The sequence below is a fragment of the Cupriavidus sp. FW216-B1 genome (genome assembly GCF_058789195.1).
On the sequence record NZ_JBYTEL010000018.1, the window covers coordinates 1 to 112695 of the forward strand.

Consider the following 112695-nt stretch of genomic DNA (forward strand, 5'->3'; position numbering starts at 1 on the left):
AAAAGAAAGTAGGTCGCTCCGGGGGAGCGAAAGCCTTTGACTTTGACTTTGACTTTGACTTTGACTTTGACTTTGACGTTGACGTTGACGTTGACGTTGACGTTAAGAAGTGGCCTTTTACGTTAAATCCGTTGAATTTAACTTTAAAGCCAAAAACAAAAAAAACCCTATCCCACAAACCTATACCCCACCCCCAACTCCGTCATCAAATGCACCGGCTGCGCCGAATCCCTCTCCAGCTTCTGCCGCAGGTGCCCCATATAGACACGCAGATAGTGACTGCTCTCCGAATGCGCCGGCCCCCACACCTCGCGCAGCAGCTCGCGGTGCGTCATGACCTTGCCGCGGTGCGCGATCAGCACCGCCAGCAGGCGGTATTCGATCGGTGTCAGGTGAACGTCCTCGCCAGCCCGCGTGACCACGCGGTTGGCTAGGTCGATCTGCACGTCGCCGAAGGCGACCAGCGCGCTGCCCTGGGGATTGAGGCGGGCGTGCCGGCGCAGCAGCACGCGCACGCGCGCGATCAGCTCGCCGACGCCGAACGGCTTGGTGAGGTAGTCGTCGGCGCCGGCGTCGAGCGCGGCGATCTTGTCGTCCTCGCCGCTTCGCGCGGACAGCACCAGCACCGGCACTTCGGTCCAGGTGCGCATCTCGCGGATCAGCGTCATGCCGTCGCCGTCGGGCAGGCCGAGGTCGAGGATCACGATGTCGGGCTGGCGCGTGCCGGCGTCGATCAGGCCGCGCTTGAGCGTCTCGGCCTCGTGCACGGCGCAGCCTTCGGCCTGCAGCGCCTCGCGCACGAAGCGGCGGATATGCGGCTCGTCCTCGACCAGCAGTACCGTGGGCGAAAAATCGAATGCCATCTCAGTGAGGTTCCTTGTGTGTTGCGCCCGCCGCCGCGGCTTCGGGCTCGACCGCGGGCGGCGTGCCGCGCGGCAGCGCCACCACGAAGCGCGCGCCGCGGCCTTCGCCATCGTCTCCGCCCGCGCTCTCCACCCAGATGCGCCCGCCGTGCGCCTGCACGATGGCTTCGCACACGGCCAGGCCCAGGCCCACGCCGGCGGTGGCCGACTCGCGCTCGCCGCGCGTGAATTTCTGGAAGATCGACTGTTCCTGCCCGCGCGGCACGCCCGGGCCCTGGTCGGCCACCACCAGCCGCACCTCGATGTCGGCCAGCTCGCCCGAGACGCGGATGGCGGTGCCCGCCGGCGTGTACTTGGCGGCGTTCTCCAGCAGGTTGCACAGCACGCGCTCCATCAGCACGGCGTCGCATTCCACCAGCGGCAGCGCGGCCAGCCCGGACACCGACACGCGGTGGCGCGCGAGCGCGTCGCGCATGGCGGCCAGCGCCGCGCCGACCATTTCCTCGCACGACTGCCACTCCTTGCGCATGTGCACGTCGCGGCTCTGCAGGCGCGCCATGTCGAGCAGGTTGATGACCATCGTGCGCATGCGCAGCGCCTGCTCGCGCATGGCGGCGACGGTCTCGGCCAGCGGCGGCGGCAGCGGCGGCTCGGCGCGCTGCATGGTCTCGGCCATGCCGACCAGGCTGGTCAGCGGCGTGCGCAGGTCGTGCGAGACCGCGGCCAGCAGCGAGCTGCGCAGCCGCTCGGACTCCATCGACACCAGCGCCTGCTGCGCCACCTCCACGTAGTGCAGCCGCTCGATGGCGATGGCGATCAGCGTGGCGAACACGTCGGCCTGGCGGCGCAGCTCGGGCTGCGCCAGCGCGCGCCACGCCTGCGGCTCCACCGCGAGCACGCCGCGCGTGCGCATCGGCGCCTTGAGCGGCAGGTAAAGCACGGTGCTGCCGGGCAGCGTGTGGGTGCCGGTGCCGGCGGGCTGGCCGTGGTCGAACACCCATTGCGCCAGCACCGGGTCGATGGCGCCGCTGGCGCGCTGGTCCGGGTCCACCGCGGGCGCCATCAGGCGGCCCTTGGGCGAGACCAGGAAAAAAGCCGAGCGCGCGCCGAGCGCGGCCTGCAGGAAGCGGCTGCCGATGGCGACGATCTGCTCGGGCACCAGCGCGGCCGACAGCTCGCGCGCCAGCTCGTAGAGCGTGCGCGCCTCGGTCTCGCGCTCGACCGACACGCGCGCCTGCTCGCGCAGCCCGGCGGTCAGCTGGCCGATCACCAGGCCCACGGTGAGCATCACCACGAAGGTCACGAGGTACTGCACGTCGCTGACCGAGAACGACAGCCGCGGCGGCACGAAGAAAAAGTCGAAGGCGGCCACCGACACCACCGAGGCCAGCGCGGCCGGCCCGCGCCCGTGGCGCAGCGCCACCGCCACCACCGCGGCCAGGAACAGCATGGCGATGTTGACCAGCTCGAACCACGGCCGCGCCAGCGCCGACAGCACGCTGGCGCCGGCGCACCACGCCACCGCCCACAGGTAGTCGAGACGGCGCGCCGCCACGCCGCGCTCGCCGTCGGCCACGCCGGCCGCGCCGGCATCGAGGTCGCCGCGCATGTCCGCGCGCGAACCCGGTCCCGCCGCCGGCTGCGCGCGGCCGCGCGCGTCGGCCGCCATCGCGTCGGCGGCCACGCGGATCACGTCGATCTCGGGGCAGCCCAGCGCCAGCGAATCGGCAAAGCTGTGGCGCCCGAACAGCCACGCGCGCGCGCCCAGGAACGGCGCCAGCGCGAGCGCCAGCAGCGCGCGCCCGCGCGCCAGCACGCCGCCGCCGGCGCGGTGCCACGCGCCGGGCGCGCGCCCCACCACCACCTTGGTCAGGTTGTGGCGGCGCACGTAGCCGGTCACGGCCTGCACGATGTCGCTGCCGGCCAGCGTCTCGGTGCGCGCGCCGAGCTCCTCGGCCAGCCGCATCGCCGCTTCCAGGCTGGCGCGCGCCGGCGCGGCCAGCGGCGCCAGGCGCGGCGTGGCCACCGTCACCACGTGCCAGTCACAATCGAGCTGGCCGGCCAGCCGCCGCGCGCTCTTGACCACCTGCGCGGCATCGTCGCCGGTGCCGATGCAGGCCAGCACCGCCTCGCGCGTGCGCCACACCGGGCGGATCGATTCGGCGTGGCGGTAGGCGCGCACGTCGTCGTCCACGCGGTCGGCGGTGCGGCGCAGCGCCAGCTCGCGCAGCGCGATCAGGTTGCCCTTGCGGAAGAAATTGCTGGCCGCGGTGCGCGCCTGCTCCGGCATGTAGACCTTGCCGTCGCGCAGGCGCCGCAGCAGCTCGTCGGCGGGCAGGTCCACCAGGATCACTTCGTCGGCATCGTCGAACACCGTGTCGGGCACGGTCTCCCACACGCGGATGCCGGTGATGCCACCGACCGCCTCGTTGAGGCTGTCGAGATGCTGGACGTTGACGGTGGTCCACACGTCGATGCCGGCCGAGAGCAGTTCCTCGATGTCCTGCCAGCGCTTCGGGTGGCGGCTGCCGGGCGCGTTGGAATGCGCGAGCTCGTCGACCAGGATCAGCGCCGGGTGCCGCGCCAGCGCGCCGTCGAGATCGAACTCGTGCAGCACGCGGCCGTCCAGCTTCTGGTGCGGCATGGCCTTCGGCGGCAGCCGCTCGAGGCCGTCGAGCAGCGCCTCGGTCTCGGCGCGGCCGTGGGTTTCCACCACGCCGACCAGCACGTCGCTGCCCTGCTCGCGCAGCGCGCGCGCCGCGGCCAGCATGGCGAAGGTCTTGCCCACGCCGGCCGAGGCGCCGAAATACACGCGCAGCCTGCCGCGCGCGGCGCGCTCGCCCTCGGCCTGCATGCGTTGCAGCAGGGCGTCGGGATCGGGCCGCGGCGGCGTGTCGCGCGTGGCGGTGTCAGGCATGGGAAGGCGCGCTGCGCGCAAGGCGGGAGGATGCGGACGATTGTGCCACGGCGGCGCGCGGCCGGGCGCGGCGGCGGTTGATGCGCCGGCGCTCTCCCCCGGCCCCTGTCCCGCGCGCGGGACAGGGGAGCAAAGCCCGCGCCGTCACGGCGTTTCCGCATCCAGCGCCAGGTTCAGCTTGAGCACGTTGACCACCGGATCGCCCAGCACCGCCAGCAGCGGCCCTTGCGTATTGGCCGCCACCAGCGCCTGCACCCGCTCGGCCGGCAGGCCGCGCGCGCGCGCCACGCGCGCGGCCTGGTACTGCGCGGCGGCCGGGCTAATGTGCGGGTCCAGGCCGCTGGCCGAGGCGGTGACGAGGTCGACCGGCACCGGCGCCTGGTTGGCCGGGTCGGCCGCGTGCAGCGCGTCGATGCGCGCGCGCGCGGCGTCGGTCAGCGCGGGGTTGCTCGGGCCGTAGTTGGAGCCGACCGAGGCGGCGCCGTTGTAGGGCATCGGCGCGGTGGCCGACAAGCGGCCCCAGAAGTACTTCGGGTCGGAGAAGGGCTGGCCGATCAGCTCGGAGCCGACCGCCTTGCCGTCCTTGACGATCAGCGAGCCGGCCGCCTGGTGCGGGAACACGGCGCGCGCGATGCCGGTGACGACGCCCGGGTAGAGCAGGCCGGTGACGGCGGACAGCGCGACGAACAGCGTCAGCAGCGGGCGCAGCAGGCCGCCCTGCACGGGCGTTTCGGGCTGGCCATTGGCGCCGCGGGGGGCTGTGGCTTGGGTATGCATGATGACTCCGTTCAATGTCTTTGCGGGTGCGGTGCGCGGGCTTGGGTATGGACCTGGACGCGGGCGTGGCTCACGCCCAGCCGAACAGCACCAGGATCATGTCGATGATCTTGATGCCGACGAACGGCACCAGGATGCCGCCCAGGCCGTAGACCAGCAGGTTGCGCCGCAGCAGCACGGCCGCGCCGAGCGGGCGATACACCACGCCGCGCAGCGCCAGCGGGATCAGCACCACGATGATGAGCGCGTTGAAGATCACCGCCGACAGGATGGCCGAGGCCGGCGTGGCCAGGCCCATCACGTTGAGCAGGTTGAGCTGCGGATAGGTGGTGGCGAACGCGGCCGGGATGATGGCGAAGTACTTGGCCACGTCGTTGGCCACGCTGAAGGTGGTCAGCGAGCCGCGCGTCATCAGCATCTGCTTGCCGATCTCCACGATCTCGATCAGCTTGGTCGGGTTGCTGTCGAGGTCGACCATGTTGCCGGCTTCCTTGGCCGCCTGCGTGCCGCTATTCATGGCCACGGCCACGTCGGCCTGCGCCAGCGCGGGCGCGTCGTTGGTGCCGTCGCCGGTCATCGCCACCAGGCGGCCTTCGGCCTGGTAGTCGCGGATCAGCTTGAGCTTGGCTTCGGGCGTGGCCTCGGCGAGGAAGTCGTCGACGCCCGCCTCGGCCGCGATCGAGGCCGCGGTGAGGCGGTTGTCGCCGGTGATCATCACGGTGCGGATGCCCATCTTGCGCAGCTCGCCGAAGCGCTCGCGGATGCCGGACTTGACGATGTCCTTGAGCTCGACCACGCCGAGCACGCGCACGGTCTCGCCGCGGCCGTCGTCGAACGACTCGGCCACCACCAGCGGCGTGCTGCCGGCGCGGGCCACGTCGTCCACGGCCTGCATCACCGCTTCGGGGAACTTGCCGGCGCGCTCGGTCACGTAGCGGCGCACGGCATCGGCGGCGCCCTTGCGCACGCTGCGCCCGCCCGCGTCCACGCCGCTCATGCGGGTCTGCGCGGTGAACGGCACGAAGATCGGGCGCAGCGCGCTGATGTCGGGCGCGGCGGCGCCGGACTGCTGGCGCGCCAGCGTGACGATGCTGCGGCCCTCGGGCGTCTCGTCGGCCAGCGACGACAGCCACGCGGCCTCGGCAAGCTGCTGCGCGCCGACGCCGGGCGCGGCGATGAAGCGCGCGGCCTGGCGGTTGCCGTGGGTGATGGTGCCGGTCTTGTCGAGCAGCAGCACGTCGACGTCGCCGGCGGCTTCCACCGCGCGGCCCGAGGTGGCGATCACGTTGGCTTCCATCATGCGGCTCATGCCCGCCACGCCGATGGCCGACAGCAGCCCGCCGATGGTGGTCGGGATCAGGCACACCAGCAGCGCGATCAGCACGGTGATGGTGACGGGCATGCCGGCCTTCGTCACCAGCACGCTGTACACCGAGAACGGCTGCAGCGTGGCGGTGGCCAGCAGCAGCACGATGGTCAGGCCCACCAGCAGGATGGTCAGCGCCAGCTCGTTGGGGGTCTTCTGGCGCTTGGCGCCCTCGACCATCGTGATCATGCGGTCGATGAAGCTCTCGCCCGGATTGGTGGTGATGCGCACCACGATCCAGTCCGACAGCACGCGCGTGCCGCCCGTCACCGAGGAAAAGTCGCCGCCCGACTCGCGGATCACCGGCGCGGACTCGCCGGTGATGGCGCTTTCGTCGACCGAGGCCACGCCTTCGATCACCTCGCCGTCGCCGGGCACCATGTCGCCGGCCTCGACCAGCACCACGTCGCCGCGGCGCAGCGCGGTGGCCGCGCGCGCCTCGGTGGCGCCGGCGGCGCGCCAGTCGCGCCGGCCTTCCTTGACCAGTTTCGCCGTGACGGTGGTCTTGAGCCCGCGCAGCGCCTCGGCCTGCTGCTTGCTGCGCCCTTCGGCCAGCGCCTCGGCGAAGTTGGCGAACAGCACGGTGAACCACAGCCACACCGACACCGCGAGGATGAAGCCCGCGCTCTCGCCGCCCGCGCTGGCGGGCGCGAACAGCGCGCGGAAGAACAGGATGGTGGTCAGGATGCTGCCCACGTAGACCACGAACATCACCGGGTTGCGCAGCTGGTCGCGCGGCGACAGCTTCTTCACCGCGTCGAGCAGGGCCGGCCTGACCAGCTCGGGCGCGAACATGCCGCCGCGCGGCGGGCGCTGGTGGCCGCCGCCCTGGTGGGCGCCTGCCTTGTGGGTGCCGCCCGGGGCCGGCGCGCCGCCAGTGGCCGCCGGGGTGGTGCTTGCCGGTGCCGCGCCGGCCTGCTTGCCGCGCGTCACCATCGATTCTTGTTGCATGCGTTTCTCCGCAATACGCTGATCTGCCTGGGGATGCCGCCCGCGCGGCGATGCGCGGCGGGCGGGCGGCCCCGGGCTACTTTCCTGCCGCCGTGACCACGGCGCCCTGCAATTGCTCCGCCACCGGCCCCAGCGCCAGCGCCGGGACGTAGGTCAGCGCGCCCACCATCAGCACCGAGCCGACCAGCAGCACCACGAACAGCGGGCCGTGCGTGGGCATGGTGCCGCCCGTCACCGGCACGCGCTTCTTGGCGGCCAGCGAGCCGGCCAGCGCCAGGATCGGCACGATGATCCAGAAGCGGCCGAGCCACATCGCCGCGGCCAGCAGCCCGTTGTAGAACGGCGTGTTGGCCGACAGCCCGGCGAAGGCGCTGCCGTTGTTGTTGGCCGCCGACGAGAGCGCGTAGAGGATCTCCGAGAAGCCGTGCGTGCCGGGGTTGAACACGCCCGCGCGCCCGGCCTCCACCATCACCGCCACGGCGGTGCCGAGCAGCACCAGCAGCGGCGTGACGAGGATCGCCACCGCGGTCATCTTCATCTCGTAGGCCTCGATCTTCTTGCCCAGGTATTCGGGCGTGCGGCCGATCATCAGGCCGGCGATGAAGACCGCCAGCACCGCGTACACCAGCATGCCGTACAGGCCCGAGCCGACCCCGCCGAACACCACCTCGCCGAGCTGCATCAGCAGCATCGGCACCAGCCCGCCGATGGCGGTGAAGGAGTCGTGCATGGCATTGACCGCGCCGCACGAGGCCGCCGTGGTGATGGTGGCGAACAGCGCGCTGGCGGCGATGCCGAAGCGGGTTTCCTTGCCTTCCATGTTGCCGCCGGCCTGCAGCGCGCTGGCCACGTGGTCGACCGGCAAACCCGCCAGCGCGGCATTGGCCTGCTGCTCGGACAGCGCCGCCACGCACGCCATCGCCACGAAGATCACCGTCATCGACGCCAGCACCGCCACGCCCTGGCGGCGGTCCTTGACCATCTCGCCGAAGGTGAAGCACAGCGCCGCCGGGATCAGGAAGATGGCCAGCATCTGCAGCAGGTTGGCCAGTTCGGTCGGATTCTCGAACGGATGAGCCGAGTTGGCGTTGAAGAAGCCGCCGCCGTTGGTGCCGAGCATCTTGATGGCTTCCTGCGAGGCCACCGGGCCCATCGCCAGCGTCTGCGTGCCGGTCTTCATGGCCTCGGTGACGGGCGCGCCCTTGGCGTCGAGCACCGGCTGGCCGGCGGCGTCCACCTTGGGCTGGCTGTACTCGATGGGCGTCACCAGCGCGACTTCCTTGTAGGCGTCGAAGTTCTGGATCACGCCCTGGCCGACCAGCGCCACGGCGAAGGCGACCGACAGCGGCAGCAGCACGTAGAGCGTGCAGCGCGTGACGTCCACCCAGAAGTTGCCGATGGTCGCCGCGCTCTGGCGCGCGAAGCCGCGGATCAGCGCGAACACCACGGCGATGCCGGTGGCCGCCGAGAAGAAGTTCTGCACCGTGAGCGCCAGCATCTGCGTGAGGTAGCTCATGGTGGATTCGCCGGCATAACCCTGCCAGTTCGTGTTGGAGACGAAGCTCACCGCGGTGTTGAAGGCCGAGTCCGGCGACACCGCGCCGAAGCCCTGCGGGTTGAACGGCAGCCACGCCTGCAGCCGCTGCAGCGCGTAGACCGCCACCACGCCCAGCATGTTGAAGGCGACCAGCGCCACCGTGTATTGCTTCCAGCCCATGCCGGCGTCGGCGCGCACGCCGCCCGCGCGGTACAGCAGGCGCTCCAGCGGCCGGCCCCAGGCGGTGGCGCGGTAGCCGCCATCCTCCATCGCGCGGCGGATGTAGCGCCCGAGGAACGGCGCGAGCGCCAGCAGGATGGCGAGGTAGAGGACGAGCAGTCCCAGGAATTCGGTTGACATCAGAATTTCTCCGGCCGGAACAGGGCAATCAGGAGGTAGATGAAGACAGCAGCGGCGAGCACGCCGCCCAGCAGATCGGCCCAGTCCATCACAGCCTCCTGTCCGCGGCGCTGTCCTTGCGGCGCGCGTCGGCGCCGTCCGCTCCCGGGCCGTCGGCCGCGCCCGGCGGCTTGCCACCCAGCGCGGCGCACAGCGCCAGCAGTGCGCCGGTCAGCGCACCGAACAGCAACAAACCAATGAAATAGATCCCGTCCATGACAAACACCGTGAGTGATTCACAGATGGCAGGTTAGGGATGGCGCGGTAAAAACGGGGTAGAGAGGGGGAAGGGGGGTGTAAAGAAAATATAAAGACGGGGGAGTGGTGGTGGCGTGCGGTGGCCGGCAAAGATCAGCCCGCCGCTTGCGGCAATTGAAACGCACCGGCGCAAGCCGCGCCGGGCACCCGTCCGGCTAGATCCAGCCCGACTTGTGCAATTTGCGCCAGAGCCCCGCGCAGGCCAGCGCGGTCACGCCGATCACGGTCGGGTAGGCGTAGTGGAACTTCAGCTCCGGCATGAAGTTGAAGTTCATCCCGTACAGGCTGAACACCACGGTGGGAATCGCCAGGATGGCGCCCCAGCCGGCCAGGCGCTTGACGATCTCGTTCTGGCCGACAGTGACCAGCGCCAGGTTGACCTGCACCGCGGTGGTCAGCATTTCGCGCACCACGTCGAGCGTGCGCACCAGGCGGCTGGCATGGTCCTCGATGTCGCGGAAGTAGGCGCGCAGCTCCTTGGGCACCAGCTCCTCGTGCAGCCGGATCAGTTGCCCGCAGATCTCCTCGATCGGGTAGACCGCGTTGCGCAGGCGCAGGACCTGGCGCTTGATGTGGTACAGGTGCTCGATGGCGGCACGGTCGAACTCGTCGCGGAAGATGCCCTGCTCGAGCTGCTCGAAGGCGTCCTCGAGCCGCGTGACGATGGGCATGTAGTGGTCCACCACGAAATCCATCAGCGCGTAGAGCACGTAGCCCGGCCCGTTGGCGAGCGCGCGCGGGTCGCTCTCGCAGCGCTCGCGCACCGGCGCGTAGCTGCTGCTGGCGCCGTGGCGCACCGACACCACGTAGCGCGGCCCGACGAACAGGTGGGTCTCGCCCACCACCACCTCCTCGTTCACCAGCTGGGCGGTGTTGAGCACGACGAAGATGGAGTCGCCGTAGGTCTCCAGCTTGGGGCGCTGGTGTGCGTCGAGGGCGTCTTCCACGGCGAGGTCGTGCAGGCCGAACTCCTGCTGCACCTTGCGCAGCAGCGGCAGGTCCGGCTCGTGCAGGCCGAGCCAGACGAAGGTGCCGGGCACCGCGATGGCGTCGCTGATCTCGTCCACCGCCACATCCCCGAGCCGCTTGCCGTCGCGGTAAGCCACGCTGTTGACGATCGCACCCATGCCTGCTCCCTTGTCCGAATGGCGCAATCGTAACAAGAGCGCGGCCCGCGCGGGGGCGGCGCGGCGGCGAACCGGCGGCGAACCGGCAGTGGACATGCGGCCGTCCTGCGGCGCAGGGCGACGAAGTGCGACGAAGTGCGGCCGCGTGCGCGGCGGGTGGCCGCGGCGGCCTGGCGCGCGCCCCATCCGGCACTGGAAAGCCCGGCAGGGGTATTTGTTACAGTTCTGCCTCCAGCTGACGTTAGAATGTCCCATTTCCACGGTCACCGACTATGTCCCAGAAGAAATCGCCACGCTTCGAACTGCGCAGTGGCAACGTCGACGCCCTCCTCCTCGCGCTCAAGTCCGCTGACATGGCAGCGCTGCGGGACGACCTCCTGTCCCGCTTCGAATCGACCCCCGATTTCTTCTCCAACGATGTCGTCGCCCTCGACCTGCGCCGCCTGGAAGGCGACGAGCGGATCGCGCTCGACACGGTGATCGAGACCCTGGCCCAGCTCAAGGCCCGCGCCATCGGCGTGGTGGCGCGCGAGGCCCAGCACGGCTGGGCGGCGTCCTTCGGCCTGCCGCTGCTGGACAGCCACAGCCGGCGCGGCGGCCGCGAAGAAGCCGCGCCGGCCACGCAGACTACGCAGGCCGGGCCGGCCGAGGGGCCCGCCGCGGTCCCGGCGGAAGCCCCGCCCGGGCCGGCGCAGGCCGCGGCCGAGGTGGTCGCGGCCACGGTGGCGGACGCCGCCGCGCGCAGCGTGCCGACCATGCTGATCGACAAGCCGCTGCGCTCGGGCCAGCAGGTCTACGCCGCCGGCGACGTGGTGATCCTGGACCTGGTCAGCTACGGCGCCGAGGTCATCGCCGAGGGCAACATCCACGTCTATGCCCCGCTGCGCGGCCGCGCGCTGGCGGGCGTCAAGGGCGACACGCAGGCACGCATCTTCTGCACCTGCCTGGAACCCGAACTGCTTTCCATCGCCGGCATCTACCGCACCGGCGAACTGTCGCTGCCCGCCGACGTGCTGGGCAAGCCCGCCCAGGTACGCCTGGACGGCGAAAAACTGATCCTCGAACCGCTCCGGATGAAGTAACACCGCCGCCGAGCACCAACCACAGCAGCGCAAGCTTCAACCATTACTGGATCCAAGAGCCATGGCAAAAATCATCGTTGTGACCTCCGGCAAGGGAGGCGTAGGCAAGACCACCACCAGCGCCAGCTTCTCCGCCGGGCTGGCCCTGCGTGGCCACAAGACTGCCGTGATCGACTTCGACGTCGGCCTGCGCAACCTCGACCTGATCATGGGCTGCGAGCGCCGCGTGGTGTACGACCTGGTCAACGTGGTGCAGGGCGAGGCCAACCTGAACCAGGCCCTGATCAAGGACAAGAAGTGCGAGAACCTGTTCATCCTGCCGGCCTCGCAGACGCGCGACAAGGACGCGCTGACCAAGGAAGGCGTGGAGAAGGTCATCAACGGCCTGGTCGAGATGGGCTTCGAGTACATCGTGTGCGACTCGCCCGCGGGCATCGAGTCGGGCGCGCTGCTGGCCATGTATTTCGCCGACGAGGCGCTGGTCGTGACCAACCCGGAAGTGTCCTCGGTGCGCGACTCGGACCGCATCCTGGGCATCCTGGCGTCCAAGACCAAGCGCGCCAGCGAAGGCGGCGAGCCGATCAAGGAACACCTGCTGATCACGCGCTACAACCCCAAGCGCGTGCACGGCGGCGAGATGCTGTCGCTGACCGACATCCAGGAAATCCTGCGCATCAAGCTCATCGGCGTGGTGCCGGAGTCGGAGGCGGTGCTGCACGCCTCCAACCAGGGCACGCCGGCCATCCACCTGGAAGGCAGCGACGTGGCCGACGCCTACGGCGACGTGGTCGACCGCTTCCTGGGCAAGGACAAGCCGATGCGCTTCACCGACTACCAGAAGCCGGGGCTGCTCTCCCGCATCTTCGGCAACAAGTAAGGAGGGCCTGCCACCATGTCGATCCTGTCCTTCCTGCTCGGCGAGAAAAAGAAATCCGCCTCCGTTGCCAAGGAGCGGCTCCAGATCATTCTCGCCCACGAACGCACCGGCCATTCGGCGCCGGCCGACTACCTGCCCGCCCTGCAGCGCGAACTGGTCGCGGTCATTTCGAAATACGTGAAAATCAGCGACCAGGACCTGCGCGTGAGCCTCGAGCGCCAGGACAACCTGGAGGTGCTCGAGGTCAAGATCGAGATCCCGCAGGGCTGATGCCCCGCATCCCGGCTTCGTTGAGCGGGTTCGTTGAGCGCGCCTGACTGGGCCTGACCGGGTGCGTTGACTGGGCGCGTGATCGGGCGCGTGTTAGGCGCGTCGACTTGGCGCGTTGGCCGGGTGCGTTGGCCGGGTGCGTTGGCCGGGCGCGCCGGCAAGCCGCCCGATGCGGCGTCACGGCGTCACGGCGGCTCGCCAGGCGCCGGCCTCGCCGCGCTTCGCTGCCGGCCCCGCTCGCCGTCTCGGCCGACCCGGTTCCTCAGCCAACCCTAGCCCCGGAAAACCAGGCTGGAAGCCCTCCCACGGCGGGGTAAGCAAGCTGCACCACTGTCATTTCGCGCTGCACCATTTTGTCGTTTTGTCGCGGCATCACAACGGTTTTTGCACCATTTGCCCGCTTAGAGGCGGCCAACAACGTCCATTAGTGTCCTAATCTTTTCCGTTTTGTTAAATTTTCGCGGCGTTTACACGAAACGTAAACCCGTCCGCCACCGTGATCCGGCAGCGGACACGACAGAACAGAAAAGGAGCACTATGAAGAAATCAGCCCTGACCCTCGCAATTGGCACGCTGCTGGCCGGCAGCGCCTACGCTCAGTCGTCCGTTACCCTGTACGGTATCGTCGACCAGAGCATCCGTTACACCAGCAACTCGAACGGTGCCAACGACAACCAGTTCCAGCTGACCAACGGTGCCATCACCAACAGCCGCTGGGGCATCAAAGGCGCCGAAGCCCTGGGTAACAACCTGAAGGCGATCTTCCAGCTGGAAAACGGCTTCGATCCCGATACCGGCCGCGCCAACCAGAACAACAGCCTGTTCGGTCGCCAGGCCTACGTGGGCCTGTCGGGTGATTTCGGCACCATCAAGCTGGGCCGCCAGTACACCGAAGGCTTCAACTTCTTCGGCGACTACGATCCGCTGACCATCGGCAACTACACCGGCAACGCCTGGCCGTTCTTCCTGACCAACTTCCGCAACAACAACGTGGTCAGCTACGACGGCAAGTTCGGCGGCCTGAACGTCGGCGCCAGCTACGGCTTCGGCGAGAAGGCGGGCAGCTTCACCTCGTCGCAGTACTGGGGTACCCGCGCCGCGTACACGTTCGGTCCGTTCGGCGTCGGCGCCGTGTTCCAGGAAACCCGTGACGCCAACGGCAACAAGCAGCAGATGTGGGGCGCGTCCGGCAAGTACAGCATCGGCCCGGCCAAGGTGTTCCTCGGCTACGTCGGTGGCAAGGACCGCACCGGCTCGGTCGACGCCAGCCTGAACGGCGACGCGCTGGCCGCAGGCAGCGCCAACGCGGTGCCGGCCGGCAACTTCACGGCCAACCCGCGCAAGGACATGATCGGCTACCTGGGTCTGACCTATCAGCTGACCCCGGCCCTGGCGCTGACCGGCGTGTTCTACGGCGACCACGTCAAGGACGCGAACGGCGTGGCGAACAACGCAGGCAACCGCTACACCGGCGTGCTGCTGGCCGAGTACTCGCTGTCCAAGCGCACCCAGGTCTACGGCACCGTGGACTACAACAAGCTGACCGGCGGCACGCAGACCGAACTGCCGGGCAGGAACAACCAGACCGGCGCAGCCCTGGGCATCCGCCACATTTTCTGATCGTTCCTGGCCTGATTGCCTTCACAGGCAAGTCCCCGCCCCGCGCGGGGACGCTTCGGGTTCCAGCCGACAAGAAAGCCCCTTCGGGGGCTTTCTTGCTTTTGGCGGGCATCGGTGGCATCGGCGATGGCCATGACAGTGGCGGCGGCAGCCGGGCAAGCCATGTGCGGGCCAGCTGCACATCCGCATTCGCGCGTACGGGCCGCCGTCCCGGCGTTTCGCTCGCCCTCGCCCTCGCCCTCCTCTCCCTCCCTCACCCGCTATCCCCCGCTCTCGCGCGACCCCACGCCGTGGCCGGCACCAGTTCGAGCCGGTAGCCGTGCGTGTAGACCGGCAGCAGCCGCAGCCCGTGCTCGGGCGCCAGCCCCAGCTTGCTGCGCACGCGCGACATGTGCGTGTCGATAGTGCGCGACAGCGGCGAGATCTCGCGCCCCCACACCGCCGCCACGATATGGTCGCGCGACACGATGCGGCCCTCGTTGCGGAACAGCAGCACGGCGAGGTCGAACTCCTTCGGCGTGAGCCGCAGCGGCGTGGCGCCGCGCACCACCGTGCGCGCGGCGCAATCGAACACGTAGCCGGCCAGCGCCACGCGCGCGCAGCCGCTGCCGGGCTCCGGGTAGGCGCGCCGCAGCAGGGACGCGGTGCGCGCCAGCAGCTCGCCGCGCCGCACCGGCTTGAGCATGTAGTCGTCGGCGCCGGTGGCGAGGCCGTCGACGATGTCTTCCTCGGCGCTGCGGCCGGTCACGAACATCACCGGCACGCGGCGGTCGAGGTTGGCCCGCACCCAGGTCAGCACCTCCTTGCCGGACAGGTCGGGCAGGTGCCAGTCGAGCAGCAGCAGGTCGAAGTTCTCCTCGCGCAGGCGCAGCAGCATCTCGCGGCTGCGCCCGAAGGTCATGCAGTCGTGCCCCGCCTCGCCCAGGATCCGGCGGATCAGGGCCGCCTCGGCGGGATGGTCTTCCAGTGAAGCGATCTTCATTCCCATAGCTGGCCGGTCTCGCGTTGGTTGGTCTCGTGCATCGATCTCGCGCATCGATCTCGCAAACCGGATCTCATGCGCCGGATCTCATGCGCCGGATTTCACGCACCGGATCTCGCGCATCGATCTCGCGGCGGCCGGTGCGCCGGCGCCCCGGCATGCCCGGCGATGCGGGGCTCCATGCCATTACATGCCCGGACGGCGGGCCGGCATATGAGAGTTTTCGCATTCCGCCGCGGCGGCGGCCGCACGATCATTGGCAAAGCGGCACCCCTGCCGCGCCAGGAGACGCCGCATGCGAATCGCGATACTGGAGGACGACCCGGCCCGGGCCTTGCGGCTGGAGCAGATGCTCGCGCTGGGCGGGCACGACACCGCGCGCTTCCGCGAAGGCCGCGCGCTGATGCAGGCGCTGCGCAGCGAGCCCTGCGCGTTGCTGCTGCTGGCGTGGGAGATTCCCGGCATCCCCGCGCGCGACGTGCTGCTGTGGATACGGCGCGCGCTGGGCGGGGCGCTGCCGGTGATGGTACTGGGCGGGCGCGGCGGCGAGGCGCACATCGCCGAATGCATCGCGCTCGGCGCCGATGCCGTGGTGCCCGCGCCGGTGCGCGGCGCCGAGCTGGCGGCGCGCGTGCAGGCGCTGCTGCGGCGCGTGCCGGCGCCGCGGCGCGACCGGCTCGAGCTCGGCCCCTACCGCTTCGCGCTGGACGAGCGGCGCGCCTTCGTCGGCGGCCGGCAGGTCAGGCTGTCGCCCAAGGAATTCGAGCTGGCGGTGCTGCTGTTCCGCCATGCCGGGCAACTGCTGCTGCGCCGGGCCGTCGAGCTGGCGGTGTGGCGGTGCGCGATGCCGCGCGGCTCGCGCACGCTGGACAGCCACCTGTCGCGCCTGCGCGCCAAGCTGGCGCTGCAGCCGCGCAACGGCGTGCGGCTGTCGTCGGTATATGCGACCGGGTGCCGGCTCGACCTCGTTATGCCGGCGGTTGCGCCGGCTGACGCGCTGGCTGCCGCATCGGTCGTTGCGTCGGACGCCGCACCAATCGCCGCGTCCGAACCCGCCGATACACCCGCGGGCGCCGGCCGGCCGGAGCGCGGCAGCCGCAGCCGGGGCGACGCCAGCGGGGCCGCCCGATGACCCGCGATGGCCGCTCAGTCGGCCTTGATGCCGGCTTCCTTGACGATGCGCGCGTTGTCGTCGTACTCGGCGCGGATCGCCGCGGCGAACTGCGCGGCGGTGCCGCCGGTGGGCACTTCGCCGCCCTTGAGCAGGCGCTCGCGCACCTCGGGCTCGGCCAGCGCCTTGTTCAGTTCGGCATTGAGCCGGGCGACGATGGCCGGCGGCGTGCGCGCCGGCGCGAAGATGCCGAAGGTCGAGGTCAGGTTGGCCTTGGGGTAGCCGAGTTCGGCCAGCGTGGGCACGCCCGCCAGCGAGGCGATGCGCCTGGGCGCGCCCACCGCCAGCGCGCGCAGGCGGCCGGCCTCCATGTGCTGGGTCAGCATCGGGCTGGCGTTGGTGCTCATCACCTCGAACTGGCCGCCGAGCGCGTCGTTCATCTGCTGGCCGGCGCCCTTGTAGGGGATCAGTGTCAGGTCGGCATGGGCCTTGGACTTGACCTGCTCCAGCATGACGTGGCCGATCGTGCCGAGGCCCGAGGTGGCCCAGCGCACCGAACCGGGTCGGGTCTTGGCCTGCGCCAGCAGGTCCTGGAACGACTTGCCGGCGAAGCTCGGCGTGGCGACCACCAGCACCGGCGAGTACATCACGCTCATCACCGGCGCGATGTCGCGCTGCGGGTCGTAGTTGACGTGGCCGACGTGCGGGGTGAGCGTGAGCGGGCTGGTCGAGGCGAAGCCCAGCGTGTAGCCGTCCGGCGCGGCCTTGGCCACGGCGTCGATGCCGATGCTGCCGCCGGCGCCGGCCTTGTTCTCCACCACCACCGAGCCGCCCATCTGCGCCGACAGGCGCTCGCCGAGCGCGCGCGCCACGGCGTCGCTGATGCCGCCGGTGGGATAGGCCACGATCAGGCGGATCGGGCGCGAGGGGTAGGCATCGGCGGTGGCGGCGGCGGCGGGACCGGCAGACAGGCTCGCCGCGATGGCGGACGCGGCGGCGGCCAGCAGGGAAATTCGGCGGAAAGCGGGCATGGCAGGCATGGCGGACATGGCAGGCACGGCGGTGGCGGGACCGCGGAAAGGATGGAAAACGAAGGACCGATTCTAGCCGATCGCCGGCGTGCCACCGCGCGGGCCGGAGCCCGGTTCCGCGGGTTCCAGCGCGCACTCGGGCACCCACGACACGAACAGTTCGTTGGCGCGGTCGTACAGCCGCCACGTCGTGCCGCATTCGCGGCAGGTGAAGGTCAGCATGCTGAACGGCACGCCGGCGGCGCTCTGGCTCACCAGCGGCGCGGTGTGCTTGAGCGCCAGGCGCTCGTGCGGCTCGCGCCGGCGCGGATCGGCGGCCAGCGCGAGACAGTGCCCGCAGGCGGCGCGGATGGCGGGCGCGGGCTTGGGATGGGAAGGAGGCGCAACGGACGTCATGCCCGCCATGATGCCGCAAAAACGGGGCGGGTTTCATTTCCGCCGGGTCGACCTGTTGCAGGAGCGCTTCCGTGCGCCGGTTTCGCGTCTGTTCGGGGCTGGTTGGGGGCCTGTTCGGGGCCGGTTGGGAGCAGATTGGGAAGCGATTCCACCCCGGCCCCGCACGCCGGACCGGGTGCCGTGCCGGTGGCATCGGTGTCGGTGTCAGCGGCACGCCGACCGTCGCCGCAACCGGCCCGGGCACGAAGCCTGCAAGCGGCACAGCCGTTCATCCGCGAGTCTGCCCGCACGCCGGCGCGCGCGATGGCGCGCCTGCTGCCCGCCGCCGCGTTCGCTACCCATACGGCGGCCCGCGCTGTTACCCTCTTCGCTTTTCACCCCGCTCATTCCGGAGACCACCCGCATGCCCCTGTCCATCCGCCCGCGCTCCGGCGCGTCCTTGCGCCGCCCGGCGGCCCGTGCTTCGCTGCGCCCCTCGCTGAGGCTCGCCGCCCTGCTCTGCGCCGGCGCCGCGCAAGCCGCCCAGGCCGCGCCGGTCGAGCCGGCCTACCAGTTGTCGCAGCAGGAAAAGCCGGCGCTGATCGCCACCCTCAAGGACCTGGTCTCGATCGAGTCGGGCAGCAAGGACATCGAGGGCCTGGACCGCATCGCCGCGCTGATCCGCGACCGCCTGGCCGCGCTCGGCGGCGAGGCGCAACTGATCGCGCCGGCCGACGTCTACCGCATGGAAGACACGCCCAAGGACGTGGGCAAGATGGTGATGGCCCAGTTCAAGGGCACCGGAAAACGCAACATCATGCTGATCGGCCACATGGACACGGTCTACCTGCGCGGCATGCTGGCGCAGCAGCCGTTCCGCGTCGACGGCGACCGCGCCTACGGCCTGGGCATCGCCGACGACAAGAACGGCGTGGCCGTGATCCTGCACACCGTGGCGATCCTGCAGAAGATGGGCTTCAAGGACTACGGCACGCTCACCGTGCTGATCAACGGCGACGAGGAAATCAGCTCGCCGGGCGCGCGCGCGATGTTGACCAAGATGGGCAGCCAGCAGGACGCGGTGTTCTCGTGCGAGGCCACGCGCGTGACCGGCGACCGGCTGTCGCTGGCCACCAGCGGCATCGGCGCGATCTCGCTGACCGTGCACGGCAAGTCCTCGCACGCGGGCAGCGCGCCCGAGCAGGGCCGCAACGCGCTGTACGAGCTCTCGCACCAGATCCTGCAGATGCGCGACCTGTCCAACCCGGACACCGGCCTCAAGGTCAACTGGACGATCTCGTCGGCCGGCACCAACCGCAACGTGATTCCCGCCATCGCCACCGCGCAGGCCGACGTGCGCGTGCTGCGCACGGCCGACTACGACGGCCTGGAGCACACGCTGCAGGAGCGCGTGAAGAAGCAGCTCATCCCCGATACCCGCGTCGAGGTGAAGTTCGAGCGCCGCCGCCCGCCGCTCGAAGTCACCGACGCGGCGCGCAAGCTGGCCGCGCACGCGCAGGGCGTGTACGGCGAGATCGGCGAGAAGCTGCTGGTCTACGACACCGCCGAAGGCGGCGGCACCGACGCGGCCTTCGCCGCCGCGGCGACCAAGGCGCCGGTGATCGAGCGCTTCGGCCTGCGCGGCTTCGGCGCGCACTCGAACGACGCCGAGTACGTCGACCTGAACTCGGTCACGCCGCGCCTGTACCTGCTCACACGCATGATCATGGACGTGTCGCAGGACAAGACCGGGCGCTGAACCTTTCCGCCGGACCGGCCCGGGCCATGCGTCCGGGCTGGCACGTTTCTCGCCTATGGTGATTCACCAGGCGCGGGACAGGACAACCGGTGCGGCCGGGATACCGCCATCTCCTCACAGCACACGCCTCGCGCCTGGCGGGTCAGTGATCTGAATGGGAGATACCGTATGGCAAGCGCGGAACGCATCGTCGAGCTGTCCCATCACGTGGGCACAATCGCGGACAACAAGATCTCCAGCATTGCCGAGATCAACCGCGAAACCCGGTTCCTGGCGCTGAACGCGCTCATCGAAGCCGCGCGCGCCGGCGAGGCCGGCCGGGGCTTCAGCGTGGTGGCCAACCAGGTCAAGCACGTCTCGGAACGCATCTCCGGCATCACCGGCGAGCTCACCACGGAGCTGGGCGGCTCGATCGCCGAGCTGACGCAACTGGGCGACGCCATGATCCGCCAGATGCGCGGCCACCAGGGCCAGCGCCTGGCGGACCTGGCGCTGAACATGATCGACGTGATCGATCGCAACCTCTACGAGCGCTCCTGCGACGTGCGCTGGTGGGCCACCGACGCGGCCATCGTGGCCGCCGCGAGCCGGCCCGGCGACGGCGCGGCCGCCGCCTTCGCCAGCGAGCGCCTCGGCGTCATCCTCAACAGCTACACGGTATATCTCGATCTCTGGGTGATCGACGCGCAGGGCCGCGTCATCGCCAACGGCCGCCCGCGCAACTACCCGGGCGTGGCCGGGCGCGTCGTGCGCGGCGTGGACTGGTTCCAGCGCGCCATGGCGACCCGCTCCGGCGACGACTACGTCGCGCACGACATCACCGTCTCGCGCTTCCTCGACAACGCCAGCGTGGCCACCTACGCCACCGCGATCCGCGCCGGCGGCCGCGCGGACGGCGCGCCGCAGGGCGTGCTGGCGATCCTCTTCAACTGGGCGCCGCAGGCGCAGGCCGTGGTCGGCGGCGTGCGCCTGTCGGCCGAGGACTGGCAGCGCACCCGCTGCCTGCTGGTGGACGCGCAGCACCGCGTGATCGCCGCCTCCGACGGTGCCGGCGCGCTGGCCGAGACCTTCGCGCTGCAGGACCAGGGCAATCCCGCCGGCTGGTACGAGGCGCCCGACGGCGCGCTGGTGGCGTTCGCGCGCACGCCCGGCTATGAGACCTATGCCGGGCTGGGCTGGTATGGCGTGATCGTCCAGCAGCAGCCCGGCCGCGCCCGCGCGGCGCGGCACGCCTGAAAGCGGCGGGCGCCGGCGCGGCCGGCCGTGCGCACCGCCGTGGTGCGCACGGCATGCGCCGCCGCCATTGCGGTGCGCCTCACGCCACTTGCGAGTGCGCCGCACCCGCGCCGGCGGAAGCTGGCCAGCGGATTTCCGGCGGGCTCCGGCCACCGGATCGGTCCGGTTTCAGGCGGGCTTCGGGCCGCCGCCGGGCCGCGCTTTCGGGCCACCGCCGGGCCGGCTTCAAACCCGTTTCAGGTCAGCTTCAGGCCGCTTTCCTGCGCCCGCCCAGGTCGGGCAGGAACACCGCCAGCAGGCCCAGCAGCGGCAGGAACGCGCACAGCTGGTAGACCATCTCGATGCCGTGCGCGTCGGCCAGCGTGCCCAGCACCGCGGCGCCGATGCCGCCCATGCCGAAGGCGAAGCCGAAGAACAGGCCCGACACCATGCCCACCTTGCCCGGGATCAGCTCCTGCGCGAACACCAGGATGGCCGAGAACGCCGAGGCCAGGATGAAGCCGATGATGAACGACAGCACGCCGGTCCAGAACAGGTTGGCGTGCGGCAGCATCAGCGTGAACGGCGCCACGCCGAGGATCGACGCCCAGATCACGCGCTTGCGGCCGATGCGGTCGCCGATCGGGCCGCCCAGGATGGTGCCGGCCGCCACCGCGAACAGGAACGCGAACAGGTAGATCTGCGAACTCTGGCGGTCCAGGCCGAAGCGCTCCATCAGGTAGAACGTGTAGTAGGTGTTCAGGCTCGCCATGTAGAAATACTTGGAGAACACCAGCAGCATCAGCACGATCATGGCGCGCACCACGGTGCCGCGCGGCAGCGGCGAGACGGCGGCGGCGGCCTTGCGCTTGCGCGCGGTGTGGGCCAGCTCGCGGCCGTACCAGCCGCCGATCTGCCACAGCACGGCGATGGCCAGCAGCGCCGCCACCGAGAACCACGCCAGGCTGCTCTGCCGGTGCACGATCGCCGCGGCCAGCAGCGGGCCCGCCGCGCTGCCGGCGTTGCCGCCGACCTGGAAGATCGACTGCGCCAGCCCGTGCTGGCCGCCCGAGGCCATGCGCGCCACGCGCGACGACTCCGGGTGGAAGATCGAGGAACCCGTGCCCACCAGCGCGGCCGCCACCAGCAGCACGCCGTAGGTCGGCGCCACCGACAGCAGCAGCAGCCCGCACAGCGTGAAGCCCATGCCGATCGGCAGCGACTTCGGCTTGGGATGCTTGTCGGTGTACAGGCCCACCACCGGCTGCAGCAGCGACGCCGTGATCTGGTACGTCAGCGTCAGCAGGCCGATCTGCGTGAAGCTGAGGTTGAAGCCGCCCTTGAGCATCGGATAGATGGCCAGGATCAGCGACTGGATCATGTCGTTGAGGAAATGCGAAAAGCTGATCGCCGACAGCACGCGGAAACCGGTCCGCTCGGCGGACTGCGTACTGTGGGAAGGCTGCGCCTGGCCCTGCGGCGAGGCGGTCGCGCCGCCTGGCGCGGTGTCGATGCGGCTGCTCATGATGGAGTCGGGGGCTGGAGAGACAACAAGATTGGGAATCTGGCAGCCATGCTAATTGGCGCGATGGCGCCTGTCCTGCGAGAATAGGGCCAGAACCTTGGAGAAAAGGACATGCCGCGCCGTCCCGCCACCGCAGCCGCCGTGGCTACCGCAGCCACGACCGCCGCTACTACCGCTACCGCCGCTACCACCATTACCGCCACGACCGGCCAGCGCCGCCGCCCGGCCACCGCCCGCGCGCGCGCGGATGGCGCGGATGGCGCGGATGGCGCGGATGGCGCGGATAGCGCGGATAGCGCGGATAGCGCGGATGATGCGGATGATGCGGATGGCGCGCCGGCCACGCCGTCGTCCGGCATGCCCGGCATGCCGCTCGCGCCGCCCGATCCCCTCGATCCGTCACACCGTCCTCCCCACCTCGCGCCACACCTCCCGGCCCACGCCGAGGACCGCGCCGACACCTACAGCGCCGCGCCAGCCTATCTGCGCTACGACCGCGGCCCCATGCCCGTCACCGCGATGGCGGCCGACTACCTGCCCGGCCACGTCACCAAGCCCCACCAGCATCCGCACGCGCAGCTGGTCCATGCCGTGCACGGCGTGATGGTGGTCGCCACCGCCGAGGGCCAGTGGATCGTGCCGCCCACGCGCGGCATGTGGATGCCGGGCGGCACCGTGCACTGGATCCGCATGGTCGGCCACGTGCGCATGCGCACCGCCTACATCCGCCCCGACGCCGCCGCCGACCTGCCCACGCGCTGCACCGTGCTCGGCATCAGCCCGCTGCTGCGCGAACTGATCCTCGCCGCCATCGACATCCCGATTCCCTACAAGGCCGATTCGCGCGACGGGCGCCTGATGCGACTGCTGCTGGACGAAGTGATGCTGGTGCCCACCCTGCCCCTGCACCTGCCGCGCCCGGCCGACGCCGGCCTGCGCCAGATCTGCGAGGCCATCGTCGGCGCGCCCGACACGGCGTTCACGCTGGCGCAGTGGGGCGAGCGGCTCGGCATGGACCCCAAGACCATCCAGCGCCGCTTCGCGCGCGAGACCGGCATGACGTTCGGGCAGTGGCGCCAGCAGGCCCGGCTGCTGGCCGCGCTGGAGGGGCTGGCCGCGGGGGCCAAGGTGGTGGACGTGGCGCTCGACCTCGGCTACGACAGCCCGAGCGCCTTCTCGACGATGTTCCGCAAGCAGTTCGGCGTGCCGCCGAGCGCTTTCTTCAGGTAGCTCCGGCACCGGCCGGGGATGCCTCGCCGCGTACCCGGGACTGCGTGCCCGAGCCTGCCTGCTTGGCCTGCCGCGTACCTGGCCGGCGCGCACGGCCGGCAAACTCTGGCCGGCGACAGCCGGACCGGCAGCCAAGATCCCGGACCGCAAACCCCGCCGCCAGACATTCCCGGCACGACGCCCGCAGGCCCGGCATGGCTGATGCAGGTACGGCCGTTAATAGCGAAATTCACGAGAACCCGCGCGCCATGCCGGCGCGAAGACATGCGCCGCGGCCGGGCGCGGACCGGCCCCGACGCCGCGCCGCCGCCATGTCATCGTCACTCCATCGCCGCGCCGTCGCCGCACTCCGGCGCGGCACCGCGGGTCACGCCAGATACCGCTCCACCAGCCGCGTCCAGTACGCCGCGCCGATCGTCAGGTTCTCGTCGTTGAAGTCGTAGCCGGCGTTATGCAGCAGCGGCTGGCCGGTGCCGTTGCCCATGCGCACGAAGCAGCCCGGGCGCTGCTGCAGGAAATAGGCGAAGTCCTCGCTGCCGGCGATCAGCGGGAAATGCCCCACCACCTTGTCCGGGCCGACCAGTTCCTCGGCCACCTGCCGGGCGAACTCGGTCTCGCGCTCGCTGTTGACCAGCACCGGGTAGCCGCGGATGTAGTCGATCTCCACGGTGGCGCCATAACCTTCCACGTGCGACGTCACCAGCCGCGTGATGCGCGCTTCCAGCGTGCGGCGCACGTCCGGGTTGAACGAGCGCACGCTCAGTTCGAGCTTGGCGCTTTCCGGGATCACGTTGGGCGCGTGGCCGGCGTGCAGCGTGCCGATGGTGACTACCGCGGTCTCGTTGGGGTCGACGTTGCGCGAGACCACGCTCTGCAGCGCCATCACCAGGCTGCCGGCGACCAGGATCGGGTCGATCGACTGGTGCGGGCGCGCGGCGTGGCCGCCCTTGCCGCGGATGGTGATGGCCACCGTATCGCAGGCGGCCATGAACGGCCCGCTGCGGAACATGAAGGTGCCGGTCTCCACGCCGGGATGATTGTGCAGGCCGAAGATCGCGTCGCACGGGAAACGCTCGAACAGGCCGTCGGCCAGCATGCGCTCGGCGCCGCCGCCCGCGCCGATTTCCTCGGCGGGCTGGAAGATCAGGTGCACGGTGCCGTTGAAGTTGCGCGTGCGCGCAAGCTGGCGCGCGGCGCCCAGCAGCACGGTGGTGTGGCCGTCGTGCCCGCACGCATGCATCTTGCCGGCGTTGAGGCTGGCGTAGGGCAGGCCGGTGCGCTCATGGATCGGCAGCGCGTCCATGTCGGCGCGCACGCCGACGGTGCGCGGGCTGTCGCCCTGGCGCAGGCGGCCGACCACGCCGGTGCCGCCGACGTGGCGCGTCACCTCGTAGCCCCAGCCTTCGAGCTGGCTGGCGACCAGCTCGGCGGTGCGCACTTCGTCGAAGGCGAGTTCCGGATGCTGGTGGATGCTGTGGCGGATGGCTTCGAGCTCGTCGCGGCTGTCGATGGTGTCGGCGAGTTCGCAGAAGCGGGCAACGCGGGCGGAGAAGACGGAAGGGCCGGAAGCGCAGCCGGAGGATGGACCGGTGGGCGGGCTGGAAGACGGGCTGGCAGGCGGGCGGGAAAAAGCGGAATCGGGATCGGAGTCGGCGAGCAGTGACTCCATCAGTTCGGGGGCGTGTTCTGACATGGCGGGCTCGTGTTCGAGGCGTATAGAAAACAGTATTTCACGCTGGCCGGGGAGCGCAAACGGTTTAACCCTTTGTAGCGAAATCGCGCGGGAAGTGTTGCGAACGGGGGACGGTTTGCGCGCGCGGGGATCACAGGGGGAACTCGCGGCGGGGGATGGGATCACAAGCCGCCGTTTCCCGCGGCGGTTTTCCTGGGGATGGCCTGCCGCGTGGCTTGCCGGCATGAGGTGTCGCCGGCGGTACAGCTTCGATGCGGAGGTGCTTTGTTTGCGTTGCGCGCGTGGCGCCATGCGGGTGTGGGGCGATGCGATCGCGATGGCTTCGGCGGGCGCCGGCCCTCTCCCCCGGCCCCTGTCCCGCCGGGCGGGAGAGGGGAGAAAACCATGCGCCAAAGCAAGGCGCGGCAGCAAAGAAAAAGGCGGCCGATTGCTGGCCGCCCTTCCCTTCGCTTTTCCTTCGCTTTCCTTCGCCGCCACTTCGCACTCGCCGGCCGGTGCGTCGCCATCGCGATGACGCACCGGCCGGTGGCGTCACCCCTTGGCGTAGGCCACCACCGTCTGCGCCTGCTCGCCGAGGCCGTCGATGCCCAGGCGCATGCGGTCGCCGGCCTTGAGGTAGCGCGGCGGCTTGAAGCCCATGCCCACGCCCGGCGGCGTGCCGGTGCAGATCAGGTCGCCCGGGTGCAGCGTCATGAAGCGGCTGACGTAGCTCACCAGCGTGGCCACGTCGAACACCATCGTGGCGGTGCTGCCCTTCTGCACGCGCTCGCCGTTCACGTCCAGCCACAGGCCGAGCGCCTGCGGGTCGGCCACTTCGTCGCGCGTGACCAGCCACGGGCCGACCGGGCAGAAGGTGTCGCAGCCCTTGCCCTTGTCCCAGGTGCCGCCGCGCTCGATCTGGAATTCGCGCTCGGAGACGTCGTTGACCACGCAGTAGCCGGCCACGTGCGAGAGCGCTTCCTCGCGCGAGACGTCGCGCGCGAGCTTGCCGATCACCACGCCCAGCTCCACCTCCCAGTCGGTCTTCACCGAGCCGCGCGGCAGCATCACCGCGTCGTCGGGGCCGTTGAGCGAGCTGTTGGCCTTGAGGAAGACGATGGGCTCGGCCGGCAGCGGCATGCCGGCCTCGGCGGCGTGGTCGGCGTAGTTCAGGCCGATCGCCACGATCTTGCCGATGCCGCTCCAGGGCACGCCGAAGCGCTCGCCCTGCACCACCGGCAGCGCGGCCGGGTCGAGCGCGGCCAGCTTCGCCAGCGCCTCGGCCGACAGTTGCTGCGGCCCCAGGCCGTCGATCACGCCGGACAGGTCGCGCACGCGGCCCTCGGCATCGATCAGTCCCGGGCGCTCGGCGCCGGGCTTGCCCACACGTACCAGTTTCATCGTTGTTTCTCCTTGGCTTGGCTTTGGTGACGGAACGGCCGGCGGACTTTCTTTTGGCTGCCCGCTTTCGGCTCACCGGCGCAGCATATCCGCATTGGCGGCGGCACGCTTATCCGTCCTCCTTATCGGTCCGCCTTATCGGTCCACCTCATTCGTCCGCCTGCTCGTCGAGCCGCACGTGCCCGGCGAGATGCGCGACCACGGTGGCGATGCGGCGCAGGTGGCGCGACTCGGGATGGGTCAGCAGCCACAGGTCGGTGTCGCATTCGTCGAGCGCTCCGGTGAGCTGCACCAGCCGGCCGCTGCGGCGCCCGATCATCAGCGAGATGATGCCGATGCCGAGTCCGCCTTCGATGACCTCCACCACGCCGGCGATGCTGTTGACGCGGTACTGCGGCGACACGCGCGGCAGGTGCCTGCGGCGCCAGCGCACCGAAGGATGGTCGGGCATGGCTTCGTCGGGCGCGGTCCAGGGCAGGGCGGCCAATGCCGCCGGCGCCACGCTGCCGCCGTCGCGCGGCGGCGCCACGCCCGCCGCGGCGAGCAGCTCGCGCGAGGCGAACACCGCCACGCGCAGCGGGCCGAGCCGCCGGCCGATCAGGTGGTCGGGCGGCTGCCGCGTGGCGCGCACGGCGATGTCGGCATCGCGCCGGGTCAGGCTGGCGAGTTCGTTGGTGGCGGTCAGCTCGAAGCTCAGGCCGGGATGGGCGCGCCCGAGTGGCGCCAGCGCCGGCAGCACCATGCCGTGCAGCACGGTGTCGGTGGTGGTGATGCGCACCAGCCCCGTGACCGTGCCCGCGCTCACCGACGCCTGCGCGCGCGCCGCTTCCAGCTCGGCCTCGATGCGCTCGGCGTGCTGGGCGAACTGCTGCGCCAGTTCGGTGGCGAGGTAGCCCGCGCGGCTGCGCTCGAACAGGCGCCGGCCCAGGCCTTTCTCGATGCGCTGCAGGGCGCGGAACACGGTGGAGGCGTCGAGCCCGAGCCGCCGCCCGGCCTCGGCCAGGGTCGCGCCGCGCACCAGCGCCAGCACGATGCCGAGATCCGGGGAGGTCAGTTGGTAGGGCATTGCAGATCCGCATTGATTGCTTGCAGCCGCGCGCATTGCGATTGCATATCCGCAATCCTAGACTGCCCGCACGCCCGTCACAAGCCGTGGCGGCAAACCCCGAAGCCACCCAGAGGAATCATCCCGATGAAGCTCTACTACACCCCCGGCGCCTGCTCGCTCGCCGTCCATATCGCGCTGCGCGAAGCGGGCCTGCCGTTCACGCTGGCCAAGGTGGACCTCGCCACGCACACGCTGGCCGAGGCCGAGAACGGCAGCACCGATTTCTACGCGGTCAGCCCGCGCGGCTACGTGCCGATGCTGCAACTCGACGACGGCTCGCGCCACACCGAGGCCGCCTCGCTGCTGCAGTACGTGGCCGACCTCGCGCCCGCCGCCGCGCTGCTGCCGCCGGCCGGCACGGTGGCGCGGCTGGAGGCGGTGGGCTGGCTCACGCTGGTCTCCACCGAGCTGCACAAGGTGTTCAGCCCGTGGCTGTGGCACAAGGAAACCGCCGAGAGCACGCGCGAGGCGTGCAAGGCCAAGGTGACGCTGCGCTTCGCCGAGCTCGACCGCCACCTCGCCACGCGCGACTACCTGGCCGGCGACCGCTTCGGCGTGGCGGATGCGTACGGCTTCGCCATCGTCAACTGGGCCACGATCCTGCGCATGCCGCTGAACCCATATCCGGCGCTGCAGGCCTACCTGTCGCGCGTGGCGGCGCGGCCCCGCGTGCGCGAGGCACTGGTGGCCGAAGGGCTGGCGCGCGATTGAGCGGGACCGGGCGCGGCCGGCGCGGCTGGACACGGTTGAGTGCGACCGAGTGCGATCGAGCGCAATCGATGGCGCGGCCGGGCGCGAGCGGGGCGGACCGGCGCCGGTCCCGCGGACGGACCGGCGTCAGGCGCGCGCCGCGGGCATGGGCGGCAGCCGGTAGTCGTCCTGGCTCAGCAGGTCCAGCCCGCACGCCAGCGTGGCCACCCAGTCGATGAACTGCGTCACCATCGCCTTGCCGCGGAACGACGGGCCGTGCTGCGGCACGATCCACTCGATGTCGAGCCCGCGCGCCATGTTGGCCCACAGCCGGCACGCGCGGTTGCCGCTCATGTAGCGCTGGTGGAAGGGCAGCATGGCGCGCGTGTGGGCATCGAAATCGCGCACCGTTTCGCTGGCCTCGCTCGCGCTGGTCAGGGCCGCGCCGAGGTCGCCCGAGAACAGGATCTTGCTGACCGGGTCGTAGAACTGGAAGTTGCCTTCCGAGTGCAGGAAGTGCGCCGGCACCGCCAGCAGCGTGCTCTGGCCGAGCGCGATCGGCATGCCGGCGTCGGGGATGGAGATGATGCGCCCCTCGGTGCGGCCGGCCTGGCAGAAATGCGGCAGGAAGCGCGCCCACACGCGCGAGATCGCGATGCGGCTGTCGGAGGCGGAAAGCCAGCGCCCGACCGAGGCGACGATGTCCGGGTCGGCGTGCGAGGCGAGCACATAGTCGAGCTGCTTGGGCGGGAAGTAGCGGCCGATGGCGAGGTACAGCTCGCTGTAGGTCATCTGCCCGCCGGGGTCGATCAGCGCGCCGTGGCCGTGGTCCACCACCAGGAACTGGTTGGTCTGCACCACCTCGCCGTGCTCTTCCTCGACCAGGTCGGAAAACATCAGGCAGGTGTGTCCGCCGGCGTCGTACAGCGTGATGGCCATCGCTCTTGTCTCTCCCCAAAGCGGCGAAAGTAGCGACGGCGGCGCGGTGGCGGCTTGACGCGGATCAAGGAACGGTGGAATCGGGTGCCGAATCCGGTGCCGGATCGGGTATGGCGTCCGCCGCCGGCGCGCCGGCGACGGGCGGCCGGCTAGCGCGTGGCGTTCAGCAACTGCTCGATCTTGCCGACGAACTGCTTGTCGTCCGGCTTGGTCGCGCTGTTGAAGCTGCCCGCCACCTCGCCGTTGCGGTCGATCAGGTACTTGTAGAAATTCCACTTCGGCGTGGTGCCGGACGCCTTCGCCAGCAGCGCGTACATCGGATTGGCCTCGCTGCCGCGCACGTGCGACTTGCCCAGCATCGGGAACTTGACGCCGTAGGTGTTGTAGCAGAAGTCCGCGATCTCCTTGGACGAGCCCGGCTCCTGCGAGAAGTCGTTGGACGGGAAGCCCAGCACCACCAGGCCGCGCTCGCGGTACTTGGCGTAGAGCGCCTCCAGCCCTTCGTACTGCGGGGTGAAACCGCAGTAGCTGGCGGTGTTGACCACCAGCACCACCTTGCCGGCGTACTGGCACAGGTTCTGCGGCGCCTCGTCCTGCAGGCGCGGAAACTTGAAATTGAGCGCGGCCGGGCAGGCGCCCGCGGGCTGGGCCGCGGGCGTGGGCGTGGGCGCGTCGGCGGCGCGCGCCGGGCGCGGCGTCACGATGGCGGCGGCCGCGGCGAGCGCCAGCGCGCCGGCCAGCGCGGCGGTCGATACGGTGGTCGAACGCAGCGCGCGCGGGCGCTGGGCGGGAAGACGGCGCATGGAGGGCACTCCGGGATCAGGGTGAGCGTAGTTTACGCCGACCCGCGGGCAACGATGCGCCGGGCCCCTCAATCCATCGCCAGCGCGGCGCCGTGCTCGGTCACGCTGCTGCGCAGCTCCGCGTCCGGCATGCGCCGCACGATCGCCAGCGCCAGCAGCGCGGCCAGCGCGCCGCCGGCGAAGATCAGCCGGAAGCCGGTCTCCACGCCGCCGGTGAGCGTGTCGCGCACCGCCGGCGAGAGCCGCGCCAGCGTCTCGCTGCCGTGGCGCAGCGCGCCCAGGTCCAGCGCCTGCGTCACGCCCGAGGCGTGCAGCGCGTTGTGGAAGGCCAGCGTCAGCAGCGTGCCCGCCAGCGCGCCGCCGAAGGCGCTGCCCAGCGAGCGCAGCACCAGCAGCGCGCCGGTGCCGGCGCCGGTGTCGCGGCGCTCGAGCACGTTCTGCACGCTCATCAGCGTGCCGACCATCGTCATGCCCAGGCCCACGCCGGCCACCGTCATGGCCAGCAGCTCCAGCGCCACCGGCGTGCCGGGCGAGACCGCCACCAGCCCCAGCAGGCCCAGCGCGGCGGCGATGAAGCCGCCGGTCAGGATGCCGCGCATGCGCCCCAGCCGCGGCGCCAGCCCGGCCACCACGAAGTTGCCGGCCACCGTGGACAGCAGGAACGGCACCACCAGCAGGCCCGACTGCGCCGCGCCGGCGCCGCGCACCAGCTGGAAATGCAGCGGCAGCGCGAAGATGCACAGGAAGATGTTGAGCGCCGCCATCGCGGACGCGGCCACGCCCAGCACGTAGGCGCGGTTGCCGAACAGGCGCGGCGGCAGCATCGGGTCCGCCGCGCGGCGCTCCTGCCAGACCAGCCCGGCCAGCGCGGCCACCGCCAGCAGCGCCAGCCCGGCGATCTGCGGCGACACCCAGTCGTAGACGTCGCCGCCCCAGCTCATCGCCAGCAGGAAGGCCACGATCGACACCGTGAGCAGCAGCGCGCCGCCCCAGTCCACGCGCGCCGCGCCGCCGCGCGCCTGCAGCTGGCTCAGGCCGCGGTGGCACATGAACATCGCCAGCACGCCGAGCGGCACGTTGATCCAGAACAGCCAGCGCCACGAGAGGTGGTCCGAGGTCCAGCCGCCCACCAGCGGGCCGGCGATCGACGCCACCGCCCACACCGTGGCGAGGTAGCCCTGGTAGCGCCCGCGCTGGCGCGGCGCCACCACGTCGGCGATGGCCGCCTGCGCGAGCGACATCAAGCCGCCGCCGCCGATGCCCTGCAAGGCGCGGAACAGGATCAACTGCTCCAGCGACGCGGCCAGCGCGCAGGCCACCGAGGCCAGGATGAACAGGGCGATGGCCAGCATCAGCAGGCGCCGCCGGCCGTAGCTGTCGGACAGCTTGCCGTACAGCGGCGTGGATACCGTGGAGGTGATCAGGTAGGCCGTGACGATCCACGACAGGTGCCCGAAGCCGTTCAGGTCGTTGGCGATGGCGGGCACCGCCGGGATGACCACGGTCTGGTCGAGCGAGGCAAGCAGGATGCAGAGGATGATGCCGCCGATCACGCGCATGATGTCCTGGTGGCTCAGGGCGGGCGTGGCGGGGGCGGAAGCGGAGGCTGGCATCGGGGCGGGCGGGAACGCGTAGGCCGGACGGCCGCCCGCGGCGAACCGCCGGCAACGTGTGGCGTTTGCCGGCATACAGCAGCGAACATGGCCGCAACAGGGAATTCAACCGAGCTAGTGCGTACCCGGTGCTGCGCTTGTGCGCGGCGGGCCGGCCTAATTCAGCGAACGCATAATTATATGCGGATACTGAATATCAAGTGCAAGGCTAACTCGGTTTGCGCGCTTGCGCGGAAGGCCGCCGCGGCGCGTTGCCGGACGTTGGCGTGTTTTGGGGGCTTGCTGCGGCACGGTTGCGCATCGTTGCGCACCGTTGCACGCGATTGCGCATGACCGCGGACGGAACGCAGCGTACCGGATTCAGCGGGGAAGTGTCGCGCGCAACCCGCGGCCGCCGTCCGGACGGACGGCGGCCGCGCGGGCCGGACAGGGCGGCGCTACGGGTGCACGCTGCCGGTGATGTAGTGCTCGAGCTGCTCGATGATGAATTTCTGCTCGGAGATGATATCCTTCACGAGATCGCCGATGGACAGCATGCCGATCAGCTTGTCGCCGTCCATCACGGGCAGGTGGCGCAGGCGGTGCTGGGTCATCAGCGCCATGCATTCGTCGGTGCTCTGCTCGGCGCGCACGTAGATGACCGCCGAGGTCATGATGTCGCGCACGAAGGTCTCGCGCGAGGTGCGCTGCATCAGGATCACCTTGCGCGCGTAGTCGCGCTCGCTGAGGATGCCGACGATGTCGCCCTGCGCGATCACCAGCAGCGCGCCGATGCCCTTTTCCGCCATCAGCTGCAGCGCGGCATACACCGTGGCGCCGGGCGTGATGCTGTAGATAGCCTGGGTCGGCTTGGATTCCAGAACCTGCCGTGCGGTTTTCATCACCCACTCCTTGTTCCGTCCGAAGGATTTGCAGCCTCGATTTGCCACCGCCCGCGCGCCGGCGGGTGCGTCGGGCCACGCGCGCAAGTCTTGCGCGGCGCGGCCCGGCGCTTTCAGATTAGCACTCGCGGCGCGCGTCTTACAGGGTGACGCCCACGAATCTTTGTAAAAACGCTTCAGACCAGAATGCAGGGAAATGAACAACGGCGGCGGCCCGCGCCGGCATGGTGCGCGGCGGGTAACGGCAGCAGCAACGCCAGCAGCAATGGCAGCAGCAACGCCGGCGGCTTACTCCGCGCTTTGCAGGTAGCGCAGGCGCGCTTCTTCCTCGAGGCGCACGTCCTCGACTTCCTGCAGCACCGCGTCCACGTCCACGGGCGTGTCGTCGACCGCCACCTGGCCGCTCAGCGCGATGCCGGGATGCAGCAGGCCGGCCTGGTAGAGCGCCCAGATTTCCTTGCCGTAGTGCGTGCCGTTGAGTTGCGGCGCGAACTGGCCGAAGTAGAAGGCGAGGTTGTCCACGTCGCGCTCGAGCATGGCGCTGGCGTCGTTGTTGCCGGCGGCGTCCACCGCCTGCGGCAGGTCGATGATGACCGGGCCTTCGGCATCGACCAGGATGTTGAACTCGGACAGGTCGCCGTGCACCACGCCGGCGCACAGCATGCGCACCACCTGGCCAAGCAGCGCGTCGTGGAAGGCCAGCGCCGTGGCCTCGTCCAGCGCCACGTCGTTCAGGCGCGGCGCGGCGTTGCCGGCGGCGTCCACCACCAGCTCCATCAGCAGCACGCCCTCGAAGCACAGGTAGGGCGTGGGCACGCGCACGCCGGCGGCGGCCAGGCGGTACAGCGCGTCCACCTCGGCGTTGTGCCAGGCTTCCTCGGCCACCTTGCGGCCGTAGCGCGAGCCTTTTTCCATCGCGCGCGCCTGCCGGCTGTTCTTGACCTTGCGCCCTTCCTGGTAGGTCGCGGCCTGGCGGAAGCTGCGCTGCGCCGCGTCCTTGTAGACCTTGGCGCAGCGGATCTCGCCGCCGCAGCGCACCACGTAGACGGTGGCTTCCTTGCCGCTCATGAGCTGGCGCATCACTTCGTCGACCAGGCCTTCCTCGACCAGCGGCTGCAGCCGCTTCGGCGTCTTCATCGGGCGCGGCCCCGCGGCAGCCGGCGCGCCGCCCTCACTCGGTCAGCATGCGCACTTTCACGCGCTTGCCCTTGACCTTGCCATCGTTGAGCTTGCGCACGGCCTCGCGGCCGATGCCGCGCGCCACCGCCACGTAGGTGGACATCTCCATCACGTTGATCTTGCCGATCTGCTCCTTGGCGTAGCCGGCCTCGCCGGTGAGCGCGCCGAGGATGTCGCCGGGGCGCATCTTCTCCTTGCGCCCGCCGAGGATCTGCAGCGTGACCATCGGCGGCAGCAGGCGCTCGCTGCTGGCCGGCGCCAGCGCGGACAGCGGCTGCCATTCCATCTCCACGCCGAGCTGCTGCTCGATGTTGCCCACGCGGCCCATCTCGTTCATGCTGGCCAGGCTCAGCGCCATGCCGTCCTGGTCGGCGCGGCCGGTGCGGCCGATGCGGTGGACGTAGACCTCGGGGTCGGGCGTGACGTCGACGTTGATGACCGCCTCCAGCTGCGCGATGTCGAGGCCGCGCGCGGCCACGTCGGTGGCCACCAGCACCGAGCAGCTGCGGTTGGCGAACTGCACCAGCACCTGGTCGCGCTCGCGCTGCTCCAGCTCGCCGTGCAGCGCCAGCGCCTCGAAACCCTGCGCGCGCAGCAGCTCCACCAGGTCGCGGCAGCGCGCCTTGGTGTTGCAGAACGCCAGCGTGCTGACCGGGCGGTAGTGGTTGAGCAGCAGCGCCACCGCGTTCAGGCGCTGGCCTTCCTCGACCTCGTAGAAGCGCTGGCGGATCTTGCTGTCGTCGTGCTGCTCCTTGAGCTTGATCTCGTGCGGCTTGCGCAGGAACTGCTGGCTCAGCCGCGCGATGCCCTCGGGATAGGTGGCCGAGAACAGCAGCGTCTGGCGTTCCTTCGGGCACTGGCGCGCCACGTGCGCGATGTCGTCGAAGAAGCCCATGTCGAGCATGCGGTCGGCTTCGTCGAGCACCAGCGTGTTGAGCCCGTCGAGCACCAGCGTGCCGCGCTCCAGGTGATCCATGATGCGTCCCGGCGTGCCCACGGCGATATGTGCGCCATGCGCCAGGCTGTCGACCTGCGGGCGCATCGGCGTGCCGCCGCACAGCGTCAGGATCTTGATGTTCTCCTCGGCGCGCGCCAGGCGGCGGATCTCCTGCGTGACCTGGTCGGCCAGCTCGCGCGTGGGGCACAGCACCAGCGCCTGCACGTCGAAGCGGCGCGCGTCGAGCCGGTTGAGCAGCGCCAGCGCGAACGCGGCGGTCTTGCCGCTGCCGGTCTTGGCCTGCGCGATCAGATCCTGGCCGGCCAGCGCCACCGGCAGGCTGGCGGCCTGGATCGGCGTCATGGTCTGGTAGCCGAGCTGCTCGAGCGTCGCCAGCGTGGCGGGCGAAAGGGGCAACCGGGAGAAAGAGGCGCCGGCGGCGGGCGCCGCGGCGGATTCGGGGCTTGAGTTCATGCCGGATTATAGCGGGCTGGCGCCCGCCCTCATTTGGCTGCGCCGCGGGCCTTGGCGGCGGTCCTGGTGGTGGTCCTGGTGGTGGTCTTGATTGCGGTCCCGGTGACGACTTCGGTACCGGTCTTGCCGCCGGCCTTGCCGCCTTCGTCCCACGGCGGCGGCGCCCATCCCAGGCGCGCCAGCAGCGCGCCGGCCGCCGCGGGCGCGCGCTCCTTGGCGCCGTTGATGAAGAAGACGAAGACCTCGCGCCCGCGCGCGGCCGCGGCCTTGCCTTCCACGCGCGGCAGGTCTTCGGGCGCGCCGCCCGCGGCCCAGGCCTGCACGCGGTCGCGCCACGCATCGAGGTCCGCCGGCGCGTAGCCGGTCCCGATCTTCTCGCTGCTGCACATCAGCCGCGCGTAGACGAAGTCGGCGGTGAGGTCGGCGAACGACGGGAACTTCGGCGAATCGGTAAACACCGTGGCGGCCTTGTACTTGCGCGCGAGCCTGAGATAGTCCGGCGTCATGAAGCTGTCGTGCCGCACGTCGAGCACGTGGCGCAGCTTGCGGCCTTCCACCGCATCGGGCAGCAGCGCGAGGAAGGCCTCGAAGTCCTCCGCCTCGAACGGTTTCGTCGGCGCGAACTGCCACACCACGGGGCCGAGCTTGTCGCCCAGCTCGGCGATGCCGCTGTCCAGGAAGCGCTCGACCGACTCGCCCGCCTCGGCCAGCACGCGGCGGTTGGTGGCGAAGCGCGAGGCCTTGAGCGAGAACACGAAATCGTCGGGCGTCTCGTCGCGCCACCTGGCGAACGAGGTGCGCTTCTGCGTGCCGTGATAGGTGCTGTTGATCTCGATGGCGGTGAGGTGGCGGCTGGCGTATTCGAGTTCCCGGCTCTGCACCAGCTTCGCCGGATAGAAGCTGCCGCGCCACGGCGCGAAGTTCCAGCCGCCGATGCCGACGCGGGCGCTCTGGACGCTCTGTGCGGCCGCCGCCGCGTTCTTTTTCCCGGCACTGGTTCCAGCCATGCGCGCGCATCCTTGTCAGAAAGGCAAAGCAAGAAGAAAGAAAAACCGGAAAGCGGATTCAGCAGAAACGCAGGCAATGCACCGGCGGCAGATGCGCCGTCAGCAGCTTCCAGTGCTCGCCGCCATTCTCCGACATCCACAGGCTGCCGGTGGTGGAACCCAGCGCCAAGCATTCGCCGCTATTGTCCACCGCCAGCCCGTGGCGGTCGACCACGTCGTAGGCCGGCGCGGCGGGCAGGCCGTCGTCGCAGGGCTCGAAGCTGCGCCCGCCGTCGCGCGTGCGGCTGACCGCCAGCCGGCCGTCCACGGGCACGCGGCAGTGGTCGGCGGCCAGCGGCACGAACCACGCCGTGTTGGGCCGGTGCGGATGCGCCGCCACCGTCAGGCCGAAGCCCACCGTGCCCAGCATGCCCGCCATGCCCGCCGTGCCCGCGCGCAGGCGCTGCCACGTCATGCCCGCGTCGCCGGAGCGGAACATGCCGCCGCGGTGCTGCACCCACATGGCATGCGCGTGCCCCGCGCACTGCACCAGCCGCAGCGGGTCCTGGTGCTGGCCGTGCTCGTCGCGCGACGGCGCCATGCCGGTGACGGTGCGGACCCAGCTGATGCCGCTGTCCCGCGTCTGCCACACGCCGCCGCACGACACCGCGATGGTGACGTGGCGGCTGTCGTGCGGATCCACGCAGACCGAGTGGATGCCCGGCACCTCGCAGCCGTGGCCGGCCCACGCGCGGCGCTCGGGGCGCTCCCACAGCGGCCGGTTCAGCGCCCAGTTGCCGCCTTCGTCGGCCGAGCGGAACAGGCCGCCCGGCATGGTGCCCGCCCACAGCGCGCCGGGGTCGTCCGGCCCGCCCGCCTCGAGCACCCAGATGCGCTGCAGCGCGAGCCCGCCCGGCCCGGCGCCCGACACCAGCTGCGGCGGGTAGGCCGGCAGGCCGCAGCCGTCCCAGTCCGCGTCGCGCGGCCGGCGCCGCCACAGCCGCACGCCACGCCCGCACCCAAGTGCCGCATAGAGCGTGCCGCTGCGCGGATCGGCCAGCGCCGCGCTCACCGGCGCGCCGAGGAAATGCACGGCCGCCTGCCGCCAGCCGCCCGCGCCGTCGCGCCGCCACATGAACAGGCCCTTGCCGGTGCCAACGAGAAGCTGGTCGCTCATGCCGGACTCCTGTACTAGAGCCGGCACATGGCCGGCGGCGGGGCCGATCCTTAGCAGTCTAGGAAATTCTGCCGGGAATGCGCGCGGGATCGCGCCCTGGCGGTACCCGGGGTGTTGTGGCGGATGCGCGGCAAGGCAGGGGGTGGTTTGCGCGCCGCGCTGATGAACGGGGGCTCGCGCGTCGGGCGGGTGGTGACTTCGTGGGGGCGCCGGCCCTCTCCCGCAGGCGGGAGAGGGGAGCAGACCGTTCGGCATTTGCCGTGCGTCGCCGGCATTGTCGGAAATGCCGGCAATGCCGGCGATCGCGCTACGGATTCAGCGTCGACAGCGACTTGCCCGCGGCGTACAGCGCCTTCACTTCGGTGGCATCGAGCACGCGCGACCAGAAGGCGAGGTCGTTGTACTCGGGCGCGACCGCCGTCGGCGCGGTGTAGCCGGGATAGGCGGTGCCGGTGGTGTCCTCGTTGAGCACCAGGCGCGTGTCGCGCAGGTTGGCCATCGTCAGCGTGCCGAGGTTCATGGCGGTGCTGCGCACGCCCAGCACCGGGTCGGCGATATAGGCGGTGGCGGTCTTGGCCACGGTGTCGACGGTCAGCGCGACATACACCCACTGGTTGGCGGTGAAGCCCATGAACGCATCGGCGCGGCGCGAGCCGTCGCCGAAGTTGAAGGTCATGGTGCCGGCCGAGGACTGTCCGATGATGAAGCCGCGGTTGGCGCCCGAATTCCAGTCCTTGTTGGTCAGCACCGGCAGCCACGCCTGCTGCGCGTCCGACTTGTACCAGAAGCCGACCGAGAACTGCGGCTGCAGCGGCACGTCGCTCGGCAGGTCGTAGCTGGTCCTGTCCGGGTCGATCGCCAGCGACCTGCCGCCGAAGCCGTCGTCGCCGGACAGCGGCGCCGGCGCCGGGGTCTCCAGCGCGCGCAGCGCGTCGGCGCTGCGGGTGTCGGTCAGGCCGGTGTCGAACGAGAAGAAATGCATCAGGCGGTCGAGCAGCGTGGCCGGCAGCACGATCGGCGGTACGTAGGCGATGGCCGCGCGGTAGGCGAGCGGCACCGCGCCGGCCATCACCACGTAGTCGAAGCGGTAGGTGCCTTCGGGCTTGCCAGCCAGGCCGACGTCGGCATCGACATAACCGGTGGCGTCGCCGGCGAGCGTAGCCACCTTGACGCCGTCGCGGTAGATCTCGATCCGCGCGGGCGGCGCGGCGTCCGGCGCCAGCTTCCAGCTCAGGCTGACGCTGCCGGCGTCGCGCCCGGCGCTGGCGCGCAACTGCTGCACGCCGGGCGTGCCGAGCAGCGACTGGCCCTCGATCACGTACTGCGCGGCGACCGGCGCCACGCCGAGAAAGTCCAGCACCGTGGGCGTCACGTCGGCGATGCCCGGGCGCGTGTAGAGGTCGGCCCTGGAGGCCGGCATCGCGTCCCTGGCCGAGGCGGCGAAGACGGCGTTGCCGGCGCGGTTCAGGCCGATGAAGCTGGTGTCGTCGATGGCCGCGGCATCCGGCGCGTAGTCCTTCGCGCGCATCGGGCGGCTGGTGGTGGCAACCACCAGCCAGTCCTCGCCGGGATGGGCGGTGCTGCTGGCCTGCAGCGCCGCCATCAGCCGGCCCACTTGCTGGTCCAGCGTGGCGAGGGCGCGGCGGTAGTCGCTGTCCAGGCCGCCGGCGGCCTGCGCCGGCGCGTGGAAGTTGGCCACCACCACGCCATAGTCGCGGTCGGCCACGGCGCGCAGCGCGGCGTCGGTCACGCAGGCGTCCACGCCGGCGCAGTCCACCAGGCTGTCGATGCGGCTGGCCCAGGCGTCGGCGCCCAGCTGCTGCGCGAGCGTGCTCCAGCCCGCGGCCACGGCGATCTTGCCGCCCGCGCGCGCCTGCCGCAGCCGCGCGAACAGCGTGTCGGCACGCAGCAGCTGCCCGCCCTGGTCGGTGGTGATGCCGTGCCGGTTGGCCCAGGTGCCGGTGAGCAGGGTGGCCCAGCCTGGGCCGGCCAGCGCTTCCTGCTGCGTGACGGTGCCGCTGACGCCGCCGGTGTAGGCCGGCCCCAGCGTCAGTTGCGCCAGCGCCGGCGCCTGCTGCTGCGCCAGCGCGGCGCGCAGCTCGGGATAGTTCACGCCGTCCATGCCGATCAGCAGCACGCGGCGCGTGCCGGCGGCGGGCGGCGCGTCCGCCGGCGGCAGCGCGCCGGCGGACGGGGCCGTGCCGTCGCCGCCGCAGGCGGCCAGCAGCGTGGCCAGCGCCAGCGCGCCGGCCGCGAGAGTGCGCATGGCGCGCGTTCCGATTTTGCTCATGACGGTTCCTGTGCGGGCGCGGTTCACAGCATGTCCACCGCGGCGCCGCCGATGCGCGGATCGGTCAGGCTGTGGCGGCCGGTTTCGATATGGCCCGCGAAGCGGCGCAGGAAGCCGTCGCCGGCGTCCGTGGTGAGGCGCACGTCGAACCACTGGCTGGTCGCGCTCAGGTCCCAGCTGTCCTGCTGCGAGGCGCCGGGCGCGAGATGGTAGGTGCGCGCGTCGGCGCTGTCGTAGCCGTTGGCGGCGTACATCACGCACGCCTGCTTGCCCTGGTTGACCAGCGTCAGCAGCAGCTTGCCGTTGGTGATGTCGTAGCAGGCCGCCACCTCGGGCCCGGCCTGCCCGAGCTTGCCGCGGAACTGGTTGAGGAAGCCGTTGGGGCCGTAGACGGAGAGATCGTAGCGGCCGTCCTGCGCGCCGGCCGGCTGCGGCATCCAGTTGTCGGACAGGCTCTTGCCCGCCTCGACGGTGTACTGCCACACGCCGCCGCCGTTGTTGAGCGCGTCGAAGGTGGCGGGCGGGAACACCGTGTCGTCCTGGTCGTGCGGCTTGTCCGGCTCGGCGTAACTGGTGCCGCCGTTGGCATAGACGATGAAGCCCGCGCCGGCCGCGCCGGTGTTGGCGAAATCGATCCAGAAGCGCTTGCCGTCGGCATCCGCGCGGCCATGCGCGAACAGCTCGTAGGGCAGGGCGCGCGCGCGGCGCTGGCCGACCTCCTGCACCGGGCGCGTGGGCGCGGACGGCACCGCCGGGCTCGGACGGGTGCGGGCCGCGTCGGCGTCCGCCTTGTAGTACGTGGTGTTGGGCAGGTCGGTGGGCAGGTCGCCGTTGGGCTTGGTGAAATCGAAGGCCGAGGTCAGGTCGCCGCAGACCGCGCGGCGCCACGGCGAGATGTACTCGCACGGCACGCCGAAGCGCGCCTCGATGAAGCGCAGCACCGAGGTGTGGTCGAACACCTGCGAGCACACCCAGCCGCCCTTGCTCCACGGCGACACCACCATCATCGGCACGCGCGGCCCCAGGCCGATCGGCACGCCGTTGTAGTTTTCCTCGTCCACCGACACCGTGCTCTGGCCCTGGTAGCCGTACATGGCGGTGTTGACCGGCGGCACGTAGGCCGGCATGTGGTCGAAGAAACCGTCGTTCTCGTCGTAGTTGATGATGAACACGGTCTTGGCCCACACCTCGGGATTCGAGGTCAGCGCCTTGAGCAGCTTGTCCACCAGCGCCTGGCCGGCCGCCGGCGAGGCGTCCGGATGCTCGCAGTAGGCATCCGGGCAGATGATCCACGACACCTGCGGCAGCGTGCCGTTCTGCACGTCCTGGGCGATGGCGTTGGCCAGCTCCTCGTCGTAGGCGGCCTCGTTCGAGGCCAGCTTGTTGCCCACGTAGGCGCGCCCGCGGCGGTACTCGTCGGACTGCTTGTCGAGCTTGCGGAAGGTCTTGTGGAAGGCGACGGAGTTGCAGCCGTAGTTGGAATACGCCTGGTACACGCGCCAGTCGATCTTCTTTTCCTGCAGCCGCTCGGCGTAGCACTTCCAGGTCAGCCCTTCCCAGGCCTCGTCGAGGTCCATGTTGGCGGTCCAGTTGTTGTCCAGCTCCTGGCCCTTGAGGCGCTTCCGGGTGCCGGCCTGGTAGCCGCTCATGGTGTAGACGCTGGCGCCGCTGGTGTAGTACTGGCGGTTGGGCTCGGTGTTGGCGAAGATCGAGCAATGGTTGGCGTCGCAGATGGTGAAGGCGCTGGCCAGCTGGTAGTAGAACGGCAGGTCCTTGCGCGCATCGTAGTAGCCCATCGACATGCGGCTCTTCAGCGGCACCCAGGCGTCCCAGTGCTTCCAGATGCCTTGCTCGAGCTTCCAGTTGTGGTCCGTGCCGCCGAGATGCTGCGCGTTGGTCGTGGTGGTGTCCAGGCGGAACGGCAGCACGTACTTCTGCTGCGCCTGCAGCACCGGATCGCTCTCGTACCACTGGCTCGTCTTCGGCCAGTTCGCGTAACCCACGTTGGCATAGCCGGTGCGCGCATCCGCGTTGCGCCCGGCCGGCTGATACCACACCGGCCTGCCGCTGCGCAGCGGCACCGGCTTCGGATCACCGAAGCCGCGCACGCCGTTCATGGTGCCGAAGTAATGGTCGAACGAGCGGTTCTCCTGCATCAGCACCACGATGTGCTCCACATCCTGGAGCGTGCCGGTGCGGCGGTTGGCGGAAATGGCCAGCGCGTCGCGGATGCTTTGCGGCAGCACCATCGAAGCGGCGGCGGCACCCGCCGAAGCGGCTCCGAACTTCAGAAACTGGCGACGACTCTTCAGGGACTTCGAGGACATGTGACGGCGATCCGGTGAGCTGGCTTATTTCGGGCTGACGGCAGGCGCGCAGCGGATGACCGCATCGGCCGCGGGCGCCTGCGGCGCGGGGGCCGCGGGCGTGGCAACAGTGTTCGCGCCGTCGTCGCCGCCGCCGCAAGCGGACAGGCACGACAACGTCATCAGCAACGCAAGCAGGGTCTTGGACATGGAATGGAAAGCGCGGCCCGCGCGGGCATGGGCGAACGGAAGCCGGCACGCCGACGGCCAGGAGGAAGCGCTAGGGATGGGACGGGAGCGGATTGTGGCGGGTACGTATTACGGGGGCGTGAATGAACGTATCAATACATTTTGGATTGGGGGTGGGGATTTTCTTGTTCGGGCTTTTGTGGGCCTGGCGGCTCGGGCTTGATTGGTGGTTTGGGCTTTGGGTCCTTGTTCGGACTTTCGTGGGCCTTGAGGCTCGAACTTGATTGGTGGCTTGAGCTTTGGGTCCTTGTTCGGGCTTTCGTGGGCCTTGAGGCTCGAACTTGATTGGTGGCTTGAGCTTAGGGTCCTTGTTCGGACTTTCGTGGGCCTTGAGGCTCGAGCGGTTTTGGTGGTTCGGGCTTGGTGAAGATCGTTACTTTTCTTTGTCTCGACAAAGAAAAGTAACCAAAAGAAAACGACCCCTTGCAGGGGGGCTGGGCGCTCAGACTTTATTTCTGGTGCTGGTTTCGTGGTGCGGGCGCTGGCTTCGATGAGACTGCTGACGCTACCGGTTTGCTTGCCTGCGGCATCGCGAATGGCGTTCGATTCGTGGTGGCGCTGCATGATGGCGTTGGCCCAGGCCCTTCGGGCTGCTGCCGCGACCGAGGTAGATGGGCACGTCATGGGAGCGACACTGGTTTCGTGGTGGGCGCGGTGGCCCCGGCTTGAAATGCGTCCGGCACGAGAACGCTCAACGCGAGCCGAAACCCGACACACCCGCGCCGGGTCCACCATGCCCACCACGAAACCATGAGGGTGCTATGTCGTGGTGGCTCGCGCCGGTAACGGCAGATGGCCGAACCAGCAGTACGCTCGCCATCATAGGTCTGACCACGAAACCAACACCACCAGCAGAATCGTGGCCGCCCGCACCGGTGCCGGCAGGATGCCAGCAGAACCACAAACCCCACGACGAAACCAGAAACACTAGAAACCCCAACGTTTCTGCCCCTGCCGGCCAGGCAGTCCGCTTTCTTGGCCTACTTTCTTTTCGGACAAAAGAAAGTAGGTCGCTCCGGAGGAGCGAAAGCCTTTGACTTTGACTTTGACTTTGACCTTAACGTTAAGCAGCCGACTTCGAAGCCAAATCCCTTGAAGCCGAAGTCAAAGCCGACTCTAAAGAAATCAAATACCCCCCCAATCCTATTCCCCTCCCGGCACAGGATACTTCCCCGCATTCACCACCATCTTCGCCTTCACCGCCGCATCCAGATCCACCCCCAACACATTCAGCAACTGCGACAGATAAATCGCAATATCCGCCAGCTCCTGCTCCACATGCTCCCGCTCGTCGGTCGCCATGATCCCGCGCGATTCCTCCTCGGTCTTCCACTGGAAAATCTCCACCAGCTCGGCCGCTTCCACGCTCAGCGCCATCGCCAGATTCTTGGGGCTGTGGTATTTCCCCCAGCCGCGGGCTTCGCCGAATTCGTGCGCGGCGCGCTGGAGGTTCTTGGTGTCGATCAGGGTCATGATGGTCTGCGATGCAATGGAACGAACGCTATTGAACCACGGTGCCGCGCCGCGGGCCGCGCTTAGCATGGCTTCTGCGCAAGCCGTGCGCAGATCCGCTACGATAGCGCCTCCCGAAAAAATAAAACAGGCGACAAGTTCAGATGGCGACCTCGGCAAACTGGCCACGGCTCGAAAGCGATATCCTGTCCTGCATGCCTCCCCAGGCGGAGGCGCGCATCTTCTCCGGGGAGCTGCTGTCCCGCGTGCAGGCGAAGTATGGCGAGCAGGCGCCGGGGCGCGACACCGTGATCCGCGCGCTGGACCGCCTGTGCGAGGAAGGCCTGGTCGGCAAGGAAGGACGCTCGCGCGACAAGAAATGGTGGCGCACCGGCAAGAAGGCGGTCTCGGGCATGGCGCGCCGGCCGCCGCTGGAGCTGGCCATCGCGCTGCTCACGCTGCAACGGCATGCGCCCAATCATCTCCCGAGCCACGTCATCAGCCAGCTCGAGGATTATTTCGTCGGCGCCGCCAGGGTGCTGCAGGAAAGCCCGGTGGACCCGGCGCTGGCCACCGCGCGCGCGTGGGCGGCCAAGACGGTGCGCATCGACGCCGGTTATCCGCTGCGCTCGCCGCCGATCCGCGAGGACATCCTCAACGCCGTGCGGCGCGCGCTCTATGCCACCCAGGTCCTGTCGGTCTGCTACCGCAATTCCCGGCTCGACAGCGAGGAGCCCGCCGCGTTCAACGTGGTGCCGCTGGCGCTGGTCGAGCGCGGGCCGGTGCTTTACCTAGTGGCGAGCCGCGAGCGCAGCGACGGCAGCTTCAAGCGCTACCAGCTGCGGCTGGACCGCTTCGTCCAGGCCACCTGCACCGAGGTGGCCGGCAGGGCCGACCCGGACTTCGACCTAGACGCCTACGTCCTGCACAACCAGTTCTTCTCGTTCTTCCCCGAGGCGCCGGTGCGCGTGGAACTGCGCGTCAGGGAAGACGGCGAGATCAAGAACCTGTTCCGCGAGCAGAAGCTGGCCGACGACCAGGAGATCGTCGAGGAGGAGGGCGGCTTCCGCCTCACCGCCACGGTCATTCCCTCGGTGGAGTTCCGCAACCTGCTGATGGAGCGCTCGGCCCGCGTCGAGATCCTGTCGCCGGCGCACCTGCGCAGGGAGATCGCCGGGAACCTGTCGCAGGCGTGCCGCGCCTACGCGGACGCGCTCGCATCGGCGGCGCCGGAGGCGTCAGGGACATAGGGCGTCATAGCGCCGGCACGCACGGCGCCGGCCACGGATAGGCGATGGTGATGTCGGCCGCGAGGTCGAGCGAGCCGGTGTCGCGCCGGTGCGCGCGGATGCGCTGCAGCAGGTTCGGGTTGAACGAGTCCACGTGGTCCATCACGTGCGTCTGCGCGGCCACCAGCAGGCGCGCGGGCATCGAGTACGAGCGTTCGACCGCCGTCCACAGGACCGAGACGATGCGCCGGGACAGGGCCTCGCGGTCCTGCTCCTGCTCGCGCGCCAGCACGCACAGCGCGTTCATCGACGCCAGCTCGTGAAACCCCGTGCGCCGGCCCGCGCCGGGCGCCAGCAGCGGCTCGATGGCGGTGCGCGCGAGGATGTCCAGCGCCGCGGCCAGGCTGCGCTCGCCGGCCAGCACCCAGCAGCCGTCGCGCTCGGGCGGCAGGTGCTGGGCCGAGCCCAGCACCAGGGCGATCTCGCTGGTGCCGCGCCGGCGCGCGCGGCGCATGGCGTCGACCGGGCCCATCGCGTTCCAGCGCGCGCCGCCGAACACGCCGCTCAGGCGCGTGGCATCCACGAGGTGGATGACCAGGTCGGGCCGCGGCCGGGCCTGCTCGTCCAGCGTCCACGCCAGCCGGCCCTCCAGCGACGGCAGGTCGAGCAGCAGGCCCGCGGCCTCCTGCTCGGAGAAGCCCCAGCGGCGCAGCAGCACGCGCTGCGGCCGGACCTGCGAGGTGGCGATGGCGGTGCCGGAAACGGTTCCGGGAATCGTGACGAATTGCATGGCTTGCCCTCCTGTTCTGCCGAGGAGTGCAGTGTCGCCACGCATCTGCGCATCCGGTGCGCAGATGCGGCACCGGCATGCAATCCGTCGCGGGAGGCGGGCAACGGGATGCCGTGCCCGCTCTCCCGCGCCGCCCCGGAGAACCTACAGCCGGTCGTACAGCAAACCCGCCGCGCGCTCGGACAGCACCAGCACCAGCTTCATCGTCGCCCGCGTCGCGCCGACGAACAGCCGGCGGATCTCCTTCTCGCCGAGCGTCTCGAAATCGATCTCGGCGAACACGATGGCGGGCGCGGACTGTCCCTTGAAGCGGAACACCGATTCCGCCAGCACGTCGCCCTGCGAGTAGACCGGCTGGCCCTGCGCGTCGTAGGCGCCGGTAAACGAGCGCAGCCGGTTCGGGCCGAGCTGGTCGTAGCCGAGCAGGCGGGAATTGTCGCGCCCGCGGTAGCTCAGCAGCACCACGTCCTCCTGCCGGAAGCCGTCGGAGTAGCACAGGCGCAGGCCGTCCTTGACGCGGTCGAGCAGCTCATGGTCCTGGTACACCAGGAATTCCACCTCCGCCGTGGCGATGGGCGCGGTGGCCTCGATCTCCACCTCGGGCGGCAGCAGCGGCTGCAGCAGCTTCACCACCGGGCGCGGGCTGCGGAAGTTGCTGCGCGCGCGCAGGCGCACCCAGCCCGGCAGCTCGGCCGGCGGGTGGCCGTACAGGTTCTGCATCGGGTCTTCCAGCCACAGCGCGCGCGCCGCCGGGCCCGCGTGCCGCAGCACCAGGTCGCGCCAGTGCGGCGCGAAGTCCTGGCCTTCGTCCACGATCAGCGTGTCGAAGACGAATTCGCCGGGCACCGCGAGCCGCGCCACGTCGTCCACCAGCTTCGTGAACGCATCGGGCTGCGTGAAGTCCGGCACGCCGCCGTGATGGCGCAGCAGCGCTTCGCACAGCATGTGGAACGTGCAGGCCAGCCCGCCCGGCGGCACGATGCGCGCGAAGTGGTCGGCCAGCGGGCGGTTGAAGCAGACGTAGAGCGGGCGCCGCCCGCGCGCGATCGCGTCGCGGTACTCGGCCAGCGCGAGCTGGGTCTTGCCCGAGCCCGCGGTACCGGTCACGCGCAGGCGGAACGGCTCGATGTCGAGCTGCCGCGCCCAGTGCGACAGGCCGCCGGACACGCGCGTCACCAGCGTGCGCGCCTGGCCGATCAGCGCGCTGACGTCGGTGTCGAGCTCGATGGTGTCGCACAGGAAGCGATGGATCCGCTCGGCCACCGGCGCGTCCTCGCCCGGCGGCAGGATCGCCCGGATGATGGCGCACAGCTGCGCGCGCCGGCCCGCGTCGACGATGCGCTGCGGCGACAGCCCCGCCGTGACCGGATTGCGCACCGTGTAGTCCGGGCAGTACAGCAGGTGCTCGATGAACACCGGCTGGCCGCCCAGGCTGCGCATCAGCTTGCCGCGCAGGCCGTCCGCGGTGCGGCCCATCTGCACCGAGACCACGCGCGAGCGCGTGCCGTAGTGCTTGACCAGCCCCTCGGGCGTCTCGTCGAGGAAGCCGCTCTTCTGCTCGATGATGAGCAGCTGCCCCGCGCGGTTCACCACCACGAAATCGATCTCGCCGTAGATGGCGTGCACGTGCGCCACGTTGGTCCAGTGCACCGAGTGGTAGACCGTATAGCCGTCCGGCAGCCCGGCCGCCAGCACCGCGAGCGTCTCCAGCTCGCGCTGGGCGGGGCCGCTGGCCTCCAGGGTTTCCCAGCCGTCGGGAATGATGCGCGCCACGGGAATGCTCCGTCGTCTCTTGGAAAGAGCACGAGAATACCCGAGCGGCCGCCACGCAGCCATCGCGGCGTGCGGCACAATGGCGGCACGATGGCAGCACAAAGGCGGCGTCCCCTGCCGGCACGACAGGACAGAAAGACCATGCGCTTATTATCGAAATCCAAACTGATGGCCTTCCGGCAATGCCCGAAGCGGCTCTGGCTGGAAATCCACCGCCCGGCGCTGCGCAGCGATTCGGCCGCGACCGAGGCGAGCTTCGCGATCGGGCACCAGGTCGGCGAGATCGCGCGCCGGCTCTATGACCCGCGCGGCACCGGCGCGCTGGTGGATGCGCAGGCGGAAGGCTTCGAGGCCGCCTTCGCGCGCAGCCAGGACCTGCTCGGCAGCGCGGCGCCGGTGTTCGAGGCGGGCTTTCGCGCCGAGGGCGCGCTGGCGTTCGCCGACGTCATGCTGCCGGACGGCGCCGGCGCGGCGCGCACCTGGCGCATGGTCGAGGTCAAGTCATCCACCAGCGTGAAGGACTACCACCTCGACGACACCGCCGTGCAGGCCTTCGTGGCGACGCGCGCGGGCGTGCCGCTCAGCGGCATCGCGCTGGCGCACATCGACAGCCAGTGGGTCTATCCGGGCGGCGGCGACTACCGCGGCCTGCTGGCCGAGGCCGACGTCTCCGAACAGGCCTTCGCGCGCGCCGGCGAGGTCCAGGACTGGATCGCGCAGGCGCAGGCCGTCGCCGCGCGGGCCGGCGAGCCGGAGCAGGCCACCGGCCGGCACTGCGGCACGCCCTACGAATGCGGCTTCCTCGACCATTGCCGCGGCCAGGAGCCGGCGGCGCAGTATCCGGTGCGGTGGCTGCCCCGCATTCAGGCCAGGGCGCTCAAGGCGCTGATCGAAGAGGACGGCGTGGCCGACATGCGCGACGTGCCGGACCGCCTGCTCAACGACCGGCAGCGCCGCGTGAAGGCGCACACGCTGTCCGGCGAGGTCTTCTTCGACGCCGCCGGCGCCGCGGCCGAGCTCGCCGCGCACAAGCTGCCGGCCTTTTTCCTGGACTTCGAGACGATCCAGTTCGCGGTGCCGGTCTGGCCCGGCACGCGGCCGTACCAGCAACTGCCGTTCCAGTTCAGCCTGCACCGGCTGTCGCGCACGGGCAAGCTGGAGCACCGGTCGTTCCTCGACCTGTCCGGCGACGATCCCTCGCTCGCGTTCGCGCGGGCGCTGGTGGCCGGCTGCGGGCAGGCCGGCCCGGTCTTCGTCTACAACGCCGCCTTCGAGACCGCGCGCATGCGCGAGCTCGCCGCGCGCTTCGCGGCGCTGGAAGCGCCGCTGCTGGCCATCTGCGCGCGCGTGGTGGACCTGCTCCCGGTTGCCCAGCAGTACTACTACCACCCGGACCAGCAGGGCAGCTGGAGCATCAAGAAGGTGCTGCCGGCCATCGCGCCCGACCTGCGCTACGACGCGCTGGACGGCGTGCAGGACGGCGGCATGGCCATGAGCGCCTACCAGGAAGCCATCGCGCCCGGCACCGCGCCCGCGCGCAAGGCGCAGATCGGGCGGCAGCTCACGGACTACTGCGGCCTCGACACGCTGGCCATGATCCGGCTCTGGCAGTTCTTCACGGGCCGCGGCGACACGGCGGGCTAGGGCGCGCCGGCCACGCTCATCGCGCTCATCGCACTCACCGCGCCCACCGCATTCACAGGCGGCCGAGCAGCGCCGGCATCTGCGCGACCAGGTACAGCACCGCGCCGATCAGCCCGCCCACCAGCGTGCCGTTCATGCGGATGTACTGCAGGTCGCGCCCCACGCTGAGCTCGATCTGGCGCGCCATCTCGCGCGCGTCCCAGCCGCGCACGGTGCTACTGATATGGCGCGTGACGAATTCCGCGAAGTCCGGCGCCATGCCGCGCGCGGCTTCGCGCAGATGGTCGTTGAGCGAGGCGCGCAGCGACGGGCTGCGCGCCAGCTCGGCGCCGATCCAGTGGCCGGCTTCCATGACCTTGCGGTGGACCACGGAATCCGCGCGCGCGAGGTCCTGCTTGAGCCAGCCGCGCCAGTCCGCCCACAGGCTGCCGAGGTAGGCGTTGAGCGCGCTGTCGCCCTGGAGCTGCTGCCGGATCCGGTCGGCCCGGGCGTGAAAGGCCGGGTCGTCCTTGAGGCGCGCGATCAGCGTGGCCACGGCGTCGTCGAACGCGCGGCGCAACTGGTGCGTGGTGTCCGCCTCCACCTGCCCCAGCACGCGGCCCAGCGCCGCGGCGACGAGATCGGCGCCGTTGCTGCCGATCCACTCCGTGGGCAGGATCCGCTCCTTCTTCGGATGCTCGCTCTTGAGCCATTCCACGATGCGCTCGGCGATGAACGCGCGCGTGCCGGGCTCGTTGAGCAGCCGGATCAGCTGCGCCAGCGAGGCGTCGAGCAGCGCCTGGTGGCGACCGTTCTCGGTCAGGCTCTCGAGGATGGTGGCGGCCGAGCGCGACAGGTCCACCTTGCCGATCATGGCGTGCGCCGCGTGGCGGATCGCGGCCTGGATGTCCCGCTCGTCCATCAGGTCCAGCGCGGTGCCGGCCACCTTCGCCACCACGTCGCCGATCTCGCGCGTGTTGCCGGGCGCGGCCAGCCATTGCGCCACCGCCTGCGCGGGATTGTGCCGGTCGATCAGCGCGACCACCGACGGCACGTCGAGGAACTTGTCGCGCACGAAGGCGGCGAGGCCGTCGGCGATGTCGTCCTTCTTGCGCGCGACGATGTTGGTGTGCCCGGCCAGCCCCGGCAGCGGAATGCGGCGGAACAGCGCCGCCACCGCGAACCAGTCGGCCAGCCCGCCGACCATCGCGGCCTCCGACGCGGCGCGCACCCAGCCGGCGGCGAAGCCGTGCGGCACGAACAGGGTGGCGATGAAGACCGCGAAGGCGAACAGCAGGAATGCCAGCGCCTTGCGCTTGGCGATGCGGAGTTCAGTGTCTTGCTGCATGCGTGGCGAGGTAGTCGAGGCGTGGATGGAGGATAACTTGCCCGGAACGGGCCGGCACAGTCTGTCCGCGTATCTGCGCACGCGATGCGCAGATACGCGGACAGACTTCCGCGAAGCCGGCGCGATCCCCCCCGAAAGCAGGACTCCATTTTTGCGGGCCGCTGCCGATAGTAGGTCACTTGACGTTCGCATCGCGCCCCGGCGGCAGAACCGGGGCCGGCACGGGCGGCGCGGGCGGGCTACGCCCGGATGCCGCGCAATACATGGGGAACACGCTTTGAACGAGAACACCACCGGGGGCGGGCGGCTGGCGGCGCCCGAACGCGGCCCCCGCCCGGGCGCGCCGGACGACGGCGCGCGCTTCGCCGCGCGCGCGCCGCGCTTCCGGCTCGGCGCCGACGTCATCCTGTCCGACGCCACGGCGCTGCGCCTTGCCGAATGCCTGACCAAGCTGCGCCACCGCAAGACCATCTACGTCGACTGGGACTTCGGCGCCGTGGACCCGCTCGGCCTGAGCACCATCCTCAACTTCTACGGCCCGCCCGGCACCGGCAAGACGCTCGCGGCCGAGGCGCTGGCGGGCACGCTGGACCTGCCGTTCATGTCGCTGGGCATCGCCGAGCTGGAAAGCAAGTTCATGGGCGAGACCGCGAAGAACATCCAGGCCGCGTTCGACGCCGCGCGCGCGGCCGGCGCGCTGCTGTTCTTCGACGAGGCCGACACCCTGCTCGGCAAGCGCCTGTCCTCGGTGACGCAGGGCGTGGACAACGAAGTCAACGCCATGCGCTCCACGCTGCTGATCGAACTGGAGCGCTTCGACGGCGTGGCGGTCTTCGCCACCAACTTCGCCAAGAACTACGACGAGGCGTTCCGCAGCCGCATCGGCTATCACGTGCACTTCGACCTGCCCGACCTCGACGCGCGCCAGCGCCTGTGGTCGCGCATGCTGGTCGCGGGCATCCCGCTGCGGGACCCGCGCGAGCCCCTGCTGGCGCGCTGCGCCGCGCTCAGCGACGGCTTCTCCGGCCGCGAGATCCGCACCTGCATGCGGCTGGCGCTGCCCAAGGCGCTGCACGAGGCCGAGCGGCACGGCCAGCCGCCCGGCCTGGCGCTGGCGCACCTCGAAGCCGCCATCGGCGAGGTGCGCAAGGCCGGCGACGAGGTAGCCGGTTCACCGGAACACCGCCGCGGGCCCGCGGCCGACTCCGCAACGACCCGGCGGCTGCTGGGCGTCGACTAACAGGAAAAGAGGGAATCATGGGGCTGTTTTCATTTGCAAGATCGGTCGGGAACGCCTTCGTCTCGGCCGCCAGGAGCGTCTACGACACGGCGCGGAACATCGCCGTGAAGGCCATCGACTGGCTGGCCGACGAAGCCGAGACCTTCGTGGGCACGGTCAAGGAAACCTGGCGCAAGGTGCGCCCGGTGCTGCAGCGGATCAAGCCGTACTTCGCGGTGGCGGCGACCGCGGCGAAGAATGCGGGCTTCCCCTGGCTCAGCGCCGCCATCGTGGCGGTCGACACCGCGCTGACCGCGCTGATGAAGCTCGAGAACAGCCCGGTCCTGCAAAAGCTGGAGAAAGCCATCAACTGGGCAATCCAGCGCGCGCGCGAGCTGCGCAAGAAGATGAACGCCGAGGAAGAGGCGCAGGCCCGCCGGCACAAGAAGACCTTCGAGGAAGCGCGCTCGCGCCTGCCCGAGGCGGCGCAGCACGGGCTCGACCTCGCCGCGCTGGTCAACGACTACGTGCTGGCCACCGCCGGCGTCGACAACCTGCTCGAAGCGGGCGAGCTGCAGAGCTTCGACCACTACCTGCGCCTGCGCGCCACGCAGAAGCTGCTCAGGTCCGCCGAGCACAAGCTGGAGAAAGCGCGCGACATCGCCGACATCTCGGCCGACGACGTCTTCCTCGTCAAGGTCGCGTCGGACCTGATCGCGCCCGAGCCGACGCTGTCGGCGGCCGACACCGACAGGCTCGACGCCATCATCGCCGCACGCCACGGCAAGAAGCTGCTGCCCTTCGTGTTCGAGGAACTGACCAAGGCCTGGGACGTCGCCCTGCAGGCCGACGAGAAGCAGTGGCAGGCGGACAACCAGCGCCTGGCCAGGGAGCAGGTGCTGCTGCGCCGCCTGGAGACCGCCCGGAAGCTCGGCGATCTCGCGCCCGACGAGGCCGCCATGCTGGCCGAGCTCCAGTCCACCGTGCCCGCGCTCAAGGCGCAGGCCGACAGCCTGGCCAAGCGCAACCGCGAGCGGCGCAACTACGTCTACGCCAGCGAAGGCTTCATGCAGATGCTGGAGAAGAGCGAGGAGCAACTCGCCAGCGAGGACCGCGCCTATCTGCTGCGCCAGGGCAGCGAGGTCGGGACGATCCTGATCGACTGCGCGCAGAACGGCAAGGCCTGGGAGGCACTGAGCGAAGACCAGCAGATGCTGATCATCGACTTCGCCAACATCTTCGAGGAAGAATGCCGCGCGCGCAGCGGCGAACTGGAGGTCGAGAGCCGTGCTTGAACAGATCCTGCACTTCATCCTGCCGCAGGTCCTCCCGCCGGAGTGGCTGCAGATCGGCTTTTTCACCGTCATCTTCGTGGCGGTGATCCATGCATGGCGCGGCGTGCGCCGGCATGCGACGCCCGACAACTGGGCGAGGAACTGGCACCGCGAGGTCGACGGCAAGGCGGGAAATGAAACGGGCAGCGACGCCGGCCAGCTGGACGTCGAGCACGGCTCCGTCAACGACCTCAGCGCCGCCGTGGCGACGCCGCAGGAAAAGCTCGCCGACATCCTGCCCGGCATGCTGCTGATCGTGGGCCTGCTCGGGACGTTCGTCGGCCTGGGCCTGGCGCTCGACAAGGCGTCCGTGATCCTGTCGCAGGCCACCGGCAGCGGCGGCATGGACAGCATGATGGACAACCTGATGTCGATGATGCACGGCCTCGGTTCCAAGTTCAAGACGTCGACCTGGGGCATCCTGGCGTTCCTGACGCTGAAGATCTACTGCAGCCGCAACGGCTTCGAGGAGCGCCGCCTGAACTGGTGCATCGGCAAGATGAAGACCGAGGTGGACCGCCGGCGCAAGGAGGCCCGCGAGCTGCAGGTCGCGGACAACCGGCAGCTGGTCGACGCCATCGGCGCGCTGGGCGCCGTGCTGCGTGACAACGCCGCGCAGCAGGCGCAGGACGGCGCGCAGCGCCACGCGCAGCAGCTAGAAGCGCTGGCGGCGCTGCGCGCGGGCCTGAAGGCGCAGACCGCGCAGGGCACGCAGCAACTGGCGAAGATGGACGAGCTGGTGGTCCACAACGAATCCACGCGCCACGCCATCGAGACGTTCGTCGACGGCGTGTCCGCCAACATCACGGCGATGGCGGAGGCCTCGGCGAACATGGCCAGCGCCGCCGTCATGGCCGGGCGCTCGACCGCCGAGCTGCAGGCCGCGATCTCCGAGTTCCGCGTCAGCGTGGCGGAAGTCCTGGACGACATGAAGTCCGACCTCGGCCAGACCATCGCCGACATGTCCGGCCGCTTCGCCGAGAACATGGCGGTCATCTCGGAGAAGATGTCCGACGCCACCGGCGACATCTCGCGCTCCATCACGACGCTGTCGACGAGCGTCGACACCACCCTGAAGTCCGTCGAGGCGGCCGTCGGCCAGTCGCTGTCGACGCAGCAGAAGGCGCACGGCATCTTCGTCGAGTCCAGCGACACGCTCAACGTCAACGTGCAGGCCATGACCAATCTCGTGGAGGACCTGCGCGAGAAGATCGTCTCCGGGCTCAAGTCCGTGTCCGAGAGCGTGCGCCGCACCGCCGAGCTTGGCGGGCACTACGAACGGATCGCCGACGTCAGCAAGAACGTCACCGGCACGCTCGAAGCCGCCGCCGCGACGATCAGGCAGGCCGCCACGGCGAACAAGGAAGACCGTACCCGCCGCGACATGCTGGCGGCGCTGCACAGCATCGACAACCGGCTCGACACCGCCGTGATCCAGATGACGAAACCGCCCGCGAGCGAGCGCCGCGCGCGCGGCGGCCGCGCCGACGCCTGAAGCCGCACGCCATGAAAGAGAAGCCGAATGAATGGGTGGCCATCGCCGACCTGATGGCCGGCGTGATGGCGGTGGTGATGCTGCTGCTGGTGCTGTCGGTGGTGCAGAAGCAATATGCCGACGTGCGCCACAAGGCCGAGATGGAGCAGGGCTCGGCGGCGCAGCGCAAGCATATCGCGCAGATGCTGCAGGACATGAAGGCCGCGTTCGCGCAGCAGGGCGCCGAAGGGCTGGTGTCGATCGACGCGCAGGCCGGCAAGGTGGTCCTGCGCGACAACGTGTTCGCGCGCGGCAGCGCCTGCATCACGCCGGAAGCCAGGGCGGCGTTCGCGCAGGTCGAGGACAAGATCTCGGCCTACCTCGACAGCATGCCGGGCGGCCAGATCTACGTCGAGGGGCACACCGACAACCTGCAGGTCGCCCGCCCCGTCACCGACTTCAGCCACTTCTGCACGGTCTACGACGACAACTACACGCTGTCGGCCGCCCGCGCGCGCGAGGCCCGGCGCCTGCTGATCGGCAAGCTCGACGCGCAGGTCGCCAAGCGCGTGGTGGTGGCCGGCTTCGGCGACTCGCATCCGCTCGCGAACGTGCCGCCCGAGGACGCGCGCAACCGGCGCGTGGAAGTCCGCTTCGTCGCGCAGCAGAACGGCTGAGCCGCGCGGCGGACCGAGGCGGGCGGCGCGGCCCGCGCGCGGCGCCTGCCGCTTATATCGCTTGTCGCCTAGCGCAGCAGGATCAGCTGCGGCACCGCATCGGCGCCGCTCCACACGATCGCGTTCTGGCAGTGGCGCGCGCCGAGCGCCCGGGCCGCGTCCAGCGCCAGCCCGAGCACCAGCAGGCTCTCCTCGCCCGGCCAGCTGCCCGACGGATGCTGGCCGATGCCCTCGATCGCATGCAGGCCCCGTTGCGCCAGCTCGCGCGCCAGCGCCTGCTGGCGCGCCGCGTTGGCGGCCGGCTCCGGCTCCGGCCGGCTGTGCGGGTTCCACGCCGTCACGAACGCGCTGCAGTCCACGCCCGCCGCCGCGTGCAGCGCGGCCAGCGCGGGGCTGGCCTCGCCGATCGCCAGCGTGAGCGGCGCATCGCCGCGCACGTGATAGCGCGTCTCCAGGTAGGCCTGGATGAGCGCGGGGTCGATGCTGGAGCCGTGAAGCAAGAAACCCTCCGTGAAATGACTGCGGCATGCGCGCGCGCGTCCGGCCGGCCACGGCGCGCCGCGGGCGCAGGCCGGCGGGCTCGCACTCGGGCGGGACGGTCCGGACTGGAACGAGGCGGTCGGTAGCGTCGGCGGGACGGTGGCGCGCGCCGGGCGGCGCGCCCGAAACTAAATCGTACTTATCCGTGCAAGCAGCGTATGCTCGGCGGAGAAAGGAGATCATCATGTCTCAGAACAATGCGATCTACAAGGGGTTCAAGGTGTCCGCCATCGTGCGCCGCGCCCCCGGCGGCGGCCACGGCGCCACGCCGGTGCCCGCCGGCTTCCTCGCCACCGTCACCATCACGCAGGTCAGCCGCGACAGCGGCTCGCTGCGGCTGGTGCCGCCGCTGGAGCAGCAAAGCGGGCGCACGCCGCACGACGCCATCGCGCTGGCAGTGACCCATGCGCGCGCCGTCATCGACGGCATGTCCACCTCGGTCGCGCACAAGTAGCAGTGCCGGGCCGCCGTCCCGGCGGCGCCACGCCGGCCCGCGGCGCGGCCACGGCAAGCGCGCGCGCCGGCAGGGAAACGCCATCGGTGTTATCATCCGCCATCTTGCCGATGCGCCAGCGTGCGTCGATGCAAGCTCGCCGACAGGCCCTGGCGCCTGGCGGACACGTCACCGCGATAGCAGGCGAACTTACCGCCGCGGTGGCCCACCAGCCGGGCAAGGCACCCGGCAAAACCAGGGCGATACGCGCCCCTCACCCATCCGACCCGCGGCACACAAGGCCGCTCCGCAGCGCCACGCAGGGCTATCCGCGTGTGCCGGCTGCGCAGGCACGGTCCACCTTCGCCGGCCCCTTTTTCCGCGCACCCGCGCGGCCATCGGCGGCGCCCGGCAAATCCGCAGAACAACCCATGCGGCGAGCGATCACCGAAAGAACACGTCGCGCACAGTGAGTGCATCCGGCGCGCCCCGGACCGTCCGCCCAGATCAGGACATACCTTGCAGCACAATCCGTCTCCGTACACCGTGTCGGTGTACCCCATCGAGCAGCAACCCGGCGTGTGGTTCGCCACGTACATGATCAGCGAATACCGCAGCGGCGCCGAGCGCGTCGTCGCCAACGTCACCATGCGCCACGCCACCCACGGCACCGAAGCCCAGGCCAAGCAGGCCGCCCGCTTTGCCGCCGAACGCGCCGCCGCGGGCATGCGCCTGCAGTGAACGCCACGGCGCGCGCGGCCGGCGCATGGCGCCGCGCCCGCACGCCACCCAACCTAGAGAGGCATCATCCTTGGCAAAAGAAGAACTGGTGGAATTCGGCGGCAAAGTCTCGGAAGTGCTCCCGGACAGCCGCTTTCGCGTGATCCTGGAAAACGGCTTCGAAGTCTGGGCGTACTCGTCCGGGCGGCTCAAGAAGAACCGCATCCGCATCCTGGCGGGCGACCGCGTCACGCTGGAGATGTCGCCATACGACCTCACCAAGGGCCGCATCAACTACCGCCACAAGTTCTGACGCCAGCGCGCGGGACCCGCGCGCGCGCCGCGGCGCCGGCATCCGCGGCCGGTGCGCCTCCCCGGCATCATCAACGCATCCACTGAAGGAGCAAAGCATGTCAGTCAGCGAAGAATGGGAAGAAATGCACCTGACCCCGGACGGATGGGTCGCCGGCAGCTACCAGCACGTGCCCGGCCCCGTGGTCACGCGCGCCGCGCCGGCCAACGACGTGCTCACGGTGCGCCGCCACGTCACGGCCACCTACGGCGGCCCCTCGCGCGCCATCGAGGACCGCACGCCGCGCACCGACCGGCTCGAGCTGCTGGAGCAGTTGCTGGACCGCTACGGCAGCCCCGCCTTCAGCGTCTAACAGTCGGCCCCCGCACGCCCGGGCACCGTCCCCGGGCATGGCGGCATTCCCCGCCCTGCCCCGGCCATCCGCGCGCATCGCGCCACGCGGACCGGCGCACGGCAAAAGCGGCGCACGATGGCGCCGCCCTCACTTCTCCATCCCGACCAGGACGCTACAGCGTCGTCACCGATTCGCCTGCGATCAGGCCGTTGATGATGTCCTCGCCGAACTTGACCGCGCCACGGCGCGCAGTGCCGATGTTCTCCCACTCCTCGGTTTCCAGGCGGAACACCTTGGTGCGCTCGCCGCCGGGCCGGTAGCCCTCGCGGCAGATCACCACCGACGCGGTGAAGCTGCGGTCCGGCTTGGCGCGCGGCCACGACTGGGCGGGCTGGACCTTGTAGACCAGCGGATAAAGATCGAAGCCCTTGTAGCTCGCGCTAGGCGTATTGTTCACGTCGTTTGCTCCATGCGGCAGCGTTGCCGTCGGCCGCGCCATCCCGGCGCCAGGGTCAGAACGGAACCAGGCGATCGATCACGATGACGATCACCCCGTCGGCCCCGCTCATCCGGCTGTGCGAGCCCAGCCGTGCGCGCAGGAACGCGTCCAGGCCGCGCTGCAGTTGATATAAGGCGCACTGGTCCGCGTGGCGCAATTGCTCCGCGGCCTCGTGCGCGATTTCGATCTCCACCTTCCTGGCCGACCAGTTGCGGCTGCTGGTATCGGGAATCTGCCAGTTGGCGTTGACCACATGCCGCCGCACCGTCCAGGTACGCACGTCCTGGCCCGTGATCTCGTCGAGCACAGGCTTGATGAAAGCCACCAGGTCCAACATAGGCCCCCTCGCACGGCGCCCCGCCAGGCAGCGGGGCCTGCGCGGCACGCAAGGCGGCAACACGGCACCTGGCCGCGAGCGGGATGCCGGACGGGCTGGCGACGCAAAGCGCCGGGATTGCCCACGTTCCGGCCCAAGTACCCCACTCTACTCCGAAGCGCGCGGCAGCGACGATCTTATTTTGCCGCCGGCGGCGCGCGCCGGCGCGGTCAGCGTCAGCAGCATGTCCGCGTACCAGGCCGAGTTCAGGCCCAGCGCCTCGTCCTCGGCGAGGTCGCGCGTGCCCACGTCGAAGCGCGCCGAATGCACGCCCAGCAGCAGCCACGGCAGGTCATGCCGCTTGCCGCGCGTGCCGCGCATGCGCATCACCACCGGCGCGCCGCTGGTGCCGCGGTGCGTGCGCGCGTCGGTCAGGAAAAAGCCCTGCCCCTGGAAGCGCAGGCCGAACGCCGACGCCACCACCGCCTGCCGCGCCACCGGCAGGTGATGCAGGGCATCGTGGAAACCGAGCGGAAAACCGACGATCAGCAGCGAATCGCCCACCTCCACGTGATCCGAGGTCTGCACCAGGTGGTCCGGCGTGAACGCGCGGTACACCAGGCCCGCCGGCAGCGCGCCGCGCTCCAGCTCCACCACCGCCACGTCCACCGGGCCGCCGCCGTCCTCGCCGATGCGCCAGACCGCCACGCCGTCGCGATACAGCGGAATCGAGAAGCCGATCGAATTGGCCATGTTGCCGGCCTCGCGGTGCAGCTCGATCTCGATGCGGTCCGGATGATGGCCGGAAGGCTCGTCGAAGACCACGTGGCGGCTTGTCACCACGAACAGATGGTTGTCGCGCTCGAAGAAAAATCCGCTGGCATTGGCGATGCCTTGCTGGCCGTCGAAGGACGAAACGCGGACCGCGGAAAGCAGGATGGATTCGACCATAGGTTCCAAGAAAGCAGGACGTTGCACGCCGCGGTGGTTTCGCGCGCGGGCGGGGCGGAGAATCCGGCGCGGGGCCGGGCATGGCCGTGCCGGGGGCGCATGTGGGCATTGTCGCCGCAATCGGGCGCGGCGGGCGGGTTTTACCCGCGGCGGATGCGCGGCGCCGGCGCGCGCGGCAAGCGCATCGGACGACACCGCGGCGCGCGGGACGCGCCATCGGCCACAATCCCGCTCGCGGCCAATGACGACATACGGTCCACGCATCACATATCAAGCGAGGCCATCGCGAGCCGCGGCACATCCGCATCACATCCGCGACGCCACCGCCCGCTCGCGCGGCAACGCCGCCGGGTAGGCGCACGATGCCGTGTCTCTCCAGAATTCGGCATAGGTGTTCCCCGTCTCGACCGTGTAGTGGATCATCTTGGTCCGGATCCGCCCATGCGCGATCTGGAACGTGTCGATTCCGTCGCGCACCTGGGTGCGCGTGGCCGGATCGAAATAACCCCACTGCTCGGTGACCCAGCCGCTGCGGTCGTTGCCGCGCACGATCGTGTCGACGATGGTGTAGCCCGTGGTCGGCAGCAGCCGGTTCAGCACGCGCGCCGATGCCTCGATGCCCGCGATGCCGCGCAGCGGGCCGCCGCCGCGGCCCTCGGCGACGAGCACGTCGGCGCCGGTCCCCACCAGCGAGAGCTTCAGGTCCGGCGAGTAGTTTCTCTCGATGTCCAGCGCCACGTCGCCCAGGTAGCGCAGCAGGATGTGCTCCCAGTAGACCTCGGCCGGCGAGCGCGCCTCGATGGCCGGATACGCGCCGGCCAGCACGTAGTCCAGCACGTGCGCGGGCGGCTTGCTGCGAAGGTCGCGCACGTTCTGCTCGATCTTGCGGAACTCGCCGCGCAGCCACGAATAGCGCAGATTGGCGCGCGTGTCCCGTTCCACGGCGGGTACGGCCGCGCGCGCGCAGCGGCTCGCCGGACCGCCACCGGTGCCGGCGAAAGACTGTTCACCCTGAGCATCTTTCCACATGATGTTTCACTCCTCGGATCAGCATGAACCGGGAAACGCGGACCGCCGTGTGGCAGGTTCCTCGCGCCCCCTCGCCTGCAAGGAAGCGTACGAATCCAGAGTGAGCCGAAAATGAGAGCGGCCTGAGAGCGGCCGGCAAACTATTGGCATGGCCTATGGACCGGATAACAAACCGGTCTTGGACCTATCGGCCGATTCCCGCCATCCTTGCTCCATCGAATCACGACACACCGATGGAGCAGGACCATGCAAGACATCGTCGACGGCGTACTGAAGTTCCAACGTGACGCCTTCCCGCAGCGCTCGGACCTGTTCAAGCGGCTGGCCAACGGCCAGAGCCCCGCCACGCTGTTCATCGCCTGCTCCGACAGCCGGGTCGTGCCCGAGCTGCTCACGCAGCGCGAGCCAGGCGAGCTGTTCGTCATCCGCAATGCCGGCAACATCGTGCCCGCCTACGGCGTGCAGCCCGGCGGCGTGTCAGCCAGCGTGGAATACGCGGTGGCCGGGCTCAACGTCACCGACATCGTGGTCTGCGGCCATTCCGACTGCGGCGCCATGACCGCCGTGGCCACGTGCCAGTGCCTCGACCACATGCCCGCCGTGAAAGGCTGGCTGCATCACGCGGACGCCGCCAAGGCGGTCAACGAAGCGCGCGAGCACGCGTCCACGCGCGCCCGCGTGGACTCGATGGTGCGCGAGAACGTCATCGCCCAGCTGGCCAACCTCAAGACCCACCCCACCGTGGCGCTCGCGCTCGAACAAGGCCGCATGACGCTGCACGGCTGGGTCTACGACATCGAGACCGGCACGATCGACGCGCTGGACGGCAACACCGGCCAGTTCGTCTCCCTCGCGGCGCATCCCGACGTGGCCGCGACACCCCCGGTCAGGCGCGCGCAGAGCGCCACCACCTGAATGCCCCACCCCGTTTTCCGCCCCCATCCATCCCAAGGAACAGCCATGACCCAATCCCAATACAGCCAGGCCCCGCGCCAGGCCCTGAGCGACCGCATCATCGACGCCAAGATCCGCAAGGGCCTGACGTTCGAGCAGATCAACGAAGGCACCGGCCTGAGCGTGGCCTTCGTCACCGCCGCGCTGCTGGGCCAGCACCCGCTGCCCGCCGACGCCGCCAAAATCGTGGCCGCCAGGCTGGACCTGGACGACGACGCCGTGCGCCAGCTGCAGACCATCCCCCTGCGCGGCAGCATCCCCGGCGGCGTGCCGACCGACCCGACCATCTACCGCTTCTACGAGATCGTGCAGATCTACGGCTCCACGCTCAAGGCGCTGGTGCACGAGCAGTTCGGCGACGGCATCATCAGCGCGATCAACTTCAGGCTTGATATCAAGAAGGTGGAAGATCCCGAGGGTGGCCACCGTGCGGTGATCACGCTGGATGGCAAGTATTTGCCGACCAAGCCGTTTTGACAGGTGTCCCGCGGAACCGGCGGCGCGCTGGCGTGATGCGCCGCGGCCTGTCCAGGCGAGGCGCATAGCTTCGCCCGGACACGGCCGGCGTTTTCAGGTGATGGCGCTCAGTTGCCAGGGCACGAACTCGTTCTGCCCGTAGCCGTGCAGCTCGCTGCGCGAGCGCCTGCCGGAGGCGGTGTCCAGCATCAGCCGGAACAATGCCTCGCCCAGCTCCGCAATGGTGGCGGTGCCATCGAGCACGGCGCCGCAGTTCAGGTCCATGTCGTCGGATTGGCGCTCCCACAGCGCGGTGTTCGTCGCCAGCTTGACCGAAGGCGAGGGCGCGCAGCCGTAGGCCGAGCCGCGCCCCGTGGTGAAACAGATCAGGTTGGCGCCGCCCGCGACCTGGCCGGTGGCGGAGATGGGATCGTAGCCGGGCGTGTCCATGAAGACGAGGCCGGGCGTGCGCACCGGCTGCGCGTATTCGTAGACCTCGGACAAATTGCTCGAGCCGCCCTTGGCGATGCCGCCCAGCGATTTTTCCAGCACCGTGGTCAGGCCGCCGGCCTTGTTGCCGGCGGACGGGTTGTTGTCCATGCTGGCGCCGTGGCGCGCGCAATACGCTTCCCACCAGCGGATGCGGTCCACCAGCTTGCGGCCGATTTCCGGCGTGACGGCGCGGCGCGTGAGCAGATGCTCGGCGCCGTAGATCTCGGGCGTCTCCGACAGGATGGCGGTGCCGCCGTGTCGCACCAGCAAATCCACCGCGGCGCCCAGCACCGGGTTGGCGGAGATGCCAGAGTAGCCATCGGAGCCGCCGCATTGCAGACCCACCACGAGGTGGCGCGCGGGCACGGGTTCGCGCCGGACGCGGTTGGCGGCGGGCAGCATGGACTCGATCAGCGCGATGCCGTGGGCAATGGTCCTGGTGGTGCCGCCCGTGTCCTGGATGCTGAACGCCCGCAAATGCTCGCCTTCGGCCAAGCCCTGCGTGGCCAGCAGCGCGGGAATCTGGTTGGTCTCGCAGCCCAGGCCGATCACCAGCACGCCGGCGAAGTTGGGGTGGCATGCGTAGCCACCCAGCGTGCGCTGCAATACGGCCAGCCCTTCGCCCTGCGGGTCCACCGCGCAGCCCACGCCGTGCGTGAGCGCGACCACGCCGTCGACGTTGGGGTAGGGCGCCAGCGCCTCGGGATGGATGTCGCGGCGGAAGTGGTCGGCAATGGCGCGCGCCACGGTGGCCGAGCAGTTCACCGAGGTGAGGATGCCGATGTAGTTGCGCGTGGCCACACGGCCGTCGGCGCGCACGATGCCGTCGAACGTGGCCGACTCGGCCACCGGCCGCGGCGCGCGCGCCTCTGCGCCGTAGGCATAGTCGCGCGCGAAGTCGCCCATGGCGAGGTTGTGCGTGTGCACGTGCTGGCCGGCGCGGATCGGCTGGCTGGCGAAGCCGATGATCTGGCCGTAGCGGCGCACCGCCTCGCCGGCGGCCACCGCGCGCGTGGCCACCTTGTGGCCGGGCGGCACCAGGCCGGACACCGTGATGCCCTCTTCGGCAAGCACGGTGCCCGCGACGAGCTGCGCGCGGGCGATCACCACGTCGTCATCCGCGTGCAGGCGGATCACGCGCGCGCCGGCCGCCGCCGCGCCGTCGCTGGTGCCCGGTCGGGCGTGGGCTGGGGAAGTCATGCGATGGGCTCCAAATCCGCTGGTCGTTGCCGCGGTCGTTGCGTTCAATCCGTGCTCGCGCTTACTTGAGCATGTCCGCCGGCAGCGAGATGCCGAAATACTGCTTGTAGATCTCGTTGATCTTGCCGTTCTGCAGGTTGGCCTTGACCCAGCCGTCCAGCCAGCTCTTGAGCGCGGTGTCGCCCTTGCGCAGGCCGATGGCGTACGGGAAGGTCTTCATCACGAACTTCAGTTCCAGGTCGCGCGAAGGGTTGGCCTTCTTCACCGCGGGAATCACGCTGATGGCCGCGGCAAGGTAGTCCTGCTGGCCGGTGGACACTGCGGTGTTGGTGGTGGCGTCGTCCTCGTAGCGCACGATGTTGATGCCGGACACTTCCTTGGCGCCGCGCGTCAGCTCCTGATCGCTGGTGGTGCCGCGCGTGACGGCGATGGTCTTGCCGGACAGGTCGGCGAATGCCTTCAGCGGCGCCTTGGCCGGGCCGCCCACCACCACCGGGATCACGCCGTAGGGGTCGGAGAAATCGATGACCTTCCTGCGCTCGTCGGTCACGGAGAACGAGGCCAGCACCACGTCCGCTTTCTTGGTCAGCAGGAACGGCACGCGGTTGGGGCCGGTCACGGGCACGATCTCCAGCGCCACGCCCAGGTCCTTGGCGAGCAGGCGCGCGGTTTCCACGTCCGAGCCGCTCTGGCGGGCCTGCGCGTCAAGCATGCCGTAGGGCGGCGCGCCGATGTCCACGGCGACCAGGATCTTCTTGCGCTGCTTGATGGTGTCGAGCGTGTCGGCCGACGCGGTGGCCGCCGCGCCCAGCAGCAGCACGGCGGTGAGCGAGGCCAGCGGGGCGAACAGGCGGCGGTGGATGCGGGTCATGATCTGTCTCCGTTTCTCTGTGGGAATGCGTGTGGCGATGCGCGCGGATGCACTCGGATGCGCGCGGCCGGCGCGCCCGCGCGAGCGGGCACGCCGGCGTGAAATCAAAAGGAACCGGTGGCGCCTACAGCCCGTTGCCGACGAACTGCCTGAGCTCGGGCGTGGTGGGCTCGTCCAGCAGCTTGCCGCTGCCGGCCTCCCACACGATGCCCTGGTGCATGAACATGATCTGGTCCGCCACCGAGCGCGCGAACGCCATCTCGTGCGTGACCAGCACCATCGTCATGCCGTCCGCGGCCAGCCGCTCGATCACGCGCAGCACCTCGCCGGTGAGCTCCGGGTCCAGCGCCGAGGTGACTTCGTCGAACAGCATCAGGCGCGGCTCCATCGCAAGCGAGCGGGCAATGGCCACGCGCTGCTGCTGCCCGCCGGAGAGCTGCTCGGGGTAATAGTCGGCGCGCTCTTCCATGCCCACCTGGCGCAGCACGTGCATGGCCAGCTCGTGCGCGGCCTTGCGCGCCATGCCCCTGACCTTGCGCGGCGCCAGCATGACGTTCTCCGCCACGGTCAGGTGCGGGAACAGGTTATAGCTCTGGAACACGATGCCCACCTCGCGGCGCAGCACGGCCAGGTCCACCGCGCTCGCGTGCATGGCGTGGCCGCAGGTGTGCAGCTCGCCGCCGCTCACGCGCTCCAGGCCGTTGATGCAGCGCAGGGCCGTGCTCTTGCCCGAGCCGCTGCGCCCGATCAGCGCCACCACCTCGCCGCGCCGCACCGAGAAGCTGACCCCCTTGAGAATCTCCACCAGGCCGAAGGCCTTGCTGACCTTGTTGAAGCGGACCACTTCGTCCACGCTTGTCTCCATGATGTTCCTTTGTGCCGGCGTTGGTGCGGCGTCGTGGCGCTGGCGTCGTGGCGCCGGGGTGGTTCAGGCGCGCGCCTTCGGGGTAGTTCAGGCGCGCGCCTTGTTGAAGCGGCGCTCCAGCCGGTACGACAGCGACGAGAGCGGATAGCAGATGGCGAAGTACAGCGCCGCCGCGATGCTGAACACCACGAACGGCTTGAACGTGGAGTTGTTGACCACGCGCGCCGAGTAGGTCAGGTCGAAGAAGCCGATCACCACCGCGTACGACGAGTTCTTCACGATCTGCACCAGGAAGCTCACCGTGGGCGCCACCGCGATGCGCGCCGCCTGCGGCAGGATCACGTGCACCGCGCGCTGCAGCGGCGTGAGCGCCAGGCACTCCGCGGCCTCCCACTGCGTGCGCGGCACCGCCTGGATGCAGCCCTTCCAGATCTCGCCCAGGTAGGCGCTGGAATACGCCGTCATGGCGATGCCCGCGGCCACCAGCGCCGGCAGGTCGAAGCCGCCCACGCTGATGCCGAAATACACCACGAACATGATCACCGGCAGCGGCACGCCCTGCACCAGCTGCACGTACGCGCCCGTCACCGCGCGCAGCACCCGGCCGCCGCGGCTGCGCGCCAGCGCCAGCGGCACGCCCACCAGCGCGCCGCCGACAAAGCCCATGCCAGCCAGCAGCAGCGTCCAGCCCGCGCCGCGCAGGATGAACAACACTTGATCGAAGGAAAGACCATTCATGACGCGCGCTCCGGCTCAGAGAGGAGTGTTCAGGCGCCGGCGGCGCGTGAAGGCCACCGCGCCGATGCCCGCCATCGACAGGCGCAGCAGCCACGACAGCAGCAGGTAGACCACCGCGATCACCAGGTAGATCTCGAAGCCGCGGAAGGTCTCGGACTGGATGCGGTAGCCCACCGCGGTCAGCTCCTCGGCCGAGATCTGCGACATGATCGAGGTGGCCAGCATCATCAGCACGAACTGGCTCACCAGCGCCGGATACATGCGCTCCACCGCCTGCGGCAGCACCACCAGCCGCAGCAGCTGCCAGCGCGACAGGCCCAGGCACGACGCCGCCTCCAGCTGCCCGCGCGGCACCGACTCGATGCCCGCGCGCACGATCTCCGTGGTGTAGGCCGACACGTTCACCACCAGCGCCACCACCGCCGCGGCCATGGCCGGCACGCGCACCTGGATGGCCGCCAGCCCGAAGAACAGCCAGAACGCCTGGATCACCAGCGGCGTATTGCGGATCAGGTCCACGTACACCGTCACGCAGCGGCGCGCCCAGGCCGGGCCCTGCGTGCGCGCCACCGCCAGCGCCGTGCCCAGCACGAAGCCGAACACGATGGTCGCCACCGACATGCGCAGCGTGAGCCACACCCCGTCGAGCAGGTCGCGCCAGTTGGCGGACAGGAAGCTGAAATCGAACTGATAGTCCATCGGATGCGCTCTTTATGCGTGGCACCCGTGGGGATGGATGCCCTGTCTCTCGTATGCGTCCTTGCGCGGAACGCACAGCGCCGTCCCGCGATGGATCGCAATATATGACTAATGCCGACAATGGTCAATATGCGGAGATACCCGTGTATCATCGCAAGCGGAACCGGCGCAAAGTTCGCCCAGGCACCGCGCCTGGCAGCGCGCCATGCAGCGCACCTGGCAGCACACCCACACCGCGTGCCACGCATCCACGCCAACGCCACGATCCGGAGACACCGTGACCAGTCCGACGACGACACGAGGCCGCCCTCGCGCCGCGCAAGACAAAGCAGACCGCCCCTTCACGCCGGCAGACGACGGCGAAAGCGGCGACGCGCACCGCCACGCCCCCATCTACGCGCAGATCCACCAGATGCTGCGCCGGGCCATCCAGGAAGGCTCGCTCGAAGCCGGCACCGTGCTGCTCGAAGGCCACGTGGCCGACATCCTCGGCTCCACCCGCTCGCCCGTGCGCCAGGCCCTGCGCGAGCTGGAAAACGAAGGCGTGGTCAGCCGCTTCGACGGCCGCGGCTACGTGGCCGGCCCGCACGGCACCGCGCCGCGCCGCATCCCGCTCGAAGCCGCCATGCTTGGCGTGGACAGCACGCCCGACGTAGCCCGCAAGACGCTGGGCTGGGAAGTCATCTACGACGAAGTGGAACGCGACCTCGTCCACCTCTCCGTGTTCGGCCGCTACCGCGTGAACGAAGTCGAGCTCGCCCGCCACTTCAACGTGGGCCGCACCGTGGTGCGCGAAGTACTGCTGCGCCTGGAAAGCCTGGGCATCATCGAAAAAGACGAACGCCTGCGCTGGGTCATCACCCCGCTGGACGCCCAGCGCATCCGCGACCTGTACGAACTGCGCTCACTGGTGGAACCCGCCGCCCTGCGCGCCGCCGCCGGCCACGCCAACCCGGCCGAGGTGCGCGGCATGATCGAATCCCTGCACAAGGCGCAGCGCGTCTACCCCAAGGTATCGCGCACCGCGATGGACGCGCTGGAACACGACCTGCACGTGCGGCTGCTCTCGCAATGCCCCAACAAGGAACTGCTCGGCAGCCTGCAGCGCACCCGCTGCATCCTCACGCTGAGCAAGCACGTGCTGGGTGTGTCCACGCCCATGCCGGCGGATGACCCGTTCATGTCGGAGCACCTGGCCGTGCTGGAGGCGGTGGCTGGCGGCGCGCCGCGGCGGGCGGCGGATTTGCTCAGGGAGCACCTTGAGGTGTCTTGTATCAAGGTGACGGAGCGGGCGGAGATGGTGCGGGAGGGATTTGCTTTGCCGGAGGTTTCTTATATTGGGTGAGGGGCTAGCTCACCGACAGAACCATTGGTTATTGCCGAGGACGCGGGAATGGCATGCCAGGCCAGCAATTGGCTTCGCCCCAAGGTCAGCTTTGTTGTGTCGGCAATGCCGCCGCCATCTCACGCGCATGACCCACCGAGCTCCATGCCGCCCGCGAGCCAACAACATATAGCCTGCTCTTCGCACGTGAGACCAGCACATTTAGAATGTTTGGCGTACCGCAGGCCCATCGCCTAGCACCTTGCTGCGCTGCCATGGGGGCACCGAGTACTGCCAAAACTGCCTCCGCTTCCTTACCCTGGAAGGTATGAATGGTGCCCACACGATTTTTTAGCCATTCATCTGGATCCACTTCAAATCTATCGAAAATATGGCGTTGCGCTTCAAGTTGTCGACGTAACTCGTACGCGACGATCTTGAATGGCGTAATGATATAAATGTCCGGCTGCAGGACCCCCGCAGATGCCAGTTCCCCTAACATCCGCACGACGACATCGCCTTCAGCTTGGCACCATTTTGTCGACGCATTACCGTCGACATTGATCCAGGCGGAGGGTCCCAAGACCCGAGCGATCGGACTATCTTTTGTCTCGACGGCGTGGACCATTTGACCGTCGTAAGCGATGCGGTTCGAAATCCCAAACATAGGCTCCTGACACCTCCGGTGAACGAGCAGAGGCAGACCAACGATGCGCACTCCGCTATCTGCCTGGAACTCCGCCTGGTAGTAGGACGCCTCGTCGGCCACTGTCTGTACCGATGCCACCGGCGCCGCCCACTCTTGCGGCGGCACATTGAAATACCTACAGATTTCCAACACCAGACGCTCTGGAAGGGCCACGACAGGGGGCACCTGCAATGGATCACCCACCACGATGGCACGCTTTACGCGAAGGATTGCACCTACCGCCGACTGCGGTGTGGCTTGCCCGGCTTCATCCACAAGGAGCCATCCAAGGCTCGAAGGCGGAAGATCGCCAAGCATTTTTTCGACCGACGCGAATGTCGTGGAGACTGCTGGAACGATCATGAAGAGCGTTGACCATAGGTCCCCCAATAAAGCCTTCTTCGCGTCATCCTGAAACGCACCGGCTTGCATAGCACCCATCAATGCGCCGAGGTTGTGGCTGATCTTCCGCGCGGCCACGTCGATAAAGGCGCGGTGCACGACAAGGGCCTCTGCGAATAAATCCTCACGCTTTCTGTGGAGCCAATCGGGAATCCACGGTGCAGTTAAGTTCCAACTCTCATGACCGCGTTGGAAGAATTCACCATCTACCAAACGTTTTCCCAGTTCATGACGATATGGGCGAACGCTGTCCTGGAGCGCGCCCGAAACCTTCGATGCACTCACCAGGACCTCATCGGCCAACTGTAGTTCGAGCAGCGCGTCCGCAGTCGCTGCTTCTGCGCGCCCGTGATTCGAGACCGCATCTCCCAGATGCCTTGCCGCAATAGCGCGCGCGACCTCGATCGGTGCATACTGCGCTTCCCAGGCTCTGTATCGCGCTGTTTTTAACAGACGAGAAAGCCAACCCGGTCTCGTCAAAAATGCTTGGCGTTCGAGCTTGACGGCGGCATCAAGCGAAGCTTGCGCCAATAACATTGAATCTTTCGCCGCATCGACATCGCGCGCGCAGGTATCCAATGCGTCGGCGGCTGCTTTGCGCGTCGCTTCCGCAGCTTCCTGTGCGCGAAGTGCCGGCGGCAACTGGAGGCAAGCCTGGCGGGCATCCTCAAGCCGACGCAGATCCGCTTCGACTTCATCCCGAAGCGTCCGAAAGCGGTGTCGTGCTTTCTTCCAGTTTATTTTTGCTTCTTCGGGCGTCGGAGGGCACTCGTTGGTAACGATGGACGGGATCTCACGCGAAACGAGATTGCCCTGATCGTCTCTCACATCCCGAACCACCGAATCACCCCTGGCCGCCTTCAAATAGAGCCTTAGACTCTTGTCATCGTCCCACCAGATTGCGCGTTGAAAGGCACTGCGATTCGTCGCGTTGCCGAGCACAGCCGCAATCAGTCCCCAGGACGGCTCACCTTCGACCACAGTACCGTCGTCGGAGCGCGAAGATAGCAGGCGATCCGACACTGTCCGAAAGTAATTGAATTCCCGGCCAATGGATTTCGCTGACGGCAGTTCCCTGCTAACGTTCTCCACCGCCTTATTGTTGCTCGATGCGATGAGAATCTCGTGCCCTCTTAGCGTCTCATCAAGCCGATAGAGATGGAAAAACGCCTGGTCGCCTGCGGCGATCTTGACCCCCGTGGTGCGAAAAGAGGAAAGGGGGTCCTCAAACGCAATCATTGCCGTGGCGCGATCCAACACGCAGCCCGCGACAACATCCCGCAGGAGAGTTGTCTTCCCAGTGCCGGGTGGGCCGTTCACCGCAACAATACCGCCGCGTCCGCTCGAGAACTCTGATCTAATTGCATTCACCGAGGCCTGTTGAAGCATGACCAGCGGATGGCTGCCAGGGCCTGGCCACCGCGCCTCTGGCATCTTGGAGGGCGCGACGAGATCTTCCAGGGCTCCATGATCGGTGAGCAGGTCGGGACTGTGGGCCGTCATCATATTCGAGCCAAGATATCGGGCAAGGGCCTCACTTTCCTGCCCGTTCCGTACTGCCTTAGTGGCGAGAGTCAGATCCTTGATGAAAAAAGAATTGAGTAGGGTGACCTCTGGAGGATTCTTGGACTTGAAATAGTGGAAGACACGCAGTGCGAAGTTGGGCGACTCGAACAAATCAGGCGTCAATCCCAGTGCACCCACAAGCCAGTCGAACGCTGTGGTTATCGTCCGATGGTCGAGCGGAAGTAGTTCGCCGTCACGATCTCGTCGCCTAAGACGCTCGGTGAGCCCACTTACCAGTCGAGCCTCGATATCTGGCCAAGTTCCCAGAATGGAAAGTTCACCACTGAGGGCAATCGGCAGCGCCCAGGCAAAGCTCGAAATTGCAACGGCATTTTCTTCAAGAGGTCTTCCGGATCGATCAAGCAGAATCGCTGCTATGGGCGCTTTCTCTCGCTCTCGTGTGCTTCTCTCTTCATCCTCGCCAAATGCCGCTATGAGAGCATCGGTTGCGCGATCCATCGGAACACTACCGAGCACTACCTGGTAGTAGAGCTGCTGCTTGGGCCGGGAGCGCTCATTGCGGAACCACGGCATATCCTCGCCCTGGAACGGAGCAACACATCGTTGGTCCCCATTTGCCAGATCGGCAGGGCGACGATATGTTTGAGGAGACAACGCCTCAAGCGCTAACCAGCTCGCAAGGATCGCCTCTTGCTCATTCAGTCCAACGGCCCGCTCGGGCGGCGCGACGGATGTGATACCGGCGTCGCCGCCTGTAGGTGTGTTTCGGATGGACGTTGCAGCCGGGAGCACAGAGCCCCTCTTTTTCATCACGGTGTCGCGGACTTGGGGTCTTGCGGAAATTGGGAGGGCTACCGGTGTACGCGCACGCAGCGCCTGTTCAACACGTTGAAGCAAAGCACTCGCACGCCCTGTGTTGCGATGCTTCAGCTCCTCCAGAAGCTTCAGGCCTAGCTGCTGATCTTGTGGTGCCGCAGCATATAAAGACTCAAGCTCCGCAATGCTCTTCTGTAGATAGGGACGTTTCGCCGGCATGGCGTCTCTGGATTTGAATCGGAATAACGCAATAGTGTACGGCAGGGATTGCATTCTGCCTTGCTGATGTTTGGCGTGATACGCGAAGCGTGCATCGCAATGCTCATCGAGCCTGCCGTGCATCATTGCTGGGGGCACGCCCATCCTTATGAAGGTACTCGCCATCGAATGGCTTATCGGCTCCTCAATATGGAACTTGAGTGCGGTCGGGAGCCATGTAGAAATGCAAAGAAGACGATTTGGAGGTACGACAATGCGTGTCGCTGGGGGAGCGAGCAGAGGCGTGGTGGTGGGAGCGCTGTTCCGGGAAAAAAACGTGCCGGCACACCGAATCTCTTCTGCAGATGTTCCAGCTGAGAAACGCGCTCACGCGTGAGGGCACCTGGTACCGCGATCGGAGAACGAATAACGTACGATGCGAAACGTCTCTCTTGTTCTCATACCGCGCCGGAAGGCGGTGTTGAATAAAATGTTGAAACTGCATACGACGGCCAGCTGCACGAGAAACACAGCCGCCGCAGTGAGCGTTCAGTGGCATTTAGACAAGGACATGAGGGACCACGCGCACCCCAGACCAGCGACCGATCTCGTAGCCCAAACTCCACTTTGACAGATTGAGCGCGCTCGATCATTTGCACCTATCTCCCTTATTCGATCGGCTGCGGACCCGGGCAGCAAGGGTGCGGACACCCCGGCAGGAAGTCGATCTTCGCGAAATTGAGCGGCTCCACCGTTTTGCCTGGTCTGTAATGACCGACCTCCCAGGAAATCTTGCTGGTCGGCACATCAAGCGTTTTCAGCAAGTGCTGCAGGTGGGATACGCGTTGGCGCGCACGCACATGACTGATATCGGCGGGAGGGTGTTCATACAGGACGATATGAAAGTTCTCCTTGTTCGCATATTTTCCAGGCCCCTCGATCATCCACTCCGCCAGTCTGCGCACTTCTGAGGCAGGTAGGCGATCGGCATTCGGCTCGAAGCTTGTGTTGAATGTGCAATGCTAAAGCTGCATGCCAGGGCGGGCTGGGCGAGCATCGCCGCTACAACTACGACAGCGCGGAAGGACTCAAACAATGACATAGGCGGCCGCGCTATCGGCATTCTCATATGCTGTCGGCTCTTTGCCGAAGCCCGTCGGACGGCAACAGGCTACCGAGTCATCGTACCCATGCCTAGCGCGTTTTCTGTATCGGCTGCGGACCTGGACAGCAAGGGTGCGGACACCCTGGCATGAAATTGACATGGGCAAAGTCTGGCGACTCCGCCGACTTGCCTAATCGGTAAGGGGCAATTTCCGTGGAGATCAGCTCACCGGCACACCAAATGTCGTCAACAAGTTCTCCAGATGAGAGACGCGCTTGCGAGCGAGAGCGTGGCCGATACCAATGTCAGGAGCCTCATACAGGGCAATGTGGAACTCCTTCTTGTTCTCAAAGGTTGCCGGTCCGTCGATCATCCACTCCGCCAGCCTGCGCACTTCCGAGGCGGGTAGGCGATCGGCATCAGGCTGGAAGCTTGTGTTGAATGCGATGCTGAAGCTGCATGCCAGAGCGGGCTGGGCGAGCATAGACGCTACGGCTATGACAGCGCGGAAAGACCTAGACAATGACACAGGCGACCGCACTATCGGCATTCTCAATACGCTGTCGGCTCTTCGCGGTGGCCGCCGGACAACAACAGGCCACCAGGTCATCGCGCCCATGCCTAGCGCGTCGGCTGAATCGGCTGCGGACCCGGGCAGCAAGGGTGCGGACACCCGGGCATGAAGTTGATGTGGGCAAAGTCCGGCGGCTCCGCCGACTTGCCGGGCTTGTAGCGAAGAATTTCCACCGTGGTCATGCTCGCCGGCACACCAAATGTCCTCAGCAACTGTTCCAGATGAGATATGCGCTTTTGCGCGAGCGCATGACTGACGCCAACGGTAGGGGCTTCATACACGGCAATGTAGAAGCGCTGCTTGTTCTCAAAGGTTGCCGGCTCGTCGATCATCCACTCCGCCAGCCTGCGCACCTCCGAAGCCGGCAAGCGATCCGCACTGCGTTCGAAATTGCTGTTGAAGGAAATATCGAAGCTGCAGGCCAAGGCGGGCTGCGCCAGGATCACTACCGCTGCGGCAACCGCGCGGAAATACTTAGACAATGACATAGGCAGCCACGCTATCGGCATTTTCAACACACTGCGGGTTCTTTGCCGCAGCCTCCTGTCTGACAACATACAGTTGGTAAAAGATATCCTCGCTCGCCATTGCGTCCTGGAAATGGGCGACCTCGTGCACAAGCGTCAACAACTGCGAATCCACCGCATCGGAGTAAGGTGACATCTCGCAGAATTTCAATGCAATGGCAATCGTGTGCGTTTCCGTATCCGGAGCACAAACCGCGGCTGCGACCCTTGGATTGTTGGGAGTCTTGGGCGTACAGCCGATGTACTCCATCTTCTCATCGGAGTATCGAACAAAGTTGTCAGCGGTCAGGCTCCTGAGGATCGACTCGATGCGAGGGATTCCCTCAAGCAGGCGCTGGCGGACCCGTTCATCCGATACGCCAAACCAGGTCTCCACACGCGCCCGATCCGCTTGGTCCCATCGCCGAAGCTCCACCAATCTTTTGATGCAGCATGCGATAGCCGTATCACGTAGCCTGAGAATGAGGCTGCGAAACTCCGCATTGCTCATGTTGGCGCAGATACGCTCCGAGTCCTCTACGGGACTGCCTGGCCCATCGGATAATTTCTCCGCACTGACCGGCGCGTAGGTGCTCGGTGCGGTCACGGATTGGGGGTGACTTGTCCAGTCCACCTCAATGATGAAGTCCCACTGCGACGGGATGACAACTGGCTTGACCGCGCATTGACACATCACCCGCGCGCCCCGCACAAGAATCTGGCGCCCATCCATCAGCGTGAAGTGCGGATGGGCATCGTTCATTACCGGGCCACCCACCTTGCAAGCTGGGCAAGTAGCATAGTCGCCCTCCGCCGCCACGCTGACACCGTGATGCGTGAAGCCGATCACAGTGGAAGTCAGCCTCCCGCCCGTGCTTGTCTCGTCTCCATGCTTCAATGCCTCCCGCATATCCTTCATGCCTTTCTCCGTCGTCAGGTGGATGACACCCAAAGTGGTCGAACTGCCATGCAGTGTTCCGGTGGATCGGCCCAGTTGGTGACGGGAAAGGTCTGCAAAAACGCGAGGAAACGTCTTGTTGAGGACGGAAATTGAGTTGCCTCAATTGTGTCGAGAAGAGCGGCAGCCTCTCCGAACTGCCGCTCTCCTGCCACGGTCAAGACACGATGAAGCAAGCGCCGATGGTCTTCATATCCGGGTCAGCACAGCGCCTGCACGCGGTTGACTGCATGGTCCAACTGCTGCTTCAGCGGGGCCAGCAGGGCATGCAGGCCATTGTTGGTGGCATGCTCCCCCGCCTGGAGTTCCAGCAGGGTCAGCAACGAGTCTAGGCCGGCGCTGACGCGCAGAAGGTCGTCGCAGCTTTGCTGGATAGTTTGGTGGTTCCATTCGCCTTCGAATGCGCTGCAGCGGTCGAGCGGCAGGGGGTCAGCGATTAGCTTGGCCTCACTGGCGGCATTCCTGGCTTCGGCTGCGGTGCGCGGGTGGCGTTGGCGTGCGGTCATGGCGGCTCCTTGTCGGGTAAGGTTGAGTGAAGCGTCCAGGGCATTGGACGGGATTTCAACACTGAACGCAGGCAAAGGTCTGCCGATGCCGAGGGCCTTCATAGGCCAACCGGCAGACACATAAGATTGGTTCGATTGTTCCGAAGGCGAGCTATGGCACCTACAGCCACTACTCCGTCCCGTAGTTGTGGCAAGGCAATGCCTCACCATTCAGCAGGGCCACCGCATAGGCCATAATGCGGCTGGCAGGCCTCTGACGTCATGCGTTTGCATATGGTCAGATTGTTGAGAACGCGAAAGGCCATCCACGCCGGCAAGGGAAGTGTCAGCGTGTTGCGAATTACGCGAGCAGCGCTCGCAGTGGTCGATATCCAAAAACCGCCGCAGTCCTTCACAGACTTGCACCCAGCCAAAGGGCCTTGGCATAAGCAGAAATTTATGCGATTGGATCAAATTGTGCCAATAGATATGCGCCATCGCGTCATTGAACTGATAGACTCCGTCACTGAGAGCCATCGTCCGTTCAAGCACATGGAGGATATGACTGGCATCAAGGCCAACAACTGGAAGAACACGTACCGCCTGAACCAGCGGGTCGTCCAGGAGATGGTCGAAGTCATCGGCGAACTCTGGCCGCAATACGCATACTGGCTCGTCACCGGAAAGACGGATGAGGAGCATGGGCATACCTCGCCGATTCGGGATCGGATTGCGCGGGATATGGAGAAGGTTCGGCAGCAAGAAGGATAGCGACTTGGTTGCCACCACCTCAGCAAGTCGCTTTTTGAGCCGCTGCAGCTATTAGCATCGGCAACCTCTCGCCGCAGTAAGGCACGCAAACGTTTGGCCGCGATAGTGAAAACGTCTCCGCGTCTGTCTAAGACTCTGCCTACCCTTATCCCTCCACTTCACTCGCTCTGCCGTCGCACCCGGATGTTCCAGCATCTGGCTGGGTCACGCGTCCAGAGATCGTTCACCTGTCCGGTAAGCCTTCCCCCTTCCGCGCTGATCTGTTGACCTGCTAGCGATAGACAGTCCTCAAGAAGGGGACAACGGATTGGCACGAAGAATTTGTGCCGCCCAGCTTGTTTGCATGTTGCATAGGACAATTCCTATAGACATACTAATAAGCAAGAAAACGAGCACGCTCACGCGTGCCAAAACATCGGGCAAAAAGGGGCAAGAAGGTGAGCATTCCAGCGGTCGATAAATCGGCCATCACCTTGGCGATGGAGGCGTTCGATCGTGAACTCCGAGCGACCAAGGAATGGAAGGGATGGGAAAGCAAGAAGTCACAGCGATACGCCATCTCGGAGGGTGGATTGCTATATCCACCGAAGCATATTGTCTCCATGGCAACTGGCCTTTCGGTCAGCAACTTTTCTGGCGGCCGCAGTCACACGCATTCCTATCTTGAAGAACGAGGCTTCAAGATTGTGGAACTCTCGAATGCGCTTCAGGGATCAGAGCTCGCAGAGCTGCCGAGCTTCTCGCTCGGAAAAGTCTACGACAGACGGACCAACATCCATCAGCCCTTTGGCGGCAGCTATCAAAGCGGCATAGCACCATCGAGCAAAGCTCAGGCCATCTTCATCTTCACGGGCGACAGCGGAGAGCAGTACGGCTATACCGACCATCGAGATGAATTAGGCGTGTTCTTTTATACCGGTGAGGGCCAAGTTGGGGACATGACTTTCACTCGCGGCAACCTGGCCATCCTGAATCATGTGAAAGATGGGCGAGCCCTGCATTTATTCAAGTCACTTGGCAAAGGTAAGGGCCAGGAATACCTGGGCGAGCATGCCTATGTTGATCATTTGATCAAACGGGGGCTCGATAAGAAGGGGAAGGAGCGCGACGTGATCGTGTTCCAACTTGTTCCTGTGGAACAGCTGGACGATGAGAACGATGCAGCGTTCGACGGCGAAACCACTGAGGCAGCACCATCTAGCTTGGAGGAGGCGCGGCAGCGAGCCATGGCGGCGTTTCACGGTTCGCAAGGGGCAACAACAGGAAAGACCGCGCTGAGGCGGCTGTATCAGCGCTGCAAGCAAGTGAAGGATTACGTGTTGCTGCGCGCGGCCGGGAAATGCGAGTCATGCCTACAACCAGCGCCCTTCCGACGGAAGGATGGGTCTCCGTACTTGGAACCGCACCATACGACGCGCGTTTCGGACGGTGGTCTTGACCATCCGCGCCATGTCGCGGCGATCTGCCCGACTTGCCACCGGCATATTCATCATGGGCTTGGGGGGCATCAGAAGAATTTGGAGCTGATGGAGGTGATTGCGGCTAAGGAGTCTGCGTTCAAACAAACTCGATTTTGAGCACCTGCCCTGGCGGCACCGCGGTGTTCCCTCCGTCAAAGCACCACACGGCACCGTGCCCCGGGACGCCTTCCAGAACACAGGATTGCAGGTAACGCAAAGCCACCCGCACTGCAAATTCAGCAGAGTTGCCCGCTGGCGCTACGAACTTCACGATGGCAGGTTTCAAACCGTCCTGGAAGACTGGCAGCAACTCAAGGCCGCTGGCAAGCTTCACTTCCTCGCACAAGTCTTCGATGATTTCTGGCATTGCCAGATAGTTATGCTGCCCGAGGTCGCTTGCATAAGATGCAACCTCGCGTACCAAGATAGCATACGGTCCCCAGTGCAGCGAGTTCCCAAGCTTGTTGCCGAAGTGGAAATCCAAGCCTCCCTCGCGAGCAAAAGCGTGATCGACTTCGCGTTTCGCCGCGGGGTCCTCAAGCAAGCCCAGAAGCGCTTCTTTGAGCAGGGGAATTACCTGCCCCAATGGAAGGATGCCAGCGTCGAATGTCGTGCCTGCGGGAACTCTGGTGCAGTGGAACCAGCAAAGCTTGGTCGGCAGTCGAGGGGTACCGAGCGTCTCGCAGGCGCGTTCATATAAAAATCGGTCATATTCGGGCAGGGACGTCCAGTGCTCGTTGAAGTACGCCTCATGACGGGGATCGGCCAGAAAATGCTGGAGGTCCGGCAAAGAGCAGCCGAATGTTTCTAGTAGCGAAGCTTCGGCCGACAGGCGAGTCTCGCAATCGAGATGAACGTTTGTCACTTCGTCAAAGGCTAGTCCGAATCGTCGACTCACCTCAGTCGCCACCGTTGAAAGATACCGCCCCTATTCGGGGCATCAGAAGCATGCGTTGATCAGATCGGTCCCCATGGCCCCCCACCAGCCTAGACGGCGCGTACGAAAGGGGCAACGCCGAATCAATCACGCTTTGGTCCTCGGTCGGTCGGCGCTGGCTTGTAGAAACTGCGAGCCTTGTCCAGCGTCTCTTTGAACAATCCCCGAATCGCCTCTCGTTGGTACATCGGTAGGCCCGTCGCCATGTACCCGTCTCTCTCCAGCGTTTGCCAAAGCTCCAAGGCGGACGTGATTCCAAAGTTATCTCGCTCGGGGTCGATGCCAACGAGAAAGGCGGCAGGTCGTAGCGCCATGTCCTCCGGATGTAGAGTTCCCCTTCGACTGGGCACTCTATCGGCATTGCGATCGCCCAGGAGGGCTTCACCGTATGCAACCTGCTTGATCTCCTTCGCCGGCGAATAGATGCCTCGAATATGGATTCCATGTTTCCAGGCAATCGCAACGCAAGCGGTCAAGTAGGCGCGCGACTTCCAGTACTCGTATAACCAGTTGTTGAGCAGATGGTGCCGGTATATAGCTTTGTCTCCGATCCACCCGGCTACTTCGCTCAGAACAATTAGTGCATCACCCTTTTTCTCTTCCGGAGCTATCAATACGCCTTCGAGATTACCGTCTGGATTGCTTACCTTCAGCACTTCGAGAAAGGGCGCGACAGATGCGGGGTGCTTATAGAAATCGTGACAGGGATAGACCTTGGATTCTGCACCTTCTAGCCACTCACGGCGTACACCGAAGAGCTTGGAAGCTGCCTCAAGCATCGGCTCATCCAACTTGTCTTGGAGCAATATCTCGTCTTGTACATCCTTCAAGGTCAGCCCGTGATCGAAGAATCGAGGTATCTGGTTGCGATGTACGTCGTGACTTTCGAAAAGACGGATGAAGCGTCCGGCTACGGTTTCTGAGGGGCGAGATCTCGTTTTGCGAAGCCAAGCAACAAACTTCCCTATCGTCTCGATGAGCTTAACTGTACTGAGGGCTTCACCAATCATGTTCTTAGAGCGGACGAAAATCTGTGCTGGCATTGTAACCAAACCTGTCCTGCCGTATAGGCGAACTGTGGTCTGCCATGGTAGGTCCCCTGTCGCTTTTCTGAAGCGACGCCGGCCGGCGGCGCCCATGTGAGGACGTCGCCAAGAAAACTTCAATTTTCGGGGCGTAAGAACTTCCCTCTTTGGGTTGTAATTCCCAAAGCCAAATCGAAGCTAACCTATGATCGATGAATGGGCGGCCTTGACCAGCTGACGACGAGGAGGGATACTTCGAGCGCCAACAGGAAGTATCGGCCTCCAAGCGAGGTCAGCGACGGGGCAAGCCGCCAAGGTTTGTCCCGTTTTTACATTTCGGCATCCTCCTTTGCTTTACGTCGGCGCAAGCGTGCCGGGCCGTACGTAGGCTCGTCCGCAAGAAGCTCATCAATCCGAACCAGGTCACGTATGGCCCTGATCTGAGCCGGATACAGCCGGTCAATCTTTTCCCAAAGCTCGTGGCATAGCAGGTACATCTCTGTTGGTACATCCGCAGGAAGCATAAAACGCCGTCTCGACTTTTCTGCCACAAGCCGCATGTCCAGGTTGTCTCGGTCATTGAGTGACAGGCTTTTGTCGAGCTTTCCGAGAAACTTTTCACTTGGCGGCTTGGTGCCCAGTTCGATGGCGGACATGTAGGCCTGCTCGTATCAGTTCAAATGCCTTTTGCGTTATCCCCGCAAAAAAGACTGCACGGGCAGTCCAGCTAATTTTGAAAATTCAGCCCAGCAAACTGGCACGTAGTTCAGCTAACTCCGGTTTCCTACAATAAGCAAAAAGGCCGCGCCCCATGAGGGATGCGGCCTTTTTGCAGTCGTGCGAAATGTTAAGGAAGTCGATCTGACAACCTACAGCAACCCACCAGCCCAGATCGCTTCACTTATTTGTGAAAAACATCAACTTTTCTGAGATCCTACACAACTCAAACATCAATATTCCGAGCCACCAACGCATTACTCTCAATAAAATTCCTACGCGGCTCCACCTCATCCCCCATCAGCGTAGTAAAAATCTGATCGGCAGCAATAGCATCCTCAATCTGCACCTTAAGCAGCCGCCTTTGAGTCACGTCCAGCGTAGTCTCAAAAAGCTGCTCAGGATTCATCTCCCCCAGCCCCTTGTACCGCTGACGCGAAACCCCACGCTCCGCCTCGGAAAGCAGCCACTGCATGGCGCCGTGGAAGTCATTCACGGTCTGGTCGCGCAGCTTCTCGCCCTCCCCACGCCGCACCTTGGTGCCCTCGGGAATCAGCCCCTGGAAGGTCTTGGCGGCCAGTGACAGCGCTGCGTAGTCCGCGCCGTGGACGAAGTCCGCGTCCAGGTGGGACAGGCGCACGTTACCGTGGTGGCGGCGGGCGATCATCAGGCGGTGCTTGTCGGTCTTCTCGTCGAACTGGGCGTAGACGTCCGCGGTGCCGTCGTCGTTGACGGCGGCGCCGAGCAGGGTCTTGGCGTGCATTTCGCTGAGCTTGGCCTTGAGCGCGGTGGCTGAGGCTTCGGCGGCGGCGGCGCTGTCGAGGTCGAGTTCCACGCCGTCGGCGATGGCGCGCAGGGCGTCGGCGTCGACGATGCGGGAGAGGCGGCCGATCACGCCTTCGGCGAGCTGGTACTGGCGGGCGAGTTCGGTGAGGGCGTCACCGGAGACTTCGCTGCCGTCCGGGTTGATCAGCGCGGCTTTTTCCATGGCCAGGCGCAGCAGGTAGGCGTTGAGCTCGTTGTCGTCCTTGATGTAGCGCTCTTCCTTGCCGTGCTTGATCTTGTAGAGCGGCGGCTGGGCGATGTACACGTAGCCGCGCTCGATGATGTCGGGCATCTGGCGGTAGAAGAACGTGAGCAGCAGGGTGCGGATGTGGGAGCCGTCCACGTCCGCGTCGGTCATGATGATGATGCGGTGGTAGCGCAGCTTTTCGAGGTTGTAGTCTTCCTTGCCGATGCCGGTGCCCAGCGCCGTGATGAGCGTGAGCACTTCCTGGCTGGAGAGCATCTTGTCGAAGCGGGCGCGTTCCACGTTGAGGATCTTGCCCTTGAGCGGCAGGATTGCCTGGAACTTGCGGTCGCGGCCTTGCTTGGCGGAGCCGCCTGCGGAGTCGCCCTCCACCAGGAAGAGTTCGGACTGGGCGGGGTCCTTTTCCTGGCAGTCGGCGAGCTTGCCGGGCAGGCCCATGCCGTCGAGCACGCCTTTGCGGCGGGTCATTTCGCGGGCCTTGCGGGCGGCTTCGCGCGCGCGCGCGGCATCGACGATCTTGCCGCAGATGATCTTGGCGTCGCCGGGGGTCTCGAGCAGGAAGTCGGAGAGGGCCTTGGCGACGAGTTCTTCCACGGGCAGGCGCACTTCGGAGGAGACCAGCTTGTCCTTGGTCTGGGAGCTGAACTTGGGCTCGGGCACCTTGACGGAGAGCACGCAGGCCAGGCCTTCGCGCATGTCGTCGCCGGTGGTCTCGACCTTGGCCTTCTTGGCGATCTCGTTTTCTTCGATGTACTTGTTGATGACGCGGGTCATCGCGGCGCGCAGGCCGGTGAGGTGGGTGCCGCCGTCGCGCTGCGGGATGTTGTTGGTGAAGCAGAGCACCTGCTCGTTGTAGCCGTCGTTCCACTGCATGGAGACTTCCACGGCGATCCCGTCTTTCTCGGTGTTGGCGTAGAAGATGTTCGGGTGCAGGGTGCTCTTGCCGCGGTTGATGTACTCGACGAAGCCTTTGACGCCGCCGGAGAAGGCGAAGTCTTCTTCCTTGCCGGTGCGCTGGTCGGTCAGGCGAATGTGCACGCCGTTGTTCAGGAACGAGAGCTCGCGGATGCGCTTGGAGAGGATCTCGTAGTGGAACTCGACGTGGGTGAAGATTTCCTCGTCGGCGAGGAAGTGGACTTCGGTGCCGCGCTTGTCGGTCGGGCCGATGATCTTCATCGGCGAGACTTCCACGGGCTGGCCGTCGGGGCCGGTGACGGTTTCCACCAGGCGGTTCTGCACCGCGCCTTGCGCGAATTCGAGCAGGTGGGCCTGGCCGTCGCGGCGCACGGTGAGGCGCAGCCACTTGGACAGGGCGTTGACGCAGGACACGCCCACGCCGTGCAGGCCGCCGGAGACCTTGTAGCTGTTCTGGTTGAACTTGCCGCCGGCGTGCAGCTCGGTCATGGCGATCTCGGCCGCGCTGCGCTTGGGTTCGTGCTTGTCATCGAACTTGACCAGGGGCGGGATGCCGCGGCCGTTGTCGGTGATGGAGATCGAGTTGTCGCTGTGGATGGTGACCTGGATCTCGGTGCACCAGCCGGCCAGCGCTTCGTCGATGGAGTTGTCCAGCACTTCGAAGACGAGGTGGTGCAGGCCGGTGCCGTCGGACGTGTCGCCGATGTACATGCCCGGCCGCTTGCGCACCGCCTCCAGGCCTTCCAGGATCTGGATCGATCCTGCGCCGTAGCTGTTTTCCTGTTGCGGTTGCGGTTGTTGCTGTTCGGTCATGTTCTCTTACTCACGGCGAATGCGGCGTTTCGCGCGGCGCCCGGTCGGGCGCGCTGCGGATGGGCCGCATGGCGGGTTACATAAAAACGGCAAAAGGGGCGGATCGAGAGATCCGGCCCCTGCGTGCTGCGGTGCGTCTTTCGCCTGCCGGGCGAGAGCCGTAGCCTGCCGTTCGATGTTCCGGTGTTGCGTATGTTGTTTTCCTTTTACCTTCTACCGGATCATCAGATACGCATCGGCATGACGACGTACTTGAAGTTGTCGTCTTCCGGCACGGTGATCAGCGCGCTCGAATTGGAGTCGCCGAGGCTGACCTGCACTTGCTCGCTCTTGAGGTTGGCAAGGACGTCGAGCAGGTAGGTCACGTTAAAGCCGATGTCGAGGGCGTCGCCCGAATAGTCGAGCTCCAGCTCTTCCTGCGCCTCTTCCTGGTCGGCGTTGGTGGAGCTGATCTTGAGCACGTGCGTGTCGAGAATGCAGCGCACGCCCTTGAACTTGTCGGTGGTCAGGATGGCGGTGCGCTGCAGCGCCTGTTGCAGTTGCACGCGGTCGATGGCGAAGGCGTTCTTGTAGCCCTTCGGGATCACGCGCTGGAAATCGGGGAACTTGCCTTCCACCAGCTTGGAAATCAGTTCGATGTTGGCGAAGGTGAACTTGACCTGGTTGGCGGCGAGCTGCACCTGCACGGGATCGTCGTTGTCTTCGAGCAGGCGTTGCAGCTCGAGGATGGTCTTGCGCGGGATGATGACTTCCTGGCGCGCGCCTTCGCCGGTGGCGGCGGTGTCCAGCTCCACGCCGCAGTAGGCCAGGCGGTGGCCATCGGTGGCGACCGCCATGACCTTCTTGCCGTCCACCACCAGCAGCATGCCGTTGAGGTAGTAGCGGATGTCCTGCTGGGCCATCGCGAAGTGGACCATCGCGAGCAGGTGCTTGAAGGTCTTCTGCGGCAGGCTGACCGAGGCGCCGAACTCGCTGGCTTCGGCCACGGTCGGGAATTCCTCGGCGGCCAGGGTCTGCAGCGCGAAGCGGCTCTTGCCGGACTGCACGGTCATGCGCTTGTCGTTGAGCGACAGGGCGACTTCGCCGTCGGGCATGGCGCGCAGGATGTCGAGCAGCTTGCGGGCGGCCACGGTGGTGGCCACGCTGTCGCTGCCGACGCCGCATTCGGCGTGCGTGGTGATCTGGATCTCGATGTCGGTCGAGAGGAAGGAAACGCCCGCCCCGGACTTGCGAATCAGCAGGTTGGCCAGGATCGGGAGGGTGTGGCGGCGCTCCACGATGCCGCTCACGATTTGCAGCGGACGCAGCAGATTGTCTCGCGAGGTTTTGACCAATTGCATTGAATTTATCCTTCGTCGTTTGTAGTAAGCGACCGCGGGTTGCGCATTCCTCCCGGCGACTCCAAATTTACTTTGGAATCAAGGAGTTAATTTGCCATTGTACCAAGGATAAGCCGCTGCGGTGAAGCGGGAGAAGCGCGATCGGAGGTAAAAATTGTGCGACATTGCGCACAATTCTGGGGCTTGCCCGGCCTTGTTCCGGCCGCACCCTCCGCCCGCTCGTCCCGACTCACCGCAAAGCCTTAGCCCAGGCCGCTTTCGCGCCAATGACCGGCAACGCCCCGGCGATGCTTGCCGATTGATTCATGCGCCGGATCGTGCCCGGCGCGTACCCTACAGTATGCCAGCCCCGCGTGGCGGTTCTGGTAAATCCGTCCTTGCGGCACAAAGTGCCCCGGACCTTGCTGCCGGGCGCCTGTTTCACGCCCGGTTTCGCGCCGTGTTTTGCTCCCCTCTCCCGCACGCGGGAGAGGGGTTGGGGGAGAGGGGCGGAGCTTCCACGAAGTGGCGGCCTTCGCCATTCGCAAGCGCCCACCCTCTCCCCCGGCCCCTCTCCCACAAGTGGGAGAGGGGAGAACACCATCAGTCATGCTGGCGCCCCGCGGTACATCGCGGGAGAACACCTGCCGTCATGCCGGCCTCGTCGACGCACCGGCATGACATCGCCGCAACTCAACCCTTGAGCGTCTGCTCCAGCACGTGCAGCTCGTGGTTGAGCTGCGCGTCCTTGCTGCGTTCGTCGGCGATCTTGCGCACCGCGTGCAGCACGGTGGTGTGGTCGCGCCCGCCGAACAGCTCGCCGATTTCCGGCAGGCTCTTCTGCGTGAGTTCCTTGGCCAGGTACATGGCGATCTGGCGGGGCCGCGCGATGTTGGCGGGCCGCTTCTTGCTGTACATGTCCGCGACCTTGATGTTGTAGAAATCGGCGCAGGTCTTCTGGATGTTTTCCACGGAGATCTGGCGGTTCTGCACGGTCAGCAGGTCCTTCAGCGCTTCGCGGGTGACATCGATGGTGATGTCCTTGCCGTGGAAGTTGGAGAAGGCCAGGATCTTGCGCAGCGCGCCTTCGAGCTCACGCACGTTGGAGCGCAGGTGCTTGGCGACGAAGAAGGCGACTTCCTCGGGCACGCTCACGTTCTCGGCGGCGGCCTTCTTCATCAGGATGGCCACGCGCATTTCCAGCTCGGGCGGCTCGATGGCCACGGTCAGGCCGGAGTCGAAGCGCGAGATCAGACGGTCGTCGATGCCGCTGATTTCCTTGGGGTAGGTATCGCTGGTGATGATGACCTGGGCCCGGTTGGCGATCAGCGCCTCGAACGCGTAGAAGAACTCTTCCTGCGTGCGGTTCTTGCCCGAGAAGAATTGAATATCGTCGATCAGCAGCAGGTCGAGCGAGTGGTAGTAGCGCTTGAACTCGTCGAAGGCCTTGCGCTGGTACGCCTTGACCACGTCGGAGACGTACTGCTCGGCGTGGATGTAGCGGATGCGCGCGCGCGGGTTCTCCAGCAGCATGAAGTTGCCGATGGCGTGGATCAGGTGGGTCTTGCCCAGGCCAACGCCGCCGTACAGATACAGCGGGTTGTACGACTTGCCGGGGTTGTTGGCCACCTGGATGGCGGCGGCGCGCGCGAGCTGGTTGGCCTTGCCGGTGACGAAGTTGTCGAACGTCAGGATCGGGTTCAGGCGCGAGCGCTCGTGCACCGTGTCGTTCTGCTGCTGGCCGCCCTGGCCATTGCCGGGATGGCCGCCCGGGTGATTGCCGGGGTGGCCGCCCTGGCCGCCGCCCGGCATGGGCTGCTGCGGCTGGGGCACGCGGTAGGAGCGGGCACTGGCTTCGGCCGGGTCGAGCTGCGGCACGTCGATGTCGACCAGTTCGCCGACCATGCCGCCCATGCCGGCGCCCTGGCCGGCATGGCCCGCGTGGCCCGGATGGGCCGCCTGGGCCCCGGCGTAGCTGGCGGAGTAGGGCGCCTGCGCGCCGCGCTGGCCGCCCTGGCCGTTCTGGGCCGGCGCGGCGCCCTGGTGCATCGGGTTGCCGTAGCCGGGCTGCATGCCGGGCTGGCCGAAGTTCTGCGACAGCGGCTGGCCGGTGGGATAGCCGGGGCCGGCCTGCTGCGGCGCCATGCCGGGCTGGCCCGGCTGGCCGCCTTGCGGATAGCCGGCGGCGGCGCGGCCCGAGGCGGCGGGGTCGAGGACGAAGTGAACGCTGACGTTGGCCTCCCAGTACTCGCAGGCGAGCGCCGTGATGCGGCCGGAGAACTGGCTTTTCACCCAGTCGAGCTTGAAGCGGTTGGGCGCGGCAATGCGCAGCGCATGCGCTTCCTCGTCGAAGGCGACAGGCGCCAACGGCTTGATCCAGGTCTTGAACTGTTGCGGCGTCAGCTCGCGCTCGAGTTGCGCGGCTGCCGCCTGCCAGAAATCTTGCATTGTCTTCTTGTTCGGTGTTCGCCACGGGTTGCGCGGACAGTCCGGCCGGAAGGGCGACGTAAAGGACAGCGGGACGGCGGAACGGCCGGCAGGGATCGGTGGCGCATCCCTGTCGGCTGTTCCGCCGGTCCTGTCCTGTATACCCTTCAGCCTGATAAAGCGACCGCGCATCGCGATCCGCAACTGACCCCCGCAAGCCCGGCTTCCCCTGTGACGGAACGCGACACTCGACGCGACAAGCGGGAGCCGCCGGCGGGCCGCGCGGCGAATGAGACGAGTTCGCCGCCGCCCGCTGCGCGTCCGTTGTCCGGCGTGCCAGGGGTGAGTCCGGGGTTGCGCTTGCGCCACGCAGCCCGTGTGGTGTTTGGACCCGGATTGTACCCCCCGCCCTGAGTTATCCACAAAGGATAAGTCTGTGGATAAGTTGTGGAGATGCAGTGAATTGTTGTGCACAACCCCTTGTCCGGCGCGGGTTTCCGGGTAGGCAAAACACCCGAAAAGCCAATCCAAACAGAGACTTCGCTCGACTTCGGAGGGCCTGGCGGGCGGCACGGATACAAAAAAACTTACCCACTGGCGATTGTGGACAATGAAATACAACAGCGGACTGCGTATTTTTGCGGCAGGGGTGCCGCGCAAGTCTCTCGACCATATGGCGCCTTGACACATCGCGCGAAAATCAGTTAAATGGCGGGTTCTGCGATGCGGCAGGGGATCACGTATGCGCATCGCCGGGTCTGACCTGTTCCGTGCAAGACCGGTTTCGTTCCACGCGGCTTTCGGCCGGCTGGGGCGCACCGGAAATGGCTGGATTGGCCGGAACAGGCAGCGGGCCGAGCAGGCTTCCCGAACCTGCGTCGCAAGCGCCGACATCGTCGGCGCGCGAGATACACGGCCGGCGGCAAGACAATCACCGCAGTCGGCAAGACCGCATCCGCGGCAGCCCAAGCGAACCATACGCGGCGGCCACGGCGCCCCGGCTCACGCCGGAGGCCGGGCGAGCCAAGATCAACCAGAGAGTGCAACATGAAACGTACCTACCAACCTTCCGTTACCCGCCGCAAGCGTACCCATGGTTTCCGCGTGCGCATGAAGACCCGCGGCGGCCGTGCCGTCATCAACGCTCGTCGCGCCAAGGGCCGCAAGCGCCTGGCAGTCTAAGGGCCTGGCGACCGGCCATGAGGGCGCCCAGCGCGCCGTCGTGGCCAACCGCCTCGCCTTTCGGATGGCCGGGAGCCCGCAGCCAGGTGCAGCTTTACCGCTAGCTTTGCCCAGCGTGCCTACCCATGCCTACCCCAAAGCCGCGAGGCTCACAAAGACGGATGAGTTTTCATCCGTTTTTGCTTTGCGCCCGCGCCGGCGCAGCCAGCACTTCGTGCTGTATGTGGGCGAGAACGGCCTGCCGCAGGCGCGCCTCGGCGTGGTGGTGGGCAAGAAATTCGCGGCGCGCGCCGCCGAGCGCAACATGGTGAAGCGCATGGTGCGGGAACTGTTCCGCCATCGGCAGGACCAACTCGCGGGCCGCGATGTGCTGCTGCGCCTGCAGGCCAAGTTTCCGCGCGCGGAGTTTGCCAGCCGCAGCGCCGTCCGCCGGGTCTGCCTGGCGGAGCTGACCGGCCTGTTCGAGGTGGCGGCGCGTCCGCTTGCGCCACGTCCCGCCGGCCCCGCCACACCGTCCGTCGCGCCTTCCGGGGTGTCGCCGCCGAAGTCCGCGCCTTCCGGCACCCCTGCCTGACCCGCCATGAAGCGAATCCTGCTAGCCCTGCTGCGCATCTACAAGATCGCCCTGAGCCCGTTCTTCGGCTCGCAGTGCCGCTTCCTGCCCACCTGTTCCGACTACGCCCGCGAGGCGATCCTGCGCCACGGCGCGGGCCGCGGCACCTGGATGGCCGCGTGCCGGCTGTGCCGTTGCCATCCGTTCACGGATGGCGGGTATGATCCGGTGCCGCCCGCATCGCCAGCAGCACCGGCAGCATCAACACAGCAAGACCGGGGATCCGCCGCGTCTGGCCCGGCGCCAGTCACGATCCGGCTACCCCGCCCCTGATTTCCTCCGACCACAGCGAGACATGGATATCAAACGCACCATACTCTGGGTCATCTTCTCGATGGCCCTCGTGCTGCTCTACGACAACTGGCAGCGCGCCAACGGTCATCAGTCGATGTTCTTCCCGAGCGCGAACCAGCAGGCCGCCCCGGCGGCCGGCGGCGCCTCGGCCGCGCAAGGCGACGTGCCCAAGGCCAACGCGGCCGCCGGCGCCACCGCCGCGGCACCGGCCGCCGCGCCGGCAGCCGCCGTGCAGCCGGCCGGCGAGAAGATCGTGGTGAGCACCGACGTGATGCGTGCCACCATCGACACCGCCGGCGGCATCCTCTCGCGCCTGGAGCTGCTGAACCAGCATGAGAAGGACGGCCAGCCCGTGGTGCTGTTCGAGCGCGACGCGACCCGCACCTACCTGGCCCGCTCCGGCCTGACCGGCGGCGACATGCCCAACCACACCACGGTGTTCGCCGCCTCGGCCGGTCCGCGCGACCTGGCCGGCACGGACAAGGTGGAAGTGACGCTGACCGGCGAGAAGGACGGCGTGAAGCTGGCCAAGACGTACATCTTCCACAAGGGCAGCTATGTGGTGGACACGCGCTTCGCCGTGACCAACGACAGCGGCAAGCCGGTCTCGCCGACGCTGTACCTGGAACTGACGCGCGACGGCAGCAAGGTCGAGCAGTCGCAGTTCTACAGCACCTTCACCGGCCCGGCCATCTACACCGACGCCGACAAGTACCACAAGATCACCTTCGACGACATCGGCAAGGGCAAGGCCAGCGTGCCGGCGGCCACCAGCAGCGGCTGGGTGGCGATGGTGCAGCATTACTTCGCCTCGGCCTGGATCCCGCAGGCCGGCAAGGAGCACAGCTTCTACGTCGAGAAGATCGACAACAACCTGTTCCGCGTGGGCGTGCAGCAGCCGCTGGGCCAGGTCGCCCCGGGTGCCACCGTGACCACCGATGCGCGCCTGTTCGCCGGCCCGCAGGAAGAGCGCATGCTCGAGAAGATCACCCCGGGCCTGGAGTTGGTGAAGGACTACGGCTGGCTGACCATCCTGGCCAAGCCGATCTTCTGGCTGCTGGAGAAGATCCACGGCATCCTGGGCAACTGGGGCTGGTCGATCATCGCGCTGACGGTGCTGATCAAGCTGGTGTTCTTCCCGCTGTCGGCGGCGAGCTACAAGTCCATGGGCAAGATGAAGGACCTGCAGCCGCGCATGACCGCGATGCGCGAGCGCTACAAGGGCGATCCGCAGAAGATGAACCAGGAGATGATGGCGCTGTACCGCACCGAGAAGGTCAACCCGCTCGGCGGCTGCCTGCCCATCGTGATCCAGATCCCGGTGTTCATCGCGCTGTACTGGGTGCTGCTGTCGTCGGTGGAAATGCGCGGCGCGCCGTGGCTGGGCTGGATCCACGACCTGTCGGTGCCGGATCCGTTCTACATCCTGCCGGTGCTGATGGCCGTGTCGATGTTCGTGCAGACCAAGCTGAACCCGACCCCGCCGGACCCGGTGCAGGCCAAGGTCATGATGATCATGCCGCTGGTGTTCTCGTTCATGTTCTTCTTCTTCCCGGCCGGCCTGGTGATGTACTGGGTGACGAACAACGTCCTGTCGATCGCCCAGCAATGGCAGATCAACCGGATGCTCGGCAAGGGCAAGGCGGCCGCGGCCGCCAAGGCCTGAGGCGAAGAGACGGCTCGGGCCGGCGGGTGACGAACCCGCTGGCCACGATAAAAAGCCCGGCGCATGCGCCGGGCTTTTTATTGGGTTCCCGGCCGCGTACCGGGCGTCATTCCGCCTCGTGGCAGACCGCCTCGATGTTGTGCCCGTCCGGGTCGAGCACGAAGGCGCCGTAGTAGTTCGGGTGGTAGTGCGGACGCAGGCCCGGCGCGCCGTTGTCGCGCCCGCCGGCGGCGAGTGCGGCCTGGTAGTAGGCGTCCACCTGCGCGCGGGTCCGCGCGCGGAAGGCCACATGCAGCGGCGGCTGGTTGGGCGCGCCGCCGTTGATCCAGAATTCGGGCTTGCCCGGCGGCCCGAAGCCAGCCACGTCGGTATGCCCGGTCACGCTGGCCGGCAGCTCCATCACCTTGACCATGCCGATGGCGCCGAGCGCGGCGGTGTAGAACGCGCGGCTCCTGGCGAAATCGCTGACGCCCACGCCGGTGTGATCGATCATCTTTCGGTTTCTCCTTGAAGAAAATGGCCGTTCAGGCCAGGTCGAGCACGCTCATGGTGGCGTTGAAGCGGCTCACCAGCACCGCCTCGCCGTGCACGCTGGCGAAGACGTCGGCCTCCACCACGATGATGGCGCGGCCGGACTTGAGCACGTCGGCGCGGCAGGTCAGGCGGTCGCTGCGCGCGGCCCTGAGCAGGTTGATCTTGAATTCGGCGGTGACTACGTGGCGCCCGGCGTCGAGCATGGTGGCGGCCGCCGCGCCGGCGGTGTGGTCGGCGATGGTAGCCTGCACGCCGGCATGCACCACGCCGCCGTGCTGCAGGTGCCGCGGCGTGACCAGCAGCTCGCTCTCGCACCAGCCGGGCCCGCAGTCCACCAGGCGGATGCCCACGTCCGTGACGAAGGCGGCGTCACGGAAACCGGCCTCGATGGTATCCCGCAGCAAACGCCGTTCCTGTTCGGTGGACATGGCCGCCTCCTCGCGCTCTGGTGGCCGGGCTCCCGACAGGCGGACGGCCCGGTGCGCCCATTGCAGCGCGAAGCCGGCGCGCTGTCAATGCGTGGCCCCTCGCTCACTCTTTGACTGGCCGCATAGGCATCCCCATCCGGAAGGTGCGGCGCACCCGCCACAATCGCCTACACTGGCTTATACCCGTCCCGCCTGGACACCGGCCCGGAAGCCACCGCCGACCACCATGCCCGCCGCCAATCCCACCAGCCGCCTGCACGCCGGCATGCGTGCCATCGACGCTTTCGTGGTGCTGGCCGATGACGGCCTCGCCGCCATCGCCGACCAGCTCGACGCGCTGAACCGGCGCGACCATCCCGACGACGTCCACGCGCTGCGGGTCGCGGTGCGGCACCTGCGCGCGGTCTGCTGGGCCTTCGGGCCGGCCCTGCCCAAGGCCATGCGCGCGCGCTGGCGCGACAGCCTGCGCCAGCTCGCGCGGGCCGCCGGCGACGTGCGCGACTGGGACGTGTTCATCGGCGAGACGCTGCGGCCCGCGCTCGACCGGCAGCCCGGCGATCCCGTGCTGGCCGCGCTGAGCGACGTCGCCACGATGCGGCGCCACCTCGCGCGCGCCACCATGATGGCGCAGCTGGCGCAGTACCAGCACTGGCCGCTGCCGGCGCTGCACCGCGACCTCGCCCACCTCGGCAGCGGCACCGTGCACGGCCCGCGCGCCGGCGCGCGGGCGCGCCTGGACACCTTCGCGCGCCGCCGCATCCGGCGCGCGCGCGAACGGGTGAAGGCGCTGGCGCGCGCCGCGCGCGGCGCGGACCTGGCGCGCGTGCACCGCTACCGCATCGGCAGCAAGCGCCTGCGCTATGCCATCGAGGCGCTGGCGCCGGTGCTGCCGAAGCGCTTCGGCCAGCGCCTGCACGACAAGCTGGTCAGGCGCCAGGGCCAGCTCGGCAAGACCGTCGACAACGCCGTGGCGCGCCGCCTGATGGCCGAGTGCATGAACACGCCCGCGCCGGGCGCGCAGGCGCCATCGCCACCATCGCTGCCACCTCCGCCATCCCCGCCACCCCCACCGTCCGCGCGGGACTGATCTGCGACAATATCGCCATGACCGCATCCCAGCCCCGCTCCCACGCCGCCGCCACGCCCATCGCCGCCATCGCCACCGCGCCCGGGCGCGGCGGCATCGGCGTGGTGCGCGTGTCCGGCCCCGATGTCGGCGCCATCGCGCGCGCCGTCTGCGGCCAGGCGCTCAAGCCGCGCCATGCCACCTATCTGCCGTTCCTCGACGCGCGCGGCAAGGCCATCGACCACGGCCTCGCGCTCTATTTCCCCGCGCCGAATTCCTACACCGGCGAGGAAGTGCTCGAACTGCAGGGCCACGGCGGCCCGGTGGTGATGCAGATGCTGCTGGCGCGCTGCCTCGAAGCGGGCCGCGAGACCGGCCTGCGCCTGGCCGAGCCCGGCGAGTTCACGCGCCGCGCCTTCCTCAACGACAAGCTCGACCTGGCCCAGGCCGAAGCCGTGGCCGACCTGATCGAAGCCAGCACCGAAGCCGCCGCGCGCTCGGCCGCGCGCTCGATGGAAGGCGAGTTCTCGCAGGCCATCCACGCGCTGGTCGAGCAGGTCATCCACCTGCGCATGCTGGTGGAAGCCACGCTCGACTTCCCCGAGGAAGAAATCGACTTCCTCGAAGCCTCCAACGCGCGCGGCCAGCTCGCCGTCATCCGCGCAGCGCTGTGCGGCGTGCTCGCGCAGGCCAAGCAGGGCTCGCTGCTGCGCGAAGGCCTGTCGGTGGTGCTGGCGGGACAGCCCAACGTCGGCAAGTCGTCGCTGCTCAACGCGCTGGCCGGCGCCGAGCTGGCCATCGTCACGCCGATTCCCGGCACCACGCGCGACCGCGTGCGCGAAACCATCCAGATCGAAGGCATCCCGCTGCATATCGTCGACACCGCCGGCCTGCGCGACGACGCCGCCGACGAAGTCGAGCGCATCGGCATCGAGCGCACCTGGGAAGCCGTGCGCCGCGCCGACCTCGTGCTGCACCTCGTGGACGCCGCCGACTACGTCGAGCACGGCCTGTCCGAGACCGACGACGCCATCGACGACCGCCTCTCCGGCCACCTGCCGCCCGGCTCGCCGATCCTGCGCGTGGTCAACAAGATCGACCTTGCCCCCGCCGTGGGCGCCCGGCACTTCGGCGCCAACCGCCCCCACGTGGTCGCCGCCAACGGCCCCAATCCGGCCGAGGTCTGGATCTCCGCGCGCACCGGCTCCGGCATCGACCTGCTGCGCGGCCAGTTGCTGCGCCTGGTGGGCTGGCAATCCGGCAACGAAGGCACCTTCCTCGCGCGCGAGCGGCATCTCACCGCGCTGCGCAACGCGCAATCCCACCTCGACCTCGCCGCCGAGCGCGCCGAGCAGCAAGCGCAGGCGCTCGACCTGTTCGCCGAGGAACTGCGCCTGGCGCAGGATCATCTCAACAGCATCACAGGCGAGTTCACCAGCGACGATTTGCTGGGGACTATTTTTACGCGGTTCTGCATCGGGAAGTGAGGCAGGCTGAGGTCTCCTGATACAGCCAAGAGTCGCGTAAATGTTTCACCGGCGTCCGCGTCCGCCGCGCCATGTATCAACGATGACTCATCCAGAATCACCGCAGGTTGTCGCTCTTCATTGACGCTGTCCGTGCACGCCGCGCAAGGACAGCGCTCCATCCCGCTGCGTTGTCGATGTGACACCCCGCCTGTGCGGTTTTGGCGGCTCCGCAAGCAACTTTGTCCGTTCGATGTCGGCCCCAAGCCATAGATTCGTAGCACGGGATGCGAGGCAGCCCGCCAGGGGCAAGACGCGCCGGCGGCGGCAGCGGCCAAGCGCGGCTTGCCGTACTCGGCCGGCTCCGCCTCGCTCCTGGCCTGTGCACCAGCGGAGCTACACGCTATGCGTGACCACGACATCGAAGCGCAGCCGCCCCGGCTACAAGTATTCGAAGGTGTCGTTCCCCGGCAGTTGCTGGCGGAGATGAATGCGACCGTCGACGCCTGCAGGCAGGCGTGGCGGCCGGCAGATGGCCGTCGCGCCACGGACACGGCGGCGCAGTTTGCCGAGCTGCTGCGGCGGCACGATCCGTTCCGGCTGGCCGAGCGGCAGGCCTGCGCGCGTTCGCGGCAAGGCGCGCGGCAGGCGGGCTGGGCCATCGAGCGCGCCCAGCCGCTGTACGTGCTGCGCTGTATCAACGGCGGCCTGCGCGGGCAGAGCCATCTGCGACACTACGATTCCCATATCCTGACGCTGCTGATTCCGCTGCAGCAGGCGGCGCCGTCGCGCGAGAACGGCGACCTGATCCTCTACCGGCATCCGCGCGAAGCCGTGGCGGCGTGGAAGAACGTCATCACCAAGGTGCGGCTGATCCTGATGCGCTCGCTGCCGTTCGTCGTGCGCCGGGCGCTGACCTTCCACCATCTCGCGCACGGCCGCTGCGAGCGCGTCGCGTGCGTGCCGGGCAACGTCTACGTGTTCAACGGCTTCATCACGCTGCATGCGAACCTGCACGTCGAAGCGGGCGAGCGCCGCTCGCTGATCTTCCACTATTACGATCCCGGCCTCACCGCGGGGCTGAACCACGTGCCGCGCGCCTGGCGGGCGCTGCGGGACCGGCTGCTCGACGCGATCCAGCCGGTCCGCTCGCGCGACTGACCGGCGGCCGGCCGGCGCGCTCGCGCCGGGACGATCGCGCGTGCTCCCGCTCGCGTACTCCTTGCGGTACATGGCGGCACCGCCGCCGATGCCCGCCGCGGGCGCTCCTATACTGGAACCGCTGGAACAGCCTTCCGCGCGTAGCGTCACGGGCCGGCGCTGGTGTACGCGCGGATCCACATCGGCCCGGACCCAGGCTAGGAGAACGTCATGACCAATGCGCAAGGACATCTCGTCGGTACCCTGAACCACCTGATCGAGGTCGGCAAGGACGGCGAACTGAGCTGCACGACCGGCGCCCGCGAAGTGCAGAGCCCCGAGATACGCGCCATCCTGACCGGCACCGCGGAAACCTGCCGCGCCTCGGTGATGGAGCTGCAGGCGCTGGTGACTTCGCTCGGCGCCCAGCCGCGCGACCGCGGCAGCATGGGCGGCGCGCTGCACCGCGGCTGGATGGAGGTGCTGCACGTGATCGCGCCGCACAACGACGACGCCGTGCTGCAACTGTGCGAGCGCGACGAGGAAGCGGCCAGGCGGGAATACCAGGCGGCCCTGACCGGGGACATGCCGGCCGAGGTGCGCGCGGTGGTGCAGCGCCAGTACGAGGGCATGCAGTGGCATCACCAGCGCATCCACGCCATGCGCGGCATGCAGGTCCACTAGCGGACGGTGGCGCGGACGGCAGCGCCGCCGCGCCTCACCACACGCGCGGCACCAGCCGGTACCGCACGCGGGCCGCGTAGGCGGCGTAGCCGTCCAGCCCGCGCAGCAGCTCGCGGTCTTCCATCGCCGTGCGGAACACGATGCCGGCGGCGAGCAGCAGCGACCCCGCCACGCCCCACCACGACCCCAGCAGCAGCGCATTGGCCGGCAGGAAGACCAGCACGGCCGCGTAGAGCGGATGGCGCACCAGCGCGTAGGGGCCGCTGGACACCACGCGATGCCCGCGCTCGGACTGGATCCGCACCACCGGGGCGAGGAAGGTGTTCTCGCGGCAGACCCGGTCGATGGCGGCATAGGACAGCACCAGCAGCACCGCGCCCGCGCCTTGCAGCCACGCCGGCATGACCGACCAGCGGTAGCGTCCCGCGTCCAGCCCCATCAGCGCCAGCCACGCGCACCACGCCACGCCCACGGCCACCATGAAGACGCGGTCCCACAGCGGCTGCCCGCGCTGCACCGGCGGCTTCAGGCGCTCGGCCAGCAGCGCGGGATCGTAGCGGGCCATGCGCCACGTCACCACCGCGGCGCCGCCGAAGAACAGCGCCAGGTACGCCCAGCCCGCGGGCCACGCCAGCGTGCCCGCCGCGCCGAACAGCAGGGCGGCGAAGACCAGCGCCTCGGCCGCCAGCGCGAACGCAAGCCTGAACTTCATGGCGGATGCCCTCCTTGCGGCGTCCCGCGCCGGCATGCCGCCGGGAACGGCGGCGCAGTGAAGTGCGATGGGGAACGCGGCAGGGGCTACAATGGGCCGTTTCAGCGAACGAGCCACTGCCATGTCCGATTATCCGCGTTATACCCTCAATCGCTCGCTCGTCATCCTGGTGCCCCAGCAGCCGTTCTTCGACTGGATCATGGCCGTGGACACCGACCCCGTACCGTCGCTCACGCTCGAGAACGTGCGCGAGGACCAGAGTACCTTCCTGGTGCCGGACGAGGTCTCCAACGCCGCCCAGGCCGTGCAATGGGTGGAGGAGCGCTGGCGCGCCTTCTTCGAGTTCATGCTGGGAGAGTGGTTCGAGGAGTCGGCCTGGCCGGCGGCCCTGACGCTCGAGCAGTTCCGCGAGTGGTTCACGGTGCAGCACCACTCCACGGTGTTCGACATGGCGCTGGACTTCGGCATCGAGCACGAGGACTGGGAAGCCGAGGAGGAAGAGGAGGACGACGGCGAACCGGGGCTGCACCGGCTGCACTGAGGCCGTTGGCGTGGCCCGCATGGCCTGCATGACCTGTGAGGCGCGCGCCATGCCTGTGGACAAGTCTGTGGAGAAGCCCGAATAACCCTGTGGGCAAAGCTGTGGGCAAGGTTGTGGGCAACCCGCCGCGAAAGCCGCCATCCCCGCCATGCCGGCGGCGTTGCCCGCCCGTGCCGGCCGCGCCCGTCCCGCCCGACCTTCTTGCCCGCCCCCTCTTTACCGCAGGAAACCCCGGATGTTGAACCGTACCCAGAAGACCCTGATCGGCGTCGTCGCCGTGGCCGTGCTGGCCATGCTGTGGCTGACCGGCAACCATGAGCAGCAGCAGCTCGAGCCGGCCGCGGCGGATGCCGCCGCCGATGCCTCCGCAGCCGCGGCCGCCACCGAGGCGGCCAGCGGCGCGCGCGGCGTGCCGCGCAACGGCACGCTCGACCCGATCAGCATCGACCCGGCGCGCTCCACCGACGTGCTGCCGCAATACCAGGCGGATACGCTGGTGGACGACTACCAGGACAACCCCGGCGCCGCGAACGACCGCTATCGCGGCCAGTATTTCATCGTGGAGGGCGTGGCCGCCGGCGTGCGGCGCGAGAGCGGCGACAACGTGTTCCTCGACATCCGCTCGAACAACCCGGCCGTGGCGGTGCGCGCCAGGCTGCTGCCCCAGCAGATCTGCGGCCCGGCCGGGCGCACCTGCGAAGTGGAGGCGCGCGCCACGATGGTCCGGCGCGGCCAGAAGGTGGCGGTGGAATGCACCGGCGCGGGCCAGGTGGACGGCTCGCCGCTGCTGGAAGGCTGCCTGGTCCGCGGCGGCGCCAACTGAGCGGCGCCGGCGCCTTTTTCCATCGATTCCACGCCCGTTTCCCGGCTTCCGCATGCAAACCCTGCTCTCCGTCCTCGCCCTGACCATCCTGATCGTGACCGCGGTCGGCCTGGTCTCGCCGCCGTTCATCAGCAACGCCTTTCTCAAGGGCCGCCCGGTCGGCCGCCTGCAGATCCTGCTGGTCGGCGTGTTCCTGGCCGCGATCTGCCTGGTGGCGGTCGGCAGCATGGCCACGCCGCCGGCCGCCGGCTGAGCGGCACGCGCGGCGCTTCGGCAGGCCGCTCCCGCGGCTTTGCGATGCCCGCGCCACCCGCGCCGGCCCGGAAATGCCGGACACGAGACTTGCGGGGCGCGTCCCGCGGGCGGACCAGCGCGGCCGCTTCGGGTCGCCAACGGTAGCTCCCGCCGTCCGCCAGCCGTCTCCGGCTGGCGTTTTTCCGGGCTGGCGGACCGTTTTTCCCGCTCTGTTCCACCGATTGACCGCGCGGCAACACGCCTAAAGTTGGCGGGCGCGCGTGCCGGGAGCACGCGCCCACCCGCCATGCGCCCAGGAACATCATGAAAATAGCATTGCTTGCCGCCAGCCTAGGCCTGCTGGCCACCGGCTGCGCCACCTACCAGGCGGTCGTGCCGGTCGACCGCGGCGACCGTATCGCCTCCATGCAGCCGGCCGACGGCACGCTGTTCTGCGTGATCACCAACCAGTCCAGCGGCAACGCCTACCTGGGCGCGCTGCGCGAGTCGCTCGAGGCGCGCGGCTTCGAGTTCAAGCAGCTCGCGCCGGGCTCGTCGGTGGCGGCCTGTCCCTATACCGCCACCTACTACGCGCAGCGGCAGTCGTACTGGCGCGATTTCCTCAGCTCGCTGGACATGGTGGTCTACATCAACGGCGAGCGCGCTGGCCAGGCGAAATACGACGCGCTGCGCAGCGCCGGCGGCATCAACCTGAGCGACCTGATCCCGCCCGGGCAGAAGATCGAGGACGTGGTGGAGCAACTGCTGCCCGGCATGCGGCCCCGGCCGGCCGCCGCCGGCACCGCGCCGTCGGCCCCGGCAGCCCCTTCCGCGCCGGCCGCGTCCGCTACGCCAGCCTGAATACCTCCACCGCCTGACGCAGCTCCTGCGCCTGCTGGTGCAGGCTCTGCGCGGCCGCCGCGGCCTGCTCGACCAGCGCGGCGTTCTGCTGGGTGGCGTTGTCCATCTCGTTCACGGCGCCGTTGACCAGCGCGATGCCCTGCGCCTGCTCGCGCGAGGCCACGGTGATGTCGCCCATCAGCGCGGCGATGCCTTCCACGCGGCGCACGATGTCCTCGATGGCGGCGCCGGCCTGCTGCACCGCCTCGTTGCCGGCGCGCACGTCGGCCACGGTGCGCTGGATCAGCGTCTTGATCTCGCCGGCGGCGCCGGCGCTGCGCTGCGCCAGCCCGCGCACCTCGCCCGCCACCACCGCGAAGCCGCGCCCGTGCTCGCCCGCGCGGGCGGCTTCCACCGCCGCGTTGAGCGCGAGGATGTTGGTCTGGAAGGCGATGCCGTCGATCATGCCGATGATGTCCACCACCTTCTGCGCGTTGCCGTGGATGCCGGCCATCGTGCCGACCACGCGCGCCACCGTGGCGCCGCCGGTGCGCGCGGCCTCGGCGGCGCTGCGCACGGCCTCGTTGGCGTCGTGCGCGCTGTCCGCGTTCTGCTTCACGGTGGCGGAAAGCTCGTCGATGCTCGACACGGTGCGCTCCAGGCTGGTCGCCTGCGCGGCGGTGCGCGCCGACAGGTCGGCGTTGCCGCTGGCGATCTGGCTGGTGCTGCCGGCGATGGCCGCCGCGCTCGCGCGCACGGTGCCGACGATGTCCGACAAACCCTGGCCCACGCCGTCGATGGCGCGCAGCAGCCGGCCCATCTCGTCCTGGCGCCGGCTCGCCATGCGCGTGCCGAGGTCGCCCCCGGCGATGCGCGCCGCGGCCTGGGCGGCGGTGCCGAGCGGCACGCTGACCATGCGCCGCAGCAGCCACCAGAAGCCCGCCGACACCACCAGCGCCAGCGCCACGCCGGCCAGCAGGAAGCGGTCGCGGCTCGCCACCAGCCCGGCGCGCAGCGTCTGCACCGGCACCGAGCCGGCGATGATCCACTGCCAGTCCGGGTAGGTGGTGAAGGCCGTCACGCGCTCGGCCGCGGGCGTGTTGCCCAGCGCCGCGGTGTGCGTCATCACGCCTTGCCTGCCGGCGATCATGTCGCGCACCCAGGGCTTGCCGCCGGCGTCGGTGGCGTTCAGGATCACGCTGCCCTCGGCGGCGCCGCGGCCGACCATCAGGCGGCCCTGGTCGGGGCCGGGGCTCGCGTCGATCACCATGAACTCGCCGTCGCCGCCGACCTGCTTGCGGCGGATGCGGTTCTTCAGCATGGCCAGCTCGGCATTGACGTTGACGCCGACGAACAGCGCGCCCACCACGCGGCCGGTGGCGTCGCGCACGGGCTCGTACTTGCTCATGTACGGCTTGCCGAACAGCCACGCCAGCGCGCGGTAGGCGCGGCCCGACATCAGCGCGGCGTAGGCCGGATGGGTGCGGTCGAGCACGGTGCCCACGGCGCGCTCGCCGCCCTGCTTCTTGAGCGACGTGGTGATGCGCACGAAGTCCTCGCCGCTGCGCGCGAACACCGTGGCGGCGGCGCCGCCGGTGGTGGCCTGGAAGCTGTCGGGAATGGCGAAGTTGCCGTTGAGCGTGACCTCGCCGCTCCTGAAGCGCGGCGTGGCCTGGCCGGCCACCTCCACGGTATCGGCCGCGTCCAGCGTGTACGGGCCGGGCACCTGCGCGGCGAAGCTGAGCATGAAGCGGTCGGACTCCTGCAGCATGGTGTCGTCGAGCTGGCCCACCAGTTCGCGCAGGGTGTCGGCCTCGGCCACGATGGCGTTGCGCGCCTGCGCCTCGAGCAGGTTCATGCTGCTGGCCGACAGGGCCAGCGCATAGGCGCCGAACACCGCCAGTTGCACCAGCAGCACCACCGCGGCGATGCGCGTGCCGATGCTCCAGGCGCCGGGGTGCAGCCGCGCGCGCAACGGGCGCGCGGACGGTGGCCTGCCGGAAGACGAGGCGGGGGACGGCGCGGCAGGTCGCGGGGACGGCGCGGCGGCATGGACAGTGACAGTTGAACGCAAGAGCAGCTCCGTCAATGAGTGCCATGCGCCACCTGGCGCACGGGCGGCGCGCGCTCTGCGGCGCGTCGCCATTGCGGAGGTTTACGGCGGGCGCGCCGCGGCCTTGACCGCCGCGCGGCGAAATCGCCTAGAAGCGCGGCTCTAGCTTGCGCGCGGTGCAGCCGGCGCTTCGTTGTGGTGCATTTTGCCGCGCGTCCTGCCCGCGGGCCGCGCCCGATCATGCCCGAACGATCACGCCCGAACGATCATCCCGCCGGCCATTGAGCCAACCATTCAGCCGACCAGCCGGCCCAGCCGCACCACGGTCACGCCGGGGCGCAACTGGCGCAGCGACGGCATCACCAGCACGCAGTCCGGGTAGGGCGTCACCACCGGCTCGCCGTCGCGCCAGCCGATCACGGTGCCGGCCTCGGGGAAGGTCTCCAGCCCGGTGTACGGGCCGGCGAAGCGGAAGTCCATGCTGGCGGCCACCACCGGCTCGGTCACGCGCACCACGCGCTGCGGCCGCGGCGGCTGCAGCCAGCCGGCGGGCACGTCGGCCGCGTCAATGATGCCGGCGTTGAGCAGGAAGCGCGCGGTGCTGTCCTTCGCCACGCTCACCGAAGCGGTTTCCCAGTGCTGGCCGCATTCGATCAGCAGCGCGTTCTTCGCGCTGGCGGCGTCGCCGAAGCCTTCGTAGTCGCGCATGCGGCGGCCTTCGGGGTGGCCTTCGTCGACGATCACGTTGGCCGGCGCGCCGACCGCGCGCGCCAGCTCGATGCCCTTGTCGAGCGGGCCGGAGACGATCAGCGGCAGGCTCTTCTCGTGCATCGAGTGCAGATCCAGCAGCAGGTCCACGGTGTCGATCACCGGGCGCATGGCGCGCGCGCGGCGCAGTTCGGACGAGTCGCGGCCGGCGTCGTCGAGCACGGCGGCGGTCCACACGCGGTTGAAGTCCTGGTCGACGTAGCGCGAGGCGTCGGGCTTCGCCGCGTCGAACGTGTGGTACGCATCCACGTTGGCGAAGGCCAGCGTCAGGCGGCCGCGGCGCGGGCGCAGGCCGGCGTCCAGCAGCGCCTTGACGGTGATGGCGCCGCACACCTCGTTGCCGTGCGTGAGCGCGTTGATCATCACGTGCGGGCCGGGCGCGCCGCTGTCGAAGGTGTGCACGTAGGGCACGCCCGCGTTGCCGGCGGCGTAGGGGCGGATGTCGGGGAATTCGACTTCGACCGGATAGGCGTCGAAGGTAGGGACTTGGGTATGCATGTGTGTGGGTTGGCTAGCTTGCCTGTTTAAGCGGGAATCCCGGCGGCCGGAAATCCGGGCGCCGCTGGTGGCAAGCAAATGGCACGCCTGCCGCCGTTTGCCGCCATCGTTGCCATTATTGGTGCATTGCGGTTATTCGTGGATGCCGGCGGCCTGCACGATGGCCTTGTACTTGCCGGTCTCGCGCTTGACGAAGGCGGCGAACTGCGCCGGGCCGCCCGGCGCCACCGCCACGCCGGCCTCGGCCAGCTTCTTCTTCACCTCGGGCAGCGCCAGCACGGCCTGCATCTCGGCGTCGAGGCGCTCGACGACCGCGCGCGGCGTGCCGGCCGGCGCCATCAGCCCGAACCACACGCCCATGTCCACGCCCCTGAGCGCGCTGCTCTCGGCCAGCGCCGGCACGCCGGGCGCCACCTGGGCGCGGTGCGCCTCGGTCACGCCATAGGCCTTGACGCGGCCGGCCTGGATATGGGGCAGGGCGGACGACAGCACCATCACGGCGAGGTCGATCTGGCCGCCGAGCAGGTCGGTCGACATGGCCGACGCGCCCTTGTAGGGCACGTGCGTGATGTTGACCTTGCCCTGCTGCTTGATGAGTTCGCCGGCGAGGTTCAGCGGCGTGCCCACGCCCGACGAGGCATAGGCCAGCTTGCCCGGCTGCGCGCGCGCCAGCGCGATCAGCTCGTCGGCGTTCTGCGCCGGCAGCCCGGGCTTGCCCACCAGCACCATCGGCTGCGTGCCGACGAAGGTGATGGGCGCGAGGTCGCGCTCGCCGTCGTAGCGCACGGCGGGATTGGTCAGGCGCGCGATCGAGACCTCGCTGCCCGAGCCCATCAGCAGCGTGTAGCCGTCCGCGTCGGCCTTGACCACCCTGGCCGCGCCGATGGTGCCGCCGGCGCCGCCGAGGTTCTCGATCACCACGCTCTGGCCCAGGCGCTTGCCGAGCTCCGGCGCGATGGTGCGCGCCACCAGATCGACGCTGCCGCCGGCGGTGTAGCCCACCACCAGCGAGATCGGCCTGGCGGGCCAGCCCGCCGCGCCGGCGACGCCGGCAAGCAGGCACAAGGACGCGGCGGCGGCCGCGCGCAGCAGTTTGTTCATGGCTCTCTCCCTTCGTGGATTCGTGGTCTCGCCGCCGTGCGCATGTATGGATATGCGGATATGGCGATGTGCGGCGATCTTAGAGAGCGGGCGGGCGCAGCAACGTGCGGCTTTGGCAACGGCGCTTGCCGAATCGGCAAGGCGGCGCGGGAAAAGGAAAAAGCTAGGCGGCGGTGGCGGCGCGCCAGAAGGCCTCGGCCAGCGCGCGCATGGGCGCGCGCGTGCGGTACAGCAGGATCTGCATGGCGAGGTCGGACTCGCCGCCGGCCTCCAGCCCCGCGCGCACCAGACGCCCGGCATGGAGGTCGTCGGCGATCAGCCGCGCTGGCAGCCACGCCAGGCCCATGCGCTGGCGCACCATCTCGTGCACCGACTCGGGGAAATCGCTCACCGCGATCACGTCCAGCCGCGCGGCCAGCCGGCGCCGCGCGATCTCGCCGTCGACCATGCGGCCCAGCGTGAGCGTCTCGGCATACGCGATCATCGGCACCGGCGCGTGCCGGCCGCGCGCCTGCAGCTTGTACTGCGGGCCGCCGCCGGGCGCCGCGGCGCTCACGCAGACCAGCCGCTCCTCGCCGGCGAGATAGCGCTGGTAGCGCGCCTCGTCCAGCGTCACCGGCTGCTCGGGCGAGTTGTAGCAGAGCAGGAAGTCGGCGTCGCCCTCGGTGAACATGGCCAGCGCGTCGTGCGTGGGGAACGTCGACAGGCGCGTGCGGAAGCCGGCCGCCACCGGGTCGTGGCGCAGCGCGTGGCGCAGGCCCGCGAGCCACGCCGGCACCATCGAGCGCGCCAGCGTCTTGCCGGTGGCGATCACCACCGTGCTGGCATCGGCGCGGTGCGCCGCGCGCAGCGACAGGCGCGCCTCGTCCAGCGTGCGCAGCGCGTCCCCGGCGGCTTCGAGGAACTGGCGGCCTTCGTCGGTCAGGCGCACCGGGAACACGCTGCGGTCGATCAGCGGCGCGCCGGCCCACACTTCCAGCGCCTGCATGCGGCGCCCGAACGCGGGCGGCGTGACGTTGCGCAGCTCGGCCGCGCGCGCGAGGCTGCCGGCCTGGGCCAGGCACACGAAATCCTCGAGCCAGCGGATATGCATGGGAAGGTGCGGTGAAGTTGACGGTCGATGAAGCGGCGCGGACATTGTAGCGGCATGCCGGCACCGTGCAGGCTTCTCCTGGATACCGCGCGGGCGCCATACGTGCGCCATACATGGGCCATACGGGCGCCGCGCGAGTCGGGTAGAATTTTTCGCATGGCCCTCTTCAAGCGCAGCGCCGCGTCCTCCTCCAGTTCCCCGCCGGACAGTGCCTCGGGCAATGCGCCGGGCAATGCGCCGAGAAGCGCGCCAAGAAGCGCGAAACCGGGAAGCGCGAAAGACGGCGCGCCCGCCGAGTACACCATCGACGAACTCGCGCGCGCGGCCGGCACCACGGTGCGCAACGTGCGCTCCTACCAGGACCGCGGCCTGATCGACCCGCCCGAGCGGCGCGGCCGCGTCGGCATCTACACGCAGGCGCACCTGGGCCGCCTGCGCCTGATCAACCACCTGCTGGCGCGCGGCTACACGCTCAACAACATCCAGGAACTGCTCAAGGCCATCGTCGAGGGCCACGACCTGCGCTCCATCCTCGGACTGGAATCCGCCATCGCCAGCCCGTGGACCGACGAAGTGCCGCGGCACTACTCCTACCTCGCGCTGGCCAGGCTGTTCGGCCGCGCGGTGTCGCGCCCGGCGCTGGCCAAGGCCATCGCGCTGGGGCTGCTGGAGCCGGACGGCATGGGCTACCTCGCGCGCAGCCCGCGCACGCTGGCCGCCGGCGCCGAGATCGCGCGCGCGGGTTTCCCGATCGAGGACGTGCTCGCCATCATCGAACATGCGCGCGGGCATTTCGAAGCGGTGTCGGACCGCATCGTGGCGATGGTGGTGCGCGAGCTGGACCGTTTCGGCGAAGGCAAGCTGCCACCGCCGCAGGACGTGCCGCGGCTGGTGGACATCCTCTGGCGTATCCGCCCGCTGGCGATGGTGGCGGTGGAAGCGGAGATGATGCGGGCGCTGGAGTTGTCAGCGAACAAGTATCTTGGAGATCGGGTGGCGGCGATTATTGAGCATTTGCATGATGGGGATGAGCGGGCCTGAGCGGCTGGGCTTTTTTGGTTATTTGGTTTTTTAAGACAAAGGCTTTAAAGAATTAAAGTCAGATTCAAAGGCTTAACTTCAAGGTCAAGGGCTGAACGTCAAAGTCAAAGTCAAAGGCTTTCGCTCCCCCGGAGCGACCTACTTTCTTTTCCCCGAAAAGAAAGTAGGCAAAGAAAGCGGGCTGCCTGGCCGGCAGGGGCAGAAACGTTGGGATTTCTCTTGTTGGTGGTTTCGTGGTGGGGCCTGTAGTTCTGCTGGCATCCTGCCGTTACCGGTGCGAGCGGCCACGATCTGGCTGACGGTATGGGTTTCCGGGTCAGACCTATGATGGCGGGCACACTGCCTGTTCGGGCATCTGCCGTTACCGGTTTGGGCGGTCACGGCGTAGCACCCGCATGGTTTCGTGGTGGGCGTGGTGGACCCAGCGCGGGTGCGCTGGGTTGCTGGAACCGGGATTGCTTTTCAGCCGTCCGGCACTGCGTTCAAATAGGGGCCACCGCGCCCACCACGAAACCAGCCCCGTCCCTATGACGAGCCCATCCGCCCCGGTCGCGGCAGCAGCCCAAAGGTCCTGGACCTCCGCCATCATGCAGCGCCACCACGAATCGAACACCACCCGAGAGAGCGTGGCCGCCAAAACCGGTACCGGCAGAATCCCTGCAGAACCACCAACCCCACCACGAAACCACCAACCCAGGCAACTCTGTTCGGCTCTGCCCCTGCCGGCCAGGCAGTCCGCTTTCTTGGCTTACTTTCTTTTCGGATAAAAGAAAGTAAGTCGCGCCGGGGGCGCGAAAGCCTTTGACTTTGAAGTTGACTTTGACTTTGATGTTGACTTTGACGTTAAGCCTTTGACCTTGAAGCTAAAGCCTTTGACTTTGAACCCCAAAACCGTCCCCCTCAAAAAGACCCCCTAATAGAAGGCGCCCGCAAAGAAACCCCCGCTCTCCGCGAATTCTCCTCAATCTCCGCGATCAGCGGCTCAATCCTCGCGAGTTGCGCGCGGTTATCGTGATCCCACGGATGAAACCCCGGCCGGAAATAGTCGAACCACTCCGGGATCATCCTGCGCAGCACCCCCGGCTTGCCCCACAGAAACCACATCACCCCACCAAACCCACGCAGCTTGTTGGGGCACTCGCGGTCGGCCATCACCAGCCGCACGTGGAACACGAACACCATCGCCCAGAACGTCGCGGTGGTGGTCAGCATGGTGAAGGTGCGCAGCAGGTAGCGCGACAAGCCGGGCTTCATCACCGTGTTCCACACGTCGTAGGCCACCGCCTTGTGCTCGGTTTCCTCGAGCGCGTGCCAGATCCACACTTGGTGGTAGCCCGGCTCGGAGCCGCCCATCTGCTCCGGGTCCGCCAGCAGGCCGCCGGCCAGCATCGCGGTGTAGTGCTCCAGCGCGATGGTGTGGGCGAGCTGCCATGACTTCGGCAGGATGCGGCGCAGCAGGTTGAGCAGCTTGGCCACGGTGTTGTCGAGCTGCGCGGCGGGCAGGCCGGCTTCGCTCATCAGGCGGTTGTAGAGGATGTGCTCGCGCGTGTGCATCGCTTCCTGGCCGATGAAGCCGGCGATGGCGCGCTTGAGTTCGGGGTCGGCCACGTCGTCGCGGTAGGCGCGCACGCTGTCCATGAAGAAGCGTTCGCCGGCCGGGAAGAAGATCGACAGCGCGTTGACGAAATGGGTGACGTGGCGGCCCCGCACGTGCCAGTCGGCGATGCGGCTGGCGGGCAGGTGGGGATGCACATCGCGTCGGACTGGCATCATGATCGGAACTCCTGTCTAGGCTTGGATGGCGTGGGGCGCGGGTTGCGCGACGTTGCCGCATTCGGCGAGGAAGTGCAGCAGGTCCGCCGCCACGCGCTGCGGGTCTTCTTCCATCGGGACGTGGCCGAGGCCGGCATAGCGCTGCAGGCGCGCGCCGGGAATGCGCCCGGCGAAGGCCTGCGCGTGCGCGGGCGGAATCCAGCGGTCGCGCTCGCCCCACAGCACCAGCGTGGGCGCGCGGATGCCGGCCAGCGCGTCGGTGTCGAGCGCCGCGAAATCGAGCCTGGGCACCATGCGGCCCACCGCCTCGCGGCTGCCCTCGGCGTAGAAAAAATCGACGTAGCGGCGGAAGGTGGCTTCGTCCACGCGCGCGGCGTCGCCGTAGACGTCGCGCGTGGCGGCGCGGATGATGGCCTCGGGCAGCATCCACGGCGCCGACCAGCGCACCGGCGCGTGGTTGAACAGCGCGATGTAGAGCGGCAGCTTCATCGGGAAGCCGGCCGCGTCGACCAGCACCAGCTTGTCGACCTGGGCCGGGCGGCGCGCGGCGAGGTCCCACGCGATCAGGCCGCCGAGCGAGTTGCCGATCACGCTGGCGCGCCGCAGGCCGATGGCCTGGCAGAAGGCGTCGATGAAGCGGCGGTACATGTCCACGTCCATCGTGGCGATGCGCCCGCGCGCGTCGCGCAGCGGCCCGGTCAGGCCGAACGGCGGCAGGTCCACGCGCAGCACGCGGTAGCGCTGCGACAGCGCCGGCAGCACGCCCTGCCATGTATGCAGCGACGCGCCGAAGCCGTGGATCAGCAGCAGCGGCTCGCCGTCGGGCGCGCCCTCGTCGGTGTAGTGGACCAGCGTGCCCATCACCTGCACCCAGCGCGAGGCCGGCAGCGCGTAGCGGCGCGCCAGCGTCTCGCGCGACAGGCTGAACAGGCCGATGCGGCCCTGGCCGAACCAGCGCGTGAAGGCGCCGGGCGGGCGCCGCAGGCGCGCGTCCGCGGCGGCGGCGCGGCTCATGGCGCGTCTCCGCCGCCGGCGGGCCTGGCCGCCACGGTGCCGCCCGCGGACGCGGGCTTGCCGAGCGGGCTCTTGCGGCGCGCCTCGCGCACCACCAGCGACTGGTAGGCGGCGGGCAGCAGCCGCGCCATCAGGTCGGCGGCCACCGCGTCGGGCCCGATCAGCACGCGGCGGCGGTCATGGCGCACGCCGTTGAGGATCACGCGCGCGGCCTTGTCGGCGCTGGTGATGAAGAACTTCTCGAAGTCGTCGCGGCCCTGCTGTTCGTTCTCGACCAGGAAGCCGGCGACGTTGGGCGCGATGCGGCTGGCCTGCGCGATGTTGGTCTTGATGCCGCCCGGATGCACGCAGGTGGCGGAGACCCCGCAGCCGAGCAGGTCGAGTTCCTGGCGCAGCGATTCGGTGAAGCCGCGCACCGCGTACTTGCTGGCGTTGTAGCCGCTCATGCCGGGCTGCGCGAAGATGCCGAAGATGCTGGAGGTGTTGACGACGTGGCCTTCGCCGCTGGCCTTGAGGTGCGGCAGGAAGGCCTTCGTGCCGTGCACCACGCCCCAGAAGTTGATGCCCATGATCCATTCGAGATCGTCGTAGCTCATGCCGTCGATGGTGCTCGACAGCGCCACGCCGGCGTTGTTGAAGATCAGGTTGACGCGGCCGTGCGCGTGCGCGGCCTGCGCGGCCCACGCATGCATGGCGGCGCGGTCGGCCACGTCCACCACGTGCTGCGTGACCATCAGCGCGGGCGCGGTGCGCATGACCTCGCCCACGGTCTGCGCCAGGCCGGTCTGGTCGCGGTCCGACAGCGCGAGCTGGCAGCCTTCGCGCGCCAGCGCTACGGCCAGCGCGCGGCCCATGCCGGAGCCGGCGCCGGTGATGGCCGCCACCTTGTTCCTGAATTGCTTCATGCGGGAGTCTCCTCGCGGGTCGTTTGTTCTTGGTGGTTGTTTCTTGCCCGGCTCATGCGCGGCTCATGCCTGGGCGGCCGGCGCCGGCTGCCGCGCAGCCGCGGACAGTTGCGGGTGCATCAGCGAGCGGGTCTCGTAGTCGGCCATGTCGAAGCGCGCGGTGGCGCGGCGGAACTGCCAGGTGAAGCCCGGCCACAGCGTGGTGTTCTTGCCGGTCTTCGGATCGAGATACCAGCTCACGCAGCCGCCTTCGGACCAGATCGCGCGCGCCAGCTTGCGCTGCAGCCCGGCGTTGTAGTCGTGCTGCGCCGGCGCGCGCACGTCGATGGCCTGCACGCGGTGCCGGCCCATCGTCTTGAGCGCGCCGAGGATGTAGTTCACCTGCGACTCGATCATGAACACCATCGAGCTGTGGCCGAGGCCCGTGTTCGGCCCCACCACCATGAACAGGTTGGGAAAGCCCGCCACGGTGGTGCCGAGATAGGCCTCGGCGCCGTCGCGCCAGGCGTCGAGCAGGTCGATGCCGCCGCGCCCGAGGATGGCGCCGCGCGGAATCGGGTCGGTGGCGTGGAAGCCGGTGCCGAAGATGATGCAGTCGGCCGGGCGGCGGCTGCCGTCGCGCATGACGATGGCGTCTTCCTCGACGTGGCCGATGCCCGCCGTCACCACGTCCACGTTGGTGCGCGCGAGCGCCGGGTAGTAGTCGTTGGAGATCAGCACGCGCTTGCAGCCGATGGTGTAGTCCGGCGTGACGGCGGCGCGCAGCGCGGGATCGCTCACCTGCCGGCGGATGTGGCCGCGCGCGATGCGCTCCACCGCCTTCATCAGCTTGGGGTGCACCACGAAGCCGAGCACGCGCGACTCCAGCATCCAGTAGATGCCGCCGCGCACCAGCTTCTGCGTGAACGGCAGGCGGCGGAACAGCCAGCGCTCGGCCGCGGAAACGGTGCGGTCCGGCTTGGGCATGATCCACGGCGGGGTGCGCTGGAACAGGTCCAGGTGCGCCACGCGCGGCGCGATCTGCGGCACGAACTGGATGGCGCTGGCGCCGGTGCCGATCACCGCCACGCGCTTGCCGGCCAGCGCGTAGTCATGGTTCCAGTGCTGCGAATGGAAGGTCTCGCCGCGAAAACGCTCCAGCCCCGGGATGGCCGGGTACGCGGGCCGGCTCAGGCCACCCATGCCGGACACCAGCACGCGCGCCTGCACGCGCTTGCCGTCGGCCATCTCCAGCTGCCAGGTGCCGCTGGCCTCGTCCCACGCGGCGCGGCGCAGCTCGTGGCGCAGGCGCAGGTGCGGGCGCAGGCGGAACTGGTCGGTGCAGCGCTCCAGGTAGGCGCGGATCTCCGGCTGCGGCGAGAACATGCGCGACCAGTCCGGGTTGGGCGCGAACGAGAACGAATAGAGATGCGACTGCACGTCGCAGGCGCAGCCCGGGTAGTGGTTGTCGCGCCAGGTGCCGCCGACCGAGCCGGCCTTCTCGAACACGGCGAAGTTGTGCAGGCCCGCCTGCTTGAGGCGGATCGCCATGCCCAGCCCGGCGAAGCCGCTGCCGATGATGGCGATGTCGCAATACTGGGTCGGACCGGCGCCGCCGGGGCCCGGCGGCTGGGGTCCGGCGGTGGACAACTCGGGGGGCAGGTCCGCTGGCGCGTTCATAGGCTGTCTCTCGTGCCGCGGGCGCGCCGGGCGGGGTGCCCTGACGCGCCGCAACATCATTGATTGTGACATTGATGGATGTCATCGTAGGCAGCGCGGCAGCGCGGGTCAATGCCGGGATTGGAATGTCGCTTCTAATTTTTAGCGGACTTTAGCGGGCCATTCGCCGTATTAAACGGTGACTAGGCGCGTTTTGGCCGCGCTGGCAAGCGTACCCACTGCTGCGTTTGAAACCGCCGGAGGCGGGAGCACGGCGCCGGCCAGTCCGCTGCCGGTGCCGGCACGCCCTAGGCGCGCCCGCCGCCGAGCACGCGCCGGCGCCAGGCGTTCGGGGTTTCCCGCGTCCAGCGCTTGAATGCGTGGCTGAACGCGCTCTGCTCGGAAAAACCGAGCAGCATGGCCAGTTGCGCGAGGCTGACGGCGGGATCGGCCAGGTAGTGCTCGGCCTGCGCGCGGCGCACGCCGTCGACCAGCGCCGAGTAGTTCATGCCGCGCGCCTGCAGCCGCCGCTGCAGCGTGCGCACCGGCAGGCCCAGATGGGCGGCCACGCTGGCGATGGGCACCTCGCCGCGCGGCAGCGCGTGGCCGATGAACGCGCGCGCCTGCGCGATCTCGCCGCCGCCGTCCGCCTCGAGCGCGCGCAACTGGGCCTGGGCGATGCGCGCCATCTGCGCCTGCATCTCGGCGTCGGCCTGCAGCGAGGGGCGCGCCAGCAGCGCCGGGTCGATGTGCAAGGCGTGGCGGCCGGCGTCGAACGCCACCGGGCAGCCGAACACCCGCGCATAACCGTCGGCATGGCCGCCGGGCGGCGCGGCGTGCGGAAACTCGATGCGCTCGGCGAAGAAGCCCTCGCCGAGCAGCCAGCGCGCGAAGCAGATCCAGGTGGCCATGTGCAGCTCGTGCGCGTGGCGCGAGAGCGGGCCGTGCAGCGCCTCCCACGTCATGCACGCGCCGCGCGCCGTTTCCATCAGACGGGTGCGGCCGATGTCGTTGGCCAGCACTTCATAGCGGATGCCTTGCAGGATGGCCTCGCGCACGGTCGGCGTGGTCAGCACCACGTAGCCCATCTCCGCATAGTGGCGCGGCTTGAAGCCGGCGCCCGCGTGCAGCCCGGCCAGCGGGTCGCCGGTGGCGCGCGCGAGCGCGTCGAGCAGGGCCAGGTAGTCGGCCGCGGGCACGCGCGCGGCGGGACCGGCGGCGGCGTCGGACAGCGCCGGATCGAGCCCGGCCAGCGCGAGCAGGCGGACCGGCGCGATGCCGGCGGCCTCGCCGTGGTCGAGCACGGTGCGCAGGTAGGGCAGCGAGACGGTGCCGCCGGCAGCGCCGGCGGCCGCATTGGCGCGTGGCATCAAATGACCTGTCATGCGGAATCAAGACCGGGGGCCGATCTTGATCCAGACTGCGGCGAGCGTCAATGCGGGCAATCGACAACGATCGACGAGTTCACGCAGTCCCGAGGCGCATGAGAACAAGAGAAGGAGACACCATGCACGCCCCATGCACCGCGCCGCCCGGCGCGCTCTCGCGGCGCGGCTTCCTCAAGGTCGGGCTCGGTTTTTCCGCGGCGCTGGCCTGCGCGGGACTGATCCCGGCGCTGAGCGGCTGCGCGCCCGCGCCCACGAACCCGGCCGCCGGCATGCGCTTCCTGCGCGACGGCGACGCGGCGCTGTTCGGCGCGCTGCTGCCCGCCGTGGCCGACGAGCTGGCCACGCGCGAGCCCGGCCAGCGCGCGCTGCATCTCGGCCAGGCGCTGCACAATATCGACGACACCTGCGCGGCGATGGACGCCAACGCACGCGCCGAGCTGCGCAAGCTGCTGGACCTGCTGGCCATCGGCCCGCTGCGCCGGGTGCTGGGCGGCGTGCGCGACGACTGGCGGCACACCGACGCGGCGCAGGCGCGGCGCTTTCTCGCGCGCTGGCGCGCGAGCCGCTTCGCCACGCTGAACGCAGGCGCCGTGGTGCTGGTCAAGCTGTGCGGCGTGGCCTATTACCTGCTGCCCGCCGCGTGGGCCGGCGCCGGTTATCCCGGCCCCAATCCCGCCGTCTTCAACGCACTGCACGCCTGACGCCATGACCGTACCCGACCTCTACAGCGCCGGCATCGCGTCCGGCTGGAACGTGGTGGACGCCGCCACGCTCGCCGCGCCGCTCGCGCTCGACGCCGACGTGGCCATCGTCGGCAGCGGCGCCGGCGGCGGCGTGGCCGCCGAGATCCTCAGCGATGCCGGCCTGCGCGTGGTGCTGCTCGAGGAAGGCGCGCTG

The 112695-nt window shown here is 68.3% G+C and carries 103 protein-coding genes (1 of these 103 only partly in view); 39 read left to right on the top strand and 64 right to left on the bottom strand.

Translation table 11 applies throughout. The features are described from left to right. Window positions 1-167 precede the first annotated feature (167 nt). From kdpE to AC3WXD_RS26785, 8 genes are all read right to left on the bottom strand, one after another. Window positions 168-863: a two-component system response regulator KdpE gene (gene kdpE, locus AC3WXD_RS26750; RefSeq protein ID WP_020204626.1), complete on the bottom strand. Its 696-nt coding sequence runs from the start codon at window positions 861-863 to the stop codon at window positions 168-170. A gap of 1 nt (window position 864) precedes the next feature. Next, entirely contained in the window at window positions 865-3780 is a 2916-nt protein-coding gene (locus tag AC3WXD_RS26755; protein ID WP_492324979.1) for a DUF4118 domain-containing protein, read from the bottom strand. A 144-nt stretch (window positions 3781-3924) separates the two neighbouring features. Continuing rightward, window positions 3925-4557: a potassium-transporting ATPase subunit KdpC gene (gene kdpC, locus AC3WXD_RS26760; RefSeq protein ID WP_020204628.1), complete on the bottom strand. Its 633-nt coding sequence runs from the start codon at window positions 4555-4557 to the stop codon at window positions 3925-3927. A 70-nt stretch (window positions 4558-4627) separates the two neighbouring features. Beyond that, on the bottom strand, window positions 4628-6874 hold the full coding sequence (kdpB, locus tag AC3WXD_RS26765) for a potassium-transporting ATPase subunit KdpB (RefSeq protein WP_020423867.1): 2247 nt from the start codon (window positions 6872-6874) through the stop codon (window positions 4628-4630). A 76-nt stretch (window positions 6875-6950) separates the two neighbouring features. Next, window positions 6951-8771, bottom strand: a complete 1821-nt coding sequence (kdpA, locus tag AC3WXD_RS26770) for a potassium-transporting ATPase subunit KdpA (protein ID WP_020204630.1) — start codon at window positions 8769-8771, stop codon at window positions 6951-6953. Continuing rightward, entirely contained in the window at window positions 8771-8860 is a 90-nt protein-coding gene (gene kdpF / locus AC3WXD_RS26775; protein ID WP_020204631.1) for a K(+)-transporting ATPase subunit F, read from the bottom strand. The genes kdpA and kdpF overlap by 1 nt, the downstream gene beginning before the upstream one ends. Next, a complete protein-coding gene (locus tag AC3WXD_RS26780; protein ID WP_020204632.1) occupies window positions 8860-9027 on the bottom strand; it encodes a hypothetical protein in 168 nt (55 codons plus the stop codon). Before AC3WXD_RS26780 ends, kdpF begins: the two co-directional genes overlap by 1 nt. 196 nt (window positions 9028-9223) lie before the next feature. Continuing rightward, on the bottom strand, window positions 9224-10195 hold the full coding sequence (locus AC3WXD_RS26785) for a magnesium and cobalt transport protein CorA (RefSeq protein ID WP_020204633.1): 972 nt from the start codon (window positions 10193-10195) through the stop codon (window positions 9224-9226). Between the two features lie 272 nt (window positions 10196-10467). Here AC3WXD_RS26785 and minC point away from each other — a divergent pair, with 272 nt between their 5' ends. From minC to AC3WXD_RS26805, 4 genes are all read left to right on the top strand, one after another. Further along, the gene (minC, locus tag AC3WXD_RS26790; protein ID WP_492324980.1) at window positions 10468-11277 is read left to right on the top strand and encodes a septum site-determining protein MinC; all 810 of its coding nucleotides are present in this window, start codon (window positions 10468-10470) and stop codon (window positions 11275-11277) included. Between the two features lie 61 nt (window positions 11278-11338). Next, the gene (gene minD / locus AC3WXD_RS26795; protein ID WP_020204635.1) at window positions 11339-12154 is read left to right on the top strand and encodes a septum site-determining protein MinD; all 816 of its coding nucleotides are present in this window, start codon (window positions 11339-11341) and stop codon (window positions 12152-12154) included. A gap of 15 nt (window positions 12155-12169) precedes the next feature. After that, window positions 12170-12424 carry a cell division topological specificity factor MinE gene (gene minE, locus AC3WXD_RS26800; protein ID WP_006164360.1) on the top strand — a complete coding sequence of 85 codons (255 nt, stop codon included), beginning with the start codon at window positions 12170-12172 and terminating at the stop codon, window positions 12422-12424. Between the two features lie 537 nt (window positions 12425-12961). Then, complete coding sequence (locus AC3WXD_RS26805; RefSeq protein ID WP_020204636.1) at window positions 12962-14044, top strand: porin; 1083 nt, start codon at window positions 12962-12964, stop codon at window positions 14042-14044. 253 nt (window positions 14045-14297) lie between these two features. On the opposite strand, the gene AC3WXD_RS26810 is transcribed toward AC3WXD_RS26805, so the two are convergent. Beyond that, window positions 14298-15026 carry a response regulator transcription factor gene (locus tag AC3WXD_RS26810; protein WP_020204637.1) on the bottom strand — a complete coding sequence of 243 codons (729 nt, stop codon included), beginning with the start codon at window positions 15024-15026 and terminating at the stop codon, window positions 14298-14300. Window positions 15027-15321: 295 nt separating this feature from the next. Here AC3WXD_RS26810 and AC3WXD_RS26815 point away from each other — a divergent pair, with 295 nt between their 5' ends. Beyond that, a complete protein-coding gene (locus AC3WXD_RS26815; RefSeq protein WP_492324981.1) occupies window positions 15322-16158 on the top strand; it encodes a response regulator transcription factor in 837 nt (278 codons plus the stop codon). Between the two features lie 14 nt (window positions 16159-16172). On the opposite strand, the gene AC3WXD_RS26820 is transcribed toward AC3WXD_RS26815, so the two are convergent. Both AC3WXD_RS26820 and AC3WXD_RS26825 read right to left on the bottom strand, forming a co-directional pair. Further along, window positions 16173-17186, bottom strand: a complete 1014-nt coding sequence (locus AC3WXD_RS26820) for a Bug family tripartite tricarboxylate transporter substrate binding protein (protein WP_492324982.1) — start codon at window positions 17184-17186, stop codon at window positions 16173-16175. A 54-nt stretch (window positions 17187-17240) separates the two neighbouring features. Further along, window positions 17241-17573, bottom strand: coding sequence for a hypothetical protein (locus AC3WXD_RS26825; RefSeq protein WP_492324983.1), 333 nt, complete (start codon window positions 17571-17573; stop codon window positions 17241-17243). A gap of 394 nt (window positions 17574-17967) precedes the next feature. On the opposite strand from AC3WXD_RS26825, the gene AC3WXD_RS26830 reads away from it, so the two are divergent. Then, window positions 17968-19302 (top strand): M20/M25/M40 family metallo-hydrolase, encoded by a 1335-nt coding sequence (locus tag AC3WXD_RS26830; protein ID WP_020204641.1) that lies wholly within the window; start codon window positions 17968-17970, stop codon window positions 19300-19302. A gap of 168 nt (window positions 19303-19470) precedes the next feature. Beyond that, window positions 19471-20538: a methyl-accepting chemotaxis protein gene (locus AC3WXD_RS26835; protein ID WP_492324984.1), complete on the top strand. Its 1068-nt coding sequence runs from the start codon at window positions 19471-19473 to the stop codon at window positions 20536-20538. Window positions 20539-20785: 247 nt separating this feature from the next. Here the strand turns inward: AC3WXD_RS26835 and AC3WXD_RS26840 are convergent, their stop codons facing one another. After that, window positions 20786-22042 carry an MFS transporter gene (locus tag AC3WXD_RS26840; protein WP_492324985.1) on the bottom strand — a complete coding sequence of 419 codons (1257 nt, stop codon included), beginning with the start codon at window positions 22040-22042 and terminating at the stop codon, window positions 20786-20788. Between the two features lie 357 nt (window positions 22043-22399). Between AC3WXD_RS26840 and AC3WXD_RS26845 the strand changes: the two genes are divergently transcribed. After that, complete coding sequence (locus AC3WXD_RS26845; protein WP_492324986.1) at window positions 22400-23272, top strand: AraC family transcriptional regulator; 873 nt, start codon at window positions 22400-22402, stop codon at window positions 23270-23272. A gap of 367 nt (window positions 23273-23639) precedes the next feature. Here the strand turns inward: AC3WXD_RS26845 and AC3WXD_RS26850 are convergent, their stop codons facing one another. The 3 genes from AC3WXD_RS26850 to AC3WXD_RS26860 all read right to left on the bottom strand — a co-directional run bounded on the left by AC3WXD_RS26850 (window position 23640) and on the right by AC3WXD_RS26860 (window position 27411). Next, window positions 23640-24965, bottom strand: coding sequence for a M20 aminoacylase family protein (locus tag AC3WXD_RS26850; RefSeq protein WP_492324987.1), 1326 nt, complete (start codon window positions 24963-24965; stop codon window positions 23640-23642). A gap of 531 nt (window positions 24966-25496) precedes the next feature. Then, on the bottom strand, window positions 25497-26345 hold the full coding sequence (locus tag AC3WXD_RS26855; protein ID WP_492324988.1) for a fumarylacetoacetate hydrolase family protein: 849 nt from the start codon (window positions 26343-26345) through the stop codon (window positions 25497-25499). 148 nt (window positions 26346-26493) lie between these two features. Next, complete coding sequence (locus tag AC3WXD_RS26860; RefSeq protein WP_492324989.1) at window positions 26494-27411, bottom strand: LysR family transcriptional regulator; 918 nt, start codon at window positions 27409-27411, stop codon at window positions 26494-26496. Between the two features lie 126 nt (window positions 27412-27537). Between AC3WXD_RS26860 and gstA the strand changes: the two genes are divergently transcribed. Beyond that, window positions 27538-28164: a glutathione transferase GstA gene (gstA, locus tag AC3WXD_RS26865; RefSeq protein WP_492324990.1), complete on the top strand. Its 627-nt coding sequence runs from the start codon at window positions 27538-27540 to the stop codon at window positions 28162-28164. A 126-nt stretch (window positions 28165-28290) separates the two neighbouring features. Here gstA and AC3WXD_RS26870 read toward each other — a convergent pair whose 3' ends face one another. The 12 genes from AC3WXD_RS26870 to AC3WXD_RS26925 form a co-directional block, all read right to left on the bottom strand. Further along, the gene (locus AC3WXD_RS26870) at window positions 28291-29082 is read right to left on the bottom strand and encodes an oxygen-binding di-iron domain-containing protein (protein ID WP_020204649.1); all 792 of its coding nucleotides are present in this window, start codon (window positions 29080-29082) and stop codon (window positions 28291-28293) included. 149 nt (window positions 29083-29231) lie between these two features. Then, window positions 29232-29885 carry a glutathione peroxidase gene (locus tag AC3WXD_RS26875; RefSeq protein WP_492324991.1) on the bottom strand — a complete coding sequence of 218 codons (654 nt, stop codon included), beginning with the start codon at window positions 29883-29885 and terminating at the stop codon, window positions 29232-29234. A 68-nt stretch (window positions 29886-29953) separates the two neighbouring features. Beyond that, entirely contained in the window at window positions 29954-31444 is a 1491-nt protein-coding gene (locus AC3WXD_RS26880; RefSeq protein ID WP_020204654.1) for an MDR family MFS transporter, read from the bottom strand. Window positions 31445-31935: 491 nt separating this feature from the next. Further along, the gene (locus tag AC3WXD_RS26885; protein ID WP_020204655.1) at window positions 31936-32379 is read right to left on the bottom strand and encodes a CBS domain-containing protein; all 444 of its coding nucleotides are present in this window, start codon (window positions 32377-32379) and stop codon (window positions 31936-31938) included. Window positions 32380-32667: 288 nt separating this feature from the next. After that, window positions 32668-33516 (bottom strand): PA4780 family RIO1-like protein kinase, encoded by an 849-nt coding sequence (locus AC3WXD_RS26890; RefSeq protein ID WP_492324992.1) that lies wholly within the window; start codon window positions 33514-33516, stop codon window positions 32668-32670. A gap of 34 nt (window positions 33517-33550) precedes the next feature. After that, a complete protein-coding gene (dbpA, locus tag AC3WXD_RS26895; protein WP_020204657.1) occupies window positions 33551-34969 on the bottom strand; it encodes an ATP-dependent RNA helicase DbpA in 1419 nt (472 codons plus the stop codon). A gap of 29 nt (window positions 34970-34998) precedes the next feature. Next, entirely contained in the window at window positions 34999-35976 is a 978-nt protein-coding gene (locus tag AC3WXD_RS26900) for a DUF72 domain-containing protein (protein WP_492324993.1), read from the bottom strand. A 58-nt stretch (window positions 35977-36034) separates the two neighbouring features. Then, on the bottom strand, window positions 36035-37132 hold the full coding sequence (locus AC3WXD_RS26905) for a WD40/YVTN/BNR-like repeat-containing protein (RefSeq protein WP_492324994.1): 1098 nt from the start codon (window positions 37130-37132) through the stop codon (window positions 36035-36037). A 307-nt stretch (window positions 37133-37439) separates the two neighbouring features. Continuing rightward, window positions 37440-39422 (bottom strand): hypothetical protein, encoded by a 1983-nt coding sequence (locus tag AC3WXD_RS26910; protein ID WP_492324995.1) that lies wholly within the window; start codon window positions 39420-39422, stop codon window positions 37440-37442. A gap of 23 nt (window positions 39423-39445) precedes the next feature. Then, window positions 39446-41749: a phosphocholine-specific phospholipase C gene (locus tag AC3WXD_RS26915; RefSeq protein ID WP_492324996.1), complete on the bottom strand. Its 2304-nt coding sequence runs from the start codon at window positions 41747-41749 to the stop codon at window positions 39446-39448. Between the two features lie 24 nt (window positions 41750-41773). Beyond that, the gene (locus AC3WXD_RS26920) at window positions 41774-41938 is read right to left on the bottom strand and encodes a hypothetical protein (RefSeq protein WP_492324997.1); all 165 of its coding nucleotides are present in this window, start codon (window positions 41936-41938) and stop codon (window positions 41774-41776) included. A gap of 1182 nt (window positions 41939-43120) precedes the next feature. Further along, the gene (locus tag AC3WXD_RS26925) at window positions 43121-43450 is read right to left on the bottom strand and encodes a nucleotide pyrophosphohydrolase (RefSeq protein ID WP_020204175.1); all 330 of its coding nucleotides are present in this window, start codon (window positions 43448-43450) and stop codon (window positions 43121-43123) included. Window positions 43451-43593: 143 nt separating this feature from the next. Here AC3WXD_RS26925 and AC3WXD_RS26930 point away from each other — a divergent pair, with 143 nt between their 5' ends. After that, window positions 43594-44679 (top strand): helix-turn-helix transcriptional regulator, encoded by a 1086-nt coding sequence (locus AC3WXD_RS26930; protein WP_492324998.1) that lies wholly within the window; start codon window positions 43594-43596, stop codon window positions 44677-44679. A gap of 4 nt (window positions 44680-44683) precedes the next feature. Here the strand turns inward: AC3WXD_RS26930 and AC3WXD_RS26935 are convergent, their stop codons facing one another. Both AC3WXD_RS26935 and AC3WXD_RS26940 read right to left on the bottom strand, forming a co-directional pair. Next, window positions 44684-45448: a hypothetical protein gene (locus tag AC3WXD_RS26935; protein WP_059411013.1), complete on the bottom strand. Its 765-nt coding sequence runs from the start codon at window positions 45446-45448 to the stop codon at window positions 44684-44686. A 144-nt stretch (window positions 45449-45592) separates the two neighbouring features. Beyond that, window positions 45593-47221 (bottom strand): ATP-binding domain-containing protein, encoded by a 1629-nt coding sequence (locus AC3WXD_RS26940; RefSeq protein ID WP_492324999.1) that lies wholly within the window; start codon window positions 47219-47221, stop codon window positions 45593-45595. 168 nt (window positions 47222-47389) lie between these two features. Between AC3WXD_RS26940 and AC3WXD_RS26945 the strand changes: the two genes are divergently transcribed. Next, complete coding sequence (locus AC3WXD_RS26945; RefSeq protein ID WP_492325000.1) at window positions 47390-48865, top strand: DUF2779 domain-containing protein; 1476 nt, start codon at window positions 47390-47392, stop codon at window positions 48863-48865. Between the two features lie 52 nt (window positions 48866-48917). Here AC3WXD_RS26945 and AC3WXD_RS26950 read toward each other — a convergent pair whose 3' ends face one another. Continuing rightward, a complete protein-coding gene (locus AC3WXD_RS26950; protein WP_492325001.1) occupies window positions 48918-50192 on the bottom strand; it encodes a DUF445 domain-containing protein in 1275 nt (424 codons plus the stop codon). 277 nt (window positions 50193-50469) lie between these two features. On the opposite strand from AC3WXD_RS26950, the gene AC3WXD_RS26955 reads away from it, so the two are divergent. From AC3WXD_RS26955 to AC3WXD_RS26970, 4 genes are read left to right on the top strand one after another with little or no spacing between them, the layout of a single operon-like run. Next, window positions 50470-51432 (top strand): ATP-binding protein, encoded by a 963-nt coding sequence (locus AC3WXD_RS26955; RefSeq protein WP_063922975.1) that lies wholly within the window; start codon window positions 50470-50472, stop codon window positions 51430-51432. Window positions 51433-51449: 17 nt separating this feature from the next. Then, entirely contained in the window at window positions 51450-52706 is a 1257-nt protein-coding gene (locus AC3WXD_RS26960) for a hypothetical protein (RefSeq protein WP_492325002.1), read from the top strand. Continuing rightward, a complete protein-coding gene (locus AC3WXD_RS26965; RefSeq protein WP_492325003.1) occupies window positions 52699-54240 on the top strand; it encodes a hypothetical protein in 1542 nt (513 codons plus the stop codon). Before AC3WXD_RS26960 ends, AC3WXD_RS26965 begins: the two co-directional genes overlap by 8 nt. Before the next feature lie 11 nt (window positions 54241-54251). Continuing rightward, window positions 54252-54896 carry an OmpA/MotB family protein gene (locus tag AC3WXD_RS26970; RefSeq protein ID WP_020204184.1) on the top strand — a complete coding sequence of 215 codons (645 nt, stop codon included), beginning with the start codon at window positions 54252-54254 and terminating at the stop codon, window positions 54894-54896. Window positions 54897-54964: 68 nt separating this feature from the next. Here AC3WXD_RS26970 and AC3WXD_RS26975 read toward each other — a convergent pair whose 3' ends face one another. Continuing rightward, on the bottom strand, window positions 54965-55396 hold the full coding sequence (locus AC3WXD_RS26975; RefSeq protein ID WP_492325004.1) for a DUF3293 domain-containing protein: 432 nt from the start codon (window positions 55394-55396) through the stop codon (window positions 54965-54967). 224 nt (window positions 55397-55620) lie between these two features. Here AC3WXD_RS26975 and AC3WXD_RS26980 point away from each other — a divergent pair, with 224 nt between their 5' ends. The 4 genes from AC3WXD_RS26980 (at window position 55621) to AC3WXD_RS26995 (ending at window position 57254) form a co-directional block, all read left to right on the top strand. After that, window positions 55621-55890, top strand: coding sequence for a hypothetical protein (locus AC3WXD_RS26980; RefSeq protein WP_059411008.1), 270 nt, complete (start codon window positions 55621-55623; stop codon window positions 55888-55890). A gap of 498 nt (window positions 55891-56388) precedes the next feature. After that, window positions 56389-56610, top strand: coding sequence for a hypothetical protein (locus tag AC3WXD_RS26985; protein WP_020204187.1), 222 nt, complete (start codon window positions 56389-56391; stop codon window positions 56608-56610). 70 nt (window positions 56611-56680) lie between these two features. After that, window positions 56681-56902: a translation initiation factor IF-1 gene (infA, locus tag AC3WXD_RS26990; RefSeq protein WP_020204188.1), complete on the top strand. Its 222-nt coding sequence runs from the start codon at window positions 56681-56683 to the stop codon at window positions 56900-56902. 97 nt (window positions 56903-56999) lie between these two features. Further along, on the top strand, window positions 57000-57254 hold the full coding sequence (locus tag AC3WXD_RS26995; protein ID WP_059411007.1) for a hypothetical protein: 255 nt from the start codon (window positions 57000-57002) through the stop codon (window positions 57252-57254). Window positions 57255-57408: 154 nt separating this feature from the next. On the opposite strand, the gene AC3WXD_RS27000 is transcribed toward AC3WXD_RS26995, so the two are convergent. The 4 genes from AC3WXD_RS27000 to AC3WXD_RS27015 form a co-directional block, all read right to left on the bottom strand. After that, window positions 57409-57693 (bottom strand): hypothetical protein, encoded by a 285-nt coding sequence (locus tag AC3WXD_RS27000; RefSeq protein ID WP_020204190.1) that lies wholly within the window; start codon window positions 57691-57693, stop codon window positions 57409-57411. A gap of 55 nt (window positions 57694-57748) precedes the next feature. After that, complete coding sequence (locus AC3WXD_RS27005; RefSeq protein WP_020204191.1) at window positions 57749-58072, bottom strand: hypothetical protein; 324 nt, start codon at window positions 58070-58072, stop codon at window positions 57749-57751. Between the two features lie 147 nt (window positions 58073-58219). Further along, entirely contained in the window at window positions 58220-59002 is a 783-nt protein-coding gene (locus AC3WXD_RS27010) for a trypsin-like peptidase domain-containing protein (protein WP_020204192.1), read from the bottom strand. 306 nt (window positions 59003-59308) lie between these two features. After that, entirely contained in the window at window positions 59309-60031 is a 723-nt protein-coding gene (locus AC3WXD_RS27015) for a hypothetical protein (protein ID WP_492325005.1), read from the bottom strand. 246 nt (window positions 60032-60277) lie between these two features. Between AC3WXD_RS27015 and AC3WXD_RS27020 the strand changes: the two genes are divergently transcribed. After that, window positions 60278-60946: a carbonic anhydrase gene (locus tag AC3WXD_RS27020; protein WP_492325006.1), complete on the top strand. Its 669-nt coding sequence runs from the start codon at window positions 60278-60280 to the stop codon at window positions 60944-60946. Window positions 60947-60991: 45 nt separating this feature from the next. Further along, window positions 60992-61462, top strand: coding sequence for a cyanase (cynS, locus tag AC3WXD_RS27025; protein WP_020204195.1), 471 nt, complete (start codon window positions 60992-60994; stop codon window positions 61460-61462). Between the two features lie 93 nt (window positions 61463-61555). Here cynS and AC3WXD_RS27030 read toward each other — a convergent pair whose 3' ends face one another. The 5 genes from AC3WXD_RS27030 to AC3WXD_RS27050 form a co-directional block, all read right to left on the bottom strand. After that, window positions 61556-63133, bottom strand: coding sequence for a UxaA family hydrolase (locus AC3WXD_RS27030; protein WP_492325007.1), 1578 nt, complete (start codon window positions 63131-63133; stop codon window positions 61556-61558). Window positions 63134-63194: 61 nt separating this feature from the next. After that, the gene (locus AC3WXD_RS27035) at window positions 63195-64004 is read right to left on the bottom strand and encodes a transporter substrate-binding domain-containing protein (protein ID WP_492325008.1); all 810 of its coding nucleotides are present in this window, start codon (window positions 64002-64004) and stop codon (window positions 63195-63197) included. A 124-nt stretch (window positions 64005-64128) separates the two neighbouring features. Further along, on the bottom strand, window positions 64129-64857 hold the full coding sequence (locus AC3WXD_RS27040) for an amino acid ABC transporter ATP-binding protein (RefSeq protein ID WP_492325041.1): 729 nt from the start codon (window positions 64855-64857) through the stop codon (window positions 64129-64131). Window positions 64858-64956: 99 nt separating this feature from the next. Next, a complete protein-coding gene (locus AC3WXD_RS27045; RefSeq protein WP_059411002.1) occupies window positions 64957-65607 on the bottom strand; it encodes an amino acid ABC transporter permease in 651 nt (216 codons plus the stop codon). Between the two features lie 15 nt (window positions 65608-65622). Then, on the bottom strand, window positions 65623-66306 hold the full coding sequence (locus AC3WXD_RS27050; protein ID WP_492325009.1) for an amino acid ABC transporter permease: 684 nt from the start codon (window positions 66304-66306) through the stop codon (window positions 65623-65625). A gap of 277 nt (window positions 66307-66583) precedes the next feature. On the opposite strand from AC3WXD_RS27050, the gene AC3WXD_RS27055 reads away from it, so the two are divergent. Then, window positions 66584-67651 (top strand): GntR family transcriptional regulator, encoded by a 1068-nt coding sequence (locus AC3WXD_RS27055; protein ID WP_492325010.1) that lies wholly within the window; start codon window positions 66584-66586, stop codon window positions 67649-67651. Window positions 67652-67736: 85 nt separating this feature from the next. On the opposite strand, the gene AC3WXD_RS27060 is transcribed toward AC3WXD_RS27055, so the two are convergent. The 6 genes from AC3WXD_RS27060 to AC3WXD_RS27085 all read right to left on the bottom strand — a co-directional run bounded on the left by AC3WXD_RS27060 (window position 67737) and on the right by AC3WXD_RS27085 (window position 74910). Continuing rightward, window positions 67737-71447: a DEAD/DEAH box helicase gene (locus AC3WXD_RS27060; RefSeq protein WP_492325011.1), complete on the bottom strand. Its 3711-nt coding sequence runs from the start codon at window positions 71445-71447 to the stop codon at window positions 67737-67739. A 482-nt stretch (window positions 71448-71929) separates the two neighbouring features. Next, entirely contained in the window at window positions 71930-72205 is a 276-nt protein-coding gene (locus AC3WXD_RS27065) for a hypothetical protein (RefSeq protein ID WP_492325012.1), read from the bottom strand. Window positions 72206-72586: 381 nt separating this feature from the next. Beyond that, on the bottom strand, window positions 72587-72850 hold the full coding sequence (locus AC3WXD_RS27070) for a hypothetical protein (RefSeq protein ID WP_492325013.1): 264 nt from the start codon (window positions 72848-72850) through the stop codon (window positions 72587-72589). A gap of 137 nt (window positions 72851-72987) precedes the next feature. Continuing rightward, the gene (locus tag AC3WXD_RS27075) at window positions 72988-73428 is read right to left on the bottom strand and encodes a hypothetical protein (protein WP_492325014.1); all 441 of its coding nucleotides are present in this window, start codon (window positions 73426-73428) and stop codon (window positions 72988-72990) included. Further along, window positions 73415-74365 (bottom strand): M35 family metalloendopeptidase, encoded by a 951-nt coding sequence (locus AC3WXD_RS27080; protein WP_492325015.1) that lies wholly within the window; start codon window positions 74363-74365, stop codon window positions 73415-73417. The genes AC3WXD_RS27075 and AC3WXD_RS27080 overlap by 14 nt, the downstream gene beginning before the upstream one ends. Window positions 74366-74604: 239 nt before the next feature. Continuing rightward, entirely contained in the window at window positions 74605-74910 is a 306-nt protein-coding gene (locus AC3WXD_RS27085) for a DUF1484 family protein (protein WP_492325016.1), read from the bottom strand. A 360-nt stretch (window positions 74911-75270) separates the two neighbouring features. On the opposite strand from AC3WXD_RS27085, the gene AC3WXD_RS27090 reads away from it, so the two are divergent. After that, the gene (locus tag AC3WXD_RS27090) at window positions 75271-75660 is read left to right on the top strand and encodes a hypothetical protein (RefSeq protein WP_492325017.1); all 390 of its coding nucleotides are present in this window, start codon (window positions 75271-75273) and stop codon (window positions 75658-75660) included. 437 nt (window positions 75661-76097) lie between these two features. After that, window positions 76098-77237, top strand: coding sequence for an HNH endonuclease (locus AC3WXD_RS27095; RefSeq protein WP_492325018.1), 1140 nt, complete (start codon window positions 76098-76100; stop codon window positions 77235-77237). Here the strand turns inward: AC3WXD_RS27095 and AC3WXD_RS27100 are convergent. From AC3WXD_RS27100 to dnaA, 6 genes are all read right to left on the bottom strand, one after another. Further along, the gene (locus AC3WXD_RS27100; protein WP_492325019.1) at window positions 77218-78018 is read right to left on the bottom strand and encodes a hypothetical protein; all 801 of its coding nucleotides are present in this window, start codon (window positions 78016-78018) and stop codon (window positions 77218-77220) included. The two genes, AC3WXD_RS27095 and AC3WXD_RS27100, sit on opposite strands and share 20 nt — an antisense overlap. 122 nt (window positions 78019-78140) lie before the next feature. Continuing rightward, window positions 78141-79100 carry a hypothetical protein gene (locus AC3WXD_RS27105; protein ID WP_492325020.1) on the bottom strand — a complete coding sequence of 320 codons (960 nt, stop codon included), beginning with the start codon at window positions 79098-79100 and terminating at the stop codon, window positions 78141-78143. A 311-nt stretch (window positions 79101-79411) separates the two neighbouring features. Next, window positions 79412-79738 (bottom strand): helix-turn-helix domain-containing protein, encoded by a 327-nt coding sequence (locus AC3WXD_RS27110; RefSeq protein ID WP_492325021.1) that lies wholly within the window; start codon window positions 79736-79738, stop codon window positions 79412-79414. Between the two features lie 287 nt (window positions 79739-80025). Further along, complete coding sequence (gene gyrB / locus AC3WXD_RS27115; RefSeq protein WP_020204198.1) at window positions 80026-82557, bottom strand: DNA topoisomerase (ATP-hydrolyzing) subunit B; 2532 nt, start codon at window positions 82555-82557, stop codon at window positions 80026-80028. Window positions 82558-82781: 224 nt separating this feature from the next. Then, window positions 82782-83897, bottom strand: a complete 1116-nt coding sequence (dnaN, locus tag AC3WXD_RS27120; RefSeq protein WP_020204199.1) for a DNA polymerase III subunit beta — start codon at window positions 83895-83897, stop codon at window positions 82782-82784. A gap of 672 nt (window positions 83898-84569) precedes the next feature. Beyond that, window positions 84570-86324, bottom strand: coding sequence for a chromosomal replication initiator protein DnaA (gene dnaA / locus AC3WXD_RS27125; protein ID WP_020204200.1), 1755 nt, complete (start codon window positions 86322-86324; stop codon window positions 84570-84572). A 1026-nt stretch (window positions 86325-87350) separates the two neighbouring features. Between dnaA and rpmH the strand changes: the two genes are divergently transcribed. From rpmH to yidC, 4 genes are all read left to right on the top strand, one after another. Further along, window positions 87351-87485: a 50S ribosomal protein L34 gene (gene rpmH, locus AC3WXD_RS27130; RefSeq protein ID WP_006578231.1), complete on the top strand. Its 135-nt coding sequence runs from the start codon at window positions 87351-87353 to the stop codon at window positions 87483-87485. 115 nt (window positions 87486-87600) lie between these two features. Then, on the top strand, window positions 87601-88059 hold the full coding sequence (rnpA, locus tag AC3WXD_RS27135; RefSeq protein WP_492325022.1) for a ribonuclease P protein component: 459 nt from the start codon (window positions 87601-87603) through the stop codon (window positions 88057-88059). 6 nt (window positions 88060-88065) lie between these two features. Then, window positions 88066-88371 (top strand): membrane protein insertion efficiency factor YidD, encoded by a 306-nt coding sequence (yidD, locus tag AC3WXD_RS27140; RefSeq protein WP_081651461.1) that lies wholly within the window; start codon window positions 88066-88068, stop codon window positions 88369-88371. A gap of 22 nt (window positions 88372-88393) precedes the next feature. Continuing rightward, entirely contained in the window at window positions 88394-90058 is a 1665-nt protein-coding gene (yidC, locus tag AC3WXD_RS27145) for a membrane protein insertase YidC (protein WP_059410983.1), read from the top strand. A gap of 106 nt (window positions 90059-90164) precedes the next feature. Here the strand turns inward: yidC and AC3WXD_RS27150 are convergent, their stop codons facing one another. Then, the gene (locus AC3WXD_RS27150) at window positions 90165-90551 is read right to left on the bottom strand and encodes a VOC family protein (RefSeq protein WP_492325023.1); all 387 of its coding nucleotides are present in this window, start codon (window positions 90549-90551) and stop codon (window positions 90165-90167) included. Between the two features lie 31 nt (window positions 90552-90582). Then, window positions 90583-91020, bottom strand: coding sequence for a PaaI family thioesterase (locus AC3WXD_RS27155; RefSeq protein ID WP_059410982.1), 438 nt, complete (start codon window positions 91018-91020; stop codon window positions 90583-90585). A 226-nt stretch (window positions 91021-91246) separates the two neighbouring features. On the opposite strand from AC3WXD_RS27155, the gene AC3WXD_RS27160 reads away from it, so the two are divergent. The 4 genes from AC3WXD_RS27160 to AC3WXD_RS27175 all read left to right on the top strand — a co-directional run bounded on the left by AC3WXD_RS27160 (window position 91247) and on the right by AC3WXD_RS27175 (window position 95376). Then, complete coding sequence (locus AC3WXD_RS27160) at window positions 91247-92107, top strand: CHAD domain-containing protein (RefSeq protein WP_492325024.1); 861 nt, start codon at window positions 91247-91249, stop codon at window positions 92105-92107. 17 nt (window positions 92108-92124) lie between these two features. Next, on the top strand, window positions 92125-93573 hold the full coding sequence (gene mnmE, locus AC3WXD_RS27165) for a tRNA uridine-5-carboxymethylaminomethyl(34) synthesis GTPase MnmE (protein WP_492325025.1): 1449 nt from the start codon (window positions 92125-92127) through the stop codon (window positions 93571-93573). Window positions 93574-93957: 384 nt separating this feature from the next. Beyond that, a complete protein-coding gene (locus AC3WXD_RS27170) occupies window positions 93958-94713 on the top strand; it encodes a hypothetical protein (protein WP_155888153.1) in 756 nt (251 codons plus the stop codon). A gap of 210 nt (window positions 94714-94923) precedes the next feature. After that, window positions 94924-95376: a PA2169 family four-helix-bundle protein gene (locus AC3WXD_RS27175; RefSeq protein WP_059410980.1), complete on the top strand. Its 453-nt coding sequence runs from the start codon at window positions 94924-94926 to the stop codon at window positions 95374-95376. 34 nt (window positions 95377-95410) lie between these two features. Here the strand turns inward: AC3WXD_RS27175 and AC3WXD_RS27180 are convergent, their stop codons facing one another. Then, window positions 95411-96088 carry a methyltransferase family protein gene (locus AC3WXD_RS27180; RefSeq protein WP_492325026.1) on the bottom strand — a complete coding sequence of 226 codons (678 nt, stop codon included), beginning with the start codon at window positions 96086-96088 and terminating at the stop codon, window positions 95411-95413. A gap of 121 nt (window positions 96089-96209) precedes the next feature. Between AC3WXD_RS27180 and AC3WXD_RS27185 the strand changes: the two genes are divergently transcribed. The 4 genes from AC3WXD_RS27185 to AC3WXD_RS27200 all read left to right on the top strand — a co-directional run bounded on the left by AC3WXD_RS27185 (window position 96210) and on the right by AC3WXD_RS27200 (window position 98547). Beyond that, entirely contained in the window at window positions 96210-96629 is a 420-nt protein-coding gene (locus AC3WXD_RS27185) for a hypothetical protein (RefSeq protein WP_020204210.1), read from the top strand. 235 nt (window positions 96630-96864) lie between these two features. Continuing rightward, a complete protein-coding gene (locus AC3WXD_RS27190) occupies window positions 96865-97452 on the top strand; it encodes an OB-fold putative lipoprotein (protein WP_020204211.1) in 588 nt (195 codons plus the stop codon). Window positions 97453-97504: 52 nt separating this feature from the next. Continuing rightward, entirely contained in the window at window positions 97505-97705 is a 201-nt protein-coding gene (locus AC3WXD_RS27195) for a hypothetical protein (protein ID WP_020204212.1), read from the top strand. A gap of 305 nt (window positions 97706-98010) precedes the next feature. Continuing rightward, entirely contained in the window at window positions 98011-98547 is a 537-nt protein-coding gene (locus AC3WXD_RS27200; protein ID WP_029043856.1) for an Sbal_3080 family lipoprotein, read from the top strand. On the opposite strand, the gene AC3WXD_RS27205 is transcribed toward AC3WXD_RS27200, so the two are convergent. The 4 genes from AC3WXD_RS27205 to AC3WXD_RS27220 form a co-directional block, all read right to left on the bottom strand. Then, window positions 98534-100501 (bottom strand): methyl-accepting chemotaxis protein, encoded by a 1968-nt coding sequence (locus AC3WXD_RS27205; protein ID WP_492325027.1) that lies wholly within the window; start codon window positions 100499-100501, stop codon window positions 98534-98536. The genes AC3WXD_RS27200 and AC3WXD_RS27205 overlap by 14 nt on opposite strands. Before the next feature lie 372 nt (window positions 100502-100873). Then, entirely contained in the window at window positions 100874-101845 is a 972-nt protein-coding gene (locus AC3WXD_RS27210; RefSeq protein WP_059410978.1) for a M14 family metallopeptidase, read from the bottom strand. A 132-nt stretch (window positions 101846-101977) separates the two neighbouring features. Next, window positions 101978-102946, bottom strand: a complete 969-nt coding sequence (locus AC3WXD_RS27215; RefSeq protein WP_059410977.1) for a Bug family tripartite tricarboxylate transporter substrate binding protein — start codon at window positions 102944-102946, stop codon at window positions 101978-101980. Between the two features lie 163 nt (window positions 102947-103109). Beyond that, the gene (locus AC3WXD_RS27220) at window positions 103110-104039 is read right to left on the bottom strand and encodes a LysR family transcriptional regulator (RefSeq protein ID WP_020204217.1); all 930 of its coding nucleotides are present in this window, start codon (window positions 104037-104039) and stop codon (window positions 103110-103112) included. A 156-nt stretch (window positions 104040-104195) separates the two neighbouring features. Between AC3WXD_RS27220 and AC3WXD_RS27225 the strand changes: the two genes are divergently transcribed. Continuing rightward, on the top strand, window positions 104196-105080 hold the full coding sequence (locus AC3WXD_RS27225; RefSeq protein ID WP_492325028.1) for a MerR family transcriptional regulator: 885 nt from the start codon (window positions 104196-104198) through the stop codon (window positions 105078-105080). 900 nt (window positions 105081-105980) lie between these two features. On the opposite strand, the gene AC3WXD_RS27230 is transcribed toward AC3WXD_RS27225, so the two are convergent. The 5 genes from AC3WXD_RS27230 to AC3WXD_RS27250 all read right to left on the bottom strand — a co-directional run bounded on the left by AC3WXD_RS27230 (window position 105981) and on the right by AC3WXD_RS27250 (window position 111780). Continuing rightward, window positions 105981-106853, bottom strand: coding sequence for a metal-dependent hydrolase (locus AC3WXD_RS27230; RefSeq protein WP_492325029.1), 873 nt, complete (start codon window positions 106851-106853; stop codon window positions 105981-105983). 15 nt (window positions 106854-106868) lie between these two features. Continuing rightward, window positions 106869-107867: an alpha/beta fold hydrolase gene (locus AC3WXD_RS27235; RefSeq protein ID WP_492325030.1), complete on the bottom strand. Its 999-nt coding sequence runs from the start codon at window positions 107865-107867 to the stop codon at window positions 106869-106871. After that, on the bottom strand, window positions 107864-108772 hold the full coding sequence (locus tag AC3WXD_RS27240; RefSeq protein WP_492325031.1) for an SDR family NAD(P)-dependent oxidoreductase: 909 nt from the start codon (window positions 108770-108772) through the stop codon (window positions 107864-107866). The genes AC3WXD_RS27235 and AC3WXD_RS27240 overlap by 4 nt, the downstream gene beginning before the upstream one ends. A 63-nt stretch (window positions 108773-108835) precedes the next feature. Continuing rightward, on the bottom strand, window positions 108836-110431 hold the full coding sequence (locus AC3WXD_RS27245) for a flavin-containing monooxygenase (RefSeq protein WP_492325032.1): 1596 nt from the start codon (window positions 110429-110431) through the stop codon (window positions 108836-108838). Between the two features lie 287 nt (window positions 110432-110718). Beyond that, window positions 110719-111780, bottom strand: a complete 1062-nt coding sequence (locus tag AC3WXD_RS27250; RefSeq protein ID WP_020206615.1) for an AraC family transcriptional regulator — start codon at window positions 111778-111780, stop codon at window positions 110719-110721. Between the two features lie 137 nt (window positions 111781-111917). Here AC3WXD_RS27250 and AC3WXD_RS27255 point away from each other — a divergent pair, with 137 nt between their 5' ends. Next, complete coding sequence (locus AC3WXD_RS27255; protein WP_492325033.1) at window positions 111918-112499, top strand: hypothetical protein; 582 nt, start codon at window positions 111918-111920, stop codon at window positions 112497-112499. A gap of 4 nt (window positions 112500-112503) precedes the next feature. Then, on the top strand, window positions 112504-112695 hold the 5' portion of the coding sequence (locus tag AC3WXD_RS27260; RefSeq protein WP_492325034.1) for a GMC family oxidoreductase. Its footprint extends 1404 nt past the window's final position; 192 of the gene's 1596 nt are visible here — the first part of the coding sequence; it begins with the start codon at window positions 112504-112506; the stop codon falls past the right edge of the window.

Excerpts from the sequence above, each read along its gene's own strand:
- kdpE (WP_020204626.1), bottom strand. The coding sequence starts at position 863 with ATGGCATTCGATTTTTCGCCCACGGTACTGCTGGTCGAGGACGAGCCG.
- AC3WXD_RS26755 (WP_492324979.1), bottom strand. The coding sequence starts at position 3,780 with ATGCCTGACACCGCCACGCGCGACACGCCGCCGCGGCCCGATCCCGAC.
- kdpC (WP_020204628.1), bottom strand. The coding sequence starts at position 4,557 with ATGCATACCCAAGCCACAGCCCCCCGCGGCGCCAATGGCCAGCCCGAA.
- kdpB (WP_020423867.1), bottom strand. The coding sequence starts at position 6,874 with ATGCAACAAGAATCGATGGTGACGCGCGGCAAGCAGGCCGGCGCGGCA.
- kdpA (WP_020204630.1), bottom strand. The coding sequence starts at position 8,771 with ATGTCAACCGAATTCCTGGGACTGCTCGTCCTCTACCTCGCCATCCTG.
- kdpF (WP_020204631.1), bottom strand. The coding sequence starts at position 8,860 with ATGGACTGGGCCGATCTGCTGGGCGGCGTGCTCGCCGCTGCTGTCTTC.
- AC3WXD_RS26780 (WP_020204632.1), bottom strand. The coding sequence starts at position 9,027 with ATGGACGGGATCTATTTCATTGGTTTGTTGCTGTTCGGTGCGCTGACC.
- AC3WXD_RS26785 (WP_020204633.1), bottom strand. The coding sequence starts at position 10,195 with ATGGGTGCGATCGTCAACAGCGTGGCTTACCGCGACGGCAAGCGGCTC.
- minC (WP_492324980.1), top strand. The coding sequence starts at position 10,468 with ATGTCCCAGAAGAAATCGCCACGCTTCGAACTGCGCAGTGGCAACGTC.
- minD (WP_020204635.1), top strand. The coding sequence starts at position 11,339 with ATGGCAAAAATCATCGTTGTGACCTCCGGCAAGGGAGGCGTAGGCAAG.
- minE (WP_006164360.1), top strand. The coding sequence starts at position 12,170 with ATGTCGATCCTGTCCTTCCTGCTCGGCGAGAAAAAGAAATCCGCCTCC.
- AC3WXD_RS26805 (WP_020204636.1), top strand. The coding sequence starts at position 12,962 with ATGAAGAAATCAGCCCTGACCCTCGCAATTGGCACGCTGCTGGCCGGC.
- AC3WXD_RS26810 (WP_020204637.1), bottom strand. The coding sequence starts at position 15,026 with ATGAAGATCGCTTCACTGGAAGACCATCCCGCCGAGGCGGCCCTGATC.
- AC3WXD_RS26815 (WP_492324981.1), top strand. The coding sequence starts at position 15,322 with ATGCGAATCGCGATACTGGAGGACGACCCGGCCCGGGCCTTGCGGCTG.
- AC3WXD_RS26820 (WP_492324982.1), bottom strand. The coding sequence starts at position 17,186 with ATGTCCGCCATGCCTGCCATGCCCGCTTTCCGCCGAATTTCCCTGCTG.
- AC3WXD_RS26825 (WP_492324983.1), bottom strand. The coding sequence starts at position 17,573 with ATGGCGGGCATGACGTCCGTTGCGCCTCCTTCCCATCCCAAGCCCGCG.
- AC3WXD_RS26830 (WP_020204641.1), top strand. The coding sequence starts at position 17,968 with ATGCCCCTGTCCATCCGCCCGCGCTCCGGCGCGTCCTTGCGCCGCCCG.
- AC3WXD_RS26835 (WP_492324984.1), top strand. The coding sequence starts at position 19,471 with ATGGCAAGCGCGGAACGCATCGTCGAGCTGTCCCATCACGTGGGCACA.
- AC3WXD_RS26840 (WP_492324985.1), bottom strand. The coding sequence starts at position 22,042 with ATGAGCAGCCGCATCGACACCGCGCCAGGCGGCGCGACCGCCTCGCCG.
- AC3WXD_RS26845 (WP_492324986.1), top strand. The coding sequence starts at position 22,400 with ATGCCCGGCATGCCGCTCGCGCCGCCCGATCCCCTCGATCCGTCACAC.
- AC3WXD_RS26850 (WP_492324987.1), bottom strand. The coding sequence starts at position 24,965 with ATGTCAGAACACGCCCCCGAACTGATGGAGTCACTGCTCGCCGACTCC.
- AC3WXD_RS26855 (WP_492324988.1), bottom strand. The coding sequence starts at position 26,345 with ATGAAACTGGTACGTGTGGGCAAGCCCGGCGCCGAGCGCCCGGGACTG.
- AC3WXD_RS26860 (WP_492324989.1), bottom strand. The coding sequence starts at position 27,411 with ATGCCCTACCAACTGACCTCCCCGGATCTCGGCATCGTGCTGGCGCTG.
- gstA (WP_492324990.1), top strand. The coding sequence starts at position 27,538 with ATGAAGCTCTACTACACCCCCGGCGCCTGCTCGCTCGCCGTCCATATC.
- AC3WXD_RS26870 (WP_020204649.1), bottom strand. The coding sequence starts at position 29,082 with ATGGCCATCACGCTGTACGACGCCGGCGGACACACCTGCCTGATGTTT.
- AC3WXD_RS26875 (WP_492324991.1), bottom strand. The coding sequence starts at position 29,885 with ATGCGCCGTCTTCCCGCCCAGCGCCCGCGCGCGCTGCGTTCGACCACC.
- AC3WXD_RS26880 (WP_020204654.1), bottom strand. The coding sequence starts at position 31,444 with ATGCGCGTGATCGGCGGCATCATCCTCTGCATCCTGCTTGCCTCGCTC.
- AC3WXD_RS26885 (WP_020204655.1), bottom strand. The coding sequence starts at position 32,379 with ATGAAAACCGCACGGCAGGTTCTGGAATCCAAGCCGACCCAGGCTATC.
- AC3WXD_RS26890 (WP_492324992.1), bottom strand. The coding sequence starts at position 33,516 with ATGAAGACGCCGAAGCGGCTGCAGCCGCTGGTCGAGGAAGGCCTGGTC.
- dbpA (WP_020204657.1), bottom strand. The coding sequence starts at position 34,969 with ATGAACTCAAGCCCCGAATCCGCCGCGGCGCCCGCCGCCGGCGCCTCT.
- AC3WXD_RS26900 (WP_492324993.1), bottom strand. The coding sequence starts at position 35,976 with ATGGCTGGAACCAGTGCCGGGAAAAAGAACGCGGCGGCGGCCGCACAG.
- AC3WXD_RS26905 (WP_492324994.1), bottom strand. The coding sequence starts at position 37,132 with ATGAGCGACCAGCTTCTCGTTGGCACCGGCAAGGGCCTGTTCATGTGG.
- AC3WXD_RS26910 (WP_492324995.1), bottom strand. The coding sequence starts at position 39,422 with ATGAGCAAAATCGGAACGCGCGCCATGCGCACTCTCGCGGCCGGCGCG.
- AC3WXD_RS26915 (WP_492324996.1), bottom strand. The coding sequence starts at position 41,749 with ATGTCCTCGAAGTCCCTGAAGAGTCGTCGCCAGTTTCTGAAGTTCGGA.
- AC3WXD_RS26920 (WP_492324997.1), bottom strand. The coding sequence starts at position 41,938 with ATGTCCAAGACCCTGCTTGCGTTGCTGATGACGTTGTCGTGCCTGTCC.
- AC3WXD_RS26925 (WP_020204175.1), bottom strand. The coding sequence starts at position 43,450 with ATGACCCTGATCGACACCAAGAACCTCCAGCGCGCCGCGCACGAATTC.
- AC3WXD_RS26930 (WP_492324998.1), top strand. The coding sequence starts at position 43,594 with ATGGCGACCTCGGCAAACTGGCCACGGCTCGAAAGCGATATCCTGTCC.
- AC3WXD_RS26935 (WP_059411013.1), bottom strand. The coding sequence starts at position 45,448 with ATGCAATTCGTCACGATTCCCGGAACCGTTTCCGGCACCGCCATCGCC.
- AC3WXD_RS26945 (WP_492325000.1), top strand. The coding sequence starts at position 47,390 with ATGGCCTTCCGGCAATGCCCGAAGCGGCTCTGGCTGGAAATCCACCGC.
- AC3WXD_RS26950 (WP_492325001.1), bottom strand. The coding sequence starts at position 50,192 with ATGCAGCAAGACACTGAACTCCGCATCGCCAAGCGCAAGGCGCTGGCA.
- AC3WXD_RS26960 (WP_492325002.1), top strand. The coding sequence starts at position 51,450 with ATGGGGCTGTTTTCATTTGCAAGATCGGTCGGGAACGCCTTCGTCTCG.
- AC3WXD_RS26970 (WP_020204184.1), top strand. The coding sequence starts at position 54,252 with ATGAAAGAGAAGCCGAATGAATGGGTGGCCATCGCCGACCTGATGGCC.
- AC3WXD_RS26980 (WP_059411008.1), top strand. The coding sequence starts at position 55,621 with ATGTCTCAGAACAATGCGATCTACAAGGGGTTCAAGGTGTCCGCCATC.
- AC3WXD_RS26995 (WP_059411007.1), top strand. The coding sequence starts at position 57,000 with ATGTCAGTCAGCGAAGAATGGGAAGAAATGCACCTGACCCCGGACGGA.
- AC3WXD_RS27005 (WP_020204191.1), bottom strand. The coding sequence starts at position 58,072 with ATGTTGGACCTGGTGGCTTTCATCAAGCCTGTGCTCGACGAGATCACG.
- AC3WXD_RS27010 (WP_020204192.1), bottom strand. The coding sequence starts at position 59,002 with ATGGTCGAATCCATCCTGCTTTCCGCGGTCCGCGTTTCGTCCTTCGAC.
- AC3WXD_RS27015 (WP_492325005.1), bottom strand. The coding sequence starts at position 60,031 with ATGTGGAAAGATGCTCAGGGTGAACAGTCTTTCGCCGGCACCGGTGGC.
- AC3WXD_RS27020 (WP_492325006.1), top strand. The coding sequence starts at position 60,278 with ATGCAAGACATCGTCGACGGCGTACTGAAGTTCCAACGTGACGCCTTC.
- cynS (WP_020204195.1), top strand. The coding sequence starts at position 60,992 with ATGACCCAATCCCAATACAGCCAGGCCCCGCGCCAGGCCCTGAGCGAC.
- AC3WXD_RS27030 (WP_492325007.1), bottom strand. The coding sequence starts at position 63,133 with ATGACTTCCCCAGCCCACGCCCGACCGGGCACCAGCGACGGCGCGGCG.
- AC3WXD_RS27035 (WP_492325008.1), bottom strand. The coding sequence starts at position 64,004 with ATGACCCGCATCCACCGCCGCCTGTTCGCCCCGCTGGCCTCGCTCACC.
- AC3WXD_RS27045 (WP_059411002.1), bottom strand. The coding sequence starts at position 65,607 with ATGAATGGTCTTTCCTTCGATCAAGTGTTGTTCATCCTGCGCGGCGCG.
- AC3WXD_RS27050 (WP_492325009.1), bottom strand. The coding sequence starts at position 66,306 with ATGGACTATCAGTTCGATTTCAGCTTCCTGTCCGCCAACTGGCGCGAC.
- AC3WXD_RS27060 (WP_492325011.1), bottom strand. The coding sequence starts at position 71,447 with ATGGCGAGTACCTTCATAAGGATGGGCGTGCCCCCAGCAATGATGCAC.
- AC3WXD_RS27065 (WP_492325012.1), bottom strand. The coding sequence starts at position 72,205 with ATGATCGAGGGGCCTGGAAAATATGCGAACAAGGAGAACTTTCATATC.
- AC3WXD_RS27070 (WP_492325013.1), bottom strand. The coding sequence starts at position 72,850 with ATGCTCGCCCAGCCCGCTCTGGCATGCAGCTTCAGCATCGCATTCAAC.
- AC3WXD_RS27075 (WP_492325014.1), bottom strand. The coding sequence starts at position 73,428 with ATGTCATTGTCTAAGTATTTCCGCGCGGTTGCCGCAGCGGTAGTGATC.
- AC3WXD_RS27080 (WP_492325015.1), bottom strand. The coding sequence starts at position 74,365 with ATGAAGGATATGCGGGAGGCATTGAAGCATGGAGACGAGACAAGCACG.
- AC3WXD_RS27085 (WP_492325016.1), bottom strand. The coding sequence starts at position 74,910 with ATGACCGCACGCCAACGCCACCCGCGCACCGCAGCCGAAGCCAGGAAT.
- AC3WXD_RS27105 (WP_492325020.1), bottom strand. The coding sequence starts at position 79,100 with ATGCCAGCACAGATTTTCGTCCGCTCTAAGAACATGATTGGTGAAGCC.
- AC3WXD_RS27110 (WP_492325021.1), bottom strand. The coding sequence starts at position 79,738 with ATGTCCGCCATCGAACTGGGCACCAAGCCGCCAAGTGAAAAGTTTCTC.
- gyrB (WP_020204198.1), bottom strand. The coding sequence starts at position 82,557 with ATGACCGAACAGCAACAACCGCAACCGCAACAGGAAAACAGCTACGGC.
- dnaN (WP_020204199.1), bottom strand. The coding sequence starts at position 83,897 with ATGCAATTGGTCAAAACCTCGCGAGACAATCTGCTGCGTCCGCTGCAA.
- dnaA (WP_020204200.1), bottom strand. The coding sequence starts at position 86,324 with ATGCAAGATTTCTGGCAGGCGGCAGCCGCGCAACTCGAGCGCGAGCTG.
- rpmH (WP_006578231.1), top strand. The coding sequence starts at position 87,351 with ATGAAACGTACCTACCAACCTTCCGTTACCCGCCGCAAGCGTACCCAT.
- yidD (WP_081651461.1), top strand. The coding sequence starts at position 88,066 with ATGAAGCGAATCCTGCTAGCCCTGCTGCGCATCTACAAGATCGCCCTG.
- yidC (WP_059410983.1), top strand. The coding sequence starts at position 88,394 with ATGGATATCAAACGCACCATACTCTGGGTCATCTTCTCGATGGCCCTC.
- AC3WXD_RS27150 (WP_492325023.1), bottom strand. The coding sequence starts at position 90,551 with ATGATCGATCACACCGGCGTGGGCGTCAGCGATTTCGCCAGGAGCCGC.
- AC3WXD_RS27155 (WP_059410982.1), bottom strand. The coding sequence starts at position 91,020 with ATGTCCACCGAACAGGAACGGCGTTTGCTGCGGGATACCATCGAGGCC.
- AC3WXD_RS27160 (WP_492325024.1), top strand. The coding sequence starts at position 91,247 with ATGCCCGCCGCCAATCCCACCAGCCGCCTGCACGCCGGCATGCGTGCC.
- mnmE (WP_492325025.1), top strand. The coding sequence starts at position 92,125 with ATGACCGCATCCCAGCCCCGCTCCCACGCCGCCGCCACGCCCATCGCC.
- AC3WXD_RS27170 (WP_155888153.1), top strand. The coding sequence starts at position 93,958 with ATGCGTGACCACGACATCGAAGCGCAGCCGCCCCGGCTACAAGTATTC.
- AC3WXD_RS27175 (WP_059410980.1), top strand. The coding sequence starts at position 94,924 with ATGACCAATGCGCAAGGACATCTCGTCGGTACCCTGAACCACCTGATC.
- AC3WXD_RS27180 (WP_492325026.1), bottom strand. The coding sequence starts at position 96,088 with ATGAAGTTCAGGCTTGCGTTCGCGCTGGCGGCCGAGGCGCTGGTCTTC.
- AC3WXD_RS27185 (WP_020204210.1), top strand. The coding sequence starts at position 96,210 with ATGTCCGATTATCCGCGTTATACCCTCAATCGCTCGCTCGTCATCCTG.
- AC3WXD_RS27190 (WP_020204211.1), top strand. The coding sequence starts at position 96,865 with ATGTTGAACCGTACCCAGAAGACCCTGATCGGCGTCGTCGCCGTGGCC.
- AC3WXD_RS27195 (WP_020204212.1), top strand. The coding sequence starts at position 97,505 with ATGCAAACCCTGCTCTCCGTCCTCGCCCTGACCATCCTGATCGTGACC.
- AC3WXD_RS27200 (WP_029043856.1), top strand. The coding sequence starts at position 98,011 with ATGAAAATAGCATTGCTTGCCGCCAGCCTAGGCCTGCTGGCCACCGGC.
- AC3WXD_RS27210 (WP_059410978.1), bottom strand. The coding sequence starts at position 101,845 with ATGCATACCCAAGTCCCTACCTTCGACGCCTATCCGGTCGAAGTCGAA.
- AC3WXD_RS27215 (WP_059410977.1), bottom strand. The coding sequence starts at position 102,946 with ATGAACAAACTGCTGCGCGCGGCCGCCGCCGCGTCCTTGTGCCTGCTT.
- AC3WXD_RS27220 (WP_020204217.1), bottom strand. The coding sequence starts at position 104,039 with ATGCATATCCGCTGGCTCGAGGATTTCGTGTGCCTGGCCCAGGCCGGC.
- AC3WXD_RS27225 (WP_492325028.1), top strand. The coding sequence starts at position 104,196 with ATGGCCCTCTTCAAGCGCAGCGCCGCGTCCTCCTCCAGTTCCCCGCCG.
- AC3WXD_RS27230 (WP_492325029.1), bottom strand. The coding sequence starts at position 106,853 with ATGATGCCAGTCCGACGCGATGTGCATCCCCACCTGCCCGCCAGCCGC.
- AC3WXD_RS27235 (WP_492325030.1), bottom strand. The coding sequence starts at position 107,867 with ATGAGCCGCGCCGCCGCCGCGGACGCGCGCCTGCGGCGCCCGCCCGGC.
- AC3WXD_RS27240 (WP_492325031.1), bottom strand. The coding sequence starts at position 108,772 with ATGAAGCAATTCAGGAACAAGGTGGCGGCCATCACCGGCGCCGGCTCC.
- AC3WXD_RS27245 (WP_492325032.1), bottom strand. The coding sequence starts at position 110,431 with ATGAACGCGCCAGCGGACCTGCCCCCCGAGTTGTCCACCGCCGGACCC.
- AC3WXD_RS27250 (WP_020206615.1), bottom strand. The coding sequence starts at position 111,780 with ATGCCACGCGCCAATGCGGCCGCCGGCGCTGCCGGCGGCACCGTCTCG.
- AC3WXD_RS27255 (WP_492325033.1), top strand. The coding sequence starts at position 111,918 with ATGCACGCCCCATGCACCGCGCCGCCCGGCGCGCTCTCGCGGCGCGGC.